108 protein-coding genes, 2 tRNA genes and 1 pseudogene are annotated in these 113,324 nt (G+C 72.0%); 63 read left to right on the top strand and 48 right to left on the bottom strand.

Annotation, left to right across the window (positions count from 1 at the left end; translation table 11 throughout):
• Positions 1-168 precede the first annotated feature (168 nt).
• The 3 genes from FED44_RS00530 to FED44_RS00520 are packed head-to-tail and all read left to right on the top strand — an operon-like array spanning position 169 to position 3,170.
• A complete protein-coding gene (locus FED44_RS00530) occupies positions 169-1,101 on the top strand; it encodes a hypothetical protein (RefSeq protein ID WP_138459386.1) in 933 nt (310 codons plus the stop codon).
• 51 nt (positions 1,102-1,152) lie between these two features.
• A complete protein-coding gene (locus tag FED44_RS00525) occupies positions 1,153-1,824 on the top strand; it encodes a response regulator transcription factor (protein WP_111697979.1) in 672 nt (223 codons plus the stop codon).
• A complete protein-coding gene (locus FED44_RS00520; protein ID WP_167521344.1) occupies positions 1,821-3,170 on the top strand; it encodes a sensor histidine kinase in 1,350 nt (449 codons plus the stop codon). The genes FED44_RS00525 and FED44_RS00520 overlap by 4 nt, the downstream gene beginning before the upstream one ends.
• A 93-nt stretch (positions 3,171-3,263) precedes the next feature.
• On the opposite strand, the gene FED44_RS00515 is transcribed toward FED44_RS00520, so the two are convergent.
• Together FED44_RS00515 and FED44_RS00510 are read right to left on the bottom strand one after the other, a co-directional pair.
• Positions 3,264-4,334: a hypothetical protein gene (locus FED44_RS00515; RefSeq protein ID WP_138459384.1), complete on the bottom strand. Its 1,071-nt coding sequence runs from the start codon at positions 4,332-4,334 to the stop codon at positions 3,264-3,266.
• Positions 4,331-4,927 (bottom strand): hypothetical protein, encoded by a 597-nt coding sequence (locus tag FED44_RS00510; RefSeq protein ID WP_138459383.1) that lies wholly within the window; start codon positions 4,925-4,927, stop codon positions 4,331-4,333. The genes FED44_RS00515 and FED44_RS00510 overlap by 4 nt, the downstream gene beginning before the upstream one ends.
• Before the next feature lie 159 nt (positions 4,928-5,086).
• On the opposite strand from FED44_RS00510, the gene FED44_RS00505 reads away from it, so the two are divergent.
• On the top strand, positions 5,087-8,815 hold the full coding sequence (locus FED44_RS00505; protein WP_138459382.1) for an nSTAND1 domain-containing NTPase: 3,729 nt from the start codon (positions 5,087-5,089) through the stop codon (positions 8,813-8,815).
• 4 nt (positions 8,816-8,819) lie between these two features.
• Here the strand turns inward: FED44_RS00505 and FED44_RS00500 are convergent, their stop codons facing one another.
• From FED44_RS00500 to FED44_RS00475, 6 genes are all read right to left on the bottom strand, one after another.
• The gene (locus FED44_RS00500; RefSeq protein ID WP_165900470.1) at positions 8,820-9,215 is read right to left on the bottom strand and encodes a peptidase inhibitor family I36 protein; all 396 of its coding nucleotides are present in this window, start codon (positions 9,213-9,215) and stop codon (positions 8,820-8,822) included.
• A 168-nt stretch (positions 9,216-9,383) separates the two neighbouring features.
• Entirely contained in the window at positions 9,384-12,647 is a 3,264-nt protein-coding gene (locus FED44_RS37940; protein WP_111697974.1) for a S8 family serine peptidase, read from the bottom strand.
• Positions 12,648-13,002: 355 nt separating this feature from the next.
• Positions 13,003-13,617, bottom strand: coding sequence for a cadmium resistance transporter (locus FED44_RS00490; RefSeq protein ID WP_138459381.1), 615 nt, complete (start codon positions 13,615-13,617; stop codon positions 13,003-13,005).
• Positions 13,614-15,785, bottom strand: coding sequence for a hypothetical protein (locus tag FED44_RS00485; RefSeq protein WP_138459380.1), 2,172 nt, complete (start codon positions 15,783-15,785; stop codon positions 13,614-13,616). Before FED44_RS00485 ends, FED44_RS00490 begins: the two co-directional genes overlap by 4 nt.
• Positions 15,782-16,771: a DEAD/DEAH box helicase family protein gene (locus tag FED44_RS00480; RefSeq protein WP_111698001.1), complete on the bottom strand. Its 990-nt coding sequence runs from the start codon at positions 16,769-16,771 to the stop codon at positions 15,782-15,784. Before FED44_RS00480 ends, FED44_RS00485 begins: the two co-directional genes overlap by 4 nt.
• A gap of 8 nt (positions 16,772-16,779) precedes the next feature.
• Positions 16,780-18,231, bottom strand: coding sequence for a hypothetical protein (locus FED44_RS00475; protein ID WP_138459379.1), 1,452 nt, complete (start codon positions 18,229-18,231; stop codon positions 16,780-16,782).
• 231 nt (positions 18,232-18,462) lie between these two features.
• Here FED44_RS00475 and FED44_RS00470 point away from each other — a divergent pair, with 231 nt between their 5' ends.
• The 4 genes from FED44_RS00470 (at position 18,463) to FED44_RS00455 (ending at position 24,703) form a co-directional block, all read left to right on the top strand.
• Entirely contained in the window at positions 18,463-19,839 is a 1,377-nt protein-coding gene (locus tag FED44_RS00470) for a DUF4407 domain-containing protein (RefSeq protein ID WP_165900469.1), read from the top strand.
• The gene (locus FED44_RS00465) at positions 19,829-21,433 is read left to right on the top strand and encodes a serine/threonine-protein kinase (protein WP_138459378.1); all 1,605 of its coding nucleotides are present in this window, start codon (positions 19,829-19,831) and stop codon (positions 21,431-21,433) included. The genes FED44_RS00470 and FED44_RS00465 overlap by 11 nt, the downstream gene beginning before the upstream one ends.
• Before the next feature lie 85 nt (positions 21,434-21,518).
• Positions 21,519-22,496: a class A beta-lactamase gene (gene bla / locus FED44_RS00460; protein ID WP_138459377.1), complete on the top strand. Its 978-nt coding sequence runs from the start codon at positions 21,519-21,521 to the stop codon at positions 22,494-22,496.
• A 95-nt stretch (positions 22,497-22,591) separates the two neighbouring features.
• Positions 22,592-24,703, top strand: coding sequence for a transglycosylase domain-containing protein (locus tag FED44_RS00455; protein WP_316246878.1), 2,112 nt, complete (start codon positions 22,592-22,594; stop codon positions 24,701-24,703).
• 33 nt (positions 24,704-24,736) lie between these two features.
• On the opposite strand, the gene FED44_RS00450 is transcribed toward FED44_RS00455, so the two are convergent.
• Complete coding sequence (locus FED44_RS00450) at positions 24,737-25,054, bottom strand: STAS domain-containing protein (RefSeq protein ID WP_138459376.1); 318 nt, start codon at positions 25,052-25,054, stop codon at positions 24,737-24,739.
• Between the two features lie 300 nt (positions 25,055-25,354).
• Between FED44_RS00450 and FED44_RS00445 the strand changes: the two genes are divergently transcribed.
• Positions 25,355-25,882, top strand: a complete 528-nt coding sequence (locus FED44_RS00445) for a C40 family peptidase (protein WP_111697374.1) — start codon at positions 25,355-25,357, stop codon at positions 25,880-25,882.
• Positions 25,883-25,902: 20 nt separating this feature from the next.
• Positions 25,903-29,244 (top strand): BTAD domain-containing putative transcriptional regulator, encoded by a 3,342-nt coding sequence (locus tag FED44_RS00440; RefSeq protein WP_138459375.1) that lies wholly within the window; start codon positions 25,903-25,905, stop codon positions 29,242-29,244.
• On the opposite strand, the gene FED44_RS00435 is transcribed toward FED44_RS00440, so the two are convergent.
• Positions 29,180-29,830 (bottom strand): hemerythrin domain-containing protein, encoded by a 651-nt coding sequence (locus tag FED44_RS00435; RefSeq protein WP_111697372.1) that lies wholly within the window; start codon positions 29,828-29,830, stop codon positions 29,180-29,182. The two genes, FED44_RS00440 and FED44_RS00435, sit on opposite strands and share 65 nt — an antisense overlap.
• Positions 29,831-29,968: 138 nt before the next feature.
• Here FED44_RS00435 and FED44_RS00430 point away from each other — a divergent pair, with 138 nt between their 5' ends.
• The 10 genes from FED44_RS00430 to FED44_RS00385 all read left to right on the top strand — a co-directional run bounded on the left by FED44_RS00430 (position 29,969) and on the right by FED44_RS00385 (position 34,868).
• A complete protein-coding gene (locus tag FED44_RS00430; protein ID WP_111697371.1) occupies positions 29,969-30,178 on the top strand; it encodes a transposase in 210 nt (69 codons plus the stop codon).
• Between the two features lie 59 nt (positions 30,179-30,237).
• Complete coding sequence (locus tag FED44_RS00425) at positions 30,238-30,660, top strand: hypothetical protein (protein ID WP_111697370.1); 423 nt, start codon at positions 30,238-30,240, stop codon at positions 30,658-30,660.
• 98 nt (positions 30,661-30,758) lie between these two features.
• Positions 30,759-30,831: transfer RNA gene (locus FED44_RS00420), tRNA-Thr, on the top strand.
• 182 nt (positions 30,832-31,013) lie between these two features.
• Positions 31,014-31,087, top strand: a tRNA-Met gene (locus FED44_RS00415).
• Between the two features lie 79 nt (positions 31,088-31,166).
• Entirely contained in the window at positions 31,167-31,331 is a 165-nt protein-coding gene (rpmG, locus tag FED44_RS00410) for a 50S ribosomal protein L33 (protein WP_036325591.1), read from the top strand.
• A gap of 263 nt (positions 31,332-31,594) precedes the next feature.
• Positions 31,595-32,044, top strand: a complete 450-nt coding sequence (locus tag FED44_RS00405; protein ID WP_138459374.1) for a MaoC family dehydratase N-terminal domain-containing protein — start codon at positions 31,595-31,597, stop codon at positions 32,042-32,044.
• A gap of 2 nt (positions 32,045-32,046) precedes the next feature.
• Positions 32,047-32,475: a MaoC family dehydratase gene (locus FED44_RS00400; RefSeq protein ID WP_111697368.1), complete on the top strand. Its 429-nt coding sequence runs from the start codon at positions 32,047-32,049 to the stop codon at positions 32,473-32,475.
• 69 nt (positions 32,476-32,544) lie between these two features.
• Positions 32,545-32,946, top strand: coding sequence for a hypothetical protein (locus tag FED44_RS00395; RefSeq protein ID WP_138459373.1), 402 nt, complete (start codon positions 32,545-32,547; stop codon positions 32,944-32,946).
• Positions 32,947-33,036: 90 nt separating this feature from the next.
• Positions 33,037-34,098 carry a UDP-N-acetylmuramate dehydrogenase gene (locus FED44_RS00390; protein ID WP_138459372.1) on the top strand — a complete coding sequence of 354 codons (1,062 nt, stop codon included), beginning with the start codon at positions 33,037-33,039 and terminating at the stop codon, positions 34,096-34,098.
• 200 nt (positions 34,099-34,298) lie between these two features.
• Complete coding sequence (locus FED44_RS00385) at positions 34,299-34,868, top strand: TMEM165/GDT1 family protein (RefSeq protein WP_111697365.1); 570 nt, start codon at positions 34,299-34,301, stop codon at positions 34,866-34,868.
• Here FED44_RS00385 and FED44_RS37935 read toward each other — a convergent pair.
• Positions 34,865-37,753 carry a helix-turn-helix transcriptional regulator gene (locus tag FED44_RS37935; protein WP_279633836.1) on the bottom strand — a complete coding sequence of 963 codons (2,889 nt, stop codon included), beginning with the start codon at positions 37,751-37,753 and terminating at the stop codon, positions 34,865-34,867. The genes FED44_RS00385 and FED44_RS37935 overlap by 4 nt on opposite strands.
• A gap of 109 nt (positions 37,754-37,862) precedes the next feature.
• Positions 37,863-38,024: a hypothetical protein gene (locus tag FED44_RS35520; RefSeq protein WP_165900422.1), complete on the bottom strand. Its 162-nt coding sequence runs from the start codon at positions 38,022-38,024 to the stop codon at positions 37,863-37,865.
• A gap of 217 nt (positions 38,025-38,241) precedes the next feature.
• Here FED44_RS35520 and deoC point away from each other — a divergent pair, with 217 nt between their 5' ends.
• The 4 genes from deoC to FED44_RS00360 are packed head-to-tail and all read left to right on the top strand — an operon-like array spanning position 38,242 to position 41,715.
• On the top strand, positions 38,242-39,180 hold the full coding sequence (deoC, locus tag FED44_RS00375) for a deoxyribose-phosphate aldolase (RefSeq protein ID WP_138459370.1): 939 nt from the start codon (positions 38,242-38,244) through the stop codon (positions 39,178-39,180).
• Between the two features lie 10 nt (positions 39,181-39,190).
• Positions 39,191-40,618 (top strand): aldehyde dehydrogenase family protein, encoded by a 1,428-nt coding sequence (locus FED44_RS00370; RefSeq protein ID WP_111697362.1) that lies wholly within the window; start codon positions 39,191-39,193, stop codon positions 40,616-40,618.
• Positions 40,608-40,847, top strand: a complete 240-nt coding sequence (locus tag FED44_RS00365) for a hypothetical protein (protein WP_138459369.1) — start codon at positions 40,608-40,610, stop codon at positions 40,845-40,847. Before FED44_RS00370 ends, FED44_RS00365 begins: the two co-directional genes overlap by 11 nt.
• Positions 40,840-41,715, top strand: a complete 876-nt coding sequence (locus FED44_RS00360; protein WP_111697361.1) for an aldehyde dehydrogenase family protein — start codon at positions 40,840-40,842, stop codon at positions 41,713-41,715. Before FED44_RS00365 ends, FED44_RS00360 begins: the two co-directional genes overlap by 8 nt.
• Here FED44_RS00360 and rho read toward each other — a convergent pair.
• Together rho and FED44_RS00350 are read right to left on the bottom strand one after the other, a co-directional pair.
• A pseudogene (gene rho, locus FED44_RS00355) lies at positions 41,712-42,806 on the bottom strand (transcription termination factor Rho); the annotation flags it as partial. The gene FED44_RS00360 and the pseudogene rho sit on opposite strands and share 4 nt — an antisense overlap.
• A 320-nt stretch (positions 42,807-43,126) precedes the next feature.
• Entirely contained in the window at positions 43,127-43,705 is a 579-nt protein-coding gene (locus tag FED44_RS00350) for an LURP-one-related family protein (RefSeq protein ID WP_111697359.1), read from the bottom strand.
• Between the two features lie 172 nt (positions 43,706-43,877).
• Between FED44_RS00350 and FED44_RS00345 the strand changes: the two genes are divergently transcribed.
• Positions 43,878-44,093 (top strand): PspC domain-containing protein, encoded by a 216-nt coding sequence (locus tag FED44_RS00345; protein ID WP_111697358.1) that lies wholly within the window; start codon positions 43,878-43,880, stop codon positions 44,091-44,093.
• Positions 44,094-44,165: 72 nt separating this feature from the next.
• Complete coding sequence (gene lipB, locus FED44_RS00340) at positions 44,166-44,801, top strand: lipoyl(octanoyl) transferase LipB (protein ID WP_244301641.1); 636 nt, start codon at positions 44,166-44,168, stop codon at positions 44,799-44,801.
• 62 nt (positions 44,802-44,863) lie between these two features.
• Here the strand turns inward: lipB and FED44_RS00335 are convergent, their stop codons facing one another.
• Entirely contained in the window at positions 44,864-45,076 is a 213-nt protein-coding gene (locus tag FED44_RS00335; RefSeq protein ID WP_244301640.1) for a YciI family protein, read from the bottom strand.
• A 61-nt stretch (positions 45,077-45,137) separates the two neighbouring features.
• On the opposite strand from FED44_RS00335, the gene FED44_RS00330 reads away from it, so the two are divergent.
• Entirely contained in the window at positions 45,138-45,602 is a 465-nt protein-coding gene (locus tag FED44_RS00330; protein WP_111697355.1) for a tetratricopeptide repeat protein, read from the top strand.
• A 53-nt stretch (positions 45,603-45,655) separates the two neighbouring features.
• On the opposite strand, the gene FED44_RS00325 is transcribed toward FED44_RS00330, so the two are convergent.
• From FED44_RS00325 to FED44_RS00305, 5 genes are all read right to left on the bottom strand, one after another.
• Entirely contained in the window at positions 45,656-47,230 is a 1,575-nt protein-coding gene (locus FED44_RS00325; protein WP_111697354.1) for an amino acid permease, read from the bottom strand.
• Between the two features lie 11 nt (positions 47,231-47,241).
• Positions 47,242-48,159, bottom strand: a complete 918-nt coding sequence (locus FED44_RS00320) for a phosphotransferase (protein WP_138459367.1) — start codon at positions 48,157-48,159, stop codon at positions 47,242-47,244.
• Between the two features lie 102 nt (positions 48,160-48,261).
• Complete coding sequence (locus FED44_RS00315) at positions 48,262-49,068, bottom strand: SAM-dependent methyltransferase (protein WP_138459366.1); 807 nt, start codon at positions 49,066-49,068, stop codon at positions 48,262-48,264.
• 61 nt (positions 49,069-49,129) lie between these two features.
• Entirely contained in the window at positions 49,130-50,008 is an 879-nt protein-coding gene (locus FED44_RS00310; protein ID WP_138459365.1) for a sugar kinase, read from the bottom strand.
• Positions 50,009-50,099: 91 nt separating this feature from the next.
• Positions 50,100-50,645, bottom strand: a complete 546-nt coding sequence (locus FED44_RS00305) for a type 1 glutamine amidotransferase domain-containing protein (RefSeq protein ID WP_111697350.1) — start codon at positions 50,643-50,645, stop codon at positions 50,100-50,102.
• 88 nt (positions 50,646-50,733) lie between these two features.
• Here FED44_RS00305 and FED44_RS00300 point away from each other — a divergent pair, with 88 nt between their 5' ends.
• Entirely contained in the window at positions 50,734-51,522 is a 789-nt protein-coding gene (locus FED44_RS00300; protein ID WP_138459364.1) for a DUF72 domain-containing protein, read from the top strand.
• A 48-nt stretch (positions 51,523-51,570) separates the two neighbouring features.
• Here FED44_RS00300 and FED44_RS00295 read toward each other — a convergent pair whose 3' ends face one another.
• Positions 51,571-52,143 carry a hypothetical protein gene (locus FED44_RS00295; protein WP_138459363.1) on the bottom strand — a complete coding sequence of 191 codons (573 nt, stop codon included), beginning with the start codon at positions 52,141-52,143 and terminating at the stop codon, positions 51,571-51,573.
• A gap of 222 nt (positions 52,144-52,365) precedes the next feature.
• Here FED44_RS00295 and glnII point away from each other — a divergent pair, with 222 nt between their 5' ends.
• The 6 genes from glnII to FED44_RS00265 all read left to right on the top strand — a co-directional run bounded on the left by glnII (position 52,366) and on the right by FED44_RS00265 (position 58,358).
• Positions 52,366-53,379 (top strand): glutamine synthetase, encoded by a 1,014-nt coding sequence (glnII, locus tag FED44_RS00290; protein ID WP_138459362.1) that lies wholly within the window; start codon positions 52,366-52,368, stop codon positions 53,377-53,379.
• A 120-nt stretch (positions 53,380-53,499) separates the two neighbouring features.
• The gene (locus FED44_RS00285) at positions 53,500-54,606 is read left to right on the top strand and encodes a glycerophosphodiester phosphodiesterase (RefSeq protein ID WP_244301639.1); all 1,107 of its coding nucleotides are present in this window, start codon (positions 53,500-53,502) and stop codon (positions 54,604-54,606) included.
• Positions 54,607-54,921: 315 nt separating this feature from the next.
• The gene (locus FED44_RS00280; RefSeq protein WP_138459361.1) at positions 54,922-55,863 is read left to right on the top strand and encodes a metal ABC transporter substrate-binding protein; all 942 of its coding nucleotides are present in this window, start codon (positions 54,922-54,924) and stop codon (positions 55,861-55,863) included.
• On the top strand, positions 55,860-56,621 hold the full coding sequence (locus tag FED44_RS00275; protein ID WP_111697344.1) for a metal ABC transporter ATP-binding protein: 762 nt from the start codon (positions 55,860-55,862) through the stop codon (positions 56,619-56,621). Before FED44_RS00280 ends, FED44_RS00275 begins: the two co-directional genes overlap by 4 nt.
• A gap of 13 nt (positions 56,622-56,634) precedes the next feature.
• Positions 56,635-57,534 carry a metal ABC transporter permease gene (locus FED44_RS00270; protein WP_111697343.1) on the top strand — a complete coding sequence of 300 codons (900 nt, stop codon included), beginning with the start codon at positions 56,635-56,637 and terminating at the stop codon, positions 57,532-57,534.
• Positions 57,531-58,358: a metal ABC transporter permease gene (locus FED44_RS00265; protein ID WP_111697342.1), complete on the top strand. Its 828-nt coding sequence runs from the start codon at positions 57,531-57,533 to the stop codon at positions 58,356-58,358. The genes FED44_RS00270 and FED44_RS00265 overlap by 4 nt, the downstream gene beginning before the upstream one ends.
• Here FED44_RS00265 and FED44_RS00260 read toward each other — a convergent pair.
• From FED44_RS00260 to FED44_RS00250, 3 genes are all read right to left on the bottom strand, one after another.
• Entirely contained in the window at positions 58,348-59,529 is a 1,182-nt protein-coding gene (locus FED44_RS00260; protein WP_111697341.1) for a zinc-dependent alcohol dehydrogenase, read from the bottom strand. The two genes, FED44_RS00265 and FED44_RS00260, sit on opposite strands and share 11 nt — an antisense overlap.
• A 77-nt stretch (positions 59,530-59,606) precedes the next feature.
• Positions 59,607-59,882: an isoamylase early set domain-containing protein gene (locus FED44_RS00255; protein WP_111697340.1), complete on the bottom strand. Its 276-nt coding sequence runs from the start codon at positions 59,880-59,882 to the stop codon at positions 59,607-59,609.
• A 100-nt stretch (positions 59,883-59,982) separates the two neighbouring features.
• Positions 59,983-60,798: an SAM-dependent methyltransferase gene (locus tag FED44_RS00250; protein WP_244301638.1), complete on the bottom strand. Its 816-nt coding sequence runs from the start codon at positions 60,796-60,798 to the stop codon at positions 59,983-59,985.
• Positions 60,799-60,966: 168 nt separating this feature from the next.
• On the opposite strand from FED44_RS00250, the gene FED44_RS00245 reads away from it, so the two are divergent.
• Positions 60,967-61,956, top strand: coding sequence for a zinc-binding dehydrogenase (locus FED44_RS00245; RefSeq protein WP_138459360.1), 990 nt, complete (start codon positions 60,967-60,969; stop codon positions 61,954-61,956).
• Between the two features lie 50 nt (positions 61,957-62,006).
• Here FED44_RS00245 and FED44_RS00240 read toward each other — a convergent pair whose 3' ends face one another.
• From FED44_RS00240 to FED44_RS00230, 4 genes are all read right to left on the bottom strand, one after another.
• Positions 62,007-62,288, bottom strand: coding sequence for a hypothetical protein (locus FED44_RS00240; RefSeq protein WP_138459359.1), 282 nt, complete (start codon positions 62,286-62,288; stop codon positions 62,007-62,009).
• A 17-nt stretch (positions 62,289-62,305) separates the two neighbouring features.
• Positions 62,306-63,364, bottom strand: coding sequence for a sulfite oxidase (locus tag FED44_RS00235; protein WP_138459358.1), 1,059 nt, complete (start codon positions 63,362-63,364; stop codon positions 62,306-62,308).
• Positions 63,365-63,409: 45 nt separating this feature from the next.
• Complete coding sequence (locus FED44_RS35515; RefSeq protein WP_165900421.1) at positions 63,410-63,571, bottom strand: hypothetical protein; 162 nt, start codon at positions 63,569-63,571, stop codon at positions 63,410-63,412.
• Between the two features lie 92 nt (positions 63,572-63,663).
• Positions 63,664-64,008, bottom strand: a complete 345-nt coding sequence (locus tag FED44_RS00230; protein WP_111697335.1) for an ArsR/SmtB family transcription factor — start codon at positions 64,006-64,008, stop codon at positions 63,664-63,666.
• Between the two features lie 111 nt (positions 64,009-64,119).
• Here FED44_RS00230 and FED44_RS00225 point away from each other — a divergent pair, with 111 nt between their 5' ends.
• Genes FED44_RS00225 through FED44_RS00210 form a run of 4 tightly spaced genes read left to right on the top strand, consistent with a single transcriptional unit; the run spans position 64,120 to position 67,696 of the window.
• The gene (locus FED44_RS00225; protein WP_111697334.1) at positions 64,120-65,217 is read left to right on the top strand and encodes an NADH:flavin oxidoreductase/NADH oxidase; all 1,098 of its coding nucleotides are present in this window, start codon (positions 64,120-64,122) and stop codon (positions 65,215-65,217) included.
• Positions 65,218-65,270: 53 nt separating this feature from the next.
• Complete coding sequence (locus tag FED44_RS00220; RefSeq protein ID WP_138459357.1) at positions 65,271-66,236, top strand: LLM class F420-dependent oxidoreductase; 966 nt, start codon at positions 65,271-65,273, stop codon at positions 66,234-66,236.
• Between the two features lie 54 nt (positions 66,237-66,290).
• Positions 66,291-67,100 carry an SDR family NAD(P)-dependent oxidoreductase gene (locus FED44_RS00215; protein ID WP_138459356.1) on the top strand — a complete coding sequence of 270 codons (810 nt, stop codon included), beginning with the start codon at positions 66,291-66,293 and terminating at the stop codon, positions 67,098-67,100.
• Positions 67,064-67,696 carry a TetR/AcrR family transcriptional regulator gene (locus tag FED44_RS00210; protein ID WP_244301637.1) on the top strand — a complete coding sequence of 211 codons (633 nt, stop codon included), beginning with the start codon at positions 67,064-67,066 and terminating at the stop codon, positions 67,694-67,696. The genes FED44_RS00215 and FED44_RS00210 overlap by 37 nt, the downstream gene beginning before the upstream one ends.
• A gap of 18 nt (positions 67,697-67,714) precedes the next feature.
• On the opposite strand, the gene FED44_RS00205 is transcribed toward FED44_RS00210, so the two are convergent.
• Positions 67,715-68,716, bottom strand: a complete 1,002-nt coding sequence (locus tag FED44_RS00205) for a sulfite exporter TauE/SafE family protein (RefSeq protein WP_138459874.1) — start codon at positions 68,714-68,716, stop codon at positions 67,715-67,717.
• Between the two features lie 282 nt (positions 68,717-68,998).
• Here FED44_RS00205 and FED44_RS00200 point away from each other — a divergent pair, with 282 nt between their 5' ends.
• From FED44_RS00200 to FED44_RS00175, 6 genes are all read left to right on the top strand, one after another.
• On the top strand, positions 68,999-69,925 hold the full coding sequence (locus FED44_RS00200; RefSeq protein ID WP_138459355.1) for an ROK family protein: 927 nt from the start codon (positions 68,999-69,001) through the stop codon (positions 69,923-69,925).
• A 102-nt stretch (positions 69,926-70,027) separates the two neighbouring features.
• Positions 70,028-71,686 carry a PP2C family protein-serine/threonine phosphatase gene (locus tag FED44_RS00195; RefSeq protein WP_138459354.1) on the top strand — a complete coding sequence of 553 codons (1,659 nt, stop codon included), beginning with the start codon at positions 70,028-70,030 and terminating at the stop codon, positions 71,684-71,686.
• A complete protein-coding gene (locus FED44_RS00190) occupies positions 71,683-72,765 on the top strand; it encodes a cobalamin B12-binding domain-containing protein (protein ID WP_244301635.1) in 1,083 nt (360 codons plus the stop codon). Before FED44_RS00195 ends, FED44_RS00190 begins: the two co-directional genes overlap by 4 nt.
• Positions 72,766-72,839: 74 nt before the next feature.
• The gene (locus FED44_RS00185) at positions 72,840-73,910 is read left to right on the top strand and encodes a cobalamin B12-binding domain-containing protein (protein ID WP_111697329.1); all 1,071 of its coding nucleotides are present in this window, start codon (positions 72,840-72,842) and stop codon (positions 73,908-73,910) included.
• Positions 73,910-74,236 (top strand): STAS domain-containing protein, encoded by a 327-nt coding sequence (locus tag FED44_RS00180; RefSeq protein WP_111697328.1) that lies wholly within the window; start codon positions 73,910-73,912, stop codon positions 74,234-74,236. The genes FED44_RS00185 and FED44_RS00180 overlap by 1 nt, the downstream gene beginning before the upstream one ends.
• A 34-nt stretch (positions 74,237-74,270) precedes the next feature.
• A complete protein-coding gene (locus FED44_RS00175; protein ID WP_138459353.1) occupies positions 74,271-74,462 on the top strand; it encodes a Kae1-like domain-containing protein in 192 nt (63 codons plus the stop codon).
• Between the two features lie 2 nt (positions 74,463-74,464).
• Here the strand turns inward: FED44_RS00175 and FED44_RS00170 are convergent, their stop codons facing one another.
• From FED44_RS00170 to FED44_RS00140, 7 genes are all read right to left on the bottom strand, one after another.
• The gene (locus FED44_RS00170) at positions 74,465-74,719 is read right to left on the bottom strand and encodes a HypC/HybG/HupF family hydrogenase formation chaperone (protein WP_165900420.1); all 255 of its coding nucleotides are present in this window, start codon (positions 74,717-74,719) and stop codon (positions 74,465-74,467) included.
• Positions 74,694-75,086: a hydrogenase maturation nickel metallochaperone HypA gene (locus FED44_RS00165; protein ID WP_138459351.1), complete on the bottom strand. Its 393-nt coding sequence runs from the start codon at positions 75,084-75,086 to the stop codon at positions 74,694-74,696. Before FED44_RS00165 ends, FED44_RS00170 begins: the two co-directional genes overlap by 26 nt.
• A gap of 5 nt (positions 75,087-75,091) precedes the next feature.
• Entirely contained in the window at positions 75,092-75,727 is a 636-nt protein-coding gene (locus tag FED44_RS00160) for a hypothetical protein (RefSeq protein WP_138459350.1), read from the bottom strand.
• An 18-nt stretch (positions 75,728-75,745) separates the two neighbouring features.
• Positions 75,746-75,973 carry a HypC/HybG/HupF family hydrogenase formation chaperone gene (locus FED44_RS00155; RefSeq protein ID WP_138459349.1) on the bottom strand — a complete coding sequence of 76 codons (228 nt, stop codon included), beginning with the start codon at positions 75,971-75,973 and terminating at the stop codon, positions 75,746-75,748.
• A gap of 145 nt (positions 75,974-76,118) precedes the next feature.
• Complete coding sequence (locus FED44_RS00150) at positions 76,119-76,391, bottom strand: GlsB/YeaQ/YmgE family stress response membrane protein (protein WP_111697323.1); 273 nt, start codon at positions 76,389-76,391, stop codon at positions 76,119-76,121.
• Between the two features lie 75 nt (positions 76,392-76,466).
• Complete coding sequence (locus tag FED44_RS00145; protein WP_138459873.1) at positions 76,467-77,090, bottom strand: response regulator; 624 nt, start codon at positions 77,088-77,090, stop codon at positions 76,467-76,469.
• A 35-nt stretch (positions 77,091-77,125) separates the two neighbouring features.
• Complete coding sequence (locus tag FED44_RS00140; RefSeq protein WP_208758772.1) at positions 77,126-78,328, bottom strand: sensor histidine kinase; 1,203 nt, start codon at positions 78,326-78,328, stop codon at positions 77,126-77,128.
• Positions 78,329-78,516: 188 nt separating this feature from the next.
• Here FED44_RS00140 and FED44_RS00135 point away from each other — a divergent pair, with 188 nt between their 5' ends.
• A complete protein-coding gene (locus tag FED44_RS00135; protein ID WP_138459347.1) occupies positions 78,517-79,515 on the top strand; it encodes a DUF418 domain-containing protein in 999 nt (332 codons plus the stop codon).
• A gap of 17 nt (positions 79,516-79,532) precedes the next feature.
• Here FED44_RS00135 and FED44_RS00130 read toward each other — a convergent pair whose 3' ends face one another.
• Positions 79,533-80,567 (bottom strand): LacI family DNA-binding transcriptional regulator, encoded by a 1,035-nt coding sequence (locus tag FED44_RS00130; RefSeq protein WP_111697321.1) that lies wholly within the window; start codon positions 80,565-80,567, stop codon positions 79,533-79,535.
• Between the two features lie 168 nt (positions 80,568-80,735).
• Between FED44_RS00130 and FED44_RS00125 the strand changes: the two genes are divergently transcribed.
• Positions 80,736-81,302, top strand: a complete 567-nt coding sequence (locus FED44_RS00125) for a phosphoribosyltransferase (protein ID WP_244301634.1) — start codon at positions 80,736-80,738, stop codon at positions 81,300-81,302.
• Positions 81,303-81,306: 4 nt separating this feature from the next.
• On the opposite strand, the gene FED44_RS00120 is transcribed toward FED44_RS00125, so the two are convergent.
• A complete protein-coding gene (locus FED44_RS00120; RefSeq protein WP_111697319.1) occupies positions 81,307-81,519 on the bottom strand; it encodes a DUF1918 domain-containing protein in 213 nt (70 codons plus the stop codon).
• A 16-nt stretch (positions 81,520-81,535) separates the two neighbouring features.
• Entirely contained in the window at positions 81,536-82,660 is a 1,125-nt protein-coding gene (gene fbp / locus FED44_RS00115; RefSeq protein ID WP_138459346.1) for a fructose-1,6-bisphosphate aldolase/phosphatase, read from the bottom strand.
• Positions 82,661-82,802: 142 nt separating this feature from the next.
• On the opposite strand from fbp, the gene FED44_RS00110 reads away from it, so the two are divergent.
• From FED44_RS00110 to FED44_RS37930, 7 genes are all read left to right on the top strand, one after another.
• Entirely contained in the window at positions 82,803-83,237 is a 435-nt protein-coding gene (locus FED44_RS00110) for a CBS domain-containing protein (protein ID WP_111697379.1), read from the top strand.
• Positions 83,238-84,173, top strand: a complete 936-nt coding sequence (locus FED44_RS00105) for a YihY/virulence factor BrkB family protein (protein ID WP_138459345.1) — start codon at positions 83,238-83,240, stop codon at positions 84,171-84,173. It begins immediately after the preceding gene.
• Positions 84,174-84,537: 364 nt separating this feature from the next.
• Complete coding sequence (locus FED44_RS00100; protein WP_244301633.1) at positions 84,538-85,602, top strand: AI-2E family transporter; 1,065 nt, start codon at positions 84,538-84,540, stop codon at positions 85,600-85,602.
• A 381-nt stretch (positions 85,603-85,983) separates the two neighbouring features.
• Positions 85,984-86,634 carry a hypothetical protein gene (locus FED44_RS00095; protein WP_138459344.1) on the top strand — a complete coding sequence of 217 codons (651 nt, stop codon included), beginning with the start codon at positions 85,984-85,986 and terminating at the stop codon, positions 86,632-86,634.
• A 585-nt stretch (positions 86,635-87,219) separates the two neighbouring features.
• The gene (locus FED44_RS35510) at positions 87,220-87,357 is read left to right on the top strand and encodes a hypothetical protein (protein ID WP_167521343.1); all 138 of its coding nucleotides are present in this window, start codon (positions 87,220-87,222) and stop codon (positions 87,355-87,357) included.
• 449 nt (positions 87,358-87,806) lie between these two features.
• The gene (locus FED44_RS00090; RefSeq protein ID WP_208758771.1) at positions 87,807-89,651 is read left to right on the top strand and encodes an HNH endonuclease signature motif containing protein; all 1,845 of its coding nucleotides are present in this window, start codon (positions 87,807-87,809) and stop codon (positions 89,649-89,651) included.
• 3 nt (positions 89,652-89,654) lie between these two features.
• Complete coding sequence (locus tag FED44_RS37930; RefSeq protein ID WP_262367334.1) at positions 89,655-89,777, top strand: hypothetical protein; 123 nt, start codon at positions 89,655-89,657, stop codon at positions 89,775-89,777.
• A 10-nt stretch (positions 89,778-89,787) separates the two neighbouring features.
• Here FED44_RS37930 and FED44_RS00085 read toward each other — a convergent pair whose 3' ends face one another.
• Positions 89,788-93,000 carry a heavy metal translocating P-type ATPase gene (locus FED44_RS00085; RefSeq protein ID WP_138459342.1) on the bottom strand — a complete coding sequence of 1,071 codons (3,213 nt, stop codon included), beginning with the start codon at positions 92,998-93,000 and terminating at the stop codon, positions 89,788-89,790.
• 206 nt (positions 93,001-93,206) lie between these two features.
• Between FED44_RS00085 and FED44_RS00080 the strand changes: the two genes are divergently transcribed.
• From FED44_RS00080 to FED44_RS00070, 3 genes are read left to right on the top strand one after another with little or no spacing between them, the layout of a single operon-like run.
• Positions 93,207-93,422: a heavy-metal-associated domain-containing protein gene (locus tag FED44_RS00080; RefSeq protein WP_138459341.1), complete on the top strand. Its 216-nt coding sequence runs from the start codon at positions 93,207-93,209 to the stop codon at positions 93,420-93,422.
• Positions 93,419-94,522 (top strand): flavin-containing monooxygenase, encoded by a 1,104-nt coding sequence (locus tag FED44_RS00075; RefSeq protein WP_138459340.1) that lies wholly within the window; start codon positions 93,419-93,421, stop codon positions 94,520-94,522. Before FED44_RS00080 ends, FED44_RS00075 begins: the two co-directional genes overlap by 4 nt.
• 42 nt (positions 94,523-94,564) lie before the next feature.
• A complete protein-coding gene (locus FED44_RS00070; protein WP_138459339.1) occupies positions 94,565-97,528 on the top strand; it encodes a BTAD domain-containing putative transcriptional regulator in 2,964 nt (987 codons plus the stop codon).
• Here the strand turns inward: FED44_RS00070 and FED44_RS00065 are convergent.
• Positions 97,518-97,784, bottom strand: coding sequence for a heavy-metal-associated domain-containing protein (locus FED44_RS00065; protein WP_138459338.1), 267 nt, complete (start codon positions 97,782-97,784; stop codon positions 97,518-97,520). The genes FED44_RS00070 and FED44_RS00065 overlap by 11 nt on opposite strands.
• Positions 97,785-97,977: 193 nt before the next feature.
• On the opposite strand from FED44_RS00065, the gene FED44_RS35505 reads away from it, so the two are divergent.
• From FED44_RS35505 to FED44_RS00050, 4 genes are all read left to right on the top strand, one after another.
• The gene (locus FED44_RS35505; RefSeq protein ID WP_167521341.1) at positions 97,978-98,115 is read left to right on the top strand and encodes a hypothetical protein; all 138 of its coding nucleotides are present in this window, start codon (positions 97,978-97,980) and stop codon (positions 98,113-98,115) included.
• Between the two features lie 39 nt (positions 98,116-98,154).
• Complete coding sequence (locus tag FED44_RS00060) at positions 98,155-98,991, top strand: ABC transporter ATP-binding protein (RefSeq protein WP_138459337.1); 837 nt, start codon at positions 98,155-98,157, stop codon at positions 98,989-98,991.
• A 5-nt stretch (positions 98,992-98,996) separates the two neighbouring features.
• On the top strand, positions 98,997-101,537 hold the full coding sequence (locus FED44_RS00055) for an ABC transporter permease (protein WP_138459336.1): 2,541 nt from the start codon (positions 98,997-98,999) through the stop codon (positions 101,535-101,537).
• A gap of 140 nt (positions 101,538-101,677) precedes the next feature.
• Positions 101,678-102,274 (top strand): hypothetical protein, encoded by a 597-nt coding sequence (locus FED44_RS00050; protein WP_138459335.1) that lies wholly within the window; start codon positions 101,678-101,680, stop codon positions 102,272-102,274.
• An 88-nt stretch (positions 102,275-102,362) separates the two neighbouring features.
• Here FED44_RS00050 and FED44_RS00045 read toward each other — a convergent pair whose 3' ends face one another.
• The 4 genes from FED44_RS00045 to FED44_RS00030 all read right to left on the bottom strand — a co-directional run bounded on the left by FED44_RS00045 (position 102,363) and on the right by FED44_RS00030 (position 106,259).
• On the bottom strand, positions 102,363-103,007 hold the full coding sequence (locus FED44_RS00045) for a hypothetical protein (protein WP_138459334.1): 645 nt from the start codon (positions 103,005-103,007) through the stop codon (positions 102,363-102,365).
• Between the two features lie 88 nt (positions 103,008-103,095).
• A complete protein-coding gene (locus FED44_RS00040) occupies positions 103,096-103,647 on the bottom strand; it encodes a hypothetical protein (RefSeq protein WP_111697310.1) in 552 nt (183 codons plus the stop codon).
• On the bottom strand, positions 103,644-105,368 hold the full coding sequence (locus FED44_RS00035) for a PHP domain-containing protein (protein WP_138459333.1): 1,725 nt from the start codon (positions 105,366-105,368) through the stop codon (positions 103,644-103,646). The genes FED44_RS00040 and FED44_RS00035 overlap by 4 nt, the downstream gene beginning before the upstream one ends.
• Before the next feature lie 117 nt (positions 105,369-105,485).
• Positions 105,486-106,259 (bottom strand): aminoglycoside 3'-phosphotransferase, encoded by a 774-nt coding sequence (locus FED44_RS00030; protein ID WP_138459332.1) that lies wholly within the window; start codon positions 106,257-106,259, stop codon positions 105,486-105,488.
• 78 nt (positions 106,260-106,337) lie between these two features.
• On the opposite strand from FED44_RS00030, the gene FED44_RS00025 reads away from it, so the two are divergent.
• Together FED44_RS00025 and FED44_RS00020 are read left to right on the top strand one after the other, a co-directional pair.
• The gene (locus FED44_RS00025) at positions 106,338-107,114 is read left to right on the top strand and encodes an NAD(P)H-binding protein (protein WP_187406064.1); all 777 of its coding nucleotides are present in this window, start codon (positions 106,338-106,340) and stop codon (positions 107,112-107,114) included.
• An 82-nt stretch (positions 107,115-107,196) separates the two neighbouring features.
• Complete coding sequence (locus tag FED44_RS00020; protein WP_138459331.1) at positions 107,197-108,423, top strand: glycoside hydrolase family 16 protein; 1,227 nt, start codon at positions 107,197-107,199, stop codon at positions 108,421-108,423.
• A 3-nt stretch (positions 108,424-108,426) separates the two neighbouring features.
• On the opposite strand, the gene FED44_RS00015 is transcribed toward FED44_RS00020, so the two are convergent.
• From FED44_RS00015 to FED44_RS00005, 3 genes are all read right to left on the bottom strand, one after another.
• Positions 108,427-109,134, bottom strand: a complete 708-nt coding sequence (locus FED44_RS00015) for a hypothetical protein (RefSeq protein WP_138459330.1) — start codon at positions 109,132-109,134, stop codon at positions 108,427-108,429.
• A gap of 148 nt (positions 109,135-109,282) precedes the next feature.
• Positions 109,283-109,912 (bottom strand): hypothetical protein, encoded by a 630-nt coding sequence (locus FED44_RS00010; protein ID WP_208758770.1) that lies wholly within the window; start codon positions 109,910-109,912, stop codon positions 109,283-109,285.
• 62 nt (positions 109,913-109,974) lie between these two features.
• Positions 109,975-113,324: beta-xylosidase family glycoside hydrolase (locus FED44_RS00005; protein WP_138459329.1), on the bottom strand; the 3,350-nt coding region annotated here is incomplete at its 5' end.

Genomic DNA, 113,324 nt, shown 5'->3' with positions numbered 1-113,324 from the left:
ACCCGGGCAGGGGTGGGCCGCCGAGAAGGCTGTACGTCGTCCCGGCCACATGCGCCGTTCTAAGGAACCTTTAAAGGTGGCTGAAACCACGCCAGAGGCCGCGATGTTTGTGTCGTCTCCACGGCGCCGGTTCTCGACCGGCGCGCTCAGTGGACGAAAGGCATCACGATGATGAAACGCACACGGCTGGTCGTGGCCACGGTCACGCTCCTCACGCTGGCCGCGACAGGTACCGCCGCGGCGGCCGATCCGGCCCCGGCGCCCGGCGCTGCGAAGTCCGACTCCGCGACGGTCAAGGTGGACGGGAAGTCCAGGTCTGGTGCGGCGGCCGATCTGGCCGCGATCGCGGAGAAGCTCGGAGTGACGCCCGAGAGGCTCGACGCCGCGTTGGTCGCGGCGAAGATGTCGCTGGCCAATTCGGCCGGTGCCACGCCGGAGGCTTTCGTCGCGGCGGTGGCGGCCAAGCTGGGGCTGCCGGTCTCGCAGGTCCAGGAGGCTCTGGGACCGATGATCATCAAGTCCGCGCCGGGTGATGACAACCGGGGCAAGCTGGACGGCGTGGACAAGAAGGCGCCCGACGGCCGGGAGAACTCGTCAGACAAGCCAAGAGCGGGTGCGGATGTCGATCTGGCCGCGATCGCGGAGAAGCTCGGAGTGACGCCCGAGCGGCTCGACGCCGCGCTGGTCGCGGCCAAGATGTCGCTGGCCAAGTCGGACGGTGCCACACCGGAGGCCTTCGTCGCGGCGGTGGTGGCCAACCTGGGGCTGCCGGTTCCGCAGGTCCAGGAGGCTCTGCGGCCGTTGATCGCCGAGCCCGCGCCGGGCGACGACCACCGGGACAAGCTGGACGGCATGGACAAGAAGGCCCCGGACGGCCGGCAGGACTCGCCGTTCACCACCGACGCCGCGGCGGCGTCTCTGGCCGCGGCGCTCGGTGTCGACCAGGCCAAGGCCAAGGCCGCTCTGGCCACTCTGGTGACGTTGGGCAGAGTCGATGTCACGTCCAAGACCTTCGGTGACATCGCCGCCTCGCTCGGGGTCGGCTCCGACCGGCTCGATGCCGCGTTAAGCGATCTGAAGCGGTCACTGAGCAAGGGCTGACGGCCACCGCGTCTCACACGGCTTCAGGATCGACGGCGAGGATGGGCGACCATGCGGATACTTGTGGTGGACGACGACCCGGCCGTGCGGCGGTCTTTGGAGCACGCGTTGCGCCGGGACGGCTACGACGTGTCGTCCGCCGCTGACGGGGCGTCCGCACTCGCCGAGCACGGCGTGTTCCGCCCGGACGCGGTGGTTCTCGACGTCCTCATGCCCGAACCGAACGGGCTGGAGGTGTGCCGGATGCTGCGTTCGGGCGGGCACGACACTCCGATCCTGATGCTCACGGCCCGGGATCTGGTCATCGACCGGGTCGCCGGGCTCGACGCGGGGGCCGACGATTACCTGGCCAAGCCGTTCGCCCTGGACGAGCTGCGGGCCCGGCTAAGAGCCCTGCTCCGGCGCAGTGGCGCCAGGGCCGAGGTGCTGCGTTTCGCCGACGTCGACCTGGACGTGAGCGGCTGCAGGGCCGAACGTGCCGGCCGGCGCCTGGACCTGACCAAGACGGAGCTGTCCCTGCTGGAGCTGTTCCTGCGCAATCCCGGCCGGGTGCTGAGCCGGACCCAGATCTTCGAGTCCGTCTGGGGTTACGACTTCGGCCCGGAGTCGAACGCACTGTGGGTCTACGTCAGCTACCTGCGAAGCAAACTCGAATCGGACGGCGGCAGCAGATTGATCCAGACGGTGCGCGGCCTTGGGTATGTCCTGCGCGAGGAGCCGTGAACCTGCGCACCCGGCTGGCCATCGCCGGCGGTTCCGTGGTCGCGGGCGCCCTGGTGCTCGTGTCGGTGGTCCTGTATCCGGCGGTGAACGCCAACCTCCGTGGCCAGATCGACAACACGCTGGTCGTGGCCGCCGGCCAGGCGCCGAACGTGGCCGCGGCGATCAAGGCCAAGTTCAGGGACGTCAACGGGGAGCCGGGCTTCCCGACTGTTCCGCTGGGGATCGGGAGCACCCAGCTGCAGATCGTGCCGGAGCCTGTCCGGATCGGGCCGTCGACGGAGTTCGTCGACATCACCGCTCGCGACGTCGCCGTCGCGGACGGCATCGAGGGCGCCTACTTCCGTGACGCGGTCTACAACGGCGTCGTCTACCGCGTCTACACCGCCCAGTTGCCCGACTCACCGGGGACGCTCGTGCGCACGGCCATCCCGGAGTCCGATCCCGCACCCACGCTACGCGAGCTCGCCTGGCTGCTCGCCGGCTCGACGGTGGCCGCCGGACTTCTCGCGGCGCTGGCCTCACGCCTGGCGGCACGCCGCGTCCTCCGCCCGGTGCACCAGCTCACCGAGACGGTCGAACTGATCCGTAGGACCGGCGACCTGTCCATAGCGATTCCTGCGGACAGCCGGGATGAGATCGGCCGGCTCGGCGCCGCGTTCGCGGCGATGACCGCCGCCCTGGACGAGTCGGTCGGCGCCCAGCGCCGTCTGGTGGCCGACGCCTCGCACGAACTGCGCACACCGCTGACGAGCCTGACGGTGAACCTTGAACTGCTGGCGGAGAACCCGGCCGACGCGCAGGCCCCGCTGCTCGCCGCCGAAGCGCTCGGTCAGGCCGGCGAACTCACGACACTGGTCAACGACCTGGTCGACCTGGCCCGCTACGGCCAGGCGCCGTACCACACCGAAGACGTCCGCCTCGACCTCGTCGCCGAGCGCGTCGCGGGCCGCGCGGCGCGCCGGGCGCCACAGATCGAATTCGAGCTGGCCGTCGCACCCACTCTCGTCCACGGGGACCCCGACGCCCTGGAACGCGCCGTCGCAAACCTCGTCGACAACGCCGTGAAATGGAGCCCGTCCGACGGCCGGGTGAGGATCAGCGTCACGGCGGGCACCCTCGAGGTCGCGGACGCCGGCCCAGGGATCCCCGACAGCGACCTCGAATTCGTCTTCGACCGCTTCTACCGATCGCCGGCGGCCCGCGCGCACCCCGGCTCCGGACTGGGCCTGGCCATCGTCCGGCAGGTCGCCGAGGCCCATGGCGGGACGGCCGAAGCCGTGCCGTGTCGAAGCGGCGCGTTACTGCGGCTGGTGCTGCCGACGTGTTTTGAACACAGGGAGCCCTAGGCGGATGGGGAGCCCCTACCGAGCGCGGCGAGTGACCGGCCACGAGCGGGGCGGCCCCGGGTGGACGGGACCGCCCCGCGGGAAATGCGGGTCTCACTCACTGAAGGCGGCATTGAACTGGGTGTCGGCCGGGGAGCCGGCCGTGGTGAAGCATCGGACGTAGACGCCGTCCCCGGGATACCAGTTGTAGACCTTGCAGTAGTCGGGGGAGGAGCCGTAAGCCGTGACGTGGACGATGCCGTGCTCGAGCGGCATGCCCGGCATGCGGATCACGTAGTCGCCGACGCCGAGACGTTGCACGGTGTTGGAGTACCCGGCCGAATTGTGCTGGTAGGCGAGGGCGGGCGTGTAGGAGGCGCTGGTCGGCTGGTTCGCGAAGACGTACGCCCGGTGCCGCGAGGTGCCGAACGGGCCCGAACGGTCGGTGAACGTGGCGGTGAAGAGCGTCGGAGTAGGGACGCCCGCGGCGTCGTGACAGGTCACACCGACCATGGCGTCGCCGCCGGACGGGTACCAGTTGACGACCTTGCACCGATTGGGGGAGCCGCCGTAGGCGGTGACCTGCACGTGCCCGCCCTGGCTGGCCAGTCCGGGGAACCGCAGGGTGTAGCCGCCCAGGACGGCGTTGGCGCCGCCCAGGGAGTTGAACTGGTAGGCGCCGGTCAGCGTCGTCCAGGCGTACGCCGAATAGCCTGTCTGGTAGGACCACACGTACCCGAGGGCCCCCGCGCTGTACCCCGGGTTGGTGAAGCTGACGTCGAAGGCGCTGTTGGCGGGCTGCCCGGCCGGGTTGAAGCAGTAGACGTAGACCTTCAGGTCGTCGCCCGCCGGTGCCCAGCCGCCCACACCACACCTGGTGCTGTCCACGCCGTACGCGGTGACCTGGACGGTTCCGCCCACCAGGCCGAGGTAGCGCATCGTCACGGTGTACGCCCCGGTGCCGGTGCGGACGAACGTGTTCGCCGCCGGGCCGCCTGCCGAGTTCGCGCTGTACTCCTGCCGCGGGGCGAAGGTGGTCTGGAGCGGCGCGGCCGCGTAGTTCATCCACATGTACGCGTACCCCTGGCCGGCCACCGCCTGAGCGGGGGGCGCCCCCAGCAGCGCGCCGACCAGGAGAAACGCCATCAGGGCGCCGAGGACGCCGGTGTGCCGTGTCGCCTTCACGGGACCTGTCGCAGGACGTAGCTGCCGCCGGTGACGGCGTGGATGAGGCCGTCCTTGGGGCAGCGGCCGGAGGCGCCGGGGGTGTTGCCGTCGAAGAACATGCCGGCGCACTTGTAGCACCAGCGCCACTGCTCCTGGCCGCCAGGGGAGTCGCGGTTGCCGACGTCCTCGATCAGGTAGTACGACGAGACGGTCGGGTAGGGGCCGATCGGCGTGTGGCCCGTGGCGCCCCGGTTGGGGCAGTACCCGAGAGTGGGGTTGCCGCCGTACCAGAGCCCCTGGCAGGCGCCGCACCAGCGCCAGTTGCCCTGGCCCCGGCCGCCGTCCTCGACGGTCTTCAGGATGTAGTTTCCGCTGCCGTTGCTGTGATGACCGCCGTCGAAGACGTTCCCCGCGGGGCACGTGCCCCGCGTCCCGTTCAGCGAGTACCAAAGGCCGCTGCAGCGTTCGCACCAGCGCCACCCCGCCTGGGCGGCCAGCGCCGGGGCCGACGTCGCGACGGCGAGCGCGGCGCTCGCGCCGAGGAGCAGCGGCGCGCTCGCCGCCATGCGCAGCACCGCCCTGCGGGACGGCTGTCCGGTCGTGCCTGTCATGAGCGTCCTCCATTCCGATTGGACGCCCCGACTATCAGGCGAGAGCCGGCGGCCCTGGAAGGTGTCCGGCCTGATCCGTACAAGCCCGTACAAGCCGGTAACCCTCGAAGCCGCGCGACGGACTACATAAGGAGACCGTTTCCCTAAGGAGGCGCGGCGGTGGCTCAGGACGCGGCGGGACCGGACCCGGGCCGGATCCGTGACCGGGAGGGCTTCGCCAGGGAACTCACCATGCTCCGCGAGCGGGCCGGGCTGACCGTACGGCAGGTCGCGGCGCGGGCGGGCAGCCCCGGAGCGCACAGCACCATCGGCGACTGGTTCGCCGGTCGCGGCCTGCCCTCACTGGCTCTGCGGCCGCTGTTCGAGCGGGTGGTGACGGTCTGCGGCGCGGCCGAGGTCACCGCCTGGGTGGACGCCTGGCAGCGCGTACGGCGGGGACGGTCGCGCAGGCGGGAAGGCGTCGAGCCGTACCGAGGGCTGGCGGGCTTCGAGGCCGAGCACGCCGCGTGGTTCTTCGGCCGGGACGCCCTGACCGAGCGCCTCCTGCGCGCGGTCACCCAACTGGACGGTTCCGGACCGGACGGCGGCGTGCTGCGGCTGGTGGTCGGGGCCTCCGGCGCGGGCAAGTCGTCGCTGCTGCGGGCCGGGCTGGCCGCGGCGCTGCGCGAGCGGGGACGTGCGGTCACCGTCTGCACGCCGGCCTCGCGTCCCGTCATCGCCGCCCAGCCGGGTGAGGTTCTCATCGTCGACCAGTTCGAGGAGATCTTCACGACCTCCCGCGAGCCGACCTCCCGCGAGCCGACCTCCCGGGAGCCGGAGCAGGCGGCGTTCGTGGACGCGCTGGTGCGGGCCGCGGCCGACGGCACCATTGTGGTGATCGGCCTGCGCGCCGACTTCTACGGCCACCTGCTCCGGTTTCCGGATCTGGCGGCCGTCGCGCAACACGGTCAGGTGGCCGTCGGTCCCATGACCAGGGACGAACTGCGCGACGCCATCGTGGAACCGGCGCGCAAGGCCGGCCTTGCCATCGAGGACGCCCTGGTCGAACTGCTGCTCCGCGAAGCCGGCCGGGCCCACGACGCCGGGGTCCTGCCGCTGCTGTCGCACGCGCTCTACGCCACCTGGCTGAACGACCAGGGCCACGGCCTGACCGTGGCCGGTTACCAGGAGGCGGGTGGCATCGAGGGCGCCGTGGCCGCCAGCGCCACCGAGATTTACGAGGAGCTTCCCCTCGAGCGGCGTGAACTGGCGCGACGGCTGTTCCTGCATCTCGTGCACGTCTCCGCCGACGCCGCCGACACCCGCCGCAGGGTCTCCTCGGCCGATCTGCCGTCCGCCGGGCCCGCCATGACCGAGGTGCTGCACCGGTTCGCCGACCAGCGCCTGCTCACCCTGGACCACGACACCGTGGAGATCACGCACGAGGCCCTGCTGTCCGCCTGGCCCCTGCTCGCCGACTGGCTGGCCGCCGACCGCGCCGCTCTGCTGCTCGGCCGCCGGTTCGCCGCCGACGCCCAGGCCTGGCGGCACGAGCGGAGCGATCCCGACGCGCTGTACCGGGGCGCGCGGCTGCTCGCCGCGCAGGAGTGGGCGCAGCGGCATCCCTCCGACGTGACGCCGACCATGGCCGACTTCCTGCGGGCATCGGGCCGCCAGGTGCGCCGCCGCACCCGCCGCCTCTACCAGACCATCGCCGCCCTGGTGGCGCTGGTGGTCGTCGCCGCCGTCGCCGCCGTCACCGCGTCGCAGGCCCAGCGCACCGCCGTCCGCCAGCGCGACCAGGCCCTCTCCCGCAGGCTCGCGGGTGACGCCATCGCCCTGCGCGGGACCAACCCCGCGCTGTCCGCACAGCTGGGCCTGGCCGCCTACCGCCTGGCCGACACCCCGGAGGCGCGTGGCAGCGTCCTGTCGGCGCCGGCCGTGCCGTACGCGACCCGGCTGACCGCGCACCGAGCCCCGGCGTACGCCACGGCCTTCACCCCCGACGGCCGCACCCTCGCCACGGCGGGCCTCGACCGCGCCGTACGCCTGTGGAACGTCTCCGACCCGCACCGTCCCGCGGCCCTCTCCGTCATCGGCGGCTCCGGCGAGGTGATGTCGGCCGCGTTCCGGCCCGACGGGCGGGTCCTGGCCACCTCCGGGGCCGATCGCACCGCGCGGCTCTGGGACGTGGCCGACGTCCGCCGGCCGCGCCCCCTCGCCGTGCTCGAAGGACACACCGACGCGGTGCGTACGGTGGCCTTCGACCCACGGGGCCGCCTGCTGGCGACGGCGAGCTACGACCGCACGGTCGGGTTGTGGGACGTGTCCGACCCGGGCCGGGCGGTACGGATCACCACGCTCACCGGCTACTCCGAAGGGCTCACCTCGGCGGTCTTCTCACCGGACGGAGACGTCCTGGTCACCACCGCGGCCGACGCGGTCGTACGGGTCTGGGACGTCGGCGATCCCCGGCATCCGCGCGCCCTGCCCGGCCTGAGAGGGCACACCGACCGCGTCCTGTGCGCCGCGTTCACCTCCGACGGGCGCGTCCTCGCCACGGGCGGGTTCGACAACACCGTACGGCTGTGGGACCTGCGCCGCCCTGACCGGCCACGGCCGCTCGGGGTGCTGACCGGACACCAGAACGGCATCGTCTCCCTGGCCTTCGCCCCCGGCGGACGGACCCTGGCCTCCGGCAGCTACGACCGCACCGCCCGCGTGTGGGACGTGACCGATCCCGCGTTCCCTAGCGAACCCCTCGTCCTCAGCGGCCACGCCGACGTCGTCTACTCGGTGGCGTTCAGCCCCGACGGCCGGAGCCTGGCCACCGCGGGCAAGGACACCACCGTACGGCTGTGGGACATGCGGACCTCCGTGCTGAGCGGGCACAGCAGCCCCGTCCAGTCACTCGCCGCGAGCCCCGACGGCCGCCTTCTCGTGGCCGGCAGCTATCGCACCGCCCGCGTCTGGGACCTCTCCGCCCCGGGCGGGCCCGCGCCGCTCGCCACGCTGACCGGCCACTCCGACAACATCACGGCGGCCGCCTTCCACCCCGGAGGGCGACGGCTCGCGACCGGAGGGCAGGACCGCACGATCCGCCTGTGGGACCTGTCCGACCCGGGCCGCCCGCTGAGCCTCGCCCTGCTGAGCCGCCACGAGGCCAACGTGACCTCGGTCGCCTTCGGGCCCGGCGGCGACCTGCTGGCCGGCGCGAGTGCCGACGGCACGATCGACCTGTGGCGGGTCTCCGACCCGCGCCGCCCGGCCCACCTCACCACGCTCGGCGGCAGCGGCGGCTCCGTCGACACGATCACCTTCGTGCGAGGCGGCCCGGACGGCCTGCTCCTCGCCGGCGCGGGCGCCGACGCCGTCATCCGGCTGTGGCCGGTCGCCGGCCCGGGCGGCCCACACGACCCGGTGACTCTGAGAGGACACACCGGCGCCGTCACCCGTCTCGCCGTCTCCCCGGACGGCCGTACCCTCGCCAGCGCCGGCCTGGACGGCAGTGTGCGGTTGTGGGATCTGACCGGCCCGGGTGACGCCCGGGCCGTGGGCACGCTCACCGGTCACGCCGACGCCGTCACGGGGGCCGCCTTCAGCCCGGACGGCCGCACCCTCGCCACCGGCAGCCTGGACGGCAGCGTACGGCTGTGGGATCTGGCCGACCGGCGAGAGGCCCGGGTCGTCGCCACGCTCACCGGCCACGACGGCCGGGTCCAGACTCTCGTCTACGTCCCCGGCGGCCGCGTCGTCGCCACCGGCGGAGAGGACACGACCGTACGCCTGTGGGACGTCGACGCCGGACACGCGGCCCGGAGGATCTGCGCCCTCGCCCACCCGCCCGTCACCCCCGCCGAGTGGGCCGTCTACCTCCCCGCCGACCTGCCCTTCCGTCCTCCGTGCTGAGCCGTCAGGCGACGTTGTAGAAGGGGACGTATCCGGCGCAGCTCGAGGTCGTCAGCCGCTTGAGGGACGAGATCTTGTCGTTGAACTTCCACGGCGACGACCCGAGGGTCTCGACCCACTCTCCCGGCCTGATGCAGAAATGCCGGTCCTGGTAGTCGCGGTCGTCGTACAGGACCCAGGCGAAGACGTCGCTGTTCTTCACGGAGCTGGCCACGTCGTTCTCCCACCACCCGTACAGTGCCACGCGGCTGGTGGTGTAGGCGTGGGGGTAACCCTTGTAGCCGGAGTCCTCGTACAGGGTGATCCCGGCCCAGCCGGCGTGGGCCGGCGCCACGTTGACGCCGATCGCGGCGGTGGCGAGCGCTGCCGTGGCGAGCAGGGTCCTGAGCGTTCTTCTCACGTTTCCTCCTGTGCGGTGCATGGGAGGAGCGTGTCAGCCGCCTCTTGGCGCCCACTGATACCGGGACTTGGCGTCCACTCGTACGGCGGTTGCGGACCGCTGGACCGTCGGGTCGGACGGCGAGAGCCCGGCGGACGTGGCGCGTCCGCCGGGCCCCTCAGGGAGGACCTACTGAACGGTGATCTTGTCGACCTCGACCGTGATGCCCTTCACCTGGGGGGTGGAGGTGGCGGTCGTGACCGTGCCGGTGCCCGGGGACACGCCCTTCACGGTGAAGGAGTAGTTCAGCGTGCCGCCGGGGGCGCCCGGCGTGCTGGTGACGCGGTAGTCCTGCGTCGGCGGGCCGCTGATCTGGGTGCCGGCGGTGCCCTCGACGTTCTCGGCGCCGACGGTCAGGCCGTAGGCCGCGCCCGGATCACCGGGCAGGTTGCCCGGGTCGTAGGTGTACGAGATGTCCTCGGCGCCGTTGAGCCCGATCCACTGCTGGAAGGTCTTCAGGCTGTTCGTGCCGTAAAGGTTGACTCTCCACTCGATGACCAGCCACCTGTTCACCCCGTCGCTCAGCGTGGCGACGTAGACGCCGGGCGTCCCCTCGCCGTTCAGGTCCGTCCAGTACGGCGCGAGCACGCCGTTCGGCGGAGTGGCGTCGGGGAGCGTCTGCGGGTCGAACTGGATGTCCGCCGAGCCGTTCGTGCCGCCCGCGACCGTGTAGCCGTTGGAGACGATGCCGATCCTGGTGAACGTACGGCCCGCGTAGGTGAACGCCGGGACGGTGAAGTTCAGCGCCTCCTCGTCGCCGATGGGCGTCGGGGTGATGCCGAAGGCCGAGAGCGGCAGGTAACCGGCCGGGCTCTCGCCCGGGGCGATGACCGGCTTGTCCGGCTGCCTCCCCGCCAGCGTCTTCTTGGTCGTCACGATCTGGCTGCCGACCTGGGTCGCGCCGGTGACGCCGGTGAGCCGCAGCTTGGCGTCCAGCGTGCTGAGCGCGGTGACGTCGGTGTCCTCCAGGGTGGTGTTCTGCACCGAGACGGTGCAGGTGGACTGCCCGGTGTTCCTGGCGATGGCGCTCGGCGTGCAGGTCTGGTCGATCGGGACCGCGCCCTCGCGCCGGTAGAAGGCCACCGGCAGGTGCTGCTCCCGGGCGCCGCCGACCTGCTTGAGGTTCACCTGGCCGAAGTACTGCCCCTCGGGCAGGTCCGGTGCGGCGATCAGGATGGTGACCTTCTGGCTCTTGCCCGGCTTCACCGTGAACAGCGGCGGCAGCACGGTGATGCTCGCCCCGCTGACGGTGGTGCCCAGCGCGGTGTACGTGAGCGTCTTGGTGGTCGCGTTGACGAACGTACGCTTCGCGCTGATCACGCCCGGCATGACGGGCGCGTTCACCGACGGCAGGTTGAGGTCGATCCGGTTCAGCGGGTCGGTGGCCGAGGCGGCGTAGTTCACCGCGGTCTCGTCCAGGGTCAGGCCCGTGTCGCCCGCCTTGCTCAGGTCGATGCGCCCGCCGCCGTAGTCGAACGGATCGGCCTGGGTGGTCCGGTCCTCCTTGGTGACCTTCGTCGTCGCGGTGGTCTCCAGGGCCGACTTGACCTGGCCCGGACTCCAGTCCGGGTGCAGCGCGAACAGGAGCGCGCCGGCGCCCGCGACGTGCGGCGACGACATCGAGGTCCCGGCGATGACCTGGTACAGGTTGCCCGCGGGACCTTCCAGCGGCGAGTCGGGGGTCGGGGTCATGCCCGCCAGGATGTGCAGGCCGGGCGCGGTGACGTCCGGCTTGAGGAAGTCGCCGCCGGGGCCGCGCGAGGAGAACGACGTCATCACGTCGCCCTGCCAGGTGGCCTTCGTCCCCTGGGTGAAGGTCGCCGTCGCGCCGGGGTGGGAGCTCAGCCAGCTCAGCAGGACGTCGGTCTCCGGCTTGTCGATGTGCACCGTCGGCAGCCAGTGGTTGTCGGTCATGACGTCCTGCGGCGTGGCGTTGTACAGGATCATGCCGGCGGCGCCGCCCTGCTTCACCGAGAAGCCCTTGAGCACCCGGTTCGGGCCGCGCTGGCAGGCGACGATCTTGCCGGAGAACAGCCCCGGAGGCGCCGGGTTGAGACACAGCGGGTCGCTGTACGGCGGGGCCGAGGCGAGCACCACGGGCAGCGGTGAGGAGACGCCCGCCGTGATCGACGCGCCCTTGATCGACGGCCCGCCGGTCAGCGTGATCGTCGACTGGAAGGTGCGGCTCTGCGTCGAGGCCGCCACGGTGGTCACCCACGGGCCGCGGTGGTCCGTCGTGGCGGCGCCCGGCCCGGAGTTGCCCGCCGAGGCCGACACGAACACGCCCGCGGCGTACGCGTCCAGGAACGCGAGCTCGACCGCGTCGCTGTAGGGGTCGGCGCCGCCGCCGATCGAGAAGTTGATGACCCGTACGCCATCGGCGATGGCCTGCGCCACCGCGGCCACCGAGTCGGACTGGTAGCAGCCCTGCTCGCCGCAGACCTTGTAGACCGCGACGTGCGCGGCCGGCGCGATGCCGTGGATCGCGCCGCGGTCGATGCCGAGCGGGTTGGCGTGGTCGACCGGCCCGCCCGCCGAGGTGGTGGCGGTGTGCGTCCCGTGGCCGCCGCTGTCACGGGCGCTGTCCGGGTACACCTCCCCGCCCACGATCGCGTTGTACGTCGCGAGGAACGGCTGGCCGGAGATCAGCTTGCGGTTGCACGTGAAGGGGTCGGCGGCCGGGGTCAGCGGGTTGTCGCCGAAGTTGCAGGTGCGCGGCGTGCCGTCGGCCTTGGGCGGGGGAGCGGGCAGCGTGCCGGGGTCCGCGAACGACGGGTGCTCCGGCCACGCGCCGGTGTCCAGAATGCCGACGATGACGCCCTTGCCCGACGACTTCATCCCGCCGAGCTGGTTGTAGACGGTCGGCGCGCCGATGAACTCCGCGCTGGAGTCGGTGAGCGGCTGCTCCACCCTGTCCTTCTGCACGGCCGCCACACCGGGCAGCCTGAGCAGGTCGGCGGCCTTGTTCGCGGGCAGCGTGAGGGCGACGCCGCCGTACACCGTGCGGAGCTTCTGTCCCACCCGGACGCCGGGGATCTTCCTGCCGAGCTCGCCGAGGAAGGAGTTCTCGACGTTCTCGATGTGCTTCTGGTATTTCGCCGCGTCGCCGCTCTTGACGTTCAGCGCCTTGCCGGTGACGGACGGGCTCGTGCCGGGGAGCCCCGGCAGGCCGCCCTTGTAGGCCGCCAGCGAGTCGTAGTCGAGCTTGACCACGACGGTCGTCGGCTCCGCCGACTGTGATCTGAGCAGCTCGGGGTCGCTCTTCGCGAGCTTTCCGGAGGGCGACTTGGCGCCCTGGACGTGCTCGGCGTCCGTCAGCGCCGTGGCGGTCCAGGACCGCGAGGGGGTCGGGCTCGGGCTCGGGTCCGCGGCGGCGGAACCCGCCGGGGCCATCGCTGGTATGAGGGCAAGACCGGCGACGAGCGCCGTCGTGCGTAACGCCGTCCTGCGTAATAGGGCGGACGGGGGCTTCCTCGACACGACACCTCCATGGGGACCTGTGAGGCCTCGTCACCCAAGGACCCGCGCCGGCGCCCGGAGGCGCCCGAAGGCATGGAGGATCGCGCCGCCGCCCACTGGGCGGAGGGGCACGGCCCTCCCCATGGGCGACGAGCGAACGGCCACCGAGGGCGGGCGGCCGAACCTGTCAGGGAGTCTAACTTCGGATCGTTTGCCAGGCTAGATCGTTCCATTTCGCGCTTTTTAATGCTTCTATAGACGGCCTTGGCGTGCTCCAATTCCCTTTGAATTAGTGGAAATCGGTCAGACGGCCGATTACGCCGGAATCGAGCACGATCAGCGCGCCTATCACGATGAACACGATCGGGACGAGCCAGTGCCCGAATCGTTCGGCGAACTCGATGATCTTCTTGTGGGAGCCCAGCCAGGACGCCGCCGCGCACCAGACCGCGACCAGGACGGCGAAGACGGCGATGGTGAGCAGGGTGGCCGCAGGACCGATGGAGCGGAACAGGGGAGTGTAGACGGAGACGTTGTCCGCGCCGTTGGCGACGGTGACGCCCGCGACGGAGAGGACCCCCGTGGCCACCGCGGGCGCGGGGTCGTCGTCCCCGCCGGACGACCGCACCGCCGCGACCAGGCCGCGTACGCCGAGGGCGAGCGGGACCAGGCCGAGCAGCCCCACCCACTGGTCCGGCACGACGGCGAGGCCGAGGGCGGCGACGCCCGACACGGCGACGAGCGCCGCGATCCCGGCGTACTGCCCCGTCACGATCTGCCAGGGACGGGGCCGGCCCTGGGCGCGGGCCGACAGGAACAGCACGGTCAGGATGACCACGTCGTCGACGTTGGTGCCCGCGAAGACCGCCAAGGCGGTGCCGAGCGTGGCCGGAACACCGCTCACGCCCGATGCCGCCCGGTCGGCGACCCCTTGAACCGGGAGGGCCTCCGAACGAGGAGAAGCGCCCCCGCCAGTCCGGTGACGGCGGCGACGACAGTGGTGATCAGGATGACGTCCCCTGAGTTTCCCACCGGCTCGCTCACGGGTTTCGCGGAGGAGGCGAGCGCGGGAGCGTGTGAATAGATCAGGTCGACGAACGCCTTCGCATCGGCCTGAGGGTCATCGGAGGACTTGACGCCCTCCTTGTTCAGGCGGTCCATCGCCGGCTCCAGGGCCGGCTTGAGTGCGGAGCCGGCCCCGACGACGATTCTCCGTTCTGGAAGCAGGTCGTCGAGAGCCTCCGAAGGGGTGTAGCCATCCGCCTTGACGTCACCGGGGACGATGGCGGCTTCCACTTTTCCGTCGATAAGCTGGTTTTTCAGCTCGTCGTACGGTTTACGGATGATAAGCAGCCCCTTGTGATGTTTGAGGATTTGATCCTCCACGTCCTGGCCGAATCCCTCGCCGACGAGAATCTGCCCGGGAAAGCCCTCCTGGTCGTCCCGTACGATCAGGATGTCCTGGGTGGGGAAGTCACCCACGGGAGTCAGGCCATTCACGGCCAGTTCGCCGCGGATGTCGGGGTCGTAGCCGATCAGCACCGAGGGAGCGCCCTGCACCTGGTCGTCCGGTTGGTACCCGGCGCGCCGGAGCGCCTCCTTGACAACCTCCGTGACGTACGGCTGCTCCGCGCTGTCCTTCACGAGGACGACCTGTTGATGCGGCGGCTGCGGCGGAAGAGCCTGCTGGGCCGGGGGGTCGTCGCCACGTAGAAGCTGCAGGGCTCCGGCGCCGGCGAAGGCGACGGCGACCACCAGGACACCGATGGTGCAGGCCAGCCGGTACCGCCGGTCCCAGGTGCCGAACCGCCGCCACCGCGGCCCGGCCAGAGCCTTCAACCGGCGCCGCACGGGGTCCGGCGTGTCCTCGGCGGCCAGCAGGGCGCCGCGCTTGCTCGCCCACATCCATTCCTCGTCCGGCTGGAAGGCCGCCGAGACCAACCGCTCGTACAGGTGGTCCCGGTCCTCCTGGGGCTCGATCACATGCTGGAAGCAGTTGTACGTGTAGAGGGCGTCCGCCAGGGCCGATCTGTCGGACTGGGTCCACAGGACCGCCAGGAGCGCGTCCAGGGCTGGATGAGGGTCCGCGGAGGCGCCGGCGAGCGCGCGCGCGAGCGCGGCGACCGTGGGGCCCCGGTGAGCCACCTCCACCACCCCGTGGTCGCCGCTCGCGGCGGGCGGCGGTGCGGGGACCGGATCCGGTCGCGCGGGAGGTGACTGGAAGGCCGACTGGCGGAGCAGCTCGAAGACCCGGGAGCGGTCGGCGTCGTTGAACGACAGGGGTTCGGTCTGTCCGGCGAGCCACCCGATCAGGTCGGGGTAGTCCACGTCGCGTTTGCGCAATATGCGGTGGTACGTCGCCGAGTGCTTGTCGAGGGGGATGTCCGCGCCCTGGCCCCATTGGACGGCCTGGATGCCCTCCGGGGCGTAGCGGGCGAAGGAGAGCTTGATCCGGTGTTTCGTGGTGCTGCTGGTCCAGGTCGCCGCGCTGAACCTCGTCCGCAGGCCGTACGGCAGCAGCGCCATCACCGTGTCGACGAAGCGCAGCCGCTCGGCCATCGGGACGCCGTCCGCGCCGACGAGGCAGACCTGCTGCCCGGAGGCCAGCAGCGCGGCGGCCGCCAGCGCGTCCGATCCCGGCATGACGTCGCGCGGGTCGAGCGCCGGCACGGCCACGGTCAGCGGCGGCTCCGGAGCCGGCGGGAGCGCGCCGAGGGCCGCGTACAGGGCCCGGTACGACACCGGGTGGCCCTGGAGCTGGTGGTACGGAACGTAGAACCACCGGGTGTAGGCGACCTTGCGGCCCGCGAAGTCACGGTGGTCCGACCAGGTGTGGATCGCCAGCACCACATTGTGGGAGACCTCGTCGTTGTCCTTGGTCGCCGCGGGCGCGATCGTCACCTGGGGCAGCTCGGAGGGCGTGCCGGCGGCGTACCGCGCCCTGAGCTCGTCGAAGACGCCGGCGAGCCGTTCGTTGCTCCACTGCAGCAGGCCGTACTCGTCGTAGCTGCCGTGCTCCTTGCCTTCGAGGGCCCACTCGAAGCCGATCCTCGGCGCGCCGTCCCCGTTCACCGCGGGCTCTCCTTCTCGGCGGCGAGCCGCCGCCCGAGCCACAGCATGGGCTCCACCACGTTGATCGGGTGGATCGGCCCTCGGATGCGCAGGTCGTCGTCCTCGGGAAGCAGGTTCTGGTAGTCGTGCCAGTCGAACGCCTTCGTCTGCGGATGGACGTAGAAGCCGATCGACGAGGTGACGAAGAACCGCACCCGGTCGGGGTGGAAGTAGCGGCCGAGCGCGTTGAGGACCATGTCGGCGTTGCCGTTCGCCGAGAGGTCGCACAACTGCCGGAACAGGTCCCGGGCGTCGTCGTGGGACACGCGGGGGAAGCCGTACGGGTCGTCGGGCTCGGAGGCGAGCAGGTGCATCTTCTCGGCCGTCTCCAGCACGCGCGGGTCGTCGAACTTCGTGACGCACACGGCGACGTGGTGGGGGAGCCGGCCACCGGTGAGCCGGCCGAGGTCGCGCATCCGCTCGGTGAGCCGCTTGAGCGGCGGATGCAGGTGGTCGAAGGCGTCGCCGCGTTCGAACTCGCGGATCGGGTCGAAGAGGAAGACGATGCCGAGGCTCTTCACCAGGTCGTTCAGCATCCGCTCGCGCAGGTCGTCCAGCACGTCGGGGCCGTAGTCGAGCCGCCGGGGACCCGCGCTGAAGAGGCCGCCGGGCGCGTCGATCATGCCGACGCCGACCTCGAACGGCTCCGGCTTGCCCGGCCTGCGCCACCACCGCCGCCTGTGCCGCTCGCCGGGGCCGTACAACGTCCAGTGGTAGTGCTCCAGGCCCTGGCTCGCCTCGGGGAAGACCTTGCCGGTGGACAGCGCGTTCGTCCGCTCGATCAGGAACTCGGACGACGCGGGGTCCGAGCCGACGATCCTCCAGTCGTCGTCCTTGCGCATCAGGGCGATGTCCAGGGCGGCCAGCAGCGTCGTCTTGCCGCTGCCGGGCGCGCCCCACATGGCGATGTCGTGGGCGGGCCGCCCCGGCTTCGGATCGGGCTGCATGCCGGTGTTCACTCCGTCTCGTCGAGCAGGGGAAACGGGACGTGGACGGCGGCGGGCACGGCGAGCCCGAGGCCGGCGGCCAGTCCCTGGAGGTCGAGGGCGTCGAGATGGGCCAGCGCCTGGGCGCCGAGATGGCGCCAGATCCGGTGCGGCGGGCCGTCCTCGGGCTGGTCGCAGATCGCGCCGAACGCGACCCCGGGCAGGTGCTCCAGGTACGCGAGCAGCGACCGCCAGTCGTGCCGCTGCGGGCAGGGCAGGACGCCGGACCGGTCCGCCCGTCCCGGATGCGGGCGGCGGTCGCCGATGGTGAGCAGCACGTGCCGGCCCGGTGACGACTGGCTCATGCTCCGGCTGAGCCGGGCCGCCACCGTCGCCAGCATGTCCTCCACCTGCGCGGCGTGCGGGTGGTACGGGTAGCCCTGGGTGACGGCCCCCCGCTCCTCCAGGCCGTCGAGCCCTTTCAGGGCCGCCTCCGCCGTCGCCTGCCAGGTGACGACCTCCACGGGCCGGTCCCGTACGGACCGGTCGAAGGAGTGCGCGCCGTACGCGACGAGGGACACGCGCGGCGCCTCCGCGGGCTCGCCCGACAGGAACGCGATCATCTGACGCGCGCGACCCAGTCGCTCCTCGACCTTGACGTCCGGGCCGCACACCTCGACCGCGCAGATCAGGTGGGCCGGTCCGGTCCTGGGCGGCAGCCGGTCCGGCACGTCGGCGAGGAGGTCGTCCCAGGTCCGTCCGTCGGCGGCGAGCCCGGGCAGCCCCGCGAACCGCACCCGGCCGGGCCGCACCAGCTCGGCGGTGACGACGTACTGCCCGGGGGCGACCCTGGCGCTGTGCACGGAGAGCAGCCGCGGCTCCCGGCCCTGCCGGGTGACGACGGCCAGGGCCGTGCCGTGCTCACCGCCCGGCTCGCAGCGGACGGTGAGCTCCGTCCGGGTGCCGGCGCGGGCGCCGACCGGGAACAGCAGCTTGCCCGCCAGCTCCAGCCGTCCGCCGGCCCCGGCGGGGCGCATCACCACGAGGTCGTACGACTGGTGCAGCGGGTCGCCGACGAGGACGTCCCTGACCAGCCCGGTGATCGGCGCGGCGGTGGAGAACACCTGTGCCGTGCCCGCCTCGCGCAGCCACTCCAGTGCCTGCAGGGCCGTCCCGCTCTCGGGGGACGAGCACGCGACGATCACCTCTGAACCGGGCGCGGGCAGGCCGGCGGCGCGCAGCAGGGCCTGCCGGGCGTCCTCGCCCCAGCCGTGCTCCGCCGTCAGCGTGATCCACGGCAGGGGCCACTGGCGGCCGAGCGCGGTGCCGTGCTCGTCCCGGTGGATCTCGAAGGTCGTCATGCCGTCGGCGGCGACCTCCACGACCACGAGCCGGCCGGTGGCGGTGAGCCCCGCGACGGCCCGGGCGAGAGTCTTGCCGAGCAGGTCCTCGCCGGGCTCCGGCACGGGATCCCGCGTCATGCCCGGCGCCCCGTCCCCGTCCCCGCGCCTGTCTCCGTCCCCGATGTCATCCCCGGTGTCGTCACCGGCGAGAAGTTCTCGAATGCGCCCACCTTCTGTGATGACATCACGGTAAATTCCCGCGATATCGCGAAACGTGACATAGGAGAACTACGATAGCGGTGTTGCGTGCGTCACGCGATGTTTCCGTGTGTACGGCACAGGCCACAGCTCCAATCTCCCGGGAGAAACATGAGGGACTTTCTGATTGCGTTGTCCGGAGCGAGATCGGAGGTCCTGGAGCGTTGCCCGACCGAGAAGCCCAAGTTCGAGGGCATCGGGGGCGCCGTCCTCACGACGGGCGTCCTCGCCATGGTCTCGATGACGTTCGCCCTGAGCAGCGCGCTGGGGCTCAACGTCGTCGTCGCCGTCCTCGCGGGCCTGGTGTGGGGTCTGATGATCCTCAGCCTCGACCGCTGGCTGGTCAGCACGATGAGGGCGGACGCCCCGCGCCGCTGGCCGCTGGCCGTCCCCCGAATCCTCATGGCGCTGCTTCTCGGTTTCGTCATCTCCACTCCATTGGTCCTGCAGATCTTCAAGTCCGAAATCGACGCGCAGATCGTCGAGATCAAGCAGCGGCGCGCGGACGTATTCGTCGCGCAGCAGCAGCAGGGCGTGACCGGTAAGACCATCGGCCAGCTTCGCCAGGAGGTCGCGAACCTGGAGAAGGTGGTCTCCTCCGGTGGCGACGTCCCCGTCGCCACCGACCAGGACCCGCAGATCGTCGCGCTCACCGCCGACCGGGACAGCGAGCGGAAGCTCGCCGACAAGCACTACACCGAGTGGCAGTGCCAGCTCTACGGAGGGCCGTCCTGCCCGAAGAAGGGCGACGGCCCGCTCGCCCGGGACAGCAAGCGCGCGTACGACAAGAACAAGCGCCGCATCGACCTGCTGAACGGGCAGATCGAGAAGCGCAGGCGGGAGCTGACCGACAACGGCCAGGAGGCCAAGCAGGTGCGCCTCGCCAGCGCGAAGGAGGCGTTGCCGAAGGCACGGGCCCAGCTCGACGTGGCGCTCAAACGGCAGGGGAACCTGCAGGAGTCCTTCGACGCGGAGAACCTCACCACCAACGGCCTGCTCATCAGGATCCAGGCGCTCAACGAGATCACCGGCAAGGACATGAGCCTCAGCATGACCCGGCTGCTGCTCTTCCTGCTGTTCCTGCTCATCGAGTGCCTGCCGGTCGCGGTGAAGCTGATGCAGCGGCCCGGCAACTACGAGAAGGTGCTCGCGCTCGCCGAGCAGCACGAGTTCCGCACCGCGAGGGGCAGCTTCACCGCCGGGGCCATGACCCGGCCGCCGACCGCGGCGCCCGCCAACGGCGGCACGGACATCTGGGGCATCTGGTCCCGTACGGGGGACACCGGGCCACTCCCGGAGGTTCCCACACCTCGTCCCGACGGCCCGTCGCGAGGGCCGACGGGAACCCGCGCCGAGCACGTCGCCGACGGCTACGGCTCGGTCGAGGACGAGGAACTGCGCCGCATGCCGGACACCCGCACCCTCCGGCTCTCGCGGCCCGCCCCGGAGCGCTCCGGCGGGGTCGAACTGCTCCCCGATGACGACTGACTCCGACATGACCGTCGGCGGCCCGGCGCGGCCGGGGCAGGTCGTCGTGGGCCGGTACGAGCTGCGGTCCCTGCTGGGGCGGGGCGGCATGGGCGCGGTGTGGCTCGCCTGGGACAAGGCGCTGGAGCGCCTGGTCGCCATGAAGGAGATCCCCCTGTGGCCGTACGGGGAGCGGGCCGAGGTCCAGCGGGAGCGGGCGCTCCGGGAGGCGCGGTCGCTCGCCCAGATCGGGCATCCCTCGATCGTCGTGGTGCACGACGTCTTCGAGGCGGACGGCAGGCCGTGGATCGTCATGGCCCACGTCGAGGGCGTCTCCCTGGAGGACAAGATCAAGGAAGGCGTGCTGGCCGAGAGCGAGGCCGCGGCCGTCGCCCGCGACGTGCTGGGCGGACTGACCGCCGCGCACGCCGCAGGCGTGGTGCACCGGGACGTCAAGCCCGCCAACATCCTGATCAGCAGGGCCGGGCGGGTCGTCCTGGTCGACTTCGGCATCGCCCAGATGTCCGGGACGAGCGGTCTCACGGCGCGGAGCCGCCTGCTCGGCACTCCCGAGTTCATGGCGCCGGAACGGATCAAGGGGGAGGCGGCGAACGCCGCGTCCGACCTGTGGTCGCTCGGCGTCACCCTCTTCTGGGCCGTCGAGGGCCGCTCGCCCTTCCGCCGGGGCAACGAGCACGCGACCATGCTGGCCGTCATCAGCGACGACCCGGCGCCGACACGGCCCGGGCCGATCTCCCGCCTGGTGATCGGGCTGCTGGAGAAGGATCCCGCACGGCGCATGGGAGCGCAGGAGGCCGACGCCAGGCTGCGCGCGATCCTCGACGGCCCGGCGCCCCGGACCGCTGCGGCACCCGAGCCGTCACGGAAACCCCCGGTGTCGGCACCCGGGCAGGCGGCAGGACGCGAGCGCGAGGCTGCGGGCGCACGGGAGCCGGAGTCGCCGTCGAAACCTCCGGCACCGGCACCTGCGGAGCGCCGGCCAGCAGGTATGCGGGCGCCGGAGCCGTCGCGGAAACCTCCGGCGCGGCCGCATGGCGCCGGCTCGCCGGCGGGGGCACCGCCCGGCCCGCCGCCGGGAGCGTCTCAGGGGGCGCCGACGATGGAGACGCTGCGGCGGGCGTCCCCGGCTGTGGGCGCGCGCCTGCTGCTCGCCCAGCCGAGGCAGGTGGCCGCGTCGCTGCTCGACGCCCTGGATCCGGCGACCGCGGGCGCGCTGCTCGACGCCATGTCGGGCGAGCCGTCGGCGGCGGCGACGGTGCTGGCCCTGATGGGGACGGCGAGAGCGGGACGGGCCCTCGACCACATGGCCGCCGCGAAGGCCGCCGCGGTGCTGCGCGCGATGCCCACGGGCCGTGGCACGCTGGTCATGGCGGGGGTCGCGGACCGGAGCGCCGCCGAGATCCTCACCGCGCTCGGCTCCACCACGACGGCGGTCCGGCTGGTCGAGTCGATGACGACGCGGCGGGCCTGGCGGGTCCTCGACAACGTGCCGCCGGCCGTCATCGCTGCCCTGCTGCGGGCGAGCACCGACGGCCGCGCGGACCGTCTCCTCTCCGGCCTCAGCCCCGCCGTCCGGCGGCAGATCACCGAATGACGAACCGCGGGGCGACGGCACGTGGCCGCGACACCTTGGAGGCACATTGGACGCGACTCCGTCGCCTCTGGTTGGCTCCTCTGTCATGAGACGGCTGGGCGGGTGGAAAGCCGCCACGTCGGCGGCCGCCGTCCTGGCCTGCGCCGCCTGCGGCGCCGACACGGGCGGCGGCGGCGCGCCCGGTCCGGGCGGGCCTCCCGCCACGAACTCGGCCGGACCCACGGCTCCGGCCCGAGCCTCGGCGGCGCCCGCGCACGGCCAGGCGGCCGTACGGAAGGCGCTGCGCAGGCTGGAGGTCTCCTTCCGGGGCCGCATCGGCGCGTACGCGATCGACATGGCGACCGGGATCACGATCGGCTACCGGGAGGGCGAGCGGTTCCCGCTGGCGTCCACCTTCAAGGCGTTCGCCGCCGGGGCGGTGCTGGCCGGGACCACCGAAGCCGAGCTGACCCGGCAGGTGGTCCGCTGGACGGCCGGAGAGGTGAAGCCGCACTCGCCGCAGACGGGCAGGCACGTGGCCGACGGGATGACGCTCGCCGCGCTGTGCCGGGCGGCGATCGTCCACAGCGACAACACCGCCGGCGACCTGCTGCTGAAGCGGATCGGCGGGCCGCGGGGCCTGACCCGCTACTTCCGTTCGCTCGGCGACCCGGTCTCCCGTCTCGACCGCTGGGAGCCCGAGCTGAACGTGTGGTCGCCCAGGGAGAGACGCGACACCACCACACCCGTGTCGATCGCCCGCGACCTGCGCGCGCTCACCACCGGCGGCGCCCTCGACGCGGCGGACCGGTCCCGGCTCGTCGGGTGGCTGCGCGGCAACACGACCGGCGACGCGCGCATCCGCGCCGGCCTGCCCCCGAAGTGGATCGTCGGCGACAAGACCGGCACCGGCGGCACGTACGGCACCGCCAACGACATCGCCGTCGTCTGGCCGGCCGAGGACGCGGCCCCGATCATTCTGGCGATCTACACGAACCGCCTCACCCCCGGCGGCTCCGCGGACGACGAGGTCGTGGCGCGGACCGCCACCGTCCTCGTGCGCGGCCTCGGCCTGCTGTCGTAGGACCGCGTCAACAATCCCCTTTACGGCCCCATAACCTTGTCCTTATCGATTCGGGGGACGATCGGGGTCGGGGAGATCGAGTTGGGGATGATCGGGTGAACGCCACGGGGAAGGTGCTGCGTCTGGCGGCCATGGGAGCGGCGGCGGGCGTGCTGGTCGCGGGGATCGCGCTGCCGGCGGTCGGCGGCGCGGGGGTCGGCCTGGTGTCGGCCGTCAAGGACGTCGGCCTCGAACCGCGTGACCTCCCCGAGCCTCCGCTCGCGCAGGTCTCGGTGGTGCAGGACGTCAAGGGCCGCGAGATCGCGCGGTTCTACGAGCAGTACCGCGAGGTCGTCCCGCTCGACGAGATGGCCGACGTCATGAAGACGGCGATCATCTCGATCGAGGACTACCGCTACTACGAGCACGGGCCGATCGACATCGAGGGCACCCTCCGCGCGCTGGCCAGGAACATGCAGGCGGGCGGGGTGGCCCAGGGCGGCTCCTCGATCACCCAGCAGTACGTCAAGCAGGTGCTGCTGAACTCGGCCGACACCGAGGCGGAGAAGAACAAGGCCCTGGAGGCCAGCTACGCCCGCAAGCTCAACGAACTGCGGTACGCGATGGGCGTGGAAAAGAAGTACTCCAAGGACGAGATCCTGGAGAAGTACCTCAACATCGCCTACTTCGGCGCGGGCGCGTACGGCGTCGAGGCGGCGGCCAAGCGGTTCTTCGGGGTCGGCGCGAGCAGGCTGACGCTGCCGCAGGCGGCGACGCTGGCGGGCGCGGTGCAGGACCCCAACGCCACCGACCCCAACCTCGGCAAGACCCACCGCGACCGGCTGCTCAAGCGGCGCAACGTCGTGCTCGACCGGATGGCCGAGCTAGGCAAGATCACCGCAGCCGAGGCGGCCAAGGCCAAGGCCACCAAGCTCGGGTACAAGGGGACGAAGCTGCCCGGCGGCTGCGAGTCCAGCAAATATCCGTACTTCTGCGTCTACGTGCGCAACGAGATCCTCAACAACTCCGACTTCGGCAGGACGGCCAAGGACCGGTTGCGGTTCCTCAACCGGGGCGGCCTGACGATCAGGACCACGATCGACCCCTCGATGCAGGCGGCGGCGGACGCGGCGATCAGGAAGTGGGTCAACCCGTCCGACAACCCGGTGGCCGCCGAGGCGCTGGTGCAGCCCGGCACCGGGGCGATCAGGGCGATGGCCGCGAGCCGCCCGTACGGGACGCGCAAGACGAGGAAGGAGATGTCCTACAACCTGGTCGCGGACGCGGCGCACGGCGGCGGCATCGGCTTCCAGGCGGGTTCGACCTTCAAGACCTTCACCCTGCTCACCGCGTTGAAGCAGGGCATGAAGATCAACGACGGGTTCAGCGTGGGCGCCGGCTACACCGCCCCCGGCGCCTCGGCGTTCAGGAACTGCGCGGGCGGGTCCATCGGCGACCCGGGTCACACGGTCACCAACGACGAGGGGTCGCCCGGGTGGCTGACCCTGCAGACCGGCACCTGGCACTCGGTCAACACGTTCTTCATGGAGCTGGAGCGGCGGGTCGGGCTCTGCGAGGTGGTCAAGACGGCCAAGTCGCTGGGCATCCACCGCTCCGACGGCGGGGCGCTCCAGGAGTTCGAGACGTTCACCCTCGGCATCAACGAGATGGACCCGGTGACGGTCGCCAACGCCTACGCCGCGATCGGCGCGCGCGGAAAGTATTGCGCGCCGATGGCGATCAGCCGGATCACCGACAGCACCGGCAAGACCACGGACTACAAGCCCAAGTGCCGTCAGGCTCTCGACCCCGAGGTGGCGGACGCGGCGGCGCACGTGCTGTCCGGCGTCCTGACCAAGGGCACGATGGCGGCGGTCGGCGGCATCGGCCGCGACGCGGGCGGCAAGACCGGGACCAACGACAACTCCTCCTCCGCCTGGTTCGCCGGGTTCACCCCCGACCTGGCCGGCGCGGTCAGCCTCGGCGACCCGCGCGGCACGTCGAAGTACAAGCTGAACGGCGTGACGATCGGCGGCCGTTACTATGGCGAGGTGTTCGGCGCCAGCGTTCCCGGCCCGATCTGGAAGGACACGATGCTCAAGGCGCTGAGCGGCGTGCCGGCGACGAAGTTCGCTCCGCTCGACCCCTCGTTCGGCGGGTGCGGCCAGAGTTGCCGTCCCGTGGCGCCGCCGCCCGACGACACCCCGGTGGAGATCAGACTGGACTGACGGCTCCGGCCCGGTCACGCTTCCCAGGGGGCATCAGGTCGCCCGGCCGAGGCGGGGATGGTCGGTGGCGAGGTCGGCCAGCGCGTCGGCGGTGTCGAGCACGCGGAACAGCCGGGTCAGGTTCGTCCAGCGGAGGATCCGCAGCACCTGGCCTCCGGGGGCGATCAGCGCGAGGTCGCCGTCCCGGCCGCGCAGGTTGTGCGCCAGGCGGACCAGCAGCCCGACCCCGGTGGTGTCGATGAAGCGCACCTCGCTGAGGTCGAGGGCGAGCCACGGGCCCCTGGCCTCGATCAGGCCGCGCAGGGGCTCGTGGAGATGCCGCACCGCGTGGAGATCCAGCTCTCCGCGCATGCCCAGCACCCACCAACGGGTGGGGGATGGGGTCGGTGCCGTCCACGTCTCCACGGTGGCTCCCTTCGCTCTCCCTGACGCCGGGGACCACTGAAGGAGCCGTGGGGGAGGTCCGGGGCGACCAGGCGAAGCGCTTCGACGGCAGGACGTCGAACGCGTCCTGGCTCACAGAGGTAGGGCTCGGTTGAACATTGGACCACCTTAGCCCTACTCAGAGTAACAATTCCTACCCGGTGCGTCGATCGAGTGGGGTAAAGCTTCCATGGTCAGGAAAGAGACGAGTGACTATTGTCACGATTCATGGGGGTTGAGCGCGCGCTCAGGCGCCGACTGGTTCTGGTCGGGGGAATCGTCGCGCTGGCCGCCGCGGGTTCCGCGCCTCTCAACGAGGAGCTGTCCAGGGCCGTCGCCGTCGCGTACGCCGCCCAGGGCGCTCTGCCGTACTCGTGGGGCGGGGGACACGCGACGCGGCCGGGGCCGTCGAAGGGGACCTGCCGGGGGTACAGCGGCTCGGTCATGCCCTGTCCGGCGAGCCGGACGCGCGGCTTCGACTGCTCGGGGTTCACCCGATGGGTGTACGACCTGGCGTTCGGCGACGACGTGCTCGGTCCCGGCAACACCGACGACCACGTCGGCCGGCTGCGCCGGGTCGACGTGCCGCAACCCGGCGACCTGGTCTTCTACGGCAGGCCCGGCAGGACCCACCACGTCGGGGTGTACGTCGGAGGCGGCAAGATGATCAACGCGTTCGCCACCGGCACGCGCATCCGCATGGACGACGTGTCCGTGCTGGATGACCTGCTCGGTTACTACCACTATCGAGCCTGATCCCTATGCTTGCCCCCGTTATGGTGCGATTGAGGATATTGGGGCGGATAGCGGCGGAGGTCGACGGCCGTCGCGCGGACCTCGGGACGTCGCTCCAGCGTGCCGTGCTGGCCCGGCTGGTCTGCGCGCACGGACACGTGGTGTCGACCGACCGTTTCGTGGACGACCTGTGGAAGGGCCAGCCGCCTCCTCGCGCCCTCGGCGCGTTGCAGGTCTATGTCTCCAACCTGCGCCGCGTGCTGGAGCCGGACCGCCCGCCCCGCGCCGCCGCCCGTGTGCTGGTGACCGCTCCGCCCGGCTACCGCCTCGCGCTGGAGCCGGACGACGTGGACGCCTGGCGCTTCCCCCGGCTGGTCGAGGCCGCCTCCGGCTTCCTCGCCGAGGGCGCGCCCGCCCGGGCGCTCGACCTCGTCAACGAGGCCCTGGCGCTGTGGACCGGCCCGGCGTACGCCGAGTTCGGCGACGAGGAGTGGGCCGTGCCCGAGGTGGGCCACCTGAACGAACTGCGGGTGGTCGCCTCCGAGTACCGCGCCGAGGCGGCGCTCGCGCTGGGCCGCCACGCCGAGATCGTCCCCGAGCTGGAACGCCACCTCACCGAGCGCCCCCTGCGCGAGAACGCCGTACGGCTGCTCGCGCTGGCCTACTACCGGGGCGGCCGGCAGGGGGAGGCGCTCGCGGCCCTGCGCCGCACCCGCGCCCTGCTCGCCGACCAGCTCGGCGTCGACCCCGGGCCCGCGCTGCGCACCCTGGAGGCGGACATCCTCGCGCAGGCCGAGTCGCTCGACCCGGCCCCCGTGATCGGCCCGCCCGTACGGGAGACGCGGGCCGAGCCCGTCCCCGCCGACTTCCGGATGATCGGCCGTACGGCGGAGCTGTCCCGGCTGGTCTCCGCGGCCGGGCAGGCGCGGGACGGCTTCCGCATCGCCTGGCTCGGCGGCGAGGCGGGCTCGGGCAAGAGCACGCTCGCCGCCGCGTTGGTGCGGCGGTTGGCGGAGGACGGCTGGCAGACCGTGGTCGGCCGCTGCCCGGAGACGACCGGCGGCGTGCCGCCCGCCTGGGCCTGGAGCGAGGTGCTGCGCGACCTTTCCGCCACCCGCCCGCCGGAGCCCGGGACGGCGGCCAGGCTCGCGCCGCTGCTGACCGACGACGCCGCGCCCGTCGGCCAGTTCTGGCTGGCGCGGGCGGTCGGCGACTACCTGGAGGGCGTGCCGGGTCCACTGCTGATCGTGCTGGAGGACGTGCACCGCGCCGACGAGGAGACCCTCCAGCTGCTGCGTCATCTCGCCGGCCGCCTGGCGCGCACGCCGGTCCTCGTCCTGCTGACGCACCGGCCGGCGGAGGCGGGCGACGACCTCACGGCCACCGCCGCCGCGCTCGCCGTCCAGGCCGTGGAGAACATCACGCTGGGCGGCCTCGGCGAGCCGGAGGTGGCGCGCCTGCTCGCGGAGCGCTCCGGCGCGGAGGTGGACGAGACGCTGGTCCGCACGGTCACCGAGCGGACCGGCGGCAACCCCCTGTTCGTGGCCGAGACGGCCCGGTTGCTCGCGGTCGACGGCCCGGCCGCGGCCCACGCGCTGCCGCCGGGCGTCCGCGACCTGATCCGCCGCCGTCTCGCCCGGCTGCCCGCCACGGCGCAGACGACGCTCCGCACCGCCGCCGTCCTCGGCCGGGAGGCCGACGCGGACGTGCTCGTCGCGATGCCGGGGGCCGACGAGGAGACCGTGCTCGACGGCCTGGAGGCGGGCGTGCTGTCCGGCCTGCTGGAGGAGCCGCGCCCCGGCCACGTCCGCTTCGCCCATGTGCTCGTCCGCGAGACGCTGTACGAGGACATCCCCCGGCTGCGCCGTACGCGCATCCACGGCAGGGTCCTCGCCGCGCTGGAACGCGTGCGGCCCGGCGACGTCGGCGCGCTCGGGCACCACGCGCTCGCAGCCGCGACCACCGCGACCGCCCTCACGGCCGCGGGGTACGCCGCGCGCGCCGCCCACCAGGCCTGGTCGGTCTACCACGCGCACGGAGAGGCGGCGACGCTGCTGCAGGGCGCCCTGGACGCCCTCGACCTGCTGACCCCGGGGACCGGCGACCCGCCCCGGGACGTCCGCCTCGGCCTGCTGTGCGACCTGGTGTCCGCGCAGGCGCACGCGGGCGACGTGATCACCGCACTGCGGAACCGGGAGAAGGCCCTCGCGCTGGCCCAGGAGATGGGCGACCGGGCGGCGGTCGCCCGCGCGGTCACGTCGTTCGACGCGCCGGTCATCTGGACCATCCAGCCCGACCGCGCGTACGACCCCCGGCTCGTCGGGGCGATCGAGGGCTCGATGCCGGCGGAGGCGGGGGAGCTGCGCTGCCGCATGCTCGTCGCCCTCTGCCACGCGCTCGAAGGACACGACGCGGAGCGCGTCGAGACGGCGAGCGCCGAGGCGCTGGCGATCGCGGACGCACTCGGTGATCCCCGGCTGCGCTGCATGGCGCTCAACGCCCGCTACTGGGCCTGCCTCGCGCCGGACCGGCGGACGGAGCTGGAGACGCTCGGTCACGACCTGCTGACCGCGTCCGCCGACGCGGGACTGCTCGGCTACCAGACGCTCGGCCACTTCGCGCTGCTCATGGTCGCGCTCGCCCGCAACGACTGGGCGTCGGCGCGCGAGCACGCCGACAGGGGCGCCGCGCTGTCGACGACCGGCCAGCTCGGCCTGGCCCTCGGCATCCTCGCCTTCCTCGACGCCCTGCGCCTGCTGGTGACGGGCGACTTCGAGCGGGCCGGCCGCGCGTACGGCGAGCTCGGCGAACGGCTGGCCCGCACCGGCGACGCGAACGGCGCGATGGTGGGGATGGTCGGCCGCTTCGTGGTCGCGCTGGCGTCAGGGCGTCTCGCCGGGATGGTGGAGGAGCTCACCGTCCTCTGGGAGCGCCTGCGCGAGGACAGCATGGAGATGTACACCCGGGTGCTCGTCGGCGCCGGCCGTCTCGACGAGGCCCGCGCCGTGTGGCTGCCCGGGCACCGGCCCCGGCGCGACTACTACTGGCTGCTGCTGATGTCCATGCGGTCGGACAACGCGGCGGCGCTGGGCGACCGGGAGGTGGCCGCCGAGTGCTACGAGCTGCTGCTGCCGTACGACGGCGAGCTGGCCGGCCTGCACTCGGGGTCGGTCACGGCCGGGCCGGTGGCCCACACGCTGGGCGACCTCGCCGTGTTCCTGGGCCGGCCCGGTGACGCGGACGCCCACTACCGGCGGGCCGCCGAGGTGGCCCGGCAGGCCGGCTCCCCGCACTGGGAGGAGGCCGCCCGCCGGGCGCTCACGCCGCGCCGAACACGAGACGCTCGCGGCGACGGTGGCCGGGACGCAGCAGCGCCAGCATGACGACCAGGACGGGCCCGGCCAGCCTGCGCAGCTCGGCCAGCTCCTCCGGCCGCGCGTGCCGCTCGATGCGGGGCAGCTCGAACCGCGGGTCCCCGCCCTTGCGGACGTGCTTCTCCAGCTCCTCCCAGTCCTTCGCGGTGACGTGCCGCATGATGACCGGGAAGAGCTGCCGCTCCTCCTCCACGATGTGCTCGTCCAGCAGGTCGGCCAGGCGGCGCATCGGCTTGGCCAGCTCGGCCGGGTCGCCCGCGACGGACCGGATCTCCTCCAGCAGCGGATCGAGCTCGGAGTGGTCCTCGCTCAGCTCGCTCAGGTCCACCTCGGCGCCCGCCGACCGGACGAGCAGGGGCCACAGGTGGTCGTCCTCCGCCTTGTGGTGGTGATGGATGCCCTGGCACAGCTTGACCACGTAGTCCCTGATCGCTGCCGCACGCTCGGGGCCGCACGGCTGCCGGCCCGCGGCGATCTCGCCGGTGACGTCGGCGAGGCGCCGGGAGTCGGCCCGCATCGCGCGGTGGGTGATGCGGAAGCCGAGCAGGTTGGGGGCGGGCAGGTTGGCGGGGTGCGGGACGGGTGCGTCGGACATCGGGATGCCTCTCGTGAGCGGGGTGGTCGGGCACGCTCACTGTGCGCCCCGGTGCTTGGGGTCCATTAGGTCCTTACTTAAACCCGATCCCTATGAGACGGGAGAGAACGATGGGAAGAACCGATAGCTTGTTCCCCTATGGACAGGCGATGGGTGGGTCCCGACGGGTACGAGATCGTTCCGGCGTACCGCCGCGACCGCCAGGTGCTCCGCGTGCGGCGGCACGGACGGCTGGTCGCCGACTGCCTGTCGGTCGAGGAGGTCGCCCGGTTCGTCGACCTCGCCGACCTGTGCGAGGTGATCGCCCTGCCGGAGCGGGCCGGCGACGCCCGTACGGCCGTCAGGTAGGCGGGCCGCAGGCGTAACCCGCGCCGACCCTGGGCACTCAGAGTGCCGAGGGGGTATCGATGCGCCTGGCCACCACTGTCACCAAGCTCGCGGTCGCGGTCCTCGGCGCGGGGGTCTCCGGCTGCGGCGCGTCGCAGGCCGGCCCGGTCGCGGAGACACCGGTGTACGTGCTCAACCTGCAGGGCTCGGAGCAGGGGCGGCCCGACCAGCGGCCGGCCATCCTGGTCCTTTCCGAGTTCACCACGATCAGCGAGGTCACCTGGCACTCCTGGGGGCCGACCCGGGCCGTCGGCGCGGGCAGGCTCAGCGGCACCTGGTGCCTACCCGCCTGCGAGAACGCGCCGTACGAGGCCACGGTGACGCTGAGCAACGTGACCCCCGTCCGGGGGAAGGGCTACTTCAGCAGGTACGCCGTCGCGGCCGAGGTGCCGCCCCGTCAGCGGCCCGCGGCCGATCTCTCCGGGATGCTGCCGACACCGTGAGTCGATACCGTGAGCGTGGCGGTATTCGAGTTCGCATCGGTCAGCGTGGCCGTGTATGGTTACACCTGTCCGCGAGGCGCGAGAGCGCAGCCGGGCCCGCCCCTATAGCTCAGTCGGCAGAGCGTCTCCATGGTAAGGAGAAGGTCAACGGTTCGATTCCGTTTGGGGGCTCTGGCCGGAAAGTCCTATCTGAGCATTGTTCCTGTGGGAGCGCTGCCGGGTGGGGCTTTCGGCTTGGTGGGGGTGCCTCTTCCCCACCGGCTGACCGATCCCGATCACGGCTGATCCCGATGCGCGAAGAGCCGTACGGGTCGGGTATCCTTGCGTGGCCGGATGCAGTTTCTCCGGCCCGAGGCGGAGTAGCTCAGTCAGGCAGAGCAAGCGGCTCATAATCGCTGTGTCGCCGGTTCAAGTCCGGCCTCCGCTACTACCCTGCCGGGTCACCTCACGAAGGCGGCCCCGGCCTGGGTTGTCCAGTAGTCCCAAACGCAGAAAGGCACTCCCACGTGGCTGCCACAGACGTTAGGCCGAAGATCACGCTGGCCTGCCAGGAGTGCAAGCACCGCAACTACATCACGCGGAAGAACCGGCGCAACGACCCGGATCGGCTTGAGCTGAAGAAGTACTGCCCCAACTGCAAGACGCACCGGGCGCACCGCGAGACCCGCTGAGTCGTAGCGCGGTCCGGCGCGCGTGGTTCCGCGCCGCGAACGCGGCGGTCGGCTTACACGGCCTGACCTCGACACAGCACGACCTCGATCACGTATGACCGGCGTCTCCGTCGCGGAGGCGCCGGTTTTCGTGTCGGTGCTTCCGCCGGTGCTTCTGGGTCGGATGCTCCGGGCCGGATCTTCCGCGGTGCGGCGGTGACGGCCGGCCGGATCGGGTGTTGCTAGCGTACGGTCACCCGCTCATCCCCTAAGGAGCACGGCCGATGCCTCTGAATCGCGACTTCGTCGGGCGGACGTACCAGGCGTCCGCGCCCTACGAGGTCAGCCGCGTCAAGATCAGCGAGTTCGCCACCGCGATCGGCGACGACAACCCGATCTACCACGACCGGCAGGCCGCCGTGGCGGCCGGGCACCCGGACGTCGTGGCGCCGCCGACCTTCCCGATCGTGTTCAGCCTCCTCGGCACCGGTGACGCGCTCACCGACCCCGATCTGGGGCTCGACTTCTCCATGGTCGTCCACGGCGAGCAGCGGTTCGAGTACGAGCGGCCCATCCAGGCGGGCGACGAGCTCGTGTGCAGCTCGACCATCGCGGAGATCCGCAGCGTCGGCCGCAACGAGTTCCTGACCGTGCGCAGCGACGTGCACACCACCTCCGGCGAGCTGGTCTGCCGGACCTACAACATCATCGTGGAGCGCGGAGGGGCGGCCTGATCATGGCGGCGACGGTCAAGTACGACGACGTGGAGACCGGCCAGGAGATCCCGGCCGCCGAGTACCGGGTCCGCCGGGTCGACCTGGTGCGGTACGCCGGGGCCTCGGGCGACTTCAACCCCATCCACTGGAACGAGCGCCACGCGAAGGCGGTCGGCCTGCCCGACGTCATCGCGCACGGCATGTACACGATGGCGCAGGGCGGCCGGTTCGTGACCGACTGGGCGGGCGACCCCGGCGCGGTGGTCGAGTACGGGGTCCGTTTCTCGTCCATGGTCGTGGTGCCCGACGACGACAACGGCGCGACGATCACGATCAGCGGGATCGTGGAGGAGAAGCGCGAGGACAAGCGCGTCGTGGTCACCCTCACGGCGAGGTCCGGCGACTCCCGGGTCCTCTCCAAGGCCCGCGCGGTGGTCCAGCTCACCTGACCGGCCCCGATCGGCCGCGATGAGCCATGAGGGTGCTTGGCGGCGCCGGTGCTGGGTAGCGGTCGGATCGTGAGCGAGCGAGACACTTCAGAGACCGAGGGCGTCGTCAACGAGCCGGTCACGACCCAGCGGGAGCAGGGCGACACCGCCGGCGTGGCGACGCAGACGCAGGACCCGGGCAAGGCCGGGGACGCCCAGGGAGGCGGGCTGCCGTCGCCCCGCGCGGGGAACGCGCGGGAGGCCGCGCGGGCGGCGGGCCACGAGAAGATCACCGAGGTCAAGCGCGACGTCGCCCCCGGCGGGACGATCGAGACGGCGCTGACCCCGTCGGGCGAGGCGTCGATGGTCGCCTCCCAGCTTCTGTGGGACGGCAGTTCGGCCACCTCCCGGATCGACCAGGCGATCGCCGAGACCGGCGTCGACACCGGCACCGACTCACCTCCCGACCGGGACGCCCCGCACACTCCGTGAAGGGGCGGGCGGGGGCGGGGTGGCTATCCTGTTCCTCTACACGGCCCCGGGTTCCTCTACCCGGCCTGGGGGGACGCGCTGAGGAGACGAATGGCTGACCGGCTGGCAGGGGTGGCCCTCGCCCGCTACACCACCCTGCGTACGGGCGGCCCGGCCCGGGCGTTCGCGGAGGCGGACACCACCGGTGACCTGGTCGGGTTGGTGGCCGAGGCCGACCGTGACGAGGAACCCGTGCTGGTGCTCGGCGGCGGCAGCAACCTGCTCGTCGGCGACGAGGGGTTCGGCGGGCTGGTGGTCCGCGTCGTCACCCGGGGGGTCGAGTCGGCACCGGACGGGGACGGGCGCGTGCTCGTCACGGCGCAGGCGGGGGAGGACTGGGACGCCCTGGTCGCCCGGTGCGTCGCCGAAGGCCTGTCGGGGATCGAGTGCCTGTCGGGGATTCCCGGCCTGGTGGGCTCCACCCCGATCCAGAACGTCGGGGCGTACGGGCAGGACGTCTCGCAGACCGTCACCGGCGTCCGCGTGTACGACCGCGGGACCGGCGAGGTGGCCGACCTCACGGCCGCGGAGTGCGGTTTCGCCTACCGGCACAGCGCCTTCAAGCGCGACCCCGAACGGCACGTGGTGCTCGCGGTCACCTACGCCCTGGAGCGGTCCGCCCTGTCGGGGCCCGTGGCGTACCGGGAACTGGCCGCGCGGCTCGGGGTGGAGATCGGCGAGCGGGTGCCGCTGACCGAGGCACGGGAGGCGGTGCTGGAGCTACGGCGCGGCAAGGGGATGGTGCTCGATCCCGACGACCCCGACACGCGCAGCGCGGGGTCCTTCTTCACCAACCCCGTGCTCGGCCCGGACGAGGCGGCGGCCCTGGAGCTTCGGGCCCCCGGTCATCCGCACTGGGACATGCCCGACGGCTCGGTGAAGATCCCGGCGGCGTGGCTGATCGAGAACGCCGGGTTCCCCAAGGGGTACGAGAAGGGCCGGGCCCGCATCTCCACGAAGCACACGCTGGCCCTGACCAACCCCACCGGTGAGGCGGGCGCGGCCGAACTGCTCGCGCTGGCCCGCGAGGTGCGCGATGGAGTGCACGAGAAGTTCGGCGTGTGGCTCGTCAACGAACCCGTGCTGGTGGGAGCAAGTCTTCAGCTCGATTAAACTGGGACAACACCGAAGGGGAGTAGTCCGAAATCCACTGATCGACACACTGGCGGTTCGCCCGCCCGGTCGTGGAGCCCCCGTGGCGGACGAGACCTTCGGCCCGACAGTCATGACCGCATGCTGCCGGGCCGAAGTCGTGCCCGCTCCCCGGGTGTCGTACGGCGGCCCGGTCGCGTCTCCCCTCGGAAGGCGACCCCGTGCAAGCCCTCTGGATCTCCCTCGTCGTCATCTTCGTGGCCGAGCTCGGCGACAAGAGCCAGCTCATGGCCCTGACCTTCGCCACCCGGTTCAGGACGCTCCCGGTGCTGGCCGGCATCACCGTCGCGACCGCGCTCGTGCACCTCGGCAGCGTCGCCCTCGGCAGGGTCGTCGGCGACGCGCTCCCCACCACCGCGATCTCGATCGTCGCGGGCCTGGCGTTCCTCGGCTTCGCGCTGTGGACGCTGCGCGGCGACGAGCTCAGCGAGGAGGAGGAGGGCAAGGCGGCCAAGACGACCCGCAACGCGTTCATCGCCGTCGGCGTGGCGTTCTTCCTCAGCGAGCTGGGCGACAAGACGATGCTCGCCACCATCACGCTGGCCACCCAGCACGGCTGGTTCGGCACCTGGATCGGCTCCACCATCGGCATGGTCGCGGCCGACGCGCTGGCGATCCTCGTCGGGCGCTTCCTCGGCAGCCGCCTGCCGGAAAAGTGGATCAAGTACGGCGCCGCCGCCGCGTTCGCCGTCTTCGGCGTGCTGCTGCTGATCGAGCCCTTGTTCGGCTAGTCGAGAAGAGACAGGCGGTGGGCCGCGGCGGCGGCCTCACCCCGGGTCGACACGCCCAGCTTCGGCAGGATGTTCGACACGTGGACGCTGACGGTCTTGGCCGAGATGAACAGCTCGGCCGCGATGTCGCGGTTGCTCCGCCCGGCCGCCACCAGGCGGAGCACCTCCAGCTCACGGGGGGTCAGGTCGGCCTGCCGTCCGGACCTGGCAGACGGAGCGGGGGTGGCGTCGGGCAGCGGGGCCTTGGACAGCGGCGTGCCGACGCGGCGGGCCAGCGTCTCGATCTGGGTGACCAGCGGGGTCGCGCGGAGCGCGGTGGCGAGCGGGCAGGCCTCGTGCAGCCGCGCGGAGACCCCGTCGCGGTCGCCGCGCGCGGCGGCGTCCACCGCCGCGAGCAGCAGCGCCTTGGCCTGGACGTAGGGGCGGCCAAGCCGCCGCCACGCCTCGGCCGCCGCGTCGAACTCTCCCCGGTAGACCAGGCCGAACGCCTCGTTCACCGGTCCGTCGCCCAGGTTCTCCGCGAGGCGGTCGCCGTGCGCCCGCACCTTCGCGACCCGCTCGGGCGCGACCGGCGCCGCGGCGTCGCAGACGTACCGGATCGACGCCAGCAGCCGCCCGGCCAGCATCGCCTTGCGTGACAGGGGCGGGTTGTCGAGCGCGGCCTCCAGCAGGTCCAGCGCCTTGAGCGGCTCGCCGCGCAGCAGGTGGAAGGCGAGCGCCAGGCGGGTGTTGTTCGTCCACTCCTGCGTCTGCTCCTCGCGGCGCGGGGAGAAGACGCCGACCTCGGAGAGGATGTCCTGCGCCAGGTCCTCCTCGCCCCGGCTGATCGCGATGTCCGCCCGGACGCGCAGCATGTGCCAGCGGGTGCGCATGGTGGGGCCCATGGTCATGGCCCGGTCGATGACCTCGATGGCCTCGTCCCACCGGCCGAGAGACTCCAGCGCCTCCGCCCGGTTGTTGGCGATGAACACCCCCTGGTGGCGGAACCTGCCGTACCGGCGGGCGAGCTTCTCGCCCTCCAGGGCGAGCAGCACCGCCTCCTCCGAGCGGCCGAGGTTGTCCAGGGCGTCGACGTTGTTGCCGAGGGCGCGCAGGATGATCCGGGGCGAGTCCAGGCGGGTGCCCATCGCCAGCGCCCGCTCGTTGAGCGCGAACGTGGTCTGCAGGTCGCCGTTGATGGAGTGGCCGAGCGCGAGGTTGATCAGCAGGTCGGCCTCCTGGACCTCGTGCCCCTTCTCGCGGGCCGTGCGCAGCGCCTCCTGCGTGACCGCCGTGCCCTCGACGACCTGGTCGGAGCACATCAGCATCGTGCCGAGCCGGGTCAGCACGAGCGTGCGGGTGTCCCCGGGCAGCGGGACCAGGCCCTCGGCGCGGCGCAGGTCGTCCAGGCTGCCGGGCTTGGCCTTCTGCGACTTCACGTTCGCCATGCGGACCAGCAGCTCGGCCACCCGCTCCGGGGCGGTCCGCTCGTCCAGCTCGGCGAGCGCGCCGCGCACGTACTTGAGGCTCTGCTCCATGTCACCGCTGACGTACGCCGCCTCGGACGCCCGTTCGAGCACCGTGCAGTGGTCCTGGCCGATGCGGCCGGCGGCGCCGGGCACCTTGTCCCACAGCGTCAGCACGCGTTCGAGCAGCTGGATCTGCTCGGTGTAGGCGAACGACTTGGCCGCCTTCTCCGCCGCCTCCCAGGCGGAGACCAGCGCCCACTCGTCGTCGCGGGCGGAGTACCAGTGGTGGGCGATCTCGATGGCCGCCCGGCCCGGAGGGACCAGCGTGCGGTCGCGGTCGATCTCCTCGGCGTACCGCGCGTGCATGCGGGCGTGCTCGCCCGGCAGCAGCTCGTCGTGCACCGCCTCGCGGATCAGGGCGTGCCGGAAGGCGTACGCCCCGCCGTCGGCGACCTGCAGCACGTTCGCGGCGATGGCCGGGCGCAGCGCGTCCTCCAGGTCCACGTCCGACAGCTCGCTCACCGCCGCGAGCAGGGCGTGCCCCACCCGTACGCCCCCGGCCGCGGCGACGCGGAGCACCCGCTGGGTCTCCTCGGGCAGGCGTTCCACCGATCCGATGATGAGGTCGTGCAGCGAGTCGGGGAACGAGCACTCCTCGCCGCAGTCGAGCAGCGCCTCCACGAACAGCGGGATGCCGCCGCTGCGCTCGAAGACCCGGTCGACCCTGGCGAACTCGGGGGTGACGCCGAGGATCCCGGCCATCTGCGCGGCGACCTCGTCCTGGGTGAAGCGCGGCAGGTCCAGCCGCACCACCCCGTCGACCCGGCCCAGCTCGGCCAGCACGGGCCGCAGGGGATGGGTGCGGTGCAGCTCGTCCGACCGGTACGTCATGACCATCAGGACGGGGGCCGTCCTCAGGTTGCGGCTGAGGAAGGCGATGAGGTCGCGGCTGGAGCGGTCGGCCCAGTGCACGTCCTCGATGATGAGGACGACCGGCCGCCGCTCGGAGAGCCGTTCCAGCAGCGTGAGGATCAGCTCGAACAGCCGGGCGCGGGCCGACTCCGTCTCCCCGTCGCCGGTCGGCTCGCCGAACTCGGGCAGCAGCCTGGCCAGGTCCCGGCCGGCGCCGTCCGGCAGCAGCGCGGTGACCTCGGCGACCCCGGCCTCCCTGACCAGCTGGCGCAGTGCGGCGGTGAACGGGGCGTACGCGAGACCCTCGGCGGACAGCTCCACGCAGCCCCCGACGAGCACGTGGGCGCCGTCCTGTGCGGCCTCCTCCGCGAACCGGCCGGCGAGGCGGGTCTTCCCCACCCCTGCCTCGCCGCCGATCAGCACCGCCGCGGTGGCCTGCTTGCGGGCCTGGTCGTAGGCCTCGGCGAGGGTCTCCAGCTCCGCGTCCCGCCCGACGAAGACGGGGCTTACCGCCCGGCGTGTCATGTCGTAAAGCATGTCATGACCCTTTGTCTGGCTTCGCCTGCTTTTTTGCCTTATGGGGGCTGGCAAGCCCGGCCGGGAGGGAGGGTCCGGCCGGGCCTTCGTACGCGGGTCACGAGCTGCGGAGCTTGCCGAACGTCCCGCGCAGCCGGCGGGAGCGCTGCTGCGCCTTGAGGCTGGCCAGCGCCTGGCGGGCGCGCCGGTGCGACGCGGCCTCCTCCTGGAGCTCGGCGGCCCGGTTGATCATGATCTGGTAGTGCAGTTCCGGCCCCATCGCGGTTCTCCTTGTTCGAGGCTTCTTTCCCGTACACATCAAGGTTCGTTCTAAGACGCCCCCCGCCACATCGGGCGGATGCCCTATCTCTTGGCCGCCCTGTGCGCGACCGCCGGCCTACGCCGTCTAAGGCGGGTAAGGCGATGCCTTAGGAACACCCGGGTCCCCGGGTTTGGAATCATTCGCCGTGGTCGGCGATGCTGGTTCCGTGCCAACTATGACTACTCCGCTCGCGGAGGTCGCCTCCTCAAATTCGACGCTGCGGGCGTTCCTGCACGGCCTTCCCGGGGTCGACCGGGTCGGCGCGGACGCCCGCGCCGCGATGCTGGGCACGCGATCCATCAAGACGACCGCCAAGAAACAGGCCGTCGACATGGCCATCGGCATGGTCGACCTCACGACCCTGGAGGGCGCCGACACCCCCGGCAAGGTCAGGGCGATGTGCGCCAAGGCCGTCCGGCCCGACCCCGCCGACGCCTCCGTGCCGCCGGTCGCCGCGGTCTGCGTCTATCCCGACCTGGTCGCGACCGCCGTGACCGCCCTCGCGGGTTCGGGGGTGAAGGTGGCGTCGGTCGCCACGTCGTTCCCCAGCGGACGGTCCTCCCTGGAGGTCAAGGTCACCGAGACCTCACTCGCGGTGGCCGCGGGCGCGTCCGAGATCGACATGGTCATCGACCGCGGCGCGTTCCTCGCCGGCGACTACCTCAAGGTGTACGAGGAGATCGTCGCGACGAAGGAGGCATGTGCCGGCAGGCATCTGAAGGTGATCCTGGAGACCGGGGAGCTCGCGACGTACGACAACGTGCGGCGGGCCTCCTGGCTGGCGATGATCGCCGGAGCGGACTTCGTCAAGACCTCGACCGGCAAGGTGTCGCCGGCCGCGACCCTCCCGGTGACGCTCGTGATGCTGGAGGCCGTGCGCGACTTCCGCGCCGCGACCGGCCGTCAGGTGGGCGTGAAGCCCGCGGGCGGCATCCGCACCACGAAGGACGCGATCAAGTATCTGGTGCTCGTGAACGAGACCGCGGGGCCCGACTGGCTGCACCCCGACTGGTTCCGCCTGGGCGCCTCCTCGCTGCTGAACGACCTGCTCATGCAGCGGCAGAAGATGGCCACCGGCCGGTACGCGGGTCCCGACTACTTCACGCTCGACTGAGGGCTGAGTCATGTTCGAATACGCACCCGCGCCCGAGTCGCGGGACATCGTCGACATCCGGCCGTCGTACGGCCTTTTCATCAACGGCGAGTGGGTCGAGCCGCAGGGCGAGGAGCGCCACAAGACCGTCAACCCGGCCACCGAGGAGGTGCTCGCGGAGGTCGCGTGGGCGGGGGAGGCCGACGTCGACCGCGCCGTGGGGGCCGCCGCCAAGGCCTTCCCCCTCTGGTCGGGCATGCCGGGCGCCGAGCGGGCCAAGTACCTGTTCCGGATCGCCCGCATCATCCAGGAGCGGTCGCGTGAGCTGGCCGTGCTGGAGACGCTCGACAACGGCAAGCCGATCCGCGAGTCGCGCGACGTGGACCTCCCGCTGGTCGCCGCCCACTTCTTCTACTACGCCGGCTGGGCCGACAAGCTCTCCTATGCCGGGTTCGGCCCCGACCCGCGGCCGCTGGGGGTGGCCGGGCAGGTCATCCCGTGGAACTTCCCGCTGCTCATGCTGGCCTGGAAGATCGCGCCCGCGCTGGCCTGCGGCAACACGGTCGTGCTCAAGCCCGCCGAGACCACGCCGCTGACCGCGCTCGCCTTCGCCGAGATCTGCCGGCAGGCCGACCTGCCGCCGGGGGTCGTCAACATCGTCACCGGCGCGGGCGAGACGGGGGCCGCGCTCGTCGCCCACCCCGGCGTGGACAAGGTCGCCTTCACCGGCTCCACCGAGGTCGGCCGTCACATCGCGAGGAGCCTCGCGGGCACCCGCAAGAAGCTCACGCTGGAACTCGGCGGCAAGGCCGCCAACATCGTGTTCGAGGACGCCCCGATCGACCAGGCGGTCGAGGGCGTCGTCAACGGCATCTTCTTCAACCAGGGCCACGTGTGCTGCGCCGGGTCGCGGCTGCTGGTGCAGGAGTCGGTCGCCGCCGACCTGCTGGAGGCGCTCAAGCGGCGCCTCGGCACGCTCAGGCTCGGTGACCCGCTGGACAAGAACACCGACATCGGCGCGATCAACTCGGCCGAGCAGCTCGCGAAGATCCGCGAGCTGTCGGAGGCCGGGGAGGCGGAGGGCGCCGAGCGCTGGTCGCCCGCCTGCCCGATCCCCGACCGCGGGTACTGGTTCCCGCCCACCCTGTTCACCGGCGTCGCCCAGTCGCACCGGATCGCCCGCGAGGAGATCTTCGGGCCGGTGCTGTCGGTGCTGACGTTCCGCACGCCCGCCGAGGCGGTGGAGAAGGCCAACAACACGCCGTACGGGCTGTCGGCGGGCGTGTGGACCGAGAAGGGCTCGCTCATGCTGTGGATGGCGTCCCGGCTGCGGGCGGGCGTCGTCTGGTCCAACACGTTCAACCGGTTCGACCCCGCCTCGCCGTTCGGCGGCTTCAAGGAGTCGGGGTACGGCCGCGAGGGCGGGCGGCACGGTCTGGAGGCCTACCTTGCGGTATGACCGATGTGACCGTCACGCGGCCCGGCCGCACGCCCGTTGCGACGACGGACGCCGCGGCCGCCTGGCCCGCCGGGCCGACGCGGGAGCCGGAGAGGGCTTCTCCCGGGCCCGCCGCTCCCGCCGCTTCGCCGTACGGCACGGGTGGTTCGCGCACCGCGGCGGCGTGTGCCGGTGCGGCCAGACCTACCAGCCCGCCCGTCCGCTCGAGATTGGAACCTTCGATGAGTGAGCAGGCCGCGCGGCTGGCCGTGCGCAAGACGTACAAGCTGTTCGTCGGCGGCGCGTTCCCGCGTTCGGAGAGCGGAAGGTCGTATGCCGTGACCTCCTCCAAGGGAGACTTCCTCGCGAACGCGGCGCGGGCCTCGCGCAAGGACGCCAGGGACGCCGTATCGGCCGCCCGGAAGGCGTTCTCCGGGTGGTCGGGCGCCACGGCGTACAACAGGGGCCAGATCCTGTACCGGATCGCCGAGATGCTGGAGGGCCGGCGCGCGCAGTTCGTCGCCGAGGTCGTGGACGCCGACGGGGTCTCCGCGAAGAAGGCCGGCGAGCTGGTGGACGCGGCGGTCGACCGGCTGGTCTGGTACGCGGGCTGGTCCGACAAGATCGGGGCGGTCCTCGGGTCGGCCAACCCCGTCGCCGGGCCGTACTTCAACCTGTCGAGCCCGGAGCCGACCGGCGTGGTGGCCGTGGTCGCCCCGCCGATGGGCCCGCTGCTGGGCCTGGTCAGCGTGATCGCGCCGGTGATCGTGACCGGGAACACGTGCGTGGTCGCGGCCTCCGAGCGGGCGCCGCTCCCGGCGATCACGCTGGCCGAGGTGCTGGCGACCTCCGACCTTCCCGGCGGGGTGGTGAACATCCTCACCGGCTCGTCCGCCGAGATCGCTCCCTGGCTCGCGGGCCACATGGACGTCAACGGCATCGACCTGACGGGCGCGGACCCCGATCTGGCCGTCACGTGCGAGGAACTCGCCGCCGAGAACCTCAAGCGGGTGCTCCGGCCCCCGGCCGGCCGCGTGGACTGGCTCGCCGACCCCGGCATCGAGCGGATGACGGCGTTCCTGGAGACCAAGACCGTCTGGCACCCCATCGGGGTCTAGTTCTTCGCCAGGGCCAGGAGGAGTTCGGCGTTCGAGCCGGTGTTCTTCAGCGAGCCGAGGAAGCGCTCGAACGACTCCTGGTCCTGCAACGCCCGCCGCAGCCGCCAGATCAGCGGCAGTTCGGCGGCGTGGAGCAGCAGTTCCTCCCGGCGGGTGCCGGACGCGACGACGTCGACGGCGGGGAAGACGCGGCGGTCGGCGAGGCTCCGGCTCAGCTTGAGCTCCATGTTGCCGGTGCTCTTGAACTCCTCGAAGAGGTTGTCGTCCATCTTCGAGCCGGTCTCGACCAGCGCGGTCGCGAGGATCGTCAGCGAGCCGCCGCCGGCGATGTTGCGGGCGGCGCCGAGCACCTTCTTGGGCTGGTGCAGGGCCCGCGCGTCCATGCCGCCGGTCAGCACCCGCCCGCCGCTCGGCGCGGCCATGTTGTACGCCCGGCCGAGGCGGGTGATCGAGTCCATGAGCACGACCACGTCCCGGCCGGTCTCCACCAGCCGCTTGGCCCGCTCGACGGCCAGTTCGGCCGCCGCGATGTGGTCCTGCGGCGGGCGGTCGAAGGTCGAGGCGACCACCTCGGCCCGGACCGACTCGCGCATGTCGGTGACCTCCTCGGGCCGTTCGTCCACCAGGACGACCATGAGGTGGCACTCGGGGTGGTTGGCCGTGATCGCGTTCGCGACGGCCTTGAGGAACATCGTCTTGCCGGCCTTCGGCGGGGCGACGATCAGGCCGCGCTGCCCCTTGCCGACCGGGGCGAACAGGTCGATGACGCGGGTGGCCAGGACGTTCGGAGCCGTCTCCAGGCGCAGCCGCTCGTCGGGATGGATCGGCACGAGGTCGGCGAAGTCGGGCCTGGCCTCACCGGTGTCGACGGGGGCGCCGTTCAGCGAGACGACGGAGGCGAGTCGGCCGTTCTCCCCGGCGCCCCTGACCAGGTCGCCGCGGCGCAGGCCGTACCGCGCCACGAGTGCGGCGGGGACGGCCACGTCCTTCGGCCCGGGCAGGTAGCCGCGGGAACGGATCACCGCGTTCCGGCCGGCGAAGTCGAGCAGGCCGCCGACCTCGGTGGCCACGGTCGCGGAGGCGGCGGCCGGGGCCCGTCGCGGGCGGGAGGAGGCGCGCTGCTTGGGAACGGTGAGAGTGGTGGTGGTCATAGGACTCCTCGGTCCGGGAATGTGCGGGGTCCCCCTTGGGGACTCACACGCACGCAGTGGGGTTCTCCGCTGGAGGCGGATCGTGGGACGCCGCGCCCGGAAGGACGGACAGGATCGCCCGTCAGATCACGGATCGCGCGGGAGGTCTCGTGTCGGCTGGTCGCCGACGGAAGATATGCGGTGCGCGTATGGGCTCGAACGGAGCCAGAACCATACGGCTACCGCCGACTATAACAGTCGCGGCCGTTCTGGTGATTCCCTCACCTTGCCTGGAGCGCGTCGAGGGCCACGGCCATGGCGATGACCAGGCGGCGGTCGAGGCGCGGGTCGTGGATCTCGATGGCGTACCGGTCGCGCAGACCCCAGCGGCGGTCGACCGAGAACGCGATCGAGGCGCCGATGCTGAAGTCGAAGTGGTAGGGCAGCCACTCCAGCGAGTCGGCGAACCGGCGCAGCAACGCGACCACGAGGTTCCGCTCGTGGCCGGTCAGCGTCGGCAGGCCGGGCTGCTGGAGATGCCAGGTCGAGCGGAGCAGCGACTGGCCGAAGTTCTTGCGGAAGGTGCCGATCGACGTTCCGGCGTGGTCCACGACGTCGTACTCCCCGGCGATGTCGAGCACCTTGCGCGCCTTGAAACCGGCGAGGACCGTCTCCCGCGACTCGTCGGTGTAGAGCGTCACCTGCTCCTTGAGCGCCATCCGCTTCTGCTCGGCGAAGCCCACCAGCTCGCCCTCGGAACCGCCGGGACCGGCCACATGGACGACGTACCTGTTCACCATCATGGTGATCTTCTGCCGCAGGTACAGCCGGGTCTGCCCCTGCAGAGTCGCTATATCCATGTGTAACTCCCACGACGGTCTTTTGGCTCCGTATATGCCCCCTTCCACGAGAAGATCACCGGCCCGGAGCCCTGAATCGCCGAATCAGGGAGGGTCAGGGTTTTATCAGGGTTCCTCGCGGAACGTGACCTGTCGAACGGTCCGTTGTATCGGATGACGAAAGGAACCGACGATGTACCGATCGAGACAGCACAAGATGATCGCCGGCGTCTGCGGCGGGCTCGCGGAGCGGTGGGGCACCTCGCCGACCGTCATCCGCGTGTTGTTCCTGTTGTCCTGCCTCCTGCCCGGCCCCCAGTTCGTGGCCTACATCATCATGTGGGTGATCTTCCCCAAGGCCCCGGCCGCGTCCACGGCGGCCTACGACTACTCGTACGACCGCAGGTAGGCGGCGCGGGGCCGCGCGGGCGCGTCTATGGCTCACATCGGAATATGCTCACATCGGGAGAGGTGAGCGATGATGCGGCGACGGCCCCTGACGCTGATCCAGGACGACCTGGTCGACTACGAGAAGGCCATGGAACGCATGGCCGCCCTGGTCGAGGAACGGCAGGACGACGCGCGGCCCGACACATTGTGGCTGCTGAGTCATCCGCCGGTCTTCACCATCGGGAAGCGCACCCTGGAGTCCCATCTGCCCGACCCGGCCGCCGGCATCCCCGTGGTGCCGACCGGCCGCGGCGGTCAGCTCACCTACCACGGCCCCGGGCAGCTCGTGGGCTACCTCGTCGTGAAGCTGGGCGCCGGCGAGGGCGTGGTCGACTACATCCGCGAGGTCGAGCTGCGCCTGGTGGAGGCGCTGGCCGCGCTCGGCGTCCCCGCCGAGCGGCGCGACACCCCGCCGGGGTCGGAGCTGCTGACCGGCGTGTGGACCAGGGACACCGGCCGCAAGATCGTGTCCATCGGCATGCGGGCGAGCCGGTCGGTCACGAGCCACGGCTTCGCCCTCAACGTGGAGGGCGACCTCACGCCGTGGAACCTCGCGATCCCCTGCGGGATGCCGGACGTGGAGATGACGTCGATCGCCCACGAGCTCGGCCGGGCCTCCATGGAGGAGACCCGCCGAGCCGTCGCCACCGCCTTCGAGTCCTCCTGAGCTTCGCGTCCTCCTGAGCCGGCCCTGAAACACGTGGACGGCGCGGGGGTGGTCGTACGCCGTCAGGAAAGCGGGTCGTACTGGAACTCCCGGACCTCCTGCGGGCAGCGGCAGGAGGCCGCGATCTTCCTCGCCCACTCCAGCGCCGCCTCGCGGGAGGGCAGGTTCAGGATGGTGAATCCGCCGTCCAACCGCTTGGTCTCCGGATAGGTGCCGTCCGTCACCGTGCCGTCACCGGCCACGAGCGCTTCCCGGCCCTGCTTACCGGCGTGCACAACGGGCGAGATGGGGCAAGTAGGCTGCCCTTGATCGTTCGCGACGGTGAAGGAGTGGCTCATGGCCGCCGACCCGACGATGGCCCGGATCGGCCAGGCGGTGGAGTTGCATCACGGTCAGGGTCAGCGTGAAGCCGCTCGCGACCTGTTCGCGCGGATCTGGGATGACATCGGCGGTGAGCAGGGCGACCCGCTGCATGTCTGCGTCCTCGCCCACTCGATGGCCGACGTGCAGGACGACGTCCACCAGGAGCTGATGTGGGATCTGCGGGCGCTCGCCGCCGCCGATCTCGTCACCGACGAGCGGGTGGCCGAAGCCGGGGTGCCGCTCTCGGTGGCGGGCCTGTATCCGTCGCTGCACCTGAACCTGGCCGATTGTTACCGCAAGCTGGGCGATCTCGACCGCGCCCGTGAGCACCTCCGGCAGGCGCGGGCGGAGATCGGCGCGCTTGGCGAGGACGGGTATGGGCGGCTCATCAGGGGCGGTCTGGAGCGACTGGCCGAACAGCTGGGTGAGCCCACCTGACCACGTCCCGTACGGCCCGCCCCCGGGCGGGCCGTACGGAGGGGTCCGCCGGGTTACGCGACGGGCTCGGGTTCGTCCACGCCGCCGACACCGTCCATGCCGTCCACGGTGTCGACGGTGCGGCGGGGGCCGGTGAACCAGTGCCTGGCCGACAGGCGCCACCACAGGGCGATGCCGATGAGCACGGCGCCCACGGCGATGGGGGCGTAGTTGACCGATGTCCAGGTGAAGCCGGGGTCGCCGGGCACGCCCGCGGGTGAGATGGGCAGGACGAAGTAGACCGAGATGATCGCGATCTCGATGACGGCGATCCAGCAGAGTGCCCGGTACTTGCGGCCCAGCGTCCACGGGCCGGTCTGGAAGGAGTCGCCGGCGCGCAGCCGCAGCCAGATCGGGATGAGGAACGCGAGGTAGAGCCCGATGACCGCGATGGACACCACCGCCAGGAACGCCACCGGCGTCGCGGTGCCCTCGGGGGCGTACAACGCGGGCAGCGTGATCAGCAGCGCGACGGCGCAGCCGCCGATGATCGCGTTCACCGGCGTGCGGTTGCGGTCCACCTTCGACCACAGCCGCCAGCCCGGCACCGCGCCGTCGCGGGAGAACGCGTACGTCATCCGGGACATCGACGTCACGCAGCTCATCCCGCAGAAGAACTGCCCGATGGTGGAGATGCCGAAGACGACGGTGGCGAGGGTGGACGACAGCGACGAGGTGAAGATGGCCCCGACGAAGCCGCCCTCGGCGTTGACGGCGTCCACGTTCGTGGCGGCGAACAGGAACGCCAGCAGCAGGATCCAGCCGCCGATCGCCGAGTAGAAGATCGACTGCCAGAGGCCCTTGGCCGCGGCGCGGGCCGCGCCGTGCGTCTCCTCCGACACGTGCGCGCAGGCGTCGAAGCCGGTGATCGTGTACTGCGTGAGCAGGAAGCCCAGCGGCAGCACGTACAGCCAGAAGGCGGGCCCGGAGTCGCCGCCGCCGAAGCCGGAGTGGTTGAACGTCTCGAACAGGAAGCCCACGCTCTGGTGCTTCGACGGGCCGAAGACCAGGATCAGCACGACGGCCGCCGCGCCGAACACGTGCCACCACACCGAGATGTTCTGCAGCAGCGAGATCAGCCGGTGGCTGAAGATGTTGATCAGCGCGTGCAGCACCAGGACGATCGCGAACAGCAGGAAGGTCTGGTGCAGCGCGTTGCCGTTCGCCCAGGAGTCGCTGAACCGGCCGACCACGATGTTGAGGAACGTCGCGCAGCCGTAGTCGACGGACGCCGTGACCGCGATCAGCCCGATCAGGTTCAGCCAGCCGGTGAACCAGCCGTGGACCGGTCTGCCCAGCTTGGCGGCCCACCAGTAGATGCCGCCCGCCGTGGGGTAGGCGGAGACCAGCTCCGCCATGCAGAACCCGATGATCAGGATGAACGCCGAGATCAGCGGCCAGCCGACGGAGATCGCCAGGGGCCCGCCGTTGTTCCAGGCCTGGCTGAAGGTGGTGAAACAGCCGGCCAGGATCGAGATGATGGAGAAGGAGATCGCGAAGTTGGAGAACCCGCTCCACGTGCGGGCCAGTTCCTGCTTGTAGCCGAGTTCCGCCAGTCGTTTGGCGTCGTCGTCGAGGGCTTGCGCCACTGAGGCCTCCTCTAACCGGTGCGGGGTTTCCGGACGCCGTCGAGCAGGCGTCCGAAGCTGGGATCCCCGAGGTCGCGTACGGCTTGGGCGAACTTGCCGGCGGCCTCGGCGGAGTAGTCGAATCCGGGCATGGCCCCGGAGCGGACCAGCCCCTGGTGGACGACGAACCAGAGGGTCCAGGTGAGGTTGGCCATGATCAGGTTCAGCCGCACGCGGGGGACGTGCTCGTCGTCGCCGAAGTAGGCCCGCGTCAGCCGTACGACCTGGCCGGGGTCGAAACCGGCCTCGGCGGCGATGTCGCCCAGCTCGAAGCAGGGGTCGTTGTTGCCCGACAGCTGGTAGTCCACGATGCGGACGCCGTCACCGGTGGCGATGAGGTTGCCGCAGATCAGGTCGTTGTGGCAGGGGACGGACGGCAGCGGGCGGCGGGCCAGCGCCGCCTCGATCTCGTACGCCAGAGGCAGCACGTCCTCGAACCCGGCGGGCAGGGCCAGGTCGTGGGCCCGGCACCGGGCCAGATAGTCCCGGAGCGTGCGGAAGATGGAGAAGTCGTTGCCGAACCGGGGCCCGGCGTGCAGGCGGCGGCAGGCGGCCGCCACCTCCTCGATCCGCGCCGCCACGGCCGGGACGTCGAGCGTGACGCCCTCGACGTACTCCAGCACGAGGGCCCCCGGCAGCACGTGCACGACCCGGGGGCCGACTCCGGCCGCCGCCGCGGCGACCGTGTTGGCGATCTCCTGGTCCAGCGGGATGCCGAGACCGGCCTCGGTGATGCGCGGGTCGAGCACCCGCAGGATCCAGCGCTCGCCGTCCGCGCTGTCGATCCTGGCGACGTGGTGGCTGAGCCCGCCCGTGATCCTGGTGAACGTCAGCGGCCGTCCGGCCCAGCCCGCGACGACATCCCGCACGTCACCGACGGGATCTAGCATGCCCGGCTCCTTTGGTCTGCCTTCAGACCATTGCTTCGATTCTCCGGGCGGGGTGTTACGGGACGGTACCAATGTCGCAACGTCCCGCGTCCCTGACGAGGGTCAGCGCACGCGGCCGACGCCGCCGAGCGCGCCGGCCTTGCCCTCCCGTACGGAGACGTAGTCGGCGTCGGGCCGCCACTCCTGGAGCGGCACCACTCCCGGCTCGACGAGGTCGAGTCCGTCGAAGAAGGCGAGGATCTGCTCCCGCGACCGGGAGGTGGTGCCGGGTACGGAGGTGCGGCTGAAGACCTTGCGGCCCTCCTCCTCCTGGTCCTCGCTCAGTTCGCCGAGCGAGCCGTGCGAGACCACCAGGTAGCCGCCAGGCGCCAGCGGGGCCCGGAGCGCTGTGACGATCTTCAGGGCCTCCTCGTCGTCGGGGACGAAGTGCAGCACCCCGAGCAGGAGGACGGCGACCGGCTGGGAGAAGTCGAGGTGCGCGCGGACCTCCGGAAGGGTCATAAGCGCCTCGGCGTCGCGCATGTCCGCGCCGACCGCGATCACCCGCTCGTTCTCGGCGAGGAGCGCCCGGGCGTGGACCAGGACGATGGGGTCGTTGTCCACGTAGACGACGCGCGACTCCGGGGCCAGTTCCTGGGCGACCTGGTGGACGTTGCGCTGCGTGGGAAGCCCGGCGCCGATGTCGAGGAACTGCCGGATGCCCTGCCGCGCGAGGTGGGTGACGGTCCGGATCAGGAACTGCCGGTTCTCCCGGGCGATGTCCGGAAGGTTGGGCAGGATCTCGATGATCTTCTGGGCGGCCTCGCGGTCCACCGCGAAGTTGTCCTTGCCGCCCAGGTAGTAGTCGTACATCCGGGCGACGCTGGGTGCGAACGGATCAACGCCCGCCGGTGCCCTCTGCTCGTCCACGGCACCCCTCCTCGTCGTACAGCAAGGATGGTACCGGGCTTGATCGGGATATCGCGGACACTTATGGCGGAAGCTCGCCGCGGGTGGGGAGGCCCTGCCACGAGCTAGGGCTGGCCACGGAGAAGGCGGCCACCGAGATGCCGCGTTTGAGCCGGTCCGAGGGGTGGAGCCCGTCGAGGATCGCGCTGAGATAGCCCGCCACGAACGCGCCGCCGACCTCGGCGGGGTCGACGGACGTCACGGGGGCGGCCTGGGTGTCGTAACGCAGGCCCTCCACGGTGGCGCTGGCGCCCTTGGCGCCCCGGGTCACGACCAGTTCGGGGATCGACGCGAGCGCCGGTTCCACGAGCCCGAGCTCGTCCTGGGTCGCGAAGAGCACGTCGGCGCAGGCGGCCAGCTCGGTCAGGCCCTGCCGCGCCTCCTCCACGCTGTCCCACAGGTGCGGGCGGTGGTTGACGTCGACGGAGACGAGCACGCCGGCGTCCTTGGCGAGCTTCGCCGCGTGGTGGACGGCGCTGTAGGCGTAGCCGCTCAGCCCGACGGTGACGCCGGTGACGTGGAGGATCCGGGCGGACTGGACGGCCTCGCCTGGCACGTCCCCGGTCGTCAGGTGGGATCCCGCCGAGCCGCCGCGGTAGTACGCCGCGTGCGACGACCGGCCGATGCGCCGCTGGCGTACGACGAGACCGGTGGACGCCGTCGGATCGACCCGTACGGACGAGACGTCCACGCCCTCGCCGCGCAGGACGGTCATCGTGCGGACGCCCAGTTCGTCGGCGCTGACCCGGCCCAGCCAGCTCACCGAGTGGTCGAGCCGGGCCAGGCCGACCGCCGTCGTCAGCTCGGGTCCCTCCACGTCGAGGCGGGTGCTCGCGTCATGCCGGAGCCGGTCGGCCGAGACGACGGCCAACGCCTCTCCGAGCGTGAATACCTCGGTCATGCACTGCGTCCAGGGGGTAGCACCGGAAAAGCATGGCAGACCGTGATCCGCTCGGAAAGGGCTCTGGAACGATCCCGCGCCGCGCGGGGGCTCAGCCGCCGAACGCGTCCACGGCGGCCTGGCAGAACGCCTTGAGGTCGTCCGGCTTGCGGCTGGTCACCAGCGTGTTCGGGCCTCCGGTGCAGACCACGACCTCCTTGTCCACCCAGGTCGCCCCGGCGTTGCTCAGGTCGGTCCGCAGGCTCGGCCACGAGGTGAGCGTGCGCTCGCGCACCACGTCGGCCTCCACCAGCGTCCACGGCGCGTGACAGATTGCCGCGACCGGCTTGCCCGCGTCGAAGAACTCCTTGACGAACCGTACGGCCTCCGGCTTCGTCCGCAGGAAGTCGGGGTTGGCGACTCCGCCGGGGAGGACCAGCCCGTCGAAGTCCGACGCGGCGACGTCTCCCGCCACGGCGTCGACGGGGAACGTGTCGGCCTTGTCGAGGTGGTTGAAGGCCTGCACCCGGCCCTGCTGGGTGGAGACCAGTTTCGGCGTGCCGCCCGCCTGCTCGACGGCCTTCCACGGCTCGGTGAGCTCGACCTGCTCGATCCCCTCGGGGGCGACGAGGAATGCGATCGTCTTGCCCTGAATCATCGTGCTTCCTCTCAGGTATTTTGCTCCGTCTTGACGACGCGTGCCCGGCGATCCGCGATCTATGCCGTTCGCGGGGTAGGAAGCGGACATGCCCGTGCTGGTGGGGACATCGGGATGGCAGTACGCCGACTGGCGCGACCTCGTCTACGGGGGAGTGCCGCAGCGGCTGTGGCTGGAGAGGTACGGCGAGATCTTCGCCACGGTCGAGAACAACAACGCCTTCTACCGGCTGCCGAAGCGGGAGACGTTCGAGTCGTGGCGGGAGCGTACCCCGCCGGACTTCGTCATGGCGGTCAAGGCCAGCCGCTTCCTCACCCACATCAAGCGGCTGAAGGACCCGGAGGAGCCGGTGGACCGGCTGATGGGCGTGGCCGAGGGCCTCGGCCCCAAGCTGGGGCCCATCCTGCTCCAGTTGCCGCCGACCCTGCAGGCCGACGCCGTACGGCTGCGGGCCTGCCTGGCCCGGTTCCCGTCCTCGGTGCGGGTCGCGGTCGAGCCGCGGCACGCCTCGTGGTGGACGGCCGAGATCCGCGATCTGCTGACGGAGTTCGGGGCCGCCCTGTGCTGGGCCGACCGGCTCGGACGGCCGGCGGGGCCCCTGTGGCGCACCACGAGCTGGGTCTACCTGCGCTTCCACGAGGGCCGGGCCGACCCCTGGCCGGCGTACGGGCGGCGCGCGCTGCGCAGCTGGGCCGACCGGCTGGGCGACGTGCCGGACGCCTACGTCTACTTCAACAACGACCCGGGCGGAGCCGCCGTACGCAACGCCGTCACCTTCGCGGAGATCGTGTGCGCGCGGGGGCGGGAGGTGACCAGGGTGCGGCCTCCCGCGGGTCTGGGCGGCGAGGCCCACCGGCTGCAACCCGCCCCCTCATAGGTGTGTCTCCCGCTGAGGGGGCGGGCCGCCGCCGCCCGGACACGCCGGTCAGGCGCGCCGGTCGTCGGCCGCGTGCCGGCCACCCGCGACCAGCTGGTCCGGCGACGACTGCCGGGGCACGGAGAAGCGGTGCGGTGTGGTGTCCCGCTCGGTCCGGTTCTCGGCCCTGGCCTCGTTCCCGGCCTCGGCCCTGTCGTCGACGCCGTCCCGGTCCCGATCGACCTTGGGGTAGGCCGCGGTGACCGGAGCCACGCCGTCCCGTTCGGCCTCGGCCTCGGCCTCAGTCTCGGTGGCGGGGGTGGTCGCCGGCGACGACTGGAGACGGCGCTCCAGCTCGCGCTTCTCGGCCTCCAGGCGGGATACGCGGTCCCGCTCGGCGAGGCGCGCTTCGCGCACCTTGCGGCGCTTGACGGCCCCGCGGCGCAGGCCGCCGGTGATGAGCATCAGGCCGACGACGAACACGGCGGCGGTCACCACGCCGGCGATGAAGAACTCGAACGGGCTGAGGTTGAAGGTGCGGTCCAGCACCGTGATCGGCATCGTGTTCGCGGTGTCGTTGACCGACACCTCGATCACCGCAGCCGCCGCGATCAGGACCAGAAGCAGGCCCAGTAAGACCATCTGCCGTCACTCCCTGGTGCGGTTTGCGATTCGTGGACGCACTCCGTCTGCCCCCAAAGGCGCGGATCATGTGCTCCCGGTCACAACGGGGCAGCGGTTTGTCAAGCAAAGAACACGCGTTAACACCCTGGTTACAAACGGGCAAAGGTTACGAAATGCCAGAACGGCACTCTCAAGCGTGGCGGACGAACGCCAGGCCGCCTCGCTTCGAAAGGGATCGACGTGACCTACAAGGCCGAGTACATCTGGATCGACGGCACGGAGCCGACCGCGAAGCTCCGTTCCAAGACGAAGGTCCTCGCCGACGGCGCCGAGCCGGGGCTGTGGGGCTTCGACGGGTCCAGCACCAACCAGGCCACCGGTCACTCCTCCGACCTGGTGCTCAAGCCCGTCTTCGTCTGCCCGGACCCGATCCGCGGCGGCGACCACGTTCTGGTCATGTGCGAGGTCCTGCACACCGACATGACCCCGCACGCCACCAACACCCGCGCCGCGCTCGCCGAGGTGGACGAGCGGTTCGCCGAGCAGGAGCCGTGGTTCGGCATCGAGCAGGAGTACACCTTCTTCAAGGAGGGCCGCCCGCTCGGCTTCCCGCTGGGCGGCTTCCCGGCCCCGCAGGGCGGCTACTACTGCGGCGTCGGCGCCGACGAGGTCTTCGGCCGCGACATCGTCGAGCTGCACCTCGACCGCTGCCTCGCCGCCGGCCTGAAGATCTCCGGCATCAACGCCGAGGTCATGCCCGGCCAGTGGGAGTTCCAGGTGGGCCCGGGGGGTCCGCTGGAGGTCGGCGACCACATGTGGGTCGCCCGCTGGCTGCTCTACCGCACCGCCGAGGAGTTCGACGTCGCCGCGACGCTCGACCCCAAGCCGGTCAAGGGCGACTGGAACGGCGCCGGCGCGCACACCAACTTCTCCACCAAGGCCATGCGTGAGGGCTACGAGCCGATCATCACCGCCTGCGAGGCGCTGGCCGACAACGCGGTGGAGCACGTCAAGCACTACGGCCACGGCATCGAGGACCGCCTGACCGGCCACCACGAGACCGCTCCGTGGGACAAGTTCAGCTACGGCGTCTCCGACCGCGGCGCCTCGGTCCGCATCCCGTGGCAGGTCGAGGTCGACAAGTGCGGGTACATCGAGGACCGGCGCCCCAACGCCAACGTCGACCCCTACCTGGTCACCCGTCTGATCACCGACACCTGCTGCTCGGCCCTGGAGAAGGCCGGCCAGGTCTGATCCGGCGTCTCACCGCGTCTTTCCGTACGGCTCCCGGGTCACCCGGGGGCCGTACGCGTTTTCCGGGGAAGGCACGCGAAGGTCACGTCCGGTACGCCTGACCCGCCTAGCGTCCCGGACATGACCATGATCCGCAGATCCGCCGTCGTCGTCCTGTCCGTCCTCGCCGCCGGTACGGTGGCCGCTGTGTCACACCAGCCGGAACCCGCCGCCGCCGGACGGGAGCGTCAGCCCGTCGTCATCGGGCACCGGGGCGCCAGCGCCCTGCGGCCCGAGCACACGCTGCTGTCGTACGAGACGGCCATCGCGCTCGGAGCCGACTACATCGAGCCCGACCTCGTCTCCACCAAGGATCACGTCCTGGTGGCCCGGCACGAGAACGAGATCTCGGGGACCACCGACGTGGAGAACCATCCCGAGTTCGCCGCCCGCCGGACCACCAAGACCATCGACGGCGTGCCGGTCACCGGCTGGTTCACCGAGGACTTCACGCTGGCCGAACTGCGTACGCTGCGGGCCACCGAGCGCATCCCCGACCTGCGCCCGGACAACGCGGCCCTGGACGGCCTGGCCCAGATCCCGACCTTCGACGAGGTCGTGGAGCTGGCGCGGCGGCGCGGCGTGGGCGTGTACCCGGAGACCAAGCACCCCTCCTACTTCGACTCCATCGGGCTGTCGCTGGAGGAGCCGCTGCTGGAGGTGCTCGGCCGGTACGGCTGGCGTGACCGGCGCGACCCGGTGTTCATCCAGTCGTTCGAGACGGCCAACCTGCGCGAGCTGAGCGGAAAGACCCGCCTGCCGCTGATCCAGCTGGTCAACGGGTCCGGCGCGCCGTACGACCGGGTGGCGGCGGGTGACCCGCTGACCTACGACGGGATGGTGACGCCCGCCGGTCTCAAGGAGATCGCGACGTACGCCGACGGGATCGGCGCGGCGACCTCACGCGTCGTCCCCACGGGCCCCGACGGGCGCCTGCTCGCGCCGACGACGCTCGTGCGCGACGCCCACCGGGCGGGCCTGGACGTGCACGTGTGGACGGTCCGCGACGAGAACTCCCAGCTTCCGGCCGACTTCCGGCTCGGGGACCCGGCGAACCCGGCGTACGCGCGGACGACCGGCGACGTGACGGGCTGGCTGTCGCGCCTGCTCGACCTCGGCGTCGACGGCGTCTTCGCCGACAACCCCGGCACGGCCCGCGCCGTCCTCGCCGCCCGCACCCGCCGCTAGACGTCCAGCGGGAAACACCGAGCGATCCGGAGGGGCGCGCCGCCGGTCTGGACTGAGGAGCGAGGAACGAGCGACGAAGGAAGATGGCGGACGTGAGCGCCCCGATGGTGAGCGGGAAACACCGAGCGATCCGGAGGGGCGCGCCGCCGGTCTGGACTGAGGAGCGAGGAACGAGCGACGAAGGAAGATGGCGGACGTGAGCGCCCCGATGGTGAGCGGGAAACACGGCCTAGATGTCCTAAGTTGACAATGATTTTCATTTGCGGGACAGTTGAGTGGGATGCCTCCCCTGATACGCCGACTTGAGGATCTCTCGTGCTCTCGCCGTTCGCCCGAACCCTGTCGTCCGCCGCGCTGCTCGTCCTGTTCGCCGCGGGGTGCGGCGGCGCGGAGCCTGAGACCCCCGACGACCCGTCGCTGCCGCTGAAGGTGGTCGCGACCACCACCCAGGTCGCGGACTTCGCCCGCAACCTGGGCGGTGACCGGGTCACCGTCCACCAGCTGCTCCGGCCGAACGTCGATCCGCACGACTACGAGCCGTCGCCCGCCGACATGCAGGCCATCGCGGAGGCCGACGTGCTCGTGAAGAACGGCGTGGGCCTGGAGAAGTGGCTCGACGACACGGTCCGGGCCGCCGGCTTCGACGGCCGGGTGGTCGACGCCTCGCAGGGTGTGCCGGTTCGCGGGGGCGACGGCGAGGAGGGCGCGGGCGATCCGCACATCTGGCACAACCCGCTGAACGTCAAGACGATGGCCGCGACGATCGGCAAGGCGTTCGCCGCCGCCGACCCGGCTGACGCCGCGGCGTACCAGGCCAACCTGGCGGAATACGACGCGAAGCTGGACGCGCTCGACGCCGAGATCGCCAGGAAGATCGGCTCGATCCCGGCCGACCGGCGCAAGCTGGTGACGAACCACGACGCCTTCGGCTACTACCTCGACCGTTACAAGCTGACCTTCGTCGGGTCGATCATCCCGAGCTTCGACACCTCCGCCGAACTGTCGGCCAAGCAGGTGTCCGATCTCGTCGCCGAGATCAGGGCGACCGGGACGGTCGCGATCTTCTCGGAGGCGTCGCTGCCGCCCAAGACCGCCGAGGCGATCGGCCGCGAGGCCGGGGTGACGGTCGTGGCGGGCGAGGACGCGTTGTACGGCGACTCGCTCGGCCCCGAGGGGTCGGCCGGTGCGACCTATCTCCAGATGGAGGAGCACAATACCGACACCATCGTCAACGCGTTGAGGGGGACGTCCACATGAGTGAGCGCGCGCCGACCCTGGTGATCGACCGGGCGAGCGTGGCCTACGGCGACGTCCCCGTGCTGGAGGAACTGGACGGCGTCGTCCACGAGGGCGAGGCCGTGGCGCTGATCGGCCCGAACGGCGCGGGCAAGTCGACGCTGATCAAGGCGTTGCTCGGGCTGGTTCCGGTCGTACGCGGCCGGATCGAGGTGCTGGGCACGACCCCGGCGCAGGCCCGCCGCGACGTCGCGTACGTGCCGCAGGCCGACACGCTCGACCCCGACTTCCCGGTGTCGGTCGAGCAGGTGGTGATGATGGGCCGTTACCGCCGGATCGGCTGGCTGCGCCGTCCGTCCGCCGCCGACCGGGCCGAGGTGGCCGGGGCCCTGGAGCGGGTCGGGCTGGCCGCGCGGGCCCGCGACCGGTTCGGCACGCTGTCGGGCGGGCAGCGCCAGCGGGTGCTGCTGGCCCGGGCCATCGCCGCCGGACCCCGGATGCTGCTGCTCGACGAGCCGTTCAACGGCGTCGACGCGGTCAGCCAGCACGCGCTGCTGGAGGCGATCGGCTCGCTCAAGGAGCAGGGCGCCTCGGTCGTCGTCAGCACCCACGACCTCGCCATCGCACACTTGGCGTGCGACGAGGTGTGCCTGCTCAACCGGCACCAGTTCGGCTTCGGCCCGACCGGCGACGTGCTGACGCCCGAGCGGCTGCGCGCGACGTACGGCGGGCACGCGCTCGAACTGCGCGGCGACCGCGTGATCGTGACCCAGACGTGAGGGTGGCGCGATCATGATCTTCTTCGAGCCGTTCCAGCTTCCGTTCATGGCGCGGGCGCTGGCCGAGCTGGTCGTCCTCGGCGCGCTCGCGGGCACCGTCGGCGTGCTGGTGCTGCTGCGCCGCCTGGCCTTCGTCAGCGACACCCTGACGCACACCGTCTTCCCCGGGGTGGTCATCGGCCATCTCATGGCGGGTGACGGCGGCGTCTTCTGGGGCGCGCTCGCCGCCGGGGTCGTCACCGCGGTCCTGCTCACGCTGCTCACCGCCCGTCGCAGGGTGAGCGAGGACGCCGCGCTCGCCGTGCTGCTGACCACGCTGTTCGCGGCCGGCGTCGTGCTGGTGTCGCGGCAGACGGGGTTCACCTCCGACCTCACCGCGTTCCTGTTCGGCCGGGTGCTCACCGTCACCGAGGAGCAACTGGCGCAGACCGCCGTCGTGACGGTGCTGGTCGTGGCGCTGCTGGCGGTGCTGCGGCGGCCGCTGCTGCTGCGGGCCTTCGATCCCGTGGGCGCCCGCGCGGCGGGGGTCCGCGTCGGCCTGCTCGACCTCGTGGTGAACGTCGCGGTCGCCCTGGTCGTCGTGGCCGCCGTCAAGGCGGTCGGCACGATCCTCGTGATCGCGCTGCTGGTCGTGCCGGCCGCGGCGGCCCGCAGCCTGTCGGAACGGCTCGTGGTGATCGTGCCGCTCGCCGCGCTCCTCGGCGCCGCCGCCGGATGGCTCGGGCTGGTCGCGAGCTACGAGGCGTCGATCGGGTACGGCCTCCGGCTCGCCTCCGGGGCGACCGTGGTGCTCGTCCTGGTCGGGTTGTACGGCCTGGCCCACGCCGCCGCGTTCGCCCGCCGGCGTGCGGGGCTCGGCCGGGCCCGCCGCCGCACCGCGCCGGACGACCTCGACGTCCTGGAGGCGGCGTGAGCTGGCTCGACTCCACTGTTCACCGGGCCCTCGTCGAGGCGGTCCTGGTCGGCGTGCTCGGCGGGGTGACCGGGGTGTTCGTCGTCGCCCGGCGGCTGCCGTTCTTCACGATGGCCCTCACCCACGCGACGTTCCCGGGCATCGTGGTCGCGGCCATGCTCGGGGTGAACCTCTATCTCGGCGGGGGACTCTTCGGGCTGCTGGTGGTCGCCGCCGTGCTGGTCTTCAGCCGGGGCCGCGGCCAGGACTTCACCACGGCGACCGGCATCGCCCTGTCGGGCGGCTTCGCCCTGGGGGTCGTGCTGGTGTCGTCGCAGGACGGGTTCACCCGCGACCTCGCGGCGTACACGGTGGGCGACGTCCTCGCGGTGAGCACGGGCGACCTCGCGGCGACCGCCGCCGTCACCGCCGGCGTGCTGCTCCTGCTGGCCCTGGTGGGCAAGGAACTGCTGCTCGCGGCCTTCGACCCGGTGGGCGCCGCGGCGCTCGGGCTGCCCACCGTGCTGCTCGACTTCGCCCTGCTGGCGGTCGTCGAGGTGACCGTCGTCGCCACCGTGCCCGCCCTGGGGACGATCCTCGCCGTCGCGTTGATCGTCGGCCCGGCCGCGACCGCACGCCTGCTCAGCGACAGGATCGCGCTGCTGTTCCCGATCGCCGCGGCGATCGGGGTCGCCTGCGCGCTGGCGGGCGTGTGGGTCTCCACCGTGTGGAACGTCGCGACCGGGGCGTCGATCGCCCTGCTCGTCGGCCTGGTGTTCGGGACGGTCTTTCTCGCCACCGCCGTACGCGGCCGGACGAGACGGGCCGTGCCGGTCAGGGCGTGAGCAGGACCTTGATGGCGCCGTCCTCCTTCTTCTGGAAGATCTCGTAGCCGTGCGGGGCCTGGTCGAGCGGCAGGCGATGGGTCGCCAGGTCCTCGACCCCCAGCGGGTCGCCGTCGCCGGTCACGAGCGGCATGAGGTCGTCGATCCACCGCTTGACGTGGGCCTGGCCCATCCGCAGCGCGATCCCCTTGTCGAACATCCGCAGCATCGGCAGGGGATCGGTCATCCCGCCGTACACGCCGCTGATGGAGATCGTGCCGCCGCGCCGCACGGTCTCGATGGCGTCCTGGAGGGCGGCGAGCCGGTCGAGGCCGGCGCGGGTCATCATGGCGGCGGCCGCCTTGTCGGGCAGCATCCCGGTGACCGTCTGGGCGAACTTGCCGACGGTGTAGCCGTGCGCCTCCATGCCGACCGCGTCGATGGCCGAATCGGTGCCCCGGCCGCCGGTCATCGACCGGACCACCTCGGGCACGTTGTCGGTGTCGCCCGCGTCGATCACCTCGATGCCGTGCCTGCGGGCCATCTCCAGGCGCTCGGGCACGAGGTCCACGGCGATCACCCGGTAGCCGCGGTGGCGGGCGATGCGGGCGGACATCTGCCCGATCGGGCCGAGGCCGAAGACCGTGACGCTGCCGCCGTCAGGGATCTCCGCCCACTCGACCGCCTGCCAGGAGGTGGGCAGCACGTCGGAGAGGTAGACGAACCTCTCGTCCGGCGGCCCCTCCGGCACCTTGATCGGCCCGAAGTGGGCCTGCGGCACGCGGAGATACTCCGCCTGGCCGCCGGGCACCTCGCCGTACAGCTTGGTGTAGCCGAACAGCGCGGCGCCGGTGTCGTACTCGCGGACCTGGGTGGTCTCGCACTGGGCGAACAGCGCCCGGTCGCACATGTAGCAGTGGCCGCACGAGATGTTGAACGGGATCACGACGCGGTCACCGGGGGCGATGTGGGTGACCTCCGCGCCGACCTCCTCCACGATCCCCATCGGCTCGTGGCCGAGGATGTCGCCCTCTCCTATGAACGGGCCGAGCACCTCGTACAGGTGGAGGTCGGAGCCGCAGATGGCGGTCGTGGTGACCCGGATGATCGCGTCGGTGGGTTCCTTGATCGCCGGGTCCGGTACCTCCTCCACCCGCACGTCGCGCTTGCCGTGCCAGGTGAGTGCCTTCATGGTTTCCCCTTCCAGAAGGGCCTGGGTGTCACGATCGTTCCCGTATGCCCGAGTTATGGAAGAGGAAACGACTCTTGTCAGAGGTGGAGCACGCTGCCCTGCTCGTCCACGTGGTCGGCGCCCTCGTCGTCGAACCACACGCCGCCCGTCGCGAGGTAGCGGAACCGGTGCGCGCCGGGCGGGAGGATCACCGACACGGTGCGGGTGCCGTTCCTGCGCCGCAGCAGTTCGTGGCGGCCGGGCAGCCAGTCGTTGAAGTCGCCGACCACGCTGACCGTCCCCAAGGGCTGGTCGACGGGCAGCGTGAAGGTCACCCGGGTCTTCGGACCGAACAGCCTGTTGCGCTTCAGCATGCGTCTCCTCCCATCCAATGCGATGACGCATATCTTCGCGTATTGCACCTAAAGGAAGAAACCAGTACAGGAAGGACGTAACACAATATTCACGGCTTTTTCAGGGAATTCGGCCGACCCCGCAGAGGAACCAGGTGGGCAGGTTGCGCCGGGCCTGCCGGGCAAGCGGATTCTCGTCGTCGGGCCGCCAGTCGTCCAGCGGAACGAGGCCGGGATCGAGGACTTCGCAGCCGTCGAACAGTTCCTGGATCTGGTCGCGGCTCCGCAGGGTGACGCCCGCGTCCGAACCCCGGTAGACGGCCGCCCCCTCCCGGGCCGCCCCACCCCGCTCCTCGTCCGTGACGTGGGACAGCACGAGGTGACTCCCGGGGACGACGGCGTCCCGCAGCCTGGCCACGAGCTCGGCCGGCTTGTCGGCCTCGGACAGGAAGTGCACCACGGCCACGAGCAGGATCGCGACCGGCTGCGACAGGTCGATCAGCGACCGCAGCCCGGGATCGGCGAGGATCTCCTCGGGCCGCCGCAGGTCGCCCCGCACCGTGACGGTGGAGCCGGCGCCGGACAGCAGGGCCCTGGCGTGCGCGAGCACGACCGGGTCGTGGTCCACGTACGCCACCCGCACGGTGGGATCCAGTTCGTGGGCCACCTCGTGGACGCCGCCCTGGGCGGGCAGCCCGGTGCCGATGTCCACGAACTGCCGGATGCCGGCCTCGGTCACCAGGTGGCGTACGGCGCGGCGCAGGAAGGCGCGGTTGCGGCGGGCCAGCATGCGGGCCTCGGGCGCGACCCGCAGGACCCGCTCCGCCGCCTCCCGGTCGGCCGCGTAGTTGTTCTTCCCGCCGAGGAAGTAGTCGTACATGCGGGCGGGGTTGGGGACACTCGCGTCGATGCCCGGCGGCGGCGCGTCATCGGCCACGTGTCGTCTCCCTGACCGGCGGTAGCGAAGGTGACTCGCAGCGATCATAAAGGCCGCCCCAGGGAAAACCCAACGCCCGACGGCCTAGGACCATCGTCCGATGTCGCCGGGGGTTCGGGCCGATCTATAACGGACCTGCTCAGTTGTTCGCGGAGGGGAGACAGCCGCATGTACGCGGTCCGACTGCACGCCTTCGGCCCTGCCGGCAACCTCGTCTACGAGGAGGTCGCCGATCCCGAGCCCGGTCCCGGCCAGGTCCGCGTCGCCGTACGGGCGGCCGGGGTCCACCTGGTCGACACCGTGCTGCGGGCCGGGAAGTACGGCGGGGGCCCGATCCCGGTGCCCGACCTGCCGACGATCCCGGGCCGGGAGGTCGCCGGGATCGTCGACGCGGCCGGGCCGGAGACCGACCCCGCCCTGGTCGGCAGGCGGGTGGTCGCCCACCTGGGCATGGCCCCCGGCGGCTACGCCGAACTGGCCGTACGGGACGCGGCCGCGATCCACGAGATCCCGGACGGCCTGGGCTTCGGCGAGGCGGTGGCGATGATCGGCACCGGCCGGACCACCATGGGGATCCTCGACGTGGCGGAGATCCGGGCGGACGACGTCGTCCTCGTGACGGCGGCGGCGGGCGGCGTCGGCGCCCTCCTCGTCCAGGCGGCGGTGCGGGCCGGCGCCACCGTCGTCGGGCTGGCCGGCGGCGCGGCGAAGACGCACCGGGTGCTCGGCCTGGGCGCCGCCCACGCCGTGGACTACACCGCCCCCGGCTGGCCCGAGGCGGTCCGGGCCGCCCTCGGCGACCAGGAGGTGACGCTGGCGCTGGACGGCGTCGGCGGGGACCTCGGCAGGCAGACCCTGGAACTGCTCGGCGTCGGCGGCAGGCTCGTGCTGTTCGGCTGGGCCGACGCGGCGGGCGGGCCGACCAGGCTGACCACCGAGGACCTGTACGCGCGGGGGATCACCGCGGCGGTGGCCGTCGGCCCGCGGGTGCTGAAGCGGCCGGGCGGCCTGCGGGGCCTGGAGGAGCGGGCGCTCGCCGCCGCCGCGTCGGGCGCGCTGACGCCGCTGGTGCAGAGCTTCCCGCTCAAGGACGCCGCCGCCGCGCACACGGCGCTGGAGACCCGCGCCACCGTCGGAAAGGTGGTCCTGGTCCCCTGAAAGCGCCGTGCGCTCACGCGGGCGACGATCAGGCGAAGGCTTCGCCGCCGTCACTTGGTGGCGCTGTCGATGAGACCGCGCAACCGTGCTGCTTCCTTCGAAGCGACGTCGCCCATGAGCTGTGCGGCGATGAGCCGGGACATCGCGCTGCGCTCGTTCGCGGAGCGCTGGGCCAGGGTCTTGGCCATGAGCCGTATGGGCCCGAGCACTCCGGGGTTCGCGTCCTCTCCCAGCTCCTCGGCCACCGCCTTGGCGGTGTCCTCGCCGGGCTTGGTGACGAACGCCTGCCAGGCCTCCGGTAACGCCGCTTCCGTGGACGACTCGCTCGACATGCTCGACATGGTTTGCCTCAGGCCACGAGGACGGGGTGCGGGAGCACCGAGTTGTGGCAGTAGCCGAGGGTGTTCCAGGGGGTGGCGTCCGGCTGGGAGCGGCCGTGCTCGTCGGTGGCGCGCACACGCACGACGTGCGCTCCCGGGGTGGGATCCCAGGTGAAGCGCCACCGGGTCCAGACGCCGGGGAGATCCGGCCCGTCGAGGCCGGCCGGCCGCCAGGGGCCGTCGTCGATCCGGTAGTCGACCGCCGCCACCCGGTCCTCCCCGGCGTACGCCCGGCCGCGGACCAGGCGCGGGCCGGGCCGCAGCCGGGCCGGCCAGGGCAGCTCGACCAGGCTCGCGACGGGGGTGGAGGTGATGGGCACGGCGGTCTCGCCGGGAGTCACGAGCACATAGTCGTCGGTGTTCCACACCACGTGCAGGGGGTGGTCGGACACCTCGATCCGGCCCACCCACTTGACGCTGGCGGCGCCGAGCCAGCCCGAGACCACCACGCGGGCGGGGAAGCCGTGGTCCGGCGGCAGGATCTCGCCGTTCATGGCGAGCGCGAGCAGGGTGTCGGGGGCCAGCGCCTTGGCGAGGGGCATCGGACGGCGTGCGCGGCCCTCGTCGAGTCCTTCGGGCATGACCTCGACCGCGGCGCCGGTGAGCCCGGCGGGTTCGAGCAGGTCGCGCAGCGGGACGCCGGTCCACTCGGCGGTGCCGATCGCGCCGCGGCCCCACTGGACCCCGTCGAAGCGGCGCCCGCACTCGGCGGCGAACAGGGCGCGCCGGTTGCCGGCGCACTCCAGCGTACGGACGACCGAGACGAGCGGGAACCGGTGCCACAGGTCGTCGTAGGTGTAGTCGACGGCTCGCCGTACGCCGGCGCCCTCGACGCGCAGCGTCCAGATGCGGGGGTCGAGGCGGGGGGTCGGCGCGTGACTGCGGACGAAGAACCGGTCGTTCGGGGTGAGCAGGCCGGGCAGGCGGTCGGGCCGGGTGCCGTAATCGAGGCCGGTGCCCGCGTCCTCCATCAGGGCGGCGGGAGTCGGTTTCACCACCGCCGTGCCGGGGACGTCGCATGCCCGCATCCGCGCCTCCTCACACTGTCGGCGGCCCGGCGCGGGCGGCGGGCGTCAGCCCAGGTCGCCCGCCCGCCGGGCCTGGCGCTCGGCCCAGGACGCGAGGCGTGACCAGCGCCGGGCCGCGGCCATGCGGCTCGCGACGCGGGCGTGGTCCGCCGCGCGGTGCAGCTCGGTGACCCGCTCGGTGGCCAGGGAGTAGTCGTAGAACATCATTGCCGCCCCAACGCCGTTGTAACTGTCTTTATTTTCTTAGGCAGTTACCAAGGTAACGCAAAGCCGGTAACTGGTCAAGGCGATTTGGACGGTTACGTACGCTGGACGCACCGCGTCTCGTACGCGCGGAGCACGGAGTCCAGCAGGCCGGGGAAGAGGGCGTCGAGGTCCTCCCGGCGCAGGCAGCTCATCTTGGCGGTGCCGCGGTAGACCTGCCTGATCACCCCCGCCTCGCGCAGGACCCGGAAGTGGTGGGTGCTGGTCGACTTGCTGACGGCGAGGTCGATCGCCGAGCAGGACGCCTCGCCTCCGCCCGCGAGGTAGTGCACCACCTGGAGGCGGGCGGGATCGGACAACGCGTGCAGCACGTCTTCGAGCCGGATCTCGGCCCGGTCCGGATGGTCGAGCGTCCGGAGTTGAGGGGTGGTGGACGGCATCGGCGGCTCCCTTCGCGAACCCCCTTATTGTACGAAGCCCATCGTAGTTTGACAGATGACGTACTACGACGGTTATCGTATTAGCGTCCCGACGACGAGAGGAGCGCGGCCGTGAGCGCGTTGTTCGAGCCCCTGACCCTGCGCGACCTGACCATCCCCAACCGTGCCTGGATGTCGCCGATGTGCCAGTACTCCGCGGCGGTGGAGGGTCCGGAGCAGGGCGTGCCCACCGACTGGCATCTCACCCACCTCGGGTCGAGGGCGGTGGGCGGGGCCGGCCTGATCATGACCGAGGCCACCGCCGTGTCCCCGGAGGGCCGGATCAGCCCCGCCGACCTGGGGCTGTGGAACGAACGGCAGCAGGAGGCGTTCGGCCGCGTCGCCCGGTTCCTGGCCGAGCACGGCGCGGTGCCCGGCGTCCAGCTCGCCCACGCCGGCCGCAAGGCGTCGACGGACCGGCCGTGGCGCGGCGGCGCGCCGGTCGGCCCGGAGGAGCACGGCTGGCGGCCGGTCGGGCCCGGCCCGATCCCGTTCGACGAGGGCCACCCGGTGCCCCACGAGCTGGACGAGGCGGACATCCGGCGGCTCGTCGGCGCCTTCGCGGCGGCGGCGCGCCGGGCGCTCGCGGCGGGCTTCAAGGTGGTGGAGGTCCACGGCGCCCACGGCTACCTGATCCACCAGTTCCTGTCGCCGTTCACCAACCACCGCACCGACGCGTACGGCGGCTCCTTCGAGAACCGCGCCCGCTTCGCCCTGGAGGTGGTCGACGCCGTGCGCGCGGAGTGGCCCGAGGAGCTCCCGGTGTTCTTCCGCGTCTCGGCGACCGACTGGCTCAGCGAGAACCCCGAGGACCCCCGCGAGGGCTGGACGGCGGACGACACCGTGCGGCTGGCCAAGGAACTGCTCTCCCACGGCGTCGACCTGCTGGACGTGTCGTCCGGCGGCAACGCGCCGCGGGCGCGCATCGCGACCGGCCCCGGCTACCAGGTGCCGTTCGCGGCCAGGGTGCGCGCGGAGACCGACCTGCGCGCCTCGGCCGTCGGGCTCGTCACCGAGCCGCGCCAGGCGGAGGAGATCGTCGCCTCCGGGCAGGCCGACGCGGTGATGCTCGGCCGTGAGCTGCTGCGCGACCCCTACTGGCCGAACCGCGCGGCCCGGGAGCTCGGCGCTGCCGGCCGATGGCCCCACCAGTACCACCGGGCCGTCTGAGCGCCCGTCTGAGCGGTCCGTCTGACCTGGACGGACGTGGGTAGGGGTCGCGTATGGCAGAGATCGGTTTCACACTCATGTCCGAGCAGAGCCCGGCGAAGGAGCTGGTGGAGGACGCGGTCACGGCCGAGCGGGCCGGTTTCGACTACGCCGTCATCTCCGACCACTACTTCCCCTGGCTGGACGAGATGGGGCACTCCCCGTACGCCTGGTCGGTGCTCGGCGCGGTGGCGCAGGCCACCGAACGGCTGCCGCTGATGACGTACGTCACCTGCCCGATCATGCGGTACCACCCGGCGGTGGTGGCCCAGAAGGCGGCCACGGTGGGGGTGCTCAGCGACGGGCGGTTCACGCTCGGGCTCGGGGCGGGCGAGAACCTGAACGAGCACGTCGTGGGGCACGGGTGGCCGCCGGTCAACACCCGGCACGAGATGTTCCGCGAGGCCATCGAGGTCATCAGGGAGCTCTTCCAGGGTGGCTACCGCAACTACCGGGGCGAGTACTTCGACATCGACTCCGCCCGGGTCTTCGATCTGCCGGAGCGCCCGGTGCCCATCGCGATCGCGGCGTCCGGCGGCCAGTCGGCGGACATCGCGGCCGAGCTCGGCGACGGCCTCATCGCGACCGACCCGGACGGCTCGCTGGTGGAGAAGTTCGCCGCGTCGGGCGGCGAGGGCAAGCCGGTGTACGGCCAGCTCGCCGTCTGCTACGACCCCGACCGGGACGCCGCCGTCGAGCGGGCGCACCGGATGTGGCGCTGGGCGGTGACCGGCTGGAAGGTCATGTCCGAGCTGCCGGCCCCGGTCAACTTCGCCGCCGCGACCGAGACCGTACGGCCCGAGGACGTGGCCGAGAAGGTGCCCTGCGGCGCCGACGTGGACGCCGTGGTCGAGGCGGTGCGGCAGTACATCGACGCCGGGTTCACCCACCTCGCGCTCGTCCAGGTGGGCCGGGAGCGCCAGCGGGAGTTCTTCGAGTGGTCGGAGAAGGAGCTGCTCCCCGCGCTGCGCTCGCTCTGACCACTCACAATTAGAGAGTTGCTCTAGAGAGTTTCTCTAATTAGAGTCGCTCCCATGACGCGTACGGCTGTGGTCACCGGAGGTTCCCGCGGGATCGGGCAGGCGGTCGCGGCCCGCCTCGCCCAGGAGGGGTACCGGGTCGTGATCGTCGCCCGTGATCCCGTACGGGGAGAGGTGGCGCGGGCGGCCCTGCCGGGCGGCGCCGTGCTGGTCGTCGCCGACCTGGGCGAGACGGCGTCGGTGCGGGAGGCGGCCGGCGCCCTGCTGGACGCCTGCCCGCGCCTCGACGTGCTGGTGCACAACGCGGGCGTCTGGCCGGCCCGCCGCGAGATCACCGCGGACGGCGTGGAGCGCGCGTTCGCGGTCAACCACTTCGCGCCGTTCCTGCTCAACCACCTGCTGGAGGAGCGCCTGCGCGAGAGCGGCACGCGGGTGGTCCAGGTCAGCGCGGGCCTGTACGTCAAGGGCCGGGCGGAGCCGGGCCGGACCGCGACCGGGCTGGACTTCCACCCCATCCGCACGTACGCGGACACCAAGCTGTGCAACCTCATGATGGTGCCGCTGTTCGCCCGGCGGTGGCAGGATGCCGGGGTGACGATCGACGCGGTCCACCCGGGCGTGATCCGGACCGACCTCGGGGCCAGGGGCGGCCCGCTCGGGCTGGTGCTGAAGGCGGTCAAGCGCACCTGGGACACCCCGGAGGCCGGCGCGCGGCCCGTCGTGCGCCTCGCCCTCGACGCCTCCGGCGGCACCGGCCGCTACTTCGAGATCGACGAGGAGACCCCGCTCGCCCCCGTCGCGCGGGACGCCGCGCTCGCGGAGGCGCTGTGGAGCGAGGCCGCGGCCCTCACCGGGACGGCGTGACCCGGCAGCGGCGCGGCGAGGAGACGGCGCGGCGGCTGCTCGACACCGCCCTCGCCGTGTACGCCGACGACGGCCCGCAGGGTTTCACGATGCGGGCGGTCACCGGGCGCGGCGGGATCAGCGTCGGCAGCCTCTACCACCACTTCGGCAGCTTCCCCGGCCTCGCGACCGCGCTCTACTCCGCGTGCCTGGCCGATCTGCTCGACGCGCTGGTCGAGGCCGTGGAGGGGGTGGACGACCCCCGCGCGGGGGTGCGCGCGATCGTCGTCGCCTACCTCGGCTTCGTACGGGAGCACCCGGCCAAGGCGAGGTTCATCCACGCCTCGCCGTACCTCGGGCACGTGGAGCCCGGGGCGGCGGCCGCTGCGAAGACGTCGCGCCTGGACGCGCTGGTGGCGTGGCTGCGCCCGCACGTCGCGTCGGGGGCGATCGCCGGCCTGCCCGTGCCGGTGATCGAGATACTGCTGATCGGCCCGGTGGCCGAGGTCGCGCGCCGGTGGATCGCCGGTGCGCCGGAGGCGGACCTCGACGAGGCCGCCCGGCTGCTGCCCGAGCCCATCTGGCAGTCCCTACGCCGCCACCCGCCCGCCTCCTGAGCCGGGCCGCCGGCGGCCCTACTGCGCGGCGATCCGGTCGGGGTCTCTGTCCGAGGAGTCCGGTGAGGAGTCCGGTGAGGTGCCCGCTGAAGAGGCCGCCCTACGCGTCCAGGGCAGCGGCGGCAGGCCGCAGCGCACGCGCAGGACCATCCAGAAGGCCGGGGCGAGCAGCAGCACGGCGAGCAGGGCCCAGACGGTCTGCGCGTTGCCGACGCCGAACATCTTCAGCGCCGAGGCGAGCAGCACGAAGGCCAGGGCGCGGCGGATCAGGCCGCCGGGGGCGCGGGAGGAGATGCGCGAGCCGAGGTAGACGCCGGGGATCGAGCCCGCCAGCAGCGCGACCGTGACCGACAGCGTGAACTCGCCGAAGAGCAGGTGGCCGAGCGCGGCCGACATGACCAGCGGCACGGCCTGGACCAGGTCGGTCCCGACGAGCTGGTTGGCCTTCAGCGCGGGGTAGAGCGCGAGCAGGGCCACGATGATCAGGGAGCCCGAGCCGACCGAGGTGATGCCGACCACGAGCCCGCCGACGGCCCCCACCAGCGCGGTCGGCAGCGGCCGTACGGTGACCGAGGGCATCTCGGTCGCGGCCGGCTCGCCGGGGGCGGCGGTGCGGCGGCCGGTCTCGGGGGTGCGGCCCTCGGCGCGGTCGCGCATCGCGAGGTAGCCGCGGACGGCCAGGCCCGCCGCGGCGATGAGCAGCGCGATGCCGAGGCCCTTCTGGATCACGCTCTGCACGCCCTCGCCGGTGCCGAGGGCGCGGGCGATGAGCACGCCGCAGAACGCCGCCGGGACCGAGCCCGCGCACAGCCAGGCGACGAGCCTCAGGTTGACCGTGCCCCGGCGCAGGTGCACGAGGCTGCCCACCGGCTTCATCACGGCGGCGGCGACGAGGTCGCTGGAGACGGCGGCGAGGGGCGGCACGCCGAAGAACGTCACGAGCATGGGCGTCATGAGGGCGCCCCCGCCCATCCCCGTCAGGCCGACGACGACGGCGACCAGAAAGGAGCCGATCGCCATGGTGTAGTCGAAATGCACCTGCGAACCCTACCAAATCGATCGGAATTATGGAAAGCCTCCGTGTCCTCCTGTTCGCCCGGGCGGGTCCCCTCGCGGCCCTTCCCGCCCCCGCCCCGCCGATGTCCGCGGGGCCGGATATTTACCGCTGAACCGGTTCGTCGACGGCCGCCCGGGTGCCGGTGACGGAGCGTTGACGCGGCGGTCGTCAAGCGACTACCGTTGCGGGGCCTTATCCGGTTAAGTGACGGGAGCGACCGTGGTGGAGAGACCGGGGACGCGGCGATGACCGTGCTCGCGGTGGACATCGGCGGCACGAAGTTCGCCGCCGCGGCGGTCGCGCCCGACGGCGAGATGCTGGCCCGCACCGAGGTGCCGCTGCGCGGCCCGGAGTCGGCCGGCCGGACGCTGTCGGAGGTCGTGCGCCGGATCACCGATCGGGTGGCGCCCGACCGCCTCGACGGCATCGGGGTCGGCTCCGCCGGTCCGCTCGACCCCCGCCGCGGCAGGGTCAGTCCGGTGAACATCCCCACCTGGCGTGACTTCCCGCTGGTCGACGCGCTCGGTGAGACGCTGCCCGGCCGTCCCGTACGGCTCGCGGGCGACGCCCAGTGCATGGCGCTCGGCGAGTGGTGGCGCGGGCTCACCGGCCCCGTCCCCGACGGGCCCGCCGGGCGGAGCCGGGCGATGCTCGGCATGGTCGTGTCCACCGGCGTGGGCGGCGGTCTCGTGCTGGACGGCGTGCCGTACGTCGGCCCGACCGGCAACGCCGGTCACATCGGCCACATCACCGTCGATCCCGGCGGCGAGCCGTGCCCCTGCGGCGGCGTCGGATGCGTCGAGACCATCGCCAGCGGGCCCGGCATGGTGCGCTGGGCCGCCGCGAACGGCTGGACCGGCGCGGACGCCCGCGCTCTGGCCGCCGACGCCCGCGCCGGTCATCCCACCGCCGTCCGCGCCTTCGAGCGCGCGGCCGGCGCGCTGGCCACCGCCGTCCTCACGGCGTCCGCTCTGTTCGATCTCGACGACGTCGTCGTCGGAGGGGGCGTGGCCGCGGCGGGACCGATCCTGTTCGACCCGCTCAGGCGGGCGATCGGGCGGAACACCGGGCTCGGCTTCCTGCGCCGCCTGCGGGTGGAACCGACCTCACTGGGCCGCGACGCCGGGCTGTTCGGCGCCGCCGCCCTGGTCCTGCTCCAGGGCGGCGCTTGACCCGTCCCGTGGTCAAGGGGCGCGGATCGGGCCGTCGGGGCCGAAGGTAGTCTGGCAAATACGACGCATCCGAGGACCGAGGGCCATGAGGAGAACGCACGGGTGAGAGGCGCCACCGGCTCCACGAACGCGGGAGCCGCGCGGGCGACGCCCGGCGACATGGCGGCGCTGCTGGACGGCAGCGACGAGGGAATCGTGTTGTGCGACGCAGGCGGCGTCGTGCTGCTGGCCAACGCGGCGGCGGCCCGGCTGGCGCCGGAGATCGTCCCGGGCAGGCCGGTTCCCCCACAGCTGGACCCGGCCGGATCGAGCACGGTGACGTACGGCGGCCGGGTGATCCGAGTGCGGACGGAGGCGGCCGGCGACCACCGTGCCCTCTACCTGAGTGAGGCGCCGTCCCTGCCGCGCCGCGCCGAGTTCCTGCTGGAGGCCGCGCGCCGCCTGTTCGCGTCGCTCCACCCGCGCCGATGCGCCCGCGCCGCCGTGGATCTGGGCACCGATTTCCTGTGCGACCTGGCGGTCGTGGTGCTGCCGCCCGCCACCAACCGCCGGGTCGAGTGGATCCGGGCCGTCGCCGGGCACCCCGGACCGGAGGAGGGCGTCATGCCGCTCTCGACGGCGCTGCGGGTGCCGGGCCTGACCGACGCGCTCGCGGGCCTGACGCACGGCTCGGGCGGGCGGCAGGACGCGGGCGCCGTGCCGGACTGGCTGCTGCCGGAGGGGTTCGGCCCGGCCGGTGACCTGCTGGTCTTCCCGCTGCCCGGCAACGGCGTCCCCGCGGGGGCGATGGCGCTGGTCCGCCGCGCCGGCCGGCCTCCGTTCGACGACGAGGCCCTGGCGATGGTGCGCGACCTCGCGTCCCGGGCGGGCGCGGCGCTCTCGGCGGCCTCGCTGTTCCGGGAGCAGAGCGCGGTGAACGCCATCCTGATCGACGACCTGCTGCCGCCCGACCTGCCGGAGGTCGAGGGCATGCGCCTCGCCGGGAGGCTCCGGTCCTCCCAGCAGGCCGGCGCCGTGGGCGGCGACTTCTACGACGTCTACATGTCCGAGACCGGCGCCGGTCACGACAGCGGGATCGGCATCGTGGAACGGCCGCCTCTGATCATCCTGGGTGACGTCTGCGGCAAGGGCGCCCGCGCGGCCGTACTGGCCGGGCAGGTCAGGCAGAGCCTGCGCGCGCTGCTGCTGCTGGAAAGCCGCCCGGTCCAGCTACTCGAACTGCTGAACCGGTCACTGCTCGCTTCGCCGGCGCCGAACTCCTACGTCACGCTGGTCCTCGCGGCGCTCAGGGTCGCCCCCGACGAGCACGTGCTGGTGGATCTGGCCGTGGCGGGCCATCCGCCGCCGCTGGTGCTGCGCCGGGACGGCACGGTGGAGGAGGCGCCCGCCCGCGGCTCCCTCCTCGGCGCGCTGAAGAAGACCGTGGTGCGGCCGGCCACGGTCGACCTGGCTCCCGGCGAGGTGTGCCTGCTGTACAGCGACGGCATCACCGAGGCCTTCGGCGGCCCGACCAGGCGGGAGATGTTCGGCGAGGAACGGCTCAAGGAGGCCCTGGCGAGCTGTGCCGGCATGCCGGTCGACGCGCTGGTGGAGCGGCTGGAGCAGATCAGCAGTGAGTGGCTCGCGGGCGGACAGCAGGACGACCGCGCCCTCCTCGCCGTACGGGCGGGCGGGCACGACCCGGCGACGGGTACGGAGACCGGTACGGCGACGGTCGCCACGCCGGGCGCCATGACCGTGTGGGCGGAGACGACGGGATGACCCAGGCAGGGATGACGGGCGGTCCGGCGGGCACCGGCGCCGGGACCGCGGTGGAGCGCTACCTGAAACTGATCGGCGAGGCCGACGAGTACGGCGCGGTCGATCTCGTCCTGGACCTGATCGACGAGGGCGTCCCCGCCGAGGACGTGCTGCTGCGGGTCGTCGCCGCGGGCCAGCGCAGGGTGGGTGAGCTGTGGGCGGCCGGCGACTGGTCGGTGGCCCGCGAGCACGGGGCCACCGCGGTCAGCGAGCGGGCCGTCGCGGCGATCGCCGGGCGGGTGCGGTCCAAACCGACGCGTGGCCGGGTGACGGTGGCCTGCGCCGACGGGGAGTATCACGCGCTGCCCACCCGCATGCTGGCCGAGGTGCTGCGACTGCGGGGATGGCGGGTCGACTTCCTGGGGGCGAGCGTGCCGGGCCCGCACCTGATCACGCACCTGCACCAGACGGGCCCCGACGTGGTGGCGCTCGGCTGCATGATCGCGACCCGGCTGCCCCGGGCGCACGCCACCATCGCCGCCTGCCGCGCCGTGGGCGTCCCGGTGCTCGCGGGCGGGGCCGCCTTCGGAGCCGACGGCCGCTTCGCCCGCCTGCTGGGCGCGGACGCGTGGGCGCCCACCGCCGACGCGGCGGCCGACCGGCTCGCCGCCGGGCTGCCGTCGTTCGCCGCCGGCAGTGACGGGGCGGTCCACCTGGGCGACGAGGAGTACGGATACCTGACCCGGCACCGCGCCGAGGTGCTGGCCAGGGTGCTGGACCTGCTCAGGGAGTCGTACGCCCCGATGGGCGGATACAGCGAGCGGCAGCTTGAGCACACCGCGGAGGACCTCGGGCACATCGCCGACTTCCTCGCCGCCGCGCTCTACGTCCACGACGCGATCCTGTTCACCGACTTCGTCACGTGGACCTGCGAGGTGCTGTCGGCCCGGAAGGTGCCCGCCGAGTCGGTGGTGCTCGGGCTGCGGCTCTTCCGGGACGTGCTGGCCGACTGCCCGCGCGCCGGCGCGCTGCTGGCCGAGGGCATGGAGGCGGCGACCGCCTCCCGCCCGTCCGGCGGCTCACCCCCACGGGTAACGTGAGAAAGAGGACTCAGCTGAAGGGGGCGTGACGTGGGAAGACCCCGGCGGCTCCCCCCTCGGCCGGTGGCCGTGCGATGGTGAGCGCCCCGGCGGCGGGCTTCACGAGCGAGATCGTCCGCTATCTGCGACAGATCGAGGAGGCCGACGAGTCCGGCGCCGTCGACCTGGTCTTCGGGATGCTCGACGAGGGCGTTTCCGCGCAGGACGTGCTGCTGCGGGTGATCGGGCCGGCCCAGCGCCGGGTCGGCCGGCTCTGGGCGGTCAACCGGTGGTCCGTGGCCCAGGAGCACGCGGCGACCGCGGTCAGCGAGCGGGTCGTCGCCGCCGTCGCCCGCAGGGTGAGCCCGCCCCCCACCCGCGGGCGGGTCGTGGTCGCCTGCGTGGAGAGGGAGAATCACGCGCTGCCCACCCGCCTCCTGGCCGAGGTGCTGCGCCTGCACGGATGGCGGGCCGACTTCCTCGGCGCCAGTGTGCCCGCACCCCATCTGGTCGAATGGATCGGGCAGGCCGGCCCCGAGCTGGTCGCGCTCGGCTGCACGCTGCCCGTGTGGCTGCCCCGCGCGCACCGGGCCGTCGGCGCCTGCCGGATGGCCGGCGTCCCCGTCCTGGTGGGCGGGGCCGCGTTCGGCGCCGACGACCGGATCGCCCGTCTGCTCGGCGCGGATGCCTGGGCCCCGGCCGCCGACATCGCGGCCGACCTGCTCGACACCGGGCCGCTGCCGCTCGCCGGGGAGAACGGCGCCGAGTTGCCGCCCGACGGCGAGTACGCCTGCCTCGCCCGGCGCCGGGGCGAGCTGCTGCCGCGGGCGCTGGACCTGCTCGTCGCCTCCTACCCGCCCATGCGGGACTACGACCCGTGGCAGATGGAGCAGATAACGGAGGATCTCGGGTACGTCGCCGACTTCCTCGGCGCCGCGCTGTATCTCGGCGACGTGTCGGTTTTCACGGACTTCGTCACCTGGACCTGCATGGTGCTGGCCGCGCGCGGAGTGCCGAGCGAGTCCGTCGTGCTCGGATTGGCCGTCCTGCGCGGCGAGCTGACAGACTGCCCTCGCACCCGGGCGTTCCTCGCCGAGGGTATGAGAGCGGCGGGCGTGGCCCCTGACGCCCCCGATCACCCCGAACCCGAAGAGACGAGCCCCTGATGCAGGACACGCCGCCGTTACTGGTCGAGTACGTCACCCCCGAGCCAGGCACCGCGCGCCTGGTGCTGACCGGTGAGCTCGACTACACCACCGTGGACGAGGCGGCCGAAGAGGCGGACAAGGTGCTCGCGGACAACCCGCGGGTGATCGAGCTCGACCTGGCCGGGCTGAGGTTCGTCGACTCCTCCGGCATCGCCGTCGTGATGAACCTCTACCGGGGAGCCGAGGAACGCGGGGCGGCCCTCCGGATCGTCGCGCTGACCGCCTACCTGCGCCATCTGCTGCGGGTCATCGCCCTCGACGACGTCTTCGACCTGCCCGACTGAACCGCGGCCTGAACCGCCGCGAGACAATGGGCCCGTGAGCAGGCGTGCCGTCGCCGACGGCTGCGACCACCTGCGGGAGACCACCGGCCTGTCGGCGGTGGCGCTCTCCGGCGGCGTCTTCCAGAACCTGCTCCTGCTCGATCGGGCCGTCACCCTGCTGGAGGAACGCCGCTTCACCGTGCTGACCCACTGTCCGCGTCGCGGTACTCGTCGACGAAGCGCATGATCTCACCCCTCCGCGCCCGGGCCCGAGTCGCGCAGCGCCGCGAGTTCGTCCTCGTACGCCTGGCCGATGCCCTCCAGGAACTCCAGCGCGGCCCTGGCCTCGTCCTCGTCGATCTTCGACAGGGCGAAACCGACATGGATGAGGACCCAGTCGCCGGGCCGCAGCGGCTGACCGTCGAGAAGGTCGATGTTGACGGCCCGGCGGACCCCGCTCACGTCGACCGTGGCGAGGTCAGGCCGATCGGACGGGATCTCCACGATCTCGCCCGGAATCCCCAGGCACATGGGCCGCCTCCACGATTTGCACCGACTCCAGGACGAGGCGATCCCCGCCCTCGGCGTCGATGTCGATGCCCCCGCACTCGCCGCAGATCGTCATCGGGTTGTCGCACAGGGCGTTGTGCCCGCAGCCCCGGCAGACGAGCCGGACGGGCTCGACGACCAGGTCGAGCGTCGCCCCCTCGGCCACCGTGCCGGTGGCGGCGAGGCCGAACGCCTGCTTCAGGACCGCGGGGGAGATGCGGAGCAGGGCGCCCGCCCGCACCCGGGCCCGCCGTACCCGCCTGCCCTTCGCGCGGTGCTCCACGGCGTCCAGGACGGCCTCGGCGATCCCGAACTCGTGCATCGCCGTCACACCCCCCTGACCTGCGGGCTCTCGTCGGCCGGGCCCGGGCCGAACGCTCCTCCGCTGATGCCGATCAGCAGGTGGGCCGCGACCAGCGAGTGCCGCAGGGCCTCCTCGCGCGGCGCGTCCGCACGCTCCCAGCGGGCCGTGTTGTGCACCTCCACCCGCAACCTGACCAGCCCGTACGGATCGGCCAGCCGCTCGGCGGAGACCCGCAGCTCCGCGTGGATCGGCTGGTGCTCGCAGATGACGCGGCCGGTGCGCTCACCGCTCGGGGAGAGGATCGGCTCGATCTCCCGGCCCCAGGGCACGTGGACCTCGATCGTGCGCCGCCCGCCCGTCAGGGGGATGACGGCCCGGGTCTCCCGCTCGACGGCCTCGTCGAAGCCGAGGTAGTCGTGCCCGGCGACGGTCAGCTTCGGCACCGGCCAGTAGCCGTCGTCCTCCTCCCGCTCCACGGTCCTGCACCTGACGTGCAGGAACCGCAGCCGCAGGTCGATCGTCGCGTCCGGGTCCGCCTCAAGGAGGCACTCCGTCACGCCGGCCGACGGCTCGCCGGGGAAGCCCGGCGGCGCGAGCACGCCGAACTGCCAGCGCATGCGGTGCTCCATCGGCGCCGTCATCGGGCCCGCCTCTTTCACGAGCGCCTCCCTCCGGGCTCACCTGACACGACGCCACCGGGGGCCGCCACTGGGGGCCACGGCGATGGCCTCCTTGGCGTGGACCAGCACGACGTCGCCAGGCTGGACGTCCACCAGGGCGACGCTCACCACCTCCCGGCCGCGGCCGGTGTCGGCGAGCGCGAGGCCGGCGTCGAGGAGCCGTAGGACGGTGACCGCGACCGCCTCGTCCGAGCAGGTGACACACGTGTCATCACGGCAGTTCATCAAGACCCCCGAAACGCCCCCGAAAGACGACCGTACGCCGCCCCGGGCCGGGCGAATTCAAAGGAAGTCGGTGATTGCGTAAAGGTCGGTGAAGTCCGGGAACGCGCCGACGGCCCCGGCCTGTGCCGGGGCCGTCGGGGAGGGCCTATCCGACGCTTCCGCGCCGGAAGACGGCCACGGCGGCGACGACGCCCAGGGCCGCCAGCGCCACCTGGATGATCAGTTCCAGCCAGTCGATGCCGGGGGTGGTCGCCACTCCGAGGCCTCGCGCGATCGCCGTGCCGATGAGGGCGGCGATGACGCCGATCACCATGGTCAGCCAGATCGGGATGGCCTGACGCCCGGGCACGACCAGTCGGCCGAGAGCGCCGATGATGAGTCCGATGATGATGGCGGAGATGATGCCGCTTACGGCCATGCTGCCACCCTTCTCTAGTTCTGCTGCCCACCTCCTGCCCGTTCCGGCTGATTTGACACATTTTGGGCTGTTGTGTCACGTACGTTCTGTGAGTCGGTTCTCCCAGGCCCATGCGGCGATCTCGACGCGGTTGCGCACCCCGAGCTTGGCCTGGATGCCCGACACATGGGTCTTGACCGTGCTGAGCGAGATGAACAGCTCCGCGGCGATCTCCTGGTTGGTACGGCCCCGCGCGACGGCCTGGACGACCTCGATCTCCCGGTTCGAGAGGGGATGTTCCGGACGGGTGGCCGGGTCGGTGGTCCAGTGGGTGGTCAGGTGGCGCAGCAGCCGCAGCGTGACCGAGGGGGAGACGAGGGCGTCCCCGGCCTCCGCGGCCCGCACGGCCTCCACCAGCAGGGCGGGGCCGCAGTCCTTCAGCACGAAGCCCACCGCGCCCGCCCGCAGCGCGCCGTACACGTACTCGTCCAGGTCGAAGGTGGTGACCACGACCACCTTGAGCGGCTCGGGGACTCCCGGGCCGGCCAGGAGACGGGTGACCTCGATGCCGTCGAGCCGGGGCATCCGCACGTCGACCAGGCACACGTCCGGCCGCAGCCGCCGGGCCAGTTCGACGGCCTCGGCGCCGTCGGCCGCCTCGGCGACCACCTCGATGTCGGGCTGGTCCTCCAGGATGAGCCGCAGGCCGCCGCGTACCATCGCCTGGTCGTCGGCCACCAGGACTCTGATCGTCGTCACGCGTCGCGCCGGGACTCTTGGCGGGGGCTGGGCAGGGCGGTCGGCAGGGTGGCGGGCGGTGGGGCGGGCAGGGTGGCGAGCACCGACCAGCCGGATCCGGGGCGTGGCCCGGCCCGCAACGTGCCGCCGAGCGCCTCGACCCGCTCACGCATCCCGAGCAGGCCGTACCCCCCACGAGATCCCCCGCGTGATCCCGCCTGCGACCCCGGCGGCGCGTCGTCGGCGACCTCCACGACGACGACGTCCCGGTCCCGCTCCACGCTGACCGTGACTTCGCGGGCCCGCGGCGCGTGGCGCGCGATGTTGGTCAGCGACTCCTGCACCACCCGGTAGACCGTCGAGGCCACCTCGGGCGGCCACATCGCCGTCTCCTCCTCGCGCGGCAGCCGCAGGCGCACCGGGCGGCCCCCGGCCTCGAACCGCCCGACCAGGTCGCCGAGGCGGCCGGGCTCGGCGACTCCCGGGCCCGCGTCGGGGCCGCCCGCCTCACCCTCGGCGACGCGCAGCAGGCCGACGACGCGACGCATCGCGGCCAGCGCGTCGGACCCGGCCGCCTCGATCTGGCCCAGGGCGTCGCCCGCCTTCTCCGGGCTCCGCCGCGCGACGAGCCGGGCGGCCTGCGCCTGCACCACGATGCCGGTGACGTGGTGGGCGACGACGTCGTGCAGCTCCCGGGCCAGCGCCAGCCGTTCGGCCTGGCGCACCGCCTCCGCGACGGCCCGCCTGCGGGCGTCGAGCAGTCGCGGGCTCAGCCCGGCCACGACGGCGGCGGCCCAGGCCGCGACGTTCATCGCGGTGACCGACGGCACCCCGGCGGCGGACGTGTGCGCGGTCAGCAGGCTGCCGACGGCCACGGCCAGCCCGCCGGCCGCCACGCCGCAGGCCGTACGGACCGGCAGTCTCCTGACCGCCGCGGCGACCAGCACGGCCAGACCGAGGGCCATCCCGGGACCCGGTTCGGCGGGCAGGTCGGCGAACCTGGCGGCCAGGACGGCGGTCGCCGCCACGGCCAGGCCCGCCACCGCCGCCCATGCTCGGTCGCGCCGCCGGAACAATGCGATGGCACAGACCGCGGCCCCGGCGGCGCAGTCGAACCGCCAGTAGCCCCCGCCCCAGCTGTCGGCGATGAGGGAGGCCCAGAAGGCCAGGACCACGGCGAACACGGCGCCCAGCCCGGCGTCGGCCGCCCATCTCCGCACACGGCCCCCGGCTACAGCGCCCTCAGTAAACACAGGGCCGAGGTTACGAGCGCCCTCAGTAAACACAGGGCCGAGGCTACGAGATGGGCGGGCCGCGCAGAACCAGCCGAAAGTATGGTCCCGCGCCGCCCGATTCCCGCTTGCGGCCGATGCCGGAGGCGTACGGGTCCGCGCAGGATGCGGCTTTCATGGAAGCTCTCACGGAACCTCCCGCGGCCCACAGAACGCGACGTGAGCGCATCACCGCGCTCGACGTGGTGCGCGGCTTCGCGCTGTGCGGAATCCTGCTCGCCAACGTCAAACCCATCGCCCACACCGGAGACGTCCTGCGGGCGGCCGCCCCCACGACCCCCGACGACGCCTGGATGGGCCTGCTCGTCGAGCAGCGCTTCTTCCCGATCTTCTCGCTGCTGTTCGGCGTCGGGTTCTCGCTGCTGCTGGAGTCGGCCGCCGCCCGGGCCGCCCGCCCGAGGGTGATCCTGCTGCGCCGGCTCCTCGTGCTGCTCGCGGCCGGGCTGGCGCACTTCCTCCTGCTCTGGCCCGGCGACATCCTGAGCACGTACGCCGTCATCGGCCTGCTGGTGCTGCTGCCCTCGACCTGGCTGCCGCGCCGGGTGGTCGCCGGGCTCGCCCCCGTGCTCGTCGCGGTGGCGCTGTTCCTCGGCGGGGAGAGGTTCACCCTGGTCGCCGGATTGTTCCTGCTGGGATCCGCGCTGACCAGATACGGCGTGACGGCCCGGATCGAGCGGTCCACCCGGGTGCCGGCGCTGCTCGGACCGGCCTTCGCGGCCGCGGCGGCGCCCGCCCTGTGGTGGTCGGCCGGTCAGGAGGTCGACGACCCCGGATTCGGGCGGGCGCTCGCCCTCTCCGGGCTGCTGCTCGCGGGGGTCTACGTCTGTGCCCTGCTCGTGCTGCTGCGGACACCGCTCCGGCCGGCGCTGACGGCCGTCTTCGCGCCGCTCGGCCGGATGGCGCTGACCAACTACCTGACCGCGACCGTCCTCGTCCTGCTGGCCGCCCGCCTCTGCGGGTGCTCACCGGAGGCCTGGTCCTCGGCGAGAGTGGCACTGACCTCGGCCGTCATCCTCGCCGTCCAGTGGCTGTGGTCCGTTCTCTGGCTGCGCACGCACCGGTACGGCCCGCTGGAGTGGCTGTGGCGGTGGGCCACCTGGGGCCACCGGCCGTGAACGGGGCCGCAGAGAGGTCAGGAACGGGGCGGCGCGGTGCTCTCCCGTACGACGAGGGTGGTGGCGAGTTCGACGCGGTGCTGTTCGAGCGGCTCGCCGTCGGCGAGGTGGAGGACCATCCGCGCGGCGGTGGCCCCCATCTGCACGAGCGGCTGCCGTACGGTCGTCATGGGCGGCCCGGCCCACTGGGTGAACGACAGGTCGTCGAACCCGATCACGCTGAGGTCCTCCGGAACGCGCAGCCCGGCCCGTCTGGCGGCCTCGTACACGCCGAGGGCCTGCAGGTCGTTGGCGCAGAAGACGGCGGTCGGCGGGTCGGGCAGGCGCAGCAGTTCGGCGCCGTCGCGTAACCCGCCCTCCACATAGAGAGTGCTGATCCGCAGGAGGGCGGGGTCCACGTACACGCCCGCCGCGTCCATCGCGGCCCGGAAACCGTCGAGCCGGGCCCGGCAGCACGGCCACTGGGTGGGCCCGCTCAGCATGGCGATGCGGTGATGGCCCAGGTCGAGCAGGTGCCGGGTGGCGGCCATCCCGCCGCTCCAGTTGGTGGCCCCGACGGACGGCGTCTGGTGCAGCGGCTCCCCGGTCGGATCCAGCACGACCAGGGGGATCGAACGGGTGGCGAGCTGGGACTGCTGCTGCACGGTGAGCTCGGAGAAGACCGCCACGACCCCGGTGGGACGGCGGGCGAGCACCTGTTCGGTCCAGGCCCTGCCGGGGGTGAGCCTGCCCTGCATCTCGGTCAGCACCACGGCGAGCCCACGCTCCCGCGCGACCTGCTCGACGCCCTGGATGATCTCCAGCGCCCACAGGCTCTCCAGGGCGTGGAAGACCAGTTCCAGGATCGCGGCGGGCTCGCTGTCGCGCCGCCGGTAGCCGTGCTCCCGGAGCACCGCCTCCACGCGCTGCCGGGTGGCCAGGGCGACCCCGGCCTGCCCGTTGAGCACCCTCGACACGGTCGGCGGAGACACACCCGCCAGATTGGCGATCTCGGCCAGAGTCGGCCGGTGCCGGGGAAGCTCCCCGCCGGGGGCCCGGTCGGTCGCGGTCACCGCCCCAGTATGCAGGACAGGCGATCAGGACTCACCCGCGGCTCTCCTCGCGCACGAGAGGCCGCGTACCGTCAGGTTTTGGGGGTGAATGTCGTGTTCGTGGATCGTCGTGACGCCGGGCTCCTCCTCGGCGAGCGCTTGCGTGACCTCCGTGAGGCAAAGGATGGCGTGGGAGACGTGGTCGTCGTCGGGCTGCCCCGAGGTGGGGTGCCCGTGGCGTTCCAGGTCGCCCGGGCCCTCGGCGCTCCCCTGGACGTGATCCTCGTGCGCAAGCTGGGCGTGCCGTACCAGCCGGAACTGGGGTTCGGCGCCATCGGCGAGGGCGGGGTGCGGGTGGTCAACCCCGACGTCGTACGGCTCGCCCGGCTCACCGACGACGAGATGGCGGCCGTGGAACGCCGTGAGCGGGCCGAGCTGGAGCGCCGTGCCCGCCGGTTCCGCGGCGCCCGCGAGCCCGTCGACCTGGCCGGCCGTACGGTGATCGTGGTGGACGACGGGATCGCGACGGGAGGGACGGCCCGCGCCGCCTGCCAGGTCGCCCGTGCGCACGGCGCGTCCACGGTGGTGCTCGCGGTGCCCGTGGGCGCGCCGGAGACGATCGCGAGCCTGCGCGGGGACGCCGACGAGATCGTCTGCCTGGACACCCCGGACCACTTCTACGCCATCGGCGCCTGGTACGAGGACTTCACCCAGACGAGCGACGAGGACGTCATGGAGTGCCTCCACCGGGCTTAGTACCTCACGGGCTCTGCGGGCACCACTCCAGGTAGTGCTCTATCCGGACGTCGGGGCCCGGGTAGAAGCACAGCGTCTCCCGTTCCTCGTCCAGCCAGCGCACGAGGTAGGGCGGCGAGCCGTCGGTGTGGTAGAGCGCCAGCACGATCCCGACGCGACCCACCCTGCCCCGTTGGATGCTCTCGACGACCAGTCGGTCGCCGACCGCCGCCTTCATCCTGATCACAGTCCTCTCATCGCAATCCTGCCGGTGTGGCGACCTCGGTCGTGATCGGCGTCCAGCGGTGCGACAGGCGCCTGGTGAGAGAGGCCATCGTGGTGTATTCCAGGTCTTCCAGCGGCAGCCGGTGCGGCTCGAAGGGGCCGTGGCGGCGCAGGTAGTCCATCACCTCGGTCGCCTGCCGGCGCGCGCCGTCGAAAGCCGGGTCGTCGAACATGTCGCGCGGGCCGACCAGCCTGCCGTCCTTGATCTGGAAGCCCAGCGCGACCACCCGGGGCGGGCCGTCGAAGCGGGACGGGTGCGCCTGCCCGACGGGCACCGGCATGATCGGAGCGTGGTGCGAGCCGCGCATGCAGCCCGCCACCGAGTACGCGAAGGCGAACGGCTCCAGCGCCTCGCCGACGGCCGGCAGGCCCGACTGGCAGCGTACGATCATGACCGGATCGTCCTTGCCGACGTACCTCCCGGCGATCAGCGACAGCCGCTGGGTGCTGGTCGCCGCCGCGGTCGTGCCCAGCGTCTTGGACCGTACGCCGTGGACCACGTAGCGGGCCGGGGCGCCGATGTACATGAGCATGTCGTACAGCTCGGCCGGGCAGTCGAAGACGATGCGGCGGTCCTCGCACAGGTCGTACACCTCGAACGCGAACCCGGCGTGCATCTTCTCGTCGATCACCAGGCCGGCGGTGTTGGACGGGTCGGCGAACATCTTGTAGAGCGGCAGGTTCCACGCGCCCGGCTCGGTCTTGTCCGCGAGGAAGCACAGCACGGGTTCTGACGGCCGCTCCTCGAACTCCATCTCCGCGTAGCCCGGGCCCATGCCGCGCAGGTTGCCGGAGAAGGCGTCCGACAGCAGGTCCTGCCCGGCGCCGTACAGGCCGAGATCCTTGGCGATGTGGGTGGTCGCCTGGAAGGTGTCCCAGGCGAAGGAGTGGATCAGCCCCGCCTCAGGGCCGTACGTGTGGGTCATGATGAGCGAGATGTCGTCGCCGCAGCTTTCGACGTGGCCGTCGACGAGCAGCCCGGATGACTTGGCCCGCTCGATCTCCCGCCTGGCCTCGGCGGTCAATCGGGGGTGCACGGCGGAGTGGCCGACGAAGCCTCCGGTGTCGGCCTTGATGACGCTCAGCGTAATCATGGTCATCACCTCCAAATACATCCTTCTCTGTATTTTCGGGAATAAAAAGAGCACTAGGTCACAAATAGGGCGGGGCTTCTGTACGGCGGGTAGGAGTGGGCTGAGGACAGGGCCCTGGGCGGGCGCGGGGGGAGTGCCGGCCATGAAGATCAGAGATGTGATGTCCACGCCCGTGGTGGTCGTCCCGCCGGTCACCCCGGTGCGGGACGTCGCGCGGCACATGGACTACTCGGGCGTCGGATGCGTCGTCGTCTCGGAGGGGCAGGGCGTCACGGGCGTCGTGACCGACCGCGACCTCACCCTTCGCGTACTCGCCCGCGGGGAGGACGCGGACACGCCCGTCGGCCGGGTGATGTCGGAGCGTCCCGTCGTGGTGCGGCCCGGCGACGAGGTGGAGGTGGCGTTCGACACCTTCCGCCACCACTCCTTCCGCAGGCTGCCCGTGGCGGACGAGGAGGAGGGGGTGGTCGGCATGCTGACCATCGACGACCTGCTCCTCCAGATGCACCAGCTCACCGCCGACCTGCTCACGCCCGTGGTCAAGGAGATCAGCGAGCCGCAGCGGCAGAGCGACTAGATGCGGCGCCGGTACGGCGTGATCACGGGGTGGGCGCAGGCGTGGCCTCCGGCCGAGGAGTGGCGGGCGATCATCCGGCGGGTGCGGGAGGAGGCGTCCCGGGAGCGCCTGTCTCTGCTGGCCGCGGGCATCGCCTTCTGGGGAACGTTGTCAGTCTTCCCGAGCCTGATGGTCGTGGTGGCGGTCTACGGGCTGGTTGCCGACCCCCGGCAGGTGGCCGGGCAACTGGCGTCGTTCACCCGCCCGCTGCCCCCGGACGTCGGCCGCCTGCTCGTCTCCCAGCTCACCCACGCGGTGCGCGCCGGGCGCCAGGGTCTCGGCGCGCCCCTGGCGCTCAGCCTCGTCGCGCTGCTGTGGGCGTCGTCCCGTGCCGTCCAGGCGCTGGTCCGGGCCGTCGACGCGCTTTACAGCGGCCGGCGGGAGCGCGGCTTCCTCCGTACCCGGCTGACGGCCCTGCTGCTCACGGTCGCGGCCATCGCCGGGACGTCCGTCCTGCTGGCGCTCGTGGCCGCGTTCCCGGTGGTGCTGGGGCACCTGGGGCTCGGCGCGGCCGCCCGCGCCGCCGTCTCGGCCGGGCGCTGGTTGATGCTCGTCCTGCTCTTCGGTGCGGGGCTGGCGCTGCTCTACCGGTATGTCCCCGGCGCCCGGCTGGAACCCGGACGGCGCCCTGGGTGGCACACGGTCGGCTGGGGAGTGGGACTCGCCGTACCGGCCCTGTTGCTGGTCTCGGTGGGCCTGTCGGTCTTCGTCAGCGGCTTCGGCCGCTTCGACCAGACGTACGGCGCTCTGGGGGCGGTGGTCGTGCTCATGCTCTGGCTGTACCTCTCCTCGCTGGTCGTGCTGTTCGGCGCGGAGATCAACGGCGCGATCGAACGTCATGCGCGAGAGGCGAGCCCCATGCGTGAACCGGACCGCCCCTCGAATGACCGTTCCTGACGCGTCGGGATGGTGGTGCACTGCACGGCATTTGTCGCGATAAATCGTAGATTGTTTGGGCAGTAGGGGAGGCGTGCCCGACACCGGTCGTTCCCCAGGCAACGGCATCTCCAGCGTCTTCCCCTCACTCCCTGGTCAGGGTGAAGGGACACTGGAGTCGGCCGACTCTCCGACGTCTCCTGACCGGCCGTCCCCCGAGCGGCCGGTGCCCGAGCCGGCTGCCGACACCGGTGGCGTGGGCGGCGGCGTGGGCGGCGGCGAAACGGGCCGGGACACGCGCGCCGGCACAAGCGTCGGCACGGACGGCGGTACGGGTGGGGGCGCGGGCGATGGCACGGGCGATGGCACGGGTGACGGAGTCGCGGTGACGCCCCTCGACCGGCCGTTCGGCATGCCGGGGCGCCCTCTGCGGAGCAACCCGTTCATGTTCGGCCTGACCGGGGCCCTCGGCGTGCTCACCGCGTGGCTGCTGGTCCAGACGATCGCCAGCGCGGGTTCGGCGCTCGTGCTGATCGTGGTGTCGTTGTTCCTCGCCATCGGCCTCAACCCCGCGGTCGAGGCACTCCAGCGCCGCAACCTGTCCCGCCGCGTCGCGATCACGATCGTGTTCGGATCGGTGATCGCGTTCTTCGTCGCCTTCGGTCTCGCGGTCGTGCCGCCGCTGACCGAGCAGACGTCCGGGTTCTTCGGCCACCTGCCGGAATACGTGCAGCAACTGCAGAACCACCCGCTGATCCGCTCGGTGGACGAGCGTTATCAGGTTCTGGACAAGCTCCAGCAGTACGTGACCGGCGACAAGCTGGCCACCCAGATGTTCGGCGGCCTCCTCGGCGTGGCGAGCGTGCTGATCAGTGCGCTGTTCAGCGGGTTCACCGTGCTCGTGCTGACGCTCTACTTCCTCGGGTCCCTCAACTCCATCAAGGAGACGGCCTACCGGTTCGTGCCGCGCTCGCGCCGTACGCGGGTCCGGCTGCTCGGCGACGAGATCATCAACCAGATCGGCGGCTACGTCGCCGGAAACCTGATCATCTCGTTGATCGCCGGAGTGGTGACCTTCCTGTTCCTGTCCATGATGAAGGTGCCGTACGCGCTGGCGCTGGCCATCTTCGTCGCGGTCACCGACCTGATCCCGCTGGCCGGCGCGGTCATCGGCGCCGTGGTGGCCTCCGGGGTGGGCTTCCTCGTGTCGGTCCAGGTGGGCATCGCCTGCGCCGTGTTCTTCATCGTCTACCAGCAGGTGGAGAACTACTGGATCTCGCCGAAGGTCTTCAAGTCGTCGGTCGACGTACCGCCCGTGGCGACCATCCTCGGGGCGCTGCTCGGCGGCGCCCTGCTCGGCATCGTCGGAGCGCTGCTCGGGATCCCCCTGGCGGCCGCCCTGCTCCTGATCGCCCGCGAGGTCGTGCTGCCCCGCCAGGATCGGCTGTAGCGAGTCTTATCCGATTGTCTCCGTTCATATCTGTTCCGAACGGCGCACGCGCTCCGGGTGATGAGAACGTACGCTTTCGGCATGGGCACTCTCGGCGGTTTTCACCGGTGTCTGCGCGTCGGCGTCTCGTGTAGCGGCGTTTGTGCGTCGGCGTTTGTGCGCCGGGGTCTGTGAAAGGCGCGACGGCCGGGCGCTCGAACGGCCCGTTGCCGTAGCACCATAGCCACCTTCCGACATCGCCTTGAGGCGGGTGAAGCCTGGCCGCTGTAGTCCGGGAGTGACGTCCGTACGGGCCTCGACGATCGGAGGGACGTGTATCCGCAGGAGAGAGCGCCGGCCATGCGGGTTCCCTTTCGGATCGCGGCCCTGTGGATACGTGTCGTGCTGCTTGTCATCCTCCTCTGGGGCGCTTTTCTGACGGTTCTGAGCATTTTCCCGCGCGAGAGCACGGTCGCCGAGTTCCAGACGGCGCTGCGCGCGGATCAGGTCACGTACGTGATCTTCTTCAAGGGCGATCCGGTGCGGTTACGGTGGTCCACCGGCCCTTGGTTGTGGTACGACGTCGATCGGGTCACGGACGCGGCCCGCGTCCGCCGTGAGCTCGTGCGCGAGTCCGAGGCCGCCGATCAGCACCCGTTGGTCATCTGGCGCTGGACCAGCAATCAGAACAACCCGCGCTATCCGACATGGCCCTTCCAGGTGCCCTTCCCCGGCGCGCCCTGGATCGTCGGCGGCGCGTGGCTAGCCACTCTCCTCACCATGCTCGGCGCGGGTCAGCCCCGCTGGGGCAACAGATGGGCCTGGTTCTGGCTCTTCTGGGTGGGTGAGGTGGGCGCGATCCTGTTCCTTCTCCTGGAGCCACGGTCCCTCTGGTACGGGCTGGAGCCGCAGAAACCGATCCTCAGCCCGATGCGTGGGGGCCACGGCTGCGTGCTGTCCATCTGCCTCAGCCTCGTGGGCGCCGGCCTCGCCGCCACCGGGATCTCCAGAGCGATCCAAGCCCTGGCCGATCTTCTGGCCACCATCCCCTGAGTCCTCGACCGGAGATCATGTCCGGCCGGCCTCCGAGGCGTCGCCCAAGCCGGCTGCCGGCTCCGCAGGCTCTTCTCCCGCACTCCCGGCCACGGTGGTCGCGGTAGTGCCCTGCTGTTCCCCGTTCAAGGCCTTCTGCGGCGGTTGTTTTCTGTTCAAACGGTGCAACACGGCAGATGTCGCATATGCAGCTAGTCGGAACATCGCCTGTAGCTCCAACAAATCCCGGTGCCGGGGTGTTCGTGGTCGGTTGGCGTGGAAGAATTAAGACAGGATTTCGAATTTCTCGGGGAGGTGCGATGGATCTGTTCGACGATGATCCTGAGCGCCCCCAGCGTTCTAATGCCAGCGGTGACATCGGCGATGACTGGTGGGAGCAGCTCACCGCCGGCTCGCCCCTTTGGTCGTCCGAGGGCGCACTTGCCCGTGAATACGTGCCTATCGTCGATCCCGATGCAAGAGAGCACGTGAGCTGGCACGGCATCCCGGCGACTTTTCCCTTTGTTCGAGCATTTACGACTCGTGCCGGTATCGCTGCCGTTGACGACTTCAGCGTTGACGACTCCAGCGCTGACGAAACCGTGAATGGCTCCGCCCCTGATGGCGCTCCTGACCATGCCGACATCCCCGGCCCTGGGGTCGGTTCCGCTGCTCCTGTCCATCACGCAGGAGATGCCGACAGCAGCGCCCCTGGCCCTGCCGGTGCCGGTGCTGATGCCCTGAGCGCCGATGCCGCGCGCACGGATGCCGCGCGCATGGATGCCGCGCGCATGGATGCCGCGCGCATGGATGCCGCGCGCATGGATGCCACGGACGCCGATGCCACGGACGCCGATGCCACGGACGCCGATGCCCCGGGCACCGATGCCACGCGCACCGATGGCGGTGCCGCCGACGGTGCTTTTCCTGACGGTGATCCTCCTGGTTGTGCTTCTCCCGATGCGGCTTGTCAGGATGGCGCCGGGGGTGGTGCCTACAGCGGCGCTTCCGGCGGCGCTTCCGGCGGTGCTTTCGCTGGTGCTTCTGGTGGTGAGTCCGGTGGTGCGTCTGGCGGTGCCGAGGGCGCCGGCCGGAACGATGCGGGCCCGGACCGGGATGCTTCTGGTGGCGGTGGGTCGTCGTCGTGGGTGGCGGTGGCGGCGGTTGGTGAGGCGGCCCGGGCGGTGGCGTTGGTGCCGGTGCCTGAGTCGGCGGAGGTGTGCCTGGCCGAGGCGGAGGAGTTGCTGGCGGCACGGGACCGCATCACCTCGGCGCTGGCCGCCCGGGTGGGCCGGGTGCATCGGGCCGGGGAGGCGAAGAACCACGGGCATGCCTCCACCCGGTTGTGGCTGCGCAGCGTCGGGGGGATGACGATCCCGGGTGCGGGCCGGTTGGTGACGATGGGCATGGAGTTGGGTCGTCTGTCGCGGGTGCGTGAGCGGTTCGCCGAGGGCAGCCTGGCGGAGGGGATCGTGGAGGCGATCTGCACGGCCACCGTGGGGTTGACCGATGAGCAGGCGATCACCGCCGAGGGGATTTTGCTGGAGTTGGCAGGTTCGGCGGGGGCGGCGGAGGTGGCCAAGGCGGGGCGGTATCTGCGGGCGGTGCTGGACCCCGACGGCCACGAAAGCGACGAGCAGGCCGACTTCGACCGCCGGTTCTTCCGGGTCCGCCGGCGCAGGAACGGCGGGCTGGAGGGAGAGTTCTACCTCCCGGTCGAGGCGGCCGCGCGGTTGCAGCACCTGCTGGACGTCTACGCCAAGCCCAAGGCCGAGGGTGACGACCGGACGCTGAGTGTGCGGAACGCGGATGCGTTCATCGCGTTCTTGGAGAACAAGATCGCGACCGAGCTTCTGGTGCTGGTCACCGCCGAATCCCTCCCCGACGACCCCCCAGCCGACAACCCCGGAGCCGACAACCCCTCAGCTGACCACCCCACCACCGACTCGGTAGACAACGACCCAGGCCCTGGTCCCGACCCTGGTCCCGCCCCTTCGGACACCGGCCCCTCAAACTCAGACCTCTCAGACCCAGACCCGAGCGATGACCCAGGCCCCGAGCCTGACGCCTGGACCGCTGAGGACTTCGACATCGACTCCTGCGCGACCTGCGCCGACGCCACCGACGCCGACGCAACGGACGCCGACGCAACGGACGCCGACGCAACGGACGCCGACGCAGCGGACGCCGACGCAGCGGACGCCGACGCAGCGGACGCCGACAGCGAGCGCTCCGCCGCCGACCCCGATGAGCAGTGGAGTGATTGCCCGGCCCGTGACTGCCCGGCGGAGGGCTACCGGCACGCCTCCTGGACAGGCGAGGCGCAGCATGGAATGCCGAGGGCGGCTTGCAACGGCGCGCAGGAGGCAGAGGCCGATGCCCCACCGTGGGCGGAAGGCAGCGCCCGGCTGGGAGGCAACGCCTGGCCGGGGGCGGGCTCAGACGCGCCGCCCGGGCCGGGAGGCCGGGCGTTGGCCGAAGGCAGCGCCCGGCTGGGGGGTAGCGCCTGGCTGGGAGGAGACGCCCGGGTGGGACGCGAGGCCTGGTCGGGAGGCAGCGCCCGGCGGGGAGGTGGCGTCTGGGCGGGGGTGGGGGTGAAGAGTCCGCCGCCGGGGGTGTGGTTGCGGGGGTTGCCGGGGCTGATCCTGGCGACCGGGCATCTGCTGCCTGTTGCCGGCGTGCATCGGCTGGCCCGTACCAGCACTTTGGTGCGGATCCTGATGGACGCCGGTGGGCAGGTGCTGGACATGGGCCGCAAGGTCCGTCTGGCGACCCCGGCGCAGCGGCGGGCGGTCTTCGCCCGGTATGCGACCTGCTGGGTGGACGGCTGCCCGCTGCCCGCGACGATGTGCCAGATCGACCACGCCGAGGACTGGTGCAGCGGCGGGCTGACCGATCTCAAGCTGCTGGGGCCGGCGTGCCAGTTCCACAACCGCGACCGCTACCGCCACCCGGCCCGCTATACCCGCCGCAAGATCGGCGACGACCGCTGGGCCTTCACCTACCGCAACCCCCGCACCACCCGACTGCGGGTGTAGCCGATGGGGGAGAGGCGAAACCGGTGCCGGGCGAAGACACTCGGCGCCGCCCTGCCCATGCGCCAGGGCCGGGACGGCGAACTGTCGTCGCCCCGGCCCTGGTCGGGCGCTGTGCGGGTCCTGTGACGGCGCCGATTCAGCGGGCCTCGACCGTGAAGGTGGTGGTGAGCACCTGGCCGGTCGCGTCGCGGAACTGCCCCCACAGGCGGTAGAGGCCGGGGCGGGGGAACTCGGCGTGCAGGCCGAGCTCGGGCCCGAAGGTCTGCCCCGGCAGGGCGAAGACCGGGCGGCCCTGGTCGTCCTCGGCCTCGGCGTGCTCGTGCGCGAAGCCGCTGCCGTCGAGCGGCATGACCACGATGTGCCCGGCGGCGGCCAGGTAGGGGCGCAGGCCGGAGACGGGCCTGCCGGTGGCGGCGTCGGCGAAGCGGAACGTGAAGTCGCTTCGACCGCCGACCTCGGCGTCGCCGGTCAGGGTGACCCGCAGGCCACCGACGACCTGCTCGCGAGGGGACGGCGACGAGGTCCGTACGGCCGGGGCGGTCTCCGGGTCGCCGATCGTGACCTCGTGATGGTTGAGGACGTCGGCCATCTCGCCCTGCCGCCGGAACTCGGCGTTGACGAGATAGCGTCCGGCGGTCGGGAAGGTCGCCCGGACGGTGAACTCGCCGGCCCGGCCGGTGGGCTCGGGGTGGACGTGGGCGAAGGTGCCCAGGTCGGCCCGGGTGACGACGAAGTGGATCCACGCCTCGTGGCTGCGTACGAGGTCGTCGATGGGGCGGCCGGTCGCGGGGTCCGTGACACGTATGCGCACGGTGGTGGGGACGCCGGGGACGACGTCACGGGGAACCTGGACGTCCATCCGGACGCCGGCGTCCTCCGCCGGCACGGGTTCGGTCTCGGCCGTCATCATCACGCTCATGGTGGGGCGCATCGGCATGCCGGTGTCCTGCACCCAGGCGAGCACGCCGTTCATCCCGCGCTGCGCCGCCTCCGTACGGCTGAGGGCGGTGAACCCGGCGCCCACGGCGACGGCGAGGGCGGCGATGCCCAGAAGGTAGCTCCAGTCGGCGAGCCGCGAACTCCACGACCGGGACATGCCGGGTCGGAACCGGCGCAGGCGCAGGGCGTTGGTGACCACGCTGACCGAGCTCATCGCCATCGCGGCGGCGGCGAGGGAGGGATCGAGGAGCGCGCCGTTGAAGGGATACAGCACTCCGGCGGCGACCGGGATCAGCAGCACGTTGTAGGCGAACGCCCAGGTCAGACCTTGCTTGATGGTGGACACGGTGCGGCGCGACAGGTCGATGGCCGAGACGATCCCGCGAAGGTCGCCGCCGACGAGGGTGATGTCGGAGGCGGCGATGGCGACGTCGGTGCCGGTGCCGATCGCGATGCCGAGGTCGGCCGTCGCGAGCGCCGGGGCGTCGTTGATCCCGTCGCCGACCATCGCGACGACCGCGCCGCTCTCGCGCAGGGCGGCCACGCGGGCGGCCTTGTCCTCGGGCCGTACGTCGGCGATGACGTGGTCGATCCCGACCTGCCGGGCGACGACGTCGGCAGTGACCCGGTTGTCGCCGGTCAGCATCCACACGTCCAGTCCGAGCGCGCGCAGCCGTCCGACGGCCTCACGGGACTCGGGCCGGACCGCGTCGGCGACTCCGATCACCCCGGCGAGGCGGCCGTCGAGCGCGACGTACACGGGAGTGGCGCCCTCGGCAGCCGCCTGGGCGGCCACCGGCTCCAGCGCGCCGGTCGGCACGCCGTGACGGCGCATCAGCGCGAGGTTGCCGGCGAGCACGTTCCGGCCGCCCACGAGGGCCTCCACACCGTGGCCGGGCACGGCCTCGAAACGCTCCGCCTGCGGCAGGCTGAGCCCGCCCTCCCGGGCTCGGGAGACGATCGCCTCGCCGAGGGGGTGCTCGGACCCCGTCTCCGCCGCGGCGACGTACGTCAGAAGCTCGCCTGTGTCGAACCCGGGCGCGGGGGTCAGGTGGGTCACGCCGGGACGGCCCCGGGTGATCGTGCCGGTCTTGTCGAGGACGACCGTGGTGAGGCGGCGGGCCTGTTCGAGCGCGTCGCCGCCGGAGATCAGGATGCCCAGCTCGGCGGCCTTGCCGGTGCCCACCATGATCGCTGTGGGGGTCGCCAAACCGAGCGCGCACGGGCAGGCGATGATGAGCACGGCGATGGCCGTGCCGATGCCGAACGCGAGCCGGCCCTGGTCGGGTCCGAAGAGCGCCCAGACGCCGAAGGTGAGCACGGCGACGCCGATCACGGCCGGCACGAACCAGCCGGACACGGTGTCGGCGAGACGCTGCAGGGGCGCCTTGGACCCCTGCGCCTCCTCCACCAGCCGGACGATCTGGGCCAGCGTCGTGTCCTGCCCCACGGCGGTGGCCCGCATCACCACCGAGCCGGTCCGGTTGACGGTGGACCCGATCAGCGGGTCGCCCTCGCCCCTGCGCACCGGCATGCTCTCGCCGGTGATCATGCTCTCGTCCACGGTGGTGGAGCCTGCGGTGACCACGCCGTCGACGGCGATCTTCTCGCCGGGACGCACCCGGATCAGGTCGCCGACGGCGACCTCCTCGACCGGCACCTCGACCTCGGCCTCTCCGCGCAGGACGCGGGCCGTCTTCGGGCGCAGCCCGAGCAGTTCCCTGATGGCGGAGGTGGTCCGCTTCCTGGCTCTCGCCTCCAACCACCGGCCCATGAGGACGAGCGCGATGACCACGACGGAGATCTCGAAGTACACGTGCAGGGGTAGCCCGGCCCGCTCCGCCGCGGCTGGCCAGAGGGTGACGAACGCGCTGTAGCCGTACGCCACGGTCGTGCCCATGGCGACGAGCGTGTGCATGTTGACCGCGCCGTGCCGGCCCGCCGCCCAGGCGGCGCGGTAGAAGGGGCGGCCCGCCCAGAACTGCACGACCGTCGCGACGACCAGCAGCAGCGGCATCAGCCAGTCCATCGCGTCGACGGGCAGCGGCACGTACATCAGCACCATCATCGACAGGCCGACGGCGAGGGTGACCTGCCAGGTGCGCTTCAGCCGGGTGACCTCCCGGTCCGCGTCCGGTTCGTCCTCCGGCTCCGGCCGGACCGGCTCCTGGTCCTCGCGCACGGGGGTGGCCGTGTATCCGGCCCGGCCCACCGACTCCGTGAGCATCTCGACCGTGACGCGCGCCGGGTCGAAGGCGACCGCGGCGACCTCGGTGGCGAGGTTCACCTCGGCCGTCGTCACGCCGTCAACGCGAGTGAGAGCCTTTTCCACCCTGCGTACGCAGGACGCGCATGTCATCCCGCCGATCTCCAGCGCGCGGGAGACCGTGACGCTCGTCGCGGTCGTCATCGCTCCCCACCTCCCATTAGTAAGTCCGAGTGAGTCCCAGTGAGTCCGGGTGAACGACTCGTACGCTTCCGCGCGGCGCTTTCCCGCCGCTGCCCCCGTCCTGTCCGCGCACGGCAGCGGGGGCGACAGGGGACGGACAGCGGCGTACGGGAGGGTGCGAAGCGTCCGGGCCGCACTCGGCGGCCGGGGACCCGAAGGAGCGAACGATGAACCAGCTTGTGCTGTCCGTCCCCACCATCAGCTGCGGGCACTGCGTGAAGGCGATCGCGGAGTCTGTCGGCGAGGTGCCCGGCGTCGGCTCGGTGGCCGTCGACTTCACCGCGAAGACCGTGCTGGTGACGGGCGCCGCCGACCCGGCCGCCGTCCGCGAGGCCATCGCCGACGCCGGCTACGAGGTGGCGGGTCACGAGGTGGCGGGATGAGCGCCCGCCCGGACTACGACACGCTGATCGTCGGCGGCGGGCAGGCCGGGCTGGCGCTGGGCTATCACCTGCGCCGCGCCGGTCTGCGGTTCGCCATCCTCGACGCGAACAAGCGGGTGGGCGACGCCTGGCGGCACCGATGGGACTCGCTCACACTGTTCACCCCGCGCCGGTACGACGCGCTGCCGGGCCTGCCGTTCCCGGGTGACCCGGACGGCCATCCCGGCAAGGACGAGGTCGCCGCCTACCTGGAGGAGTACGTGCGGCGCTTCGCCCTCCCGGTCCGTCTGGAGCACCAGGTGACCACCGTACGGCCGTACGGGGAAGCGCGCGGGGAAGCGCACAGTGAGGGGTTCCGGGTCGAGACCACGGCCGGGTCCTGCACGGCCGCCCGGGTGGTGGTCGCGGCGGGCGCGTTCCACACGCCGCGGACGCCGGCCTTCGCCTCCGGCCTGGCCCCGGAGGTGGTCCAGCTGCACAGCAGCGCCTACCGCCGCCCGGGGCAGCTCCCCATGGGGGAGATCCTGGTCGTCGGGGCGGGCAACACCGGCGTGCAGATCGCCGAGGAGCTGGCCGGCAGCGGGCGGCGGGTCCGGCTGTCCGCGCCGTCGCCGGGCCTGGCGTTGCCCCAGCGGGTGCTCGGCCGGGACCTGTTCTGGTGGTTCTCCCGGCTCGGGTTCATGAACGTCCGCGCCGGCAGCCGGCTCGGGCGACGCCTCAGAGGCCGGCCGGACATGATCATCGGTACGGACGTGAAGCGGCTGATGCGCCGGGTGGAACGGGTGGAGCGCGTCGTGGGCGCCGAAGGGCCGGAGGTGATCCTCGCGGGCGGAAGACGCCTTCGTCCCGGTGCGGTCGTCTGGGCCACCGGGTTCCGCCCGCACTATCCCTGGCTGCACGTGCCGGTGCTGGACGAGCGCGGCGCCCCGGTGCACCAGGAGGGCGTCACCGAATGGCCCGGGCTGTACTTCCTCGGGCTGCCCTGGCAGAGCGCCCGCGGCTCGTCCGTCCTCGGCTGGATCGGCCGCGACGCCGCCGCCCTGGCCGGCCACCTGACCACGTCGGCCAGTCAACCCGGCAAATCACTCATTGCCCCGTAATATTGGGCATTCCTCGCCGTACGGGGATGCAAGAGGAGCGACATGCGGGACACGGCTGTGACGTTCGCGGTCCTCGGGCCGACCGAGGTGCGGGCGGCAGGTTCGGCGGCGCTGCCTCCGTCCGTACGGGCCCTGCTGGCCCGGCTGGCGCTGTCCTGCGGCCGGGTGGTGCCGGTGGACGGCCTGACCGACGCGTTGTGGGGCGAGGACCTGCCCGCGGACGCGACGAACGCGCTGCAGATCCGGGTGTCGAAGCTGCGCCGCGCGCTCGCCGCCGCCGGCTTGGGCGGGGACGTTCTGGTCACGCAGGCGCCCGGATACCGGCTGGCGGCGCCGCCGGAGTCCGTCGACGCCCACGTGTTCGAGCGGCTGCTCGTCCTGGCCCGTGCGGAGACGGCCGCCGGGAACGTCACCGCGGCCCTGGGCCGCCTGGACGATGCGCTGCGGTTGTGGCGGGGGCCCGCGCTGGCCGACGTGGGCGCCACCGCGTGGGCGGCGACCGAGAGCGCCCGGCTGGAGGAGTTGCGGCTGGGCGCGGTCGAGGACCGCTACGAGCTCGTGCTGGAGTCCGGCGGCCACAACGAGGCCGTCGCCGACATCGAACGCCTGGTCGCGCGGCACCCGCTTCGGGAGCGGCTGCACCGCCTGCTGATGCTCGCGCTCTACCGCGGCGGGCGGCAGGCGGAGGCGCTGGCCGCCTACCAGGCACTGCGCCGGGGGCTGGCCGACGAACTCGGCATCGATCCGTCGCCGGAGCTCCAGGCGCTCGCCGAGGCCATCCTCCGCCAGCAGGTGCCGTCGGCCGCGGCCCCACCCACCTCACCGTCCGCCCCACCGTCCGCACAGCCGTCCGTACCCGCCGCGGAGCGGACCCGGGTCGGCGCGGACCGGCTGCCCCGGCAGCTGACTCGGCGGCTGACGCCGTTGATCGGCCGTCAGGACGACGTCGCCACGACGCTGGAACGCCTCACGGAGGCGCGGGTCGTGACGCTGACCGGCCCGGGCGGGATGGGCAAGACGACCCTCGCGTTCGAGGTCGCCCGCCACGTGGACGAGTCGCTCGCCGACCGGGTGCTGCTGGTCCGCCTCGCGGCGCTGGAGCCCGGGACGGACGTCGCCGGCGCCTTCGCCGCCGATCTGGGAGTCGCGCCGCAGGACACGGCACCGGCCGACGCGGTGGAGCAGCATCTGCGGGACGGCCGTCCGCTGCTGGTGGTCGACAACTGCGAGCACGTGGTGGACGAGGTGGCCGCCCTCGTGGAGCGGCTGGCCGCGGCCTGCCCGGGGCTGCTCGTGCTGGCCACCAGCCGGGAGGCGCTGGCGATCCCCGGCGAGGTGCAGGTCGCGGTGGGTCCGCTCGCCGTGTCTCCCGGCCGGGCCACCGGCGAGCCGGCGGACGCCGGCCCGGCGGTGCGGCTCTTCGTGGAGCGGGCCCGCGCCGTGCGGCCCTCGTTCGCCCTCGACGCCGAGACGGCGCCCGTCGTCGCGTCCATCTGCCGGCGGCTCGACGGCATGCCGCTCGCCATCGAGCTGGCCGCCGCCCGGGTCAAGGTGCTGTCTCCGGCCGACATCGAAGCCCGGCTGGCCGACAGGTTCTCGCTGCTGACGGCGGGACCGCGTACGGGCGAGGCCCGGCACCGCACGCTGCGCGCCACGCTCGACTGGAGCCACGACCTGCTGCCGGAGGCCGAGCGGCGGCTGCTGCGCCGCCTCGCGGTGTTCCGGGGCGGCTGGACGCCGGCCGCCGCCGAGGAGGTGTGCGCCTTCGACGGGATCGTCCGGGGCGAGGTGCTCGATCTGCTGTTCCGGCTGGTCGACCGGTCTCTCGTGGTGCCCGAGCCGGCCACCGGGCGGTTCCGGCTGCTCGTCACCGTACGCGACTACGCGTGGGCCCGTCTGGAGGAGGCCGGTGAGGCGGGGGCCTGCCGCGACCGTCATCTCGCTTATTTCGCCCGCTATGCCGAGGAGCACGGCAGGCGGGTCCGGGACATCGCCGTCTTCGCGCGGCTGAGCGACGAGCACGACAACTTCCGCGCCGCCGTGGACCACGCCGTCGACAGTGGCGACGCCGAGAGCGGGTTCCGCCTGGCCTGCGCTCTCCTGTGGTTCTGGAACTACGGGCTGCGCCACGAGGGCACGCGGGCGCTGACCGCGCTGCTGGAGACCGGCGGCGGATCCACCGGCGCGCGGGCCCGCGCGCTGCAGGGCATCGGCCTCCTTTATGTCTACTATCCGACGCCGGAGTCCGTCGCCGCCGCCGAGAAGAGCCTCGCCGTCTTCGAGGAGATCGGCGACGTGCCCAACGCCGCGATCTCCCGGCTCGTGGTGGCCTGGGCCGGTCAGTACGGCGGGGACCCCGAGCGCTGCCGCGCGATGGTCGCGCGGAGCCGCCGCGACCTCGGCGACTCCGACGACGGCTGGTGGCGGTTCATGACGCAGTATCTCGACTCCCTGCTGACCCTGCGCCTGGGCGACTTCGAGGCCGCGGCCGGGGAGTGGAGGCTCTGTCTCGACCTGTCGCACTCGGCGGGCGACCGCATCATGGGCAGCGCGATCCTGGCGCATCTCGGCATCGCCCTGCGCGAGTCCGGGCGGCGGGAGGAGGCCCTGGCGGTCCTCGGTGAGTCGGTGGACTGGGTGCGGGGCCAGGGGTCCTTCCACGGGCTGGCCTTCGCCCTCGTGCACACCGCCCACACCCGGCTCGACCTGGACGAGGGCGACGACGTCGCGGCGCTGCTCGCCGAGGCTCAGGACGTGGCGCGCCGGGCGTACAACCCTCGCTGCCAGGCGTGGGCGGCGTGGGGCCGCGCCCGCATGGCGTACGTCCGTGGGGACGCGGGCGCCGCCGTCCGCGAGTGCCGCGACGCGGTGGCCCTGCTGAAGGACGGCGAGTTCCCCTGGGCCAGGGCGCGGCTGTGGTCGTTCCTGGCCGGCTGCGCCGAGACGGCGGGCCTGCCGGACGAGGCCGCCCGGGCCCGGGAGACGGCCGCCGCGCTCACGACCTGACCGAACCCGCGTCCGGTCGCAGGTGCCGGCACCGGTCGCCCGCGAACCCCGCCGCGGCGAGCGTCGCCTGGAGTTCTCCGGCGTCCACTGACCCGCGCACGCGCAGGAGCCCCTCGGCGGCGTCGATCTCGAACGAGGCGATGCCGGGAACGTCCCGTACGTGCCTGCTGAGCAGGCGGACGCACGTCCGGCACAGCATGGCCGGCACCCGCACGCTCGTCGTCTCCGCCGCCCCCTGACGGCTTTCGTCTGCCATGCCGGAAAGCCTGCCGCCCTCCTCTGGCGGTCCGCTGTCCGCCCGCTGTCGGGCCCTTTCCGCCCTGTCCTGTCCTGCCCGGCCGGGCAAGCGCGCGGCCAGCCTGTCACCAGCCCGCGGACAGCCCGGACCGGGACTCTCGTGCTGTCACCCCGAAGCCGACCGAGCCTGAGAGCCCGAACCGGAGGCCACCGTGAACCCCATCCTCCCCGTCCTTTCCGAGCTGATCCACCTGCGGCACCACGAGCTGCTGCGGGAGGCGGAGCAGCACCGGAGAACCTTCCCCGCCATCACGCGCCGGGCCCGGCGCCGCCGGTTCGACCTCCTCTGACCCGCGCACCCTGACCCCGCCGAACTCCAGGAGCCTTCCATGACACTCACCGAGACCCACACCGAGACCCACACCGAGACCCACACCGAGACCCACACCGAGACCCACACCGAGACATCCCCGCGTACCGCGGTCGCCGCGCTGGCCCGGGACGTCGTGAAGATCTACGGCCGTGGCGACACCGCCGTCCGCGCTCTCGACGGCGCCACCCTGTCGATCCCCGCCGGGCGGTTCACCGCCGTGATGGGGCCGTCCGGGTCGGGCAAGTCCACCCTGATGCACGCCCTGGCCGGCCTGGACACGGTGAACGAGGGCCAGGTGCTGATCGGGGACACCGACCTGGCCGGGCTCAGCGAGCGGCAGCGCACGCTGCTGCGCCGCGAGCATGTCGGCTTCGTGTTCCAGAGTTTCAACCTGGTGCCTACGCTGACCGCCGCCGAGAACATCGAGCTGCCGCTGACCCTCGCCGGGCGGCGGGCCGACCGGGCCTGGATCGACGAACTCGTCGAGATGCTCGGGCTGGCGGACCGGCTGCTGCACCGTCCGGCCGAGCTGTCCGGCGGGCAGCAGCAGCGGGTCGCGGTGGCGCGGGCGCTGGCCGCCCGGCCGCGGATCGTGTTCGCCGACGAGCCGACCGGCAACCTCGACTCGCGGGCGGGCGAGGCGCTGCTCGGCTTCCTGCGGCACGCCGCCCACGAGCTGGGCCAGACCATCGTCATGGTCACCCACGACGCGACCGCCGCGGCGTACGCCGACCAGGTGGTCTTCCTCGCCGACGGCCGCGTCGTCGGCGAACTGCCCGCCCCCACCGTCCCCGAGATCCTCTCGCGCATGGCCGGCCTCGGCTCCGCCGCGCGGTCCGGCAAGGAGAAGTGATCGCCATGTGGCGTCTGATCATCCGCAACACCCTCGCCCGCCGGGGCAGGCTCGCGCTGACCCTGCTCGCCGTCCTGCTCGGCGTCACCTTCGTCACCGGCAGCCTGGTGCTGACCGACACCTCCCAGCGGCTGCTCGACGAGCAGTTCCGTACGGCCACCGCGGGAGTCGACCTGACCGTCCGGGAGGCGGTCGCGTTCGACTCGGCGATGGGGGTGGAGGTGGAACGCGACCCGCTGCCGGCCGAGATCGTCGACAGGATCAGGGCCGTGCCCGGCGTGGCCACCGCCACCCCCGTCGTACGGGGTCAGGGGCTGCTCGAAGCCGGGGGGAAGGCCATCGTCCCCTCGGGGCCGTCGCTGCTCGCCTCCTGGGAGCCCGCTCCGGTCGGGCCGTTCACCCTGCGCTCCGGACGAGCGCCGGCCGCCGACGGCGAGGTCGTGGTCGACGCCGCGACCGCCCGGCAGCACCGCATCGGCCTCGGCGCCGAGGTCACCGTACGGGCCGAGCGGACGGCCCGGCTGCGCGTCGTGGGCCTGGCCGGGTTCGCGAAGGCCGACGGGCTGCCGGGCAGCACGGTGGCTCTGGTGGCCCGGCCGGCCGCGCAGCGTCTGCTCGCCCTCGGCACGGACGTCTCCGAGGTCGCCGTCGTCACCGCCGACGGCGCCGACGTCCAGCGGGTGCGCGGCGCCGTGAGCGCCGCGCTCGGCTCGCGGTACGAGGTCTCCTCCAGCCGCGACATCGCCGCCGGCAGCGCCGCCGCGGCGAAGAACCAGGTCTCCTACCTTCAGGTGATGCTGCTGGCCCTCGCGGCGGCGGCACTGCTCGTCGGCGCGTTCCTCATCGCCAACACCTTCTCGATCGTCGTCACCCAGCGCACCCGGGAGCTCGCCGTGCTGCGCGCGGCCGGAGCGACCGGCGCCCAGGTCATGCGCTCGGTGCTGGGCGAGGCGCTGTTCGTGGGTGTGCTCGCCTCCGTTGCGGGGACCGGTCTCGGCATCGCCGTGGCGAGCGGACTGCGCGGCCTCGCCGGAGCGTTCGGGATGACGCTGCCCGGTGGCGGGCTCGACGTCACTCCGCGGACCCTGGTCGTCTCGCTGGTGGTCGGCGTCGGCGTCACCGTCCTGTCGGCCCTGGGGCCGGCCCGCCGCGCCGCCGGGGTGGCGCCGGTCGAGGCGATGCGGCGTACGGCGGCCGACGGCGTGGCCGGGCGGTCCGGCTGGGGCCGCACCGTGGTCGGCACGGTCCTCACCGCGCTCGGCCTGGCGGGGCTGTCGATCGTCCTGGCCGGGCCCGGCTCGGTCGTCGTGCTCGGCGAGGCGGCGGTGTGCGCCGTCGTGGGGCTGGCCCTGCTCGGGCCGGCGGTCACCCCGGTCATGGCCCGGCTGCTCGGACGGCCGCTGGCCGTGACCGGCGTCCCCGGACGGCTGGCCCGCGAGTCCGCCGCGCGGGCGCCCCGGCGTACCTCCGCCACCGCCCTGGCTCTGGCGTTCGGCCTCGCGCTGATCAGCTTCACGACCGTGCTGGGCGCCTCGATCAGGGAGTCGGCCGCGCGGTCGTACACCGAGGCGGTCACCGCCGACTACGTGGTGGAGAGCGCGCGCAACGAGATGCTCGGCGGCCTGCCCGAGCACGCCTACCACCACGTCAGCGAGTTGCCGCAGGTCTCGGTGGCCTCGCGGATCCGTTACGGGCACTGGAAGGACGGGCAGACGACCGAGGCGCTGACGGCGGTCGACCCGGTCACGCTGCCCCGCGTCACCTCGCTGCACATGGTCGCCGGACGGCTGGACGCCCTGGCCGGCGGCGGGATCGTCCTGGCCGCGAACGTCGCCAAGGAGCGGAACCTCAGGATCGGCGACAGCATCGCCATGACGTTCTCCCGTACGGGGACGCAGCGTCTCCGGGTCGTCGGGCTGCTGCGGGACCGCGACGCCCAGGCCCTGTCCACCAGCTACATCGTCTCGCTCGACACCTACCAGCGGAACTACAAGGAGCACGTTGACGCGAGCGTCTTCGTCGAGGTCGCCGACGGGGTGAGCGACACCGAGGCGAGGAAGGCGATCGACGGCGCCCTGGCGGACGCGCCGACCGCGCAGGTGCGCGACCAGGCGGCGGCGGTGGCCGGGCGGACTCTGATGATCGACCAGGTGCTCGGTCTGGTGACCGTGCTGCTGATGCTCACCGTCCTCATCGCGCTGATGGGCATCACCAACACGCTCGCCCTGTCCATCATCGAGCGGACCCGGGAGATCGGGCTGCTGCGGGCGGTCGGCATGACCGGCGCCCAGCTGCGCTGGATGATCCGAGGTGAGGCGGTCCTCGTCGCGGCGCTGGCGATCGTCGCCGGCGTCGCCCTGGGTGTCGCCTTCGCGGCCGGTACGGTCGCCGCGCTGGGCCGCACCAGCGAGGCCACACTCACGCTGCCGGTCGGCCGGCTCCTGCTCGTCGTGGCCGTGGCCGCCCTCGCGGGGCTGGTGGCCGGGCTGCTGCCGGCCCGCCGCGCCGCCCGGCTCGACGTGCTCGCCGCGATCGCCACATCCTGACCGCCGCTTGGCCACGCGAAGAGGGAAACGGGCGGGGGGCGAAGGGTATGAGCGGGATGCGCCGCTTGCACCCATGAGCGGCCGGAGCGGAGGTGGAACGGATGGGCGGCGACAGAGCAGGGAGAGGGAGGGTCCGGGCTGTGGCGGGGTACGTCCGGCCCCTCGCCCTCGCCGTGCTCCTCGTCGCGATGTCCGGTGTCACACGCCCCGGTCACCTGATCCCTGAACTCGCGGAGCCGGTCTCGTCCACGGCACTCGTCGCCCCCGCCGATCCCGGTCCCGGCCCCGGTCCTGGTCCCGGCCATGACGGCCATTCGTCCGGCTCGGCCCATCCGACCGGCGCGGGCCGTCCGGCCGGAGCGGCCGCCGCGGCGCATCCCGCCGCCGCGGAACCCGTCCACCTCAAGGGACACGGCAAGAGACACGGCAAAAGACACGGCAGGAGGCACGGTAGAGGGCGCGGCAGGGTCTACGGCGGCGGTGTTCAGCGGACGGGTGGAGTCAACTCGGCCGGCGCCCCCACGATGGACAGCCCGCCCTACCAGCTGAGCACGGGCCGGCACAACGTGAACGCCCCGGCGGGCAACAGCGCCGTCGACTACTCCGGCGTCCAGCAGGTGTCGAGCGTCAGCATCTACACCAACACGATCAACGGCAACTGCGGGAGCGGGGCCCGCCACTGCTCCATCAACCAGAACCTCCAGAGCGCCGAGGGCAGGGGATACAACGGCCGCTGAGTACGGAGCCGAGTACGGAACGGGCGTCCTCCCCACTGGGAGAGGACGCCCGTCGTCGCTGGTGGATCAGGGCCGGATCAGGGCCGGATCAGAGCGCGCCGCTCTCGATCGCCTGCTTCAGGGCGCCCTGGAGCTGCTGGTGAGCGGCGGTGCCGTTCGCGGCGACGAAGTCGATCAGCGAGTCGTCCGCCTCGAAGGCGAGGTTCTCCGTCACCCGGGTCTTCCCGCCGGGCAGCGGGCTGAATTCGATCTTCTGGTGCGTGACCACGTTGGGCTGCGACCAGCTGTCGGTCTCGTAGTAGAACCCGTCGGCGTGGAGGCGCTGCTGCGCGTGCGTCTTGCTCACCACGATCGTGCCCTGGTACGGGATCTCCTCGATCGCCGTGAGGTTGCGGTAGAGCACCGGAGCGGCCTTCCACTCCTGGTGCGTGACGACCCGCTTCAGGAACGGGTTCTTGCCGATGTGGTTGTTGAAGTCCGAGTACTTGTAGAAGGTCTGCGGCATCGGCGAGTCGATGTCGACGGAGATGCTGTTGACGACCCGGCTGCGGCCCGAGCCGGGCGCTGGCGGGGTGGCGTCGGTGAAGTGGTAGGTGTCGTACACGCTCTGCCACTCGAGAGCGATGTCGGCGTCGCTCTCGGTCGTGTCGGCGTGCGCGGGGTTGGTCAGGGTGGTGACGACGAAGGCGGCGGCGAACATCTGGGCCGCGACCACCCGAAGGATCTTTCTCACATGTACCTCAAAGAGCGAGGAAAAAGGGTACGAGTGATCTTTTACCGAAATCGCTCCAAAATCCACTAGAGGTTCGATACCGAACCGATCACGACACGTGGTCGGCGCAACAGGGGGTCGGGTCCGGCACCTCGGCCGGCGCGATCCGCCCGCCCGGAGCAGGCATGACGAGCAGGGTCATCAGCCCGTCCCGCCAGACCGGGCGGACGTGGCCGTTGGTGACCAGAACCACGTCGTCGGCCGGAGGCTCGGCCTGGGCGAGCACGACGACGCGGTCGATCGCAGTCCGGTCCAGCAACTCGCCGACCGTGAGCGTCCCCGGCAGGTCGTCGCCGCCGGGGAAAAGCACGACCCGCCCGCCGGTGCGGGCCGCGTGCTCGGCCGCCGCCACCGCCGCGCCCTCCGCATCCGGTCCCGTACGGCTGTCGCCGAGGGCGACCGACACCCCCTCGGGGAGCCGGGACGTCTCCAGGTGCCCGGCCAGGGTCAGCGAGCAGGCGACGTGCGGCAGGTCACCGGTGCGGACGAAGTGGGTGCAGCCGACGACCCCGGACGACAGGCCGAGCGCCTCCACCACCTGGTGGAGGAGATGCTCGGCCTGGGCCACCGTACGGGCGCCGTTGTCCAGACCGGCGATCATCGGCGCGGCACGATCCAGACGGGGTTGCTGTAGAACCACAGGTCCTTCCAGGGGTCGGCGTCGCCGGGCACGTCCATCGCCGGGCCGTGCGGGTCCACCGACGCGCCGAGCAGGCCGGGGGCGACGCGGTTGCCGTCGGTGCCGCGCAGCCGTACGTAGACCGGGTGGTCGACGACCCCCACCTGGTAGGTGAAGGTGACGGTTCCGGTGTTCCTCCCGACCTCGTACGACGTGACGACCTTGGTCTTCGGGGTGGTGAACACGTCCTTGTCGGAGACCGGGCCGGTCACGTCGCCCTGGATGACGTCCACCCGGGCCAGCGTGGGGATGAACTGCGCCCAGTTGGGCCGGTTCGCCAGGGTGATCTGGATGGACACCTCGACCCTGGTGCCGGGGCGGACGGACAGCGTGTCGCCGAGGGTGACCCCGTTGTCGCCGCCGTTGCCGCGCGCCCGGGCGCGGACGACGAGGCCGCTGATCAGGCCGCCGTGGTCCACCCAGACGCGGCCCCGGCGGATGCCGTCCATGACCGCGCCGTACGCGAAGGAGGTCGCGCCGACGTGGGTGCGGCTGTAGTAACCGGGCCAGAAGTCGCCGTTGGACAGGTTCGGCACGCCCTTGTAGATCGGGTCCTCGTACCGGCCGTTGGCGTTGAAGTCGCTGTCCGGCCCGCGGTCGCTCGCGTCTCCGTAGACGGTGTGCGAGTCGGAGTTGGCGGTGATCCACCAGGGCCTGCCCTCGGCGAGCAGGCTGTCCCACAGGCCGCCGACGGTCGCGGTCATCCAGTCGAAGCCGCCGAAGGTCCGGTAGCTCTCCGCCGGATAGCCGGGGAAGGAGTCGGCGCTCTGGCTGTTGTCGTAGTAGCCGCGTCCGGAGCCGGGCCCGTTGGGCTTGGGGATTCCGGCGGCCTGGTGGCCCGGAGCGCCCTCCATGCCGACCGCGATCCCCGGCGCCGCGTCGCGCCAGGCGCGGATCTCGTGCGGGGAGTCGATGCCCTTGCGCGCGGGGTGGTTGGCCAGGAACAGCGCGTCCGGGACGCGGCGGCGCTTCACGGCCTGGGCCAGGAAGTCGAGCCCGGCGATGGCGAGGGCCTCGTTCTGCGGGGTGCTCGCCGTGGCGCCCTTCACCGACCCGTCGAAGGAGTTCTCGAACTCCTTCAGCGTCTCCACCTCACCACGCCCCGGCGCCACGAACACCGTGCCGTGCTCGGCGGCCGGGATGTTCCACTCCAGGCCCTGGAAGACGAGGGTGTCCCTGACCGCCTGACGCGCCGCGACGATGTCGGGGTTGACCTTCTCCACGCCGATCTTGGCGTGGGTGACGCTGCCGTGGTCGGTGACCACCATCCAGTCGAGGCCGTACGCGTTGGCGTGCCGCACCTGGTCGACGACCCGGTACATGGCGTCGGAGCTGTACTGCGTGTGGATGTGGTGGTCACCCGCGAGCCACAGGAAGCCGTCCTTCGGCTCCCGGTCGTCCCGGCCGGTGCTCGTCGCGGCGGCCGGGCCGGGGGCGCCGAGCACGCCGGCGGCGGTCAGACCCGCGCCGAGCAGTCCGGCCCGCCGGAACATCTGACGGCGCGAGAGCTCACCCGGCGACAGCGCCTCGTCGTGGACGTCCATGTCCACGACCGCCGCCGTCTCCCCAGGGCCGTGGTCGTGGCTGTGGGGGTGACTGTGGGGGTGGGGGTGGGGGTGGGGATGCGCGTGCCCCTCGCTCATGTGCGGTGCCCTTTCGTTCCGCCGGGGGGATCGCTCCGGCTCCGAATGCACCCTCGCGGCAACGGCTGAACCTCACGTGAACTCCGGAGGCCGCCCAGGGAGCCGCGGCTTTACCGGTCAGGTCAGGTCCCACAGCAGGCGGTAGTAGGCGATGCGCTCCGGATCGGGGGCGACGCCGTACGCCTCGTACACCTCGCCGTCGTGACCCGGGCCGTAGTTCCACTCGGTGCTCCAGGCGGCGACCGCGAGGTCGGCCCACCGGTCGGCCACGCCCAGCGACCCGAGGTCGACGTGCCCGGCGACCGTCCCGTCGTCGTGCAGGAGGGTGTTGGGGGCGCAGGCGTCGCCGTGGCAGACGACGAGCCGGTCGGGAGCGGGCGGGCGGCCGAGACGCCGCCGCGCCTCGGCCCGGCCGAGGCGCTCGCCGGCCCGCCGGACGCGGTGCTCGACTCCCCAGTCGTACGGGCACCGTGCCACCGGCAGCGCGTCGTGCAGCAGGCGCAGGCCACGGCCGATCGCGGCCGCGGCGGTGCGGGGGTCGGCGGTCCAGCGCGGATCCACCGCCGAGCGGCCGGGGAGCGCGGCGGTGACGAGCCAGGCGCCGTCGGCGTCCGATCCGTACGCGAGCACGCGGGGGACGGTGGTCCACTGCCGCGCCCAGGTCAGTCGTTCCGCCTCGCGCGGCAGGTCGATCTCGGGTGTGCCGGTGGCGGCCCACTTGACGTACCTCGTGCCACCCGCGCCGTCACCTGGGCCGTCGAGCCGGAACGTGAGGCCGCCGACCTCGTTGCGCCAGACGGGGGTGACGGCGTCGCTCCCGGCGAGTTCGGCGACGACGCGCGGCACGTCGACGGGTCCGGCCGGAACCGAGGCGATCGGGGGACGGCTCACGACCGACATTCTCGGTCATGAAGCAGTGCGGTCATAAAGCAGTGGCGGCCTCGCCTCGGCAGACGGTTGACTCACCCCGTGATCGTGATATCCGCAGCTTCCGGCGCGCTCGGCCGCCTCGTCGTCGACCATCTTCGTACCCGGGCGGAGGTGGTGGCCGCGGTACGCGACCCCGGCCGGGCGCCCGAAGGCGTGGCGGTGCGGCGTGGCGACTACGACGACCCGGCGAGCCTGCGTGAAGCGTTCGACGGGGCCACGCGTCTGCTGCTCATCTCCTCGCCGGAACTCGACACCGCGCGCCGGATCGGACAGCACCTCAACGCCGTGGCCGCGGCCGGGCAGGCGGGAGTCGGCGCCGTCGTGTTCACGAGCTTCCTCGGGGCCGACGCCGCCGCCACGGGCATGACGGAGGCCTACCACGCCACCGAGCAGGCGATACTCCGCAGCGGCATGCCGTACACGTTCCTGCGCCACCCCTTCTACAGTGACGCGTTCGTGCCGCGGGCCGACGACGGCGAGATCACCAGCAGCACCGGAGGCCGTGGCCTGAACACGGCGTTCCGGGCGGATCTCGCCGAGGCGGCGGCGAACGTCCTGACCGGCGAAGGGCATCTGGGCCGGGCGTACGACCTCACCGGACCGCTGTGGAGCTATCCGGAGGTCGCGGAGGCGCTCGGCGTGCCCTACCGCGAGGTGCCCGACGCCGGATCGGGCCCCATGAGCTGGATCAACGCGCGGATCCGCGCGGGAGCGCTGGAACAGCAGACCGGCGACCTGGTGGCGTTGCTCGGCAGGCCCGCCGAGACGGTAGCCGGGCGTGCCCTGAAGAGCCCGACCGAGGGAAACAAAAAGTAAACTTTACTATTGACAGAGCGTGTGAACGGGTGTTGCATCGGCAACCACACTCCGAATCACTCCCCCCGGACCGGAGACCCCCATGCGCAAACCCCGGTTACTCCTGATCGCGGCGGCCCTGGTCGTCGGCCTGGCCGGCGCCCTGAGCGGTATTCCCGGCAACGAGCGGGCCGAGGCCGCCATCGGCCCGGTCACCTGGTCGGACGAGTTCAACGGCGCCTCGGGCAGCGCCGTCGACCCGGCCAAGTGGAAGTTCGACATCGGCGGTGGCGGCTGGGGCAACAACGAACTGGAGTACTACACCAACTCCACCCGGAACGTGTACCAGGACGGCCAGGGCCACCTGGCCATCACCGCCCGCAGGGAGAACCCCGCCGGCTACCAGTGCCACTACGGCACCTGCCAGTACACCTCCGGCCGCATCCTGACGGCGGACAGGTTCAGCCAGGCGTACGGCCGCTTCGAGGCGAGCATCAAGATTCCCAAGGGGCAGGGCATCTGGCCGGCCTTCTGGATGCTCGGCGGCGGCAACTGGCCGAACACCGGTGAGATCGACATCATGGAGAACGTCGGCAACGCGCCGAACACGGTCTACGGCACCGTGCACGGCCCCGGCTACTCGGGCAGCGGCGGTGTCGGCGGCAACCGTACGATCGGGGCGCCTCTGGGCGACGCCTTCCACAACTACCGGGTCGACTGGTCGCCCGGCCTCATCGTCTGGTACCTCGACGGGGCGGAGTACTTCCGCGTCACCCCGGCCGACATCCGCGGCAACCAGTGGGTGTTCGACCACCCGTTCTTCATGATCCTGAACGTCGCGGTCGGCGGCTACTGGCCGGGCAACCCCGACGCGACCACCGCGTTCCCGCAGACGATGCTGGTCGACTACGTCCGCGTCTCCGCCTGGAACAACGACGGGAGCGGCACCGGCACCGCGCTCAGATCCGCCATGAACGGCCGCTGCGTGGACATCCCGAGCGCCAACCCCGCCGACGGCGCCCGGCTGCAGATGTACGACTGTAACGGCACCGTCGCGCAGCAGTGGTCGGTGAACGGCGACGGCACCGTGCGCGCGATGGGCAAGTGCATGGACGCCGCCGCGGCGGGCACCGCCAACGGCACTCCGATCCAGCTCTACACGTGCAACGGGACCGGAGCCCAGCGCTTCACGCTCACGGCGGCGGGAGACCTGGTCAACGTCCAGGCCAACCGGTGCGTGGACATCGTGGACCGGGGCAGCGCGAACGGCGCCCTTCTGCAGCTCTGGGACTGCACCGGCGGGTCCAACCAGAAGTGGACCCGCGGCTGAACGTCAGTGGCCCTCTTCCTCGTCGTCGGCCGTGAGCGCCCCGCTGCCGGGGGCGGCCGGGAGGTAGACGTGCTGGTGCCCGCTGCCCGCGTCGACGCTGACCGCGTCGAGGGCGGTGGCCCCGACCGACCAGGTGAAGACCGCGTCCATCCGCTGCCGGGCGGCGAGGGCCAGCATGTTCGTGCGGGCCGGTCCCGTGAGCGCCTGCGCGGCCGCGAAGCTGTCGACGGTGGTGGCGAGCTGCCGTACGGCGGAGGCGAGACCCGACCTCGCCAGGTTGGTGTACGTCTCGCCCGAGGGCGGGTCGGCGAACGACTGGACGGCGGCGGCGGTCGCCTGCCGCCAGTTCGCGATGTCGGCGCCGGTGGCCTTCTCAGGCTTCCCGCCCTCGGGGGAGGCGGTGGTGGAAGCGGCGGCGGGGGCGGCGGCGTCCTCCACGGGCATCACGCGTTCCAGCCCCTCCAGCACGGGCACGAGCTTGTCCCGGGTGGTGCGGGCCAGCTGGGTCAGATCCTTGATCTGCGCCTTGTCCCGGACGGCTTCCTCGGCGCGGATCCGGTTCACCGCCTGCTCGGTGGAGTCGGGCCGGGTCGCGGCGAACACCACGCCACCGGCCACCACCGCGCCGAGCACGAACGCGGCCACCAGCGCGAGCACGCGGTGGCTCCTGGCCGGCTGCCGGGTCACCGTCGGTTCGCTACGCCGGCTCATTGCTGCCACCTCCTGGTCGAAGTTCTCCGCGGGGAGTGTTAGGCGGAGCGTAGTAGGGAGCGTCACCCGGAAGCGACACCGGGAGCGAACATGGACGCCCGGAACGTGGAGTCGGACTCGCACACGTTCCGGACGTCCACGACGTGGGTCAGGACTGGTTGAAGAGGGAGAGGGTGAGGGTGGAGTGGTATTCGCCGGCGGCGACGTCGACGGGGGTGCGCAGGGCGAGGTCGGCGTTGACCTTGGAGGTGCCGATCTCGGTGGCGGAGTCGGCGGTGGAGACGAGGAGTTCCTGGCCCTTGAGACCGACGGTGGGGGCGCCGGAGCCGTCGGACACGACGGAGGAGACCGGTTCGCCGGCGGCGACGGCGCCGGTGGTGGTGTCGGACAGCAGGCGGGGCTTCCAGCCGAGGTATTCGGGGCCGATGGGGGCGGTGCCGGTGGCGGTGGCGGTGAACTGGCTGGCCTGGCCGACGACGGCCCAGAATTCGCCGTCGGGGATCTCGGCGGGTGTGCGGGTGTCGGTGACGGTGACGGTGGGCAGGGTGCCGACGAACTGGCGGGCGGTGGCGTCGGAGCCGTTCTCCTGGAGGGAGACGCCGTTGTTGTCGGCGACGGTCATGGAGATCTGGCCGGGGGTGGTGGTGGGGGTGATGGTGACCGAGACGTCGATGCCGGCGCCGGGGTCGTCGGCGAGGGCGGGGGAGACGCCGATGCCGGTGAGGGTGAGGCCGAGCACGGAGGCGGCGAGTATCTGGGTGGTGCGGGTCATTCGCATGGGGTGATCACTCCGATTTATGAGGGGGCGGGGCCGGCCGGCGGTCCGGCCGGCCCCGTTTCCTAGTTGCAGCCGGCCGCGGGGTAGGCCGCGTCGTAGGACGTGGTGACCTGCTTGCCGCCGATGGTGGCGGTGCCGGTCACGGTGGCCTTGCCGGCGGCGACCTGGGCGGTCCGGGTGTTGAAGGACTGGTAGGCCTGCTTGCCCGGGGCCACGTCGGTCACGGTCTTGTTGCCGAACGCGGTGTTCAGCACGATCGTGGCCGGCACGTCGCCGTCGTTGACGGCCGTGACCGCCAGGTAGGCGGTGGTGCCGATGCAGCGGGTGGCCGCGGTGACGGTCAGCTTGACCTTCGACGTGGCCGCCGGGGTCAGCTTGAAGTAGTCGAACTTGACCGTCTTGGACGCCGTCTGGTTGACGCCGAAGCCGAACAGACCGACCTTGCCGGTGCCGGCCACGGCGCTGTTCTTGACCACGGCGGCCGTGCCGTCGGTGGCCAGGTCGGTCCAGGTGGTGCCGTCCGAGGAGTAGGAGGCGGTGAAGCTGTCTCCCACCTTCTTCAGGCGCAGCCACCACACCCCGCTGGTCAGGTTGCTGACCTGGGGCTGCGGGTCCTGCACGACGCCGCCGACCTCGCTGCGCAGTTCGAGCCGCCGGGTCACCGCGGAGCCCGCAGCGTTGTCCGCGACGTAGTCGAACTTCACGTAGTTCTCGTCGTCGCCGTAGACGATCAGGCCGCCCTGCTGGAACTGCTCGTTGAGAGCGGAACCGTCGACCTTGGTCTCCAGCGTCCAGTCACCACTCGGCGCGGTCTGGAGGATGAAGTTCTTCGGGTTGCTGTTGTCGGACCCGTAGATGTCACCCTTGGTCGTGTCGAGCTGGAGCTGACCACCACTGACCCGCGCCGCCGTCGCGTCGTAGCGCACGTTGGCGTTCCAGCGGCAGAGGTCGAGCATGGTGCCCTCGAACTGGTCGTTGGGGTCCGAGGCCGTGGCCTTGTCGTCGGGCGTGATGTGGAACCAGTCGAAGGCCGCGTCCGTCACCGGGTTGTTGGTCGAGGCCAGCGAGATCAGGCCGATCTTCGGGTTGGAGATCCCGGCGAGCGGCTTGGTCTGTGGCATCGCCGTGAAGGTGGTGCCGTCCGAGGAGTAGTGCGCGGTGATGTTGGTGCCGTCGCTGATGAACCGCACGTACACCGTGTCGGGGTAGGCGTCCCCGAGGTTGGCCGTGTTGCTGTCAGTCACCTCGTTCGGGGTGCCGTTCTCCTCCCGGATGAACTGGAAGATGCGGGCCGCGTGGTCGTCGGTGCCCCGTGCCTCCAGCACCATCTTGGCGTAGTTGTCGTCGTCGCCGTAGATGACCAGGCCGGCCTGCTGGTAGGTCGTCAGTGCCTTCAGCGTGAGCTTGGTGGTGGCCGTCCAGGCGCCCGACGGAGCCGGCTGCACGACGATGTTCGGCGTGTTGCCGCCCGTGCTGTAGATGTCGGTGGCCGAGGTCGGGATGATCAGCTTGCCGTCGGCGACCTTCAGGTCCTGGTTCTCCCGGATGACCGACCAGCGGTCACGGTCGAGCTGGGTGCCCAGGAAGTCGTCGGAGCGGCCGGTGAAGCACGCCGTGGCCGGCGCGTCCACCTTGATCTGCACTTGGGCGCTGCCGGCGGCGCCCTTGGCGTCGGTCACCGTCACCACGGCGGTGTAGGTGCCCGGCGCGGTGTAGGTGTAGCTCGCGTTGGCCGTGGTCGGCTGCGGCGCGCCGTTCACCCCGAAGTTCCACTTGTAGGTGAGCGCGTCGCCTTCGGGGTCGCTGGCGGTGGTGGTGAAGTCCACCTTCAGCGGCGCGATGCCCGTGGCCGCGTTGGCGGCCACCGACACCGTCGGACGCTGGTTGTTGGTGGCGCCCTTGCCGACGAAGTCGACCCAGTTGAAGTTGAGCAGGTAGGCGTTGTCGGCCGCGCTCGCCGGCTTGCGCACGACGAAGTACAGCGGGCCGCTGGTCGTCGGCGGGTTGGTCAGGTCGACCGTGACGTCCTTGAACGTCTGCCAGTTGCCGGTGGGCGTGATGTCCACCGAGCCGACCAGGGTGCCGTTGTCGGGGTTGCCCTGACGGATCTGCACGGTGCCGCCGGGACCGGCCGAGGAGGCACGGAGCCGGATCGCGGTGATGTCGGTCAGGTTGATCGGGTCGAACGACCACCAGTCGCCGTCCTGGGTGAACCCGATGTTCTGGTTGCCGCCCGCGGTGTCGGTCGTGGTCTCGACCTGCACACCTGCGGCGTCGGTGCCGGTGCCGCCGGTGACGCGGCCGGTGGCGCTGAAGTGCTCGGCCTGCTTGCGCTTGGGCTGCAGGATGACCTGACCCCGCCCGGTGAGCGGCTTGGCCGCCCCGGCGCCCTTGTCGGTGTAGCTGGCCTCGATGACGTAGAACAGGTTGTCGTACTCACCGTGGCCCGCCATGGCGGTCTGCACCACGCCCTCGCAGCCGGTCGTCTGGTCGAGCGGGTGACCGTGGGTGTCATGACCCAGGATGGACTGGATCTGCACCTTGCTGCAGTCGACCGTGCCGTCCTCGGCGTCGGTGACGGTGACCTTGAACTTCACCTGGTCGCCGAACTCGAAGAACGAGCCGCTCGGCGGCAGCTCGACCTTGACCTCGGGCTTGGTGTTGCCCGCGTTGACCGTCACGCTGGAGGTCGCGGTCCTGCCATCGGTGTTGCTGATCGTCAGGACGGCGCTGTACTCGCCGGCCTTCGTGTAGGTGAAGGTGGGGTTGGCCTCGGTGGAGTCGGTCGTGCCGTCACCGTCGAGGTCCCAGGCGTAGGTGATGGCCTTGCCGTCGGGGTCGCGCGAGCCGTCGCTGCTGAACTTGACGGTCAGCGGCGTCGGGCCGTCGGTCTTGTCGGCGCTGGCACGCGCCACTGGCGGGCGGTTGCCCTTGATGTACTCCACGCGGTAGACGCCGGAGTCGGCGTTGTCGCCGCCGAAGCCTGAGCCCCACTCGATCAGGTAGAGGGCGCCGTCGGGGCCGAACTTCATGTCCATGGGCTTCTTGAAGCTCAGGGTCTGAAGGATCCGGTTCATCTCGACGAGCTTGGTGCCGTCCTCGTTGAGCTGGAACGACCACATGGCGTTGTTGTTCCACTCACCGAACATGGCCTTGCCGTCCCAGTACGCCGGCCACTTGACGTCCGACTTCACGTTCTCGTCGAAGCGGTAGACCGGGCCGCCCATCGGGGCGCCGCCGCTCAGCTCCGGGAAGTTGTTCGGGTCGGAGGCGTAGTGGTACCACACCGTCGCCGGGATCACCGGCGGCAGGTTGGTCAGGCCGGTGTTGTTCGGCGAGTCGTTGACCGGAGCCGCGCAGTTGAACGCCGAACCCGACTGCTTCGTCGCGAAGTTGTAGTCGATGTAGGGCG

Origin of the sequence: Microbispora triticiradicis, from assembly GCF_005864065.1 — a bacterium.
GTDB lineage: Bacteria > Actinomycetota > Actinomycetes > Streptosporangiales > Streptosporangiaceae > Microbispora > Microbispora triticiradicis.
This window is presented reverse-complemented; position numbering and strand designations above follow the sequence as displayed.

Coding starts and splice junctions, on each gene's coding strand:
- FED44_RS00445 (WP_111697374.1), top strand. CDS start 25,355: ATGGGGGTTGAGCGCGCGCTCAGGCGCCGACTGGTTCTGGTCGGGGGA.
- FED44_RS00450 (WP_138459376.1), bottom strand. CDS start 25,054: ATGCGCGGAGAGCTGGATCTCCACGCGGTGCGGCATCTCCACGAGCCC.
- FED44_RS00475 (WP_138459379.1), bottom strand. CDS start 18,231: ATGACGCGGGATCCCGTGCCGGAGCCCGGCGAGGACCTGCTCGGCAAG.
- FED44_RS00330 (WP_111697355.1), top strand. CDS start 45,138: ATGGCCGCCGACCCGACGATGGCCCGGATCGGCCAGGCGGTGGAGTTG.
- lipB (WP_244301641.1), top strand. CDS start 44,166: ATGCGGCGACGGCCCCTGACGCTGATCCAGGACGACCTGGTCGACTAC.
- FED44_RS00070 (WP_138459339.1), top strand. CDS start 94,565: ATGCGGGACACGGCTGTGACGTTCGCGGTCCTCGGGCCGACCGAGGTG.
- FED44_RS00530 (WP_138459386.1), top strand. CDS start 169: ATGATGAAACGCACACGGCTGGTCGTGGCCACGGTCACGCTCCTCACG.
- FED44_RS00510 (WP_138459383.1), bottom strand. CDS start 4,927: ATGACAGGCACGACCGGACAGCCGTCCCGCAGGGCGGTGCTGCGCATG.
- FED44_RS00145 (WP_138459873.1), bottom strand. CDS start 77,090: ATGGTACGCGGCGGCCTGCGGCTCATCCTGGAGGACCAGCCCGACATC.
- FED44_RS00155 (WP_138459349.1), bottom strand. CDS start 75,973: ATGAACTGCCGTGATGACACGTGTGTCACCTGCTCGGACGAGGCGGTC.
- fbp (WP_138459346.1), bottom strand. CDS start 82,660: ATGATTACGCTGAGCGTCATCAAGGCCGACACCGGAGGCTTCGTCGGC.
- FED44_RS00245 (WP_138459360.1), top strand. CDS start 60,967: ATGTACGCGGTCCGACTGCACGCCTTCGGCCCTGCCGGCAACCTCGTC.
- FED44_RS00200 (WP_138459355.1), top strand. CDS start 68,999: ATGACCGTGCTCGCGGTGGACATCGGCGGCACGAAGTTCGCCGCCGCG.
- FED44_RS00150 (WP_111697323.1), bottom strand. CDS start 76,391: ATGGCCGTAAGCGGCATCATCTCCGCCATCATCATCGGACTCATCATC.
- FED44_RS35520 (WP_165900422.1), bottom strand. CDS start 38,024: ATGGGGCCGGAACTGCACTACCAGATCATGATCAACCGGGCCGCCGAG.
- FED44_RS00345 (WP_111697358.1), top strand. CDS start 43,878: ATGTACCGATCGAGACAGCACAAGATGATCGCCGGCGTCTGCGGCGGG.
- FED44_RS00015 (WP_138459330.1), bottom strand. CDS start 109,134: ATGAGCCGGCGTAGCGAACCGACGGTGACCCGGCAGCCGGCCAGGAGC.
- FED44_RS00035 (WP_138459333.1), bottom strand. CDS start 105,368: ATGAGCGAGGGGCACGCGCATCCCCACCCCCACCCCCACCCCCACAGT.
- FED44_RS00065 (WP_138459338.1), bottom strand. CDS start 97,784: ATGGCAGACGAAAGCCGTCAGGGGGCGGCGGAGACGACGAGCGTGCGG.
- FED44_RS00275 (WP_111697344.1), top strand. CDS start 55,860: ATGAGTGAGCGCGCGCCGACCCTGGTGATCGACCGGGCGAGCGTGGCC.
- FED44_RS00285 (WP_244301639.1), top strand. CDS start 53,500: ATGACCATGATCCGCAGATCCGCCGTCGTCGTCCTGTCCGTCCTCGCC.
- FED44_RS00470 (WP_165900469.1), top strand. CDS start 18,463: ATGAGGGACTTTCTGATTGCGTTGTCCGGAGCGAGATCGGAGGTCCTG.
- FED44_RS00060 (WP_138459337.1), top strand. CDS start 98,155: ATGACACTCACCGAGACCCACACCGAGACCCACACCGAGACCCACACC.
- FED44_RS00110 (WP_111697379.1), top strand. CDS start 82,803: ATGAAGATCAGAGATGTGATGTCCACGCCCGTGGTGGTCGTCCCGCCG.
- FED44_RS00180 (WP_111697328.1), top strand. CDS start 73,910: ATGCAGGACACGCCGCCGTTACTGGTCGAGTACGTCACCCCCGAGCCA.
- FED44_RS00525 (WP_111697979.1), top strand. CDS start 1,153: ATGCGGATACTTGTGGTGGACGACGACCCGGCCGTGCGGCGGTCTTTG.
- FED44_RS00255 (WP_111697340.1), bottom strand. CDS start 59,882: ATGCTGAAGCGCAACAGGCTGTTCGGTCCGAAGACCCGGGTGACCTTC.
- FED44_RS00190 (WP_244301635.1), top strand. CDS start 71,683: ATGACCCAGGCAGGGATGACGGGCGGTCCGGCGGGCACCGGCGCCGGG.
- FED44_RS00480 (WP_111698001.1), bottom strand. CDS start 16,771: ATGCAGCCCGATCCGAAGCCGGGGCGGCCCGCCCACGACATCGCCATG.
- FED44_RS00270 (WP_111697343.1), top strand. CDS start 56,635: ATGATCTTCTTCGAGCCGTTCCAGCTTCCGTTCATGGCGCGGGCGCTG.
- FED44_RS00370 (WP_111697362.1), top strand. CDS start 39,191: ATGTTCGAATACGCACCCGCGCCCGAGTCGCGGGACATCGTCGACATC.
- FED44_RS00220 (WP_138459357.1), top strand. CDS start 65,271: ATGGCAGAGATCGGTTTCACACTCATGTCCGAGCAGAGCCCGGCGAAG.
- FED44_RS00010 (WP_208758770.1), bottom strand. CDS start 109,912: ATGCGAATGACCCGCACCACCCAGATACTCGCCGCCTCCGTGCTCGGC.
- FED44_RS37930 (WP_262367334.1), top strand. CDS start 89,655: ATGGGGGAGAGGCGAAACCGGTGCCGGGCGAAGACACTCGGCGCCGCC.
- FED44_RS00350 (WP_111697359.1), bottom strand. CDS start 43,705: ATGGATATAGCGACTCTGCAGGGGCAGACCCGGCTGTACCTGCGGCAG.
- FED44_RS00320 (WP_138459367.1), bottom strand. CDS start 48,159: ATGCTAGATCCCGTCGGTGACGTGCGGGATGTCGTCGCGGGCTGGGCC.
- FED44_RS35510 (WP_167521343.1), top strand. CDS start 87,220: ATGGCTCCGCCCCTGATGGCGCTCCTGACCATGCCGACATCCCCGGCC.
- FED44_RS00055 (WP_138459336.1), top strand. CDS start 98,997: ATGTGGCGTCTGATCATCCGCAACACCCTCGCCCGCCGGGGCAGGCTC.
- FED44_RS00105 (WP_138459345.1), top strand. CDS start 83,238: ATGCGGCGCCGGTACGGCGTGATCACGGGGTGGGCGCAGGCGTGGCCT.
- FED44_RS00085 (WP_138459342.1), bottom strand. CDS start 93,000: ATGACGACCGCGACGAGCGTCACGGTCTCCCGCGCGCTGGAGATCGGC.
- deoC (WP_138459370.1), top strand. CDS start 38,242: ATGACTACTCCGCTCGCGGAGGTCGCCTCCTCAAATTCGACGCTGCGG.
- FED44_RS00405 (WP_138459374.1), top strand. CDS start 31,595: ATGCCTCTGAATCGCGACTTCGTCGGGCGGACGTACCAGGCGTCCGCG.
- FED44_RS00305 (WP_111697350.1), bottom strand. CDS start 50,645: ATGATTCAGGGCAAGACGATCGCATTCCTCGTCGCCCCCGAGGGGATC.
- FED44_RS00020 (WP_138459331.1), top strand. CDS start 107,197: ATGCGCAAACCCCGGTTACTCCTGATCGCGGCGGCCCTGGTCGTCGGC.
- FED44_RS00135 (WP_138459347.1), top strand. CDS start 78,517: ATGGAAGCTCTCACGGAACCTCCCGCGGCCCACAGAACGCGACGTGAG.
- FED44_RS00230 (WP_111697335.1), bottom strand. CDS start 64,008: ATGCCGTCCACCACCCCTCAACTCCGGACGCTCGACCATCCGGACCGG.
- FED44_RS00425 (WP_111697370.1), top strand. CDS start 30,238: ATGCGCCTGGCCACCACTGTCACCAAGCTCGCGGTCGCGGTCCTCGGC.
- FED44_RS00120 (WP_111697319.1), bottom strand. CDS start 81,519: ATGAAGGCGGCGGTCGGCGACCGACTGGTCGTCGAGAGCATCCAACGG.
- FED44_RS00360 (WP_111697361.1), top strand. CDS start 40,840: ATGAGTGAGCAGGCCGCGCGGCTGGCCGTGCGCAAGACGTACAAGCTG.
- FED44_RS00435 (WP_111697372.1), bottom strand. CDS start 29,830: ATGTCCGACGCACCCGTCCCGCACCCCGCCAACCTGCCCGCCCCCAAC.
- FED44_RS00235 (WP_138459358.1), bottom strand. CDS start 63,364: ATGCGGGCATGCGACGTCCCCGGCACGGCGGTGGTGAAACCGACTCCC.
- FED44_RS00040 (WP_111697310.1), bottom strand. CDS start 103,647: ATGATCGCCGGTCTGGACAACGGCGCCCGTACGGTGGCCCAGGCCGAG.
- FED44_RS00440 (WP_138459375.1), top strand. CDS start 25,903: ATGGTGCGATTGAGGATATTGGGGCGGATAGCGGCGGAGGTCGACGGC.
- FED44_RS00295 (WP_138459363.1), bottom strand. CDS start 52,143: ATGGTCTTACTGGGCCTGCTTCTGGTCCTGATCGCGGCGGCTGCGGTG.
- FED44_RS00215 (WP_138459356.1), top strand. CDS start 66,291: ATGACGCGTACGGCTGTGGTCACCGGAGGTTCCCGCGGGATCGGGCAG.
- FED44_RS00300 (WP_138459364.1), top strand. CDS start 50,734: ATGCCCGTGCTGGTGGGGACATCGGGATGGCAGTACGCCGACTGGCGC.
- FED44_RS00260 (WP_111697341.1), bottom strand. CDS start 59,529: ATGAAGGCACTCACCTGGCACGGCAAGCGCGACGTGCGGGTGGAGGAG.
- FED44_RS00165 (WP_138459351.1), bottom strand. CDS start 75,086: ATGCACGAGTTCGGGATCGCCGAGGCCGTCCTGGACGCCGTGGAGCAC.
- FED44_RS00465 (WP_138459378.1), top strand. CDS start 19,829: ATGACGACTGACTCCGACATGACCGTCGGCGGCCCGGCGCGGCCGGGG.
- FED44_RS37940 (WP_111697974.1), bottom strand. CDS start 12,647: ATGGCCCCGGCGGGTTCCGCCGCCGCGGACCCGAGCCCGAGCCCGACC.
- FED44_RS00390 (WP_138459372.1), top strand. CDS start 33,037: ATGGCTGACCGGCTGGCAGGGGTGGCCCTCGCCCGCTACACCACCCTG.
- FED44_RS00075 (WP_138459340.1), top strand. CDS start 93,419: ATGAGCGCCCGCCCGGACTACGACACGCTGATCGTCGGCGGCGGGCAG.
- FED44_RS00185 (WP_111697329.1), top strand. CDS start 72,840: ATGGTGAGCGCCCCGGCGGCGGGCTTCACGAGCGAGATCGTCCGCTAT.
- bla (WP_138459377.1), top strand. CDS start 21,519: ATGAGACGGCTGGGCGGGTGGAAAGCCGCCACGTCGGCGGCCGCCGTC.
- FED44_RS37935 (WP_279633836.1), bottom strand. CDS start 37,753: ATGACACGCCGGGCGGTAAGCCCCGTCTTCGTCGGGCGGGACGCGGAG.
- FED44_RS00310 (WP_138459365.1), bottom strand. CDS start 50,008: ATGACCGAGGTATTCACGCTCGGAGAGGCGTTGGCCGTCGTCTCGGCC.
- FED44_RS35515 (WP_165900421.1), bottom strand. CDS start 63,571: ATGATGTTCTACGACTACTCCCTGGCCACCGAGCGGGTCACCGAGCTG.
- FED44_RS00240 (WP_138459359.1), bottom strand. CDS start 62,288: ATGTCGAGCGAGTCGTCCACGGAAGCGGCGTTACCGGAGGCCTGGCAG.
- FED44_RS00430 (WP_111697371.1), top strand. CDS start 29,969: ATGGACAGGCGATGGGTGGGTCCCGACGGGTACGAGATCGTTCCGGCG.
- FED44_RS00205 (WP_138459874.1), bottom strand. CDS start 68,716: ATGGCGATCGGCTCCTTTCTGGTCGCCGTCGTCGTCGGCCTGACGGGG.
- FED44_RS00080 (WP_138459341.1), top strand. CDS start 93,207: ATGAACCAGCTTGTGCTGTCCGTCCCCACCATCAGCTGCGGGCACTGC.
- FED44_RS00400 (WP_111697368.1), top strand. CDS start 32,047: ATGGCGGCGACGGTCAAGTACGACGACGTGGAGACCGGCCAGGAGATC.